The sequence below is a fragment of the Mesorhizobium sp. 2RAF21 genome, assembly GCF_052115345.1.
Taxonomy (GTDB): domain Bacteria; phylum Pseudomonadota; class Alphaproteobacteria; order Rhizobiales; family Rhizobiaceae; genus Mesorhizobium; species Mesorhizobium terrae.
In genome coordinates, this window is record NZ_JBFRGM010000001.1 from 500,619 (window position 1) to 601,497 (window position 100,879).

General features: G+C 63.6%; 97 protein-coding genes and 2 tRNA genes (1 of these 99 running past the window's edge). 45 read left to right on the forward strand and 54 right to left on the reverse strand.

Translation table 11 applies throughout. From position 1 onward, the window contains the following. On the forward strand, window positions 1-180 hold the 3' end of the coding sequence (locus AB4136_RS02520; RefSeq protein WP_024923387.1) for an MFS transporter. Its footprint begins 1,017 nt before the window's first position; 180 of the gene's 1,197 nt are visible here — the last part of the coding sequence; the start codon falls outside the window, past its left edge; the stop codon is at window positions 178-180. Here AB4136_RS02520 and AB4136_RS02525 read toward each other — a convergent pair. Continuing rightward, window positions 177-773 carry a hypothetical protein gene (locus tag AB4136_RS02525; RefSeq protein ID WP_024923388.1) on the reverse strand — a complete coding sequence of 199 codons (597 nt, stop codon included), beginning with the start codon at window positions 771-773 and terminating at the stop codon, window positions 177-179. The two genes, AB4136_RS02520 and AB4136_RS02525, sit on opposite strands and share 4 nt — an antisense overlap. A 12-nt stretch (window positions 774-785) precedes the next feature. Continuing rightward, a complete protein-coding gene (gene dapE / locus AB4136_RS02530) occupies window positions 786-1,973 on the reverse strand; it encodes a succinyl-diaminopimelate desuccinylase (RefSeq protein ID WP_024923389.1) in 1,188 nt (395 codons plus the stop codon). A 140-nt stretch (window positions 1,974-2,113) separates the two neighbouring features. Between dapE and AB4136_RS02535 the strand changes: the two genes are divergently transcribed. Further along, a complete protein-coding gene (locus tag AB4136_RS02535) occupies window positions 2,114-3,133 on the forward strand; it encodes a 2-dehydropantoate 2-reductase (RefSeq protein WP_024923390.1) in 1,020 nt (339 codons plus the stop codon). 30 nt (window positions 3,134-3,163) lie between these two features. Here AB4136_RS02535 and AB4136_RS02540 read toward each other — a convergent pair whose 3' ends face one another. From AB4136_RS02540 to dapD, 3 genes are all read right to left on the reverse strand, one after another. Then, entirely contained in the window at window positions 3,164-4,333 is a 1,170-nt protein-coding gene (locus tag AB4136_RS02540; protein WP_024923391.1) for a GGDEF domain-containing protein, read from the reverse strand. A 121-nt stretch (window positions 4,334-4,454) separates the two neighbouring features. Next, window positions 4,455-4,826, reverse strand: coding sequence for a DUF805 domain-containing protein (locus AB4136_RS02545; RefSeq protein WP_024923392.1), 372 nt, complete (start codon window positions 4,824-4,826; stop codon window positions 4,455-4,457). Window positions 4,827-4,931: 105 nt separating this feature from the next. Further along, complete coding sequence (gene dapD / locus AB4136_RS02550) at window positions 4,932-5,786, reverse strand: 2,3,4,5-tetrahydropyridine-2,6-dicarboxylate N-succinyltransferase (RefSeq protein WP_024923393.1); 855 nt, start codon at window positions 5,784-5,786, stop codon at window positions 4,932-4,934. Window positions 5,787-5,924: 138 nt separating this feature from the next. Here dapD and AB4136_RS02555 point away from each other — a divergent pair, with 138 nt between their 5' ends. Then, window positions 5,925-6,764, forward strand: a complete 840-nt coding sequence (locus AB4136_RS02555) for an LOG family protein (RefSeq protein WP_024923394.1) — start codon at window positions 5,925-5,927, stop codon at window positions 6,762-6,764. Here AB4136_RS02555 and AB4136_RS02560 read toward each other — a convergent pair. Further along, window positions 6,752-7,633 carry a DUF817 domain-containing protein gene (locus tag AB4136_RS02560; RefSeq protein WP_024923395.1) on the reverse strand — a complete coding sequence of 294 codons (882 nt, stop codon included), beginning with the start codon at window positions 7,631-7,633 and terminating at the stop codon, window positions 6,752-6,754. The two genes, AB4136_RS02555 and AB4136_RS02560, sit on opposite strands and share 13 nt — an antisense overlap. Next, window positions 7,630-8,337 carry a pyrimidine 5'-nucleotidase gene (locus AB4136_RS02565; protein WP_024923396.1) on the reverse strand — a complete coding sequence of 236 codons (708 nt, stop codon included), beginning with the start codon at window positions 8,335-8,337 and terminating at the stop codon, window positions 7,630-7,632. Before AB4136_RS02565 ends, AB4136_RS02560 begins: the two co-directional genes overlap by 4 nt. Window positions 8,338-8,500: 163 nt before the next feature. Between AB4136_RS02565 and AB4136_RS02570 the strand changes: the two genes are divergently transcribed. Further along, window positions 8,501-9,256, forward strand: a complete 756-nt coding sequence (locus AB4136_RS02570; protein WP_024923397.1) for a GGDEF domain-containing protein — start codon at window positions 8,501-8,503, stop codon at window positions 9,254-9,256. 41 nt (window positions 9,257-9,297) lie between these two features. Here AB4136_RS02570 and AB4136_RS02575 read toward each other — a convergent pair whose 3' ends face one another. Continuing rightward, a complete protein-coding gene (locus tag AB4136_RS02575) occupies window positions 9,298-9,459 on the reverse strand; it encodes a hypothetical protein (RefSeq protein WP_162835305.1) in 162 nt (53 codons plus the stop codon). Between the two features lie 128 nt (window positions 9,460-9,587). Here AB4136_RS02575 and AB4136_RS02580 point away from each other — a divergent pair, with 128 nt between their 5' ends. Beyond that, window positions 9,588-10,052 (forward strand): MarR family winged helix-turn-helix transcriptional regulator, encoded by a 465-nt coding sequence (locus AB4136_RS02580; RefSeq protein ID WP_210270989.1) that lies wholly within the window; start codon window positions 9,588-9,590, stop codon window positions 10,050-10,052. Window positions 10,053-10,105: 53 nt separating this feature from the next. Here AB4136_RS02580 and phhA read toward each other — a convergent pair whose 3' ends face one another. After that, window positions 10,106-10,939: a phenylalanine 4-monooxygenase gene (phhA, locus tag AB4136_RS02585; protein WP_024923399.1), complete on the reverse strand. Its 834-nt coding sequence runs from the start codon at window positions 10,937-10,939 to the stop codon at window positions 10,106-10,108. Window positions 10,940-11,074: 135 nt separating this feature from the next. On the opposite strand from phhA, the gene AB4136_RS02590 reads away from it, so the two are divergent. Then, on the forward strand, window positions 11,075-11,551 hold the full coding sequence (locus tag AB4136_RS02590; protein ID WP_024923400.1) for an Lrp/AsnC family transcriptional regulator: 477 nt from the start codon (window positions 11,075-11,077) through the stop codon (window positions 11,549-11,551). 14 nt (window positions 11,552-11,565) lie between these two features. Here the strand turns inward: AB4136_RS02590 and argB are convergent, their stop codons facing one another. Further along, window positions 11,566-12,459 carry an acetylglutamate kinase gene (argB, locus tag AB4136_RS02595; RefSeq protein WP_024923401.1) on the reverse strand — a complete coding sequence of 298 codons (894 nt, stop codon included), beginning with the start codon at window positions 12,457-12,459 and terminating at the stop codon, window positions 11,566-11,568. Window positions 12,460-12,611: 152 nt separating this feature from the next. Here argB and AB4136_RS02600 point away from each other — a divergent pair, with 152 nt between their 5' ends. After that, window positions 12,612-13,235 (forward strand): methyltransferase domain-containing protein, encoded by a 624-nt coding sequence (locus AB4136_RS02600; protein WP_024923402.1) that lies wholly within the window; start codon window positions 12,612-12,614, stop codon window positions 13,233-13,235. 3 nt (window positions 13,236-13,238) lie between these two features. Here AB4136_RS02600 and AB4136_RS02605 read toward each other — a convergent pair whose 3' ends face one another. Continuing rightward, window positions 13,239-14,735: an amidase gene (locus AB4136_RS02605; RefSeq protein ID WP_024923403.1), complete on the reverse strand. Its 1,497-nt coding sequence runs from the start codon at window positions 14,733-14,735 to the stop codon at window positions 13,239-13,241. Window positions 14,736-14,853: 118 nt separating this feature from the next. Between AB4136_RS02605 and AB4136_RS02610 the strand changes: the two genes are divergently transcribed. The 4 genes from AB4136_RS02610 to msrB all read left to right on the forward strand — a co-directional run bounded on the left by AB4136_RS02610 (window position 14,854) and on the right by msrB (window position 17,446). Then, window positions 14,854-15,393: a sigma-70 family RNA polymerase sigma factor gene (locus AB4136_RS02610; protein ID WP_024923404.1), complete on the forward strand. Its 540-nt coding sequence runs from the start codon at window positions 14,854-14,856 to the stop codon at window positions 15,391-15,393. Beyond that, window positions 15,390-16,109 (forward strand): anti-sigma factor, encoded by a 720-nt coding sequence (locus AB4136_RS02615; RefSeq protein WP_024923405.1) that lies wholly within the window; start codon window positions 15,390-15,392, stop codon window positions 16,107-16,109. Before AB4136_RS02610 ends, AB4136_RS02615 begins: the two co-directional genes overlap by 4 nt. 111 nt (window positions 16,110-16,220) lie before the next feature. Further along, the gene (locus tag AB4136_RS02620; protein ID WP_065998127.1) at window positions 16,221-16,778 is read left to right on the forward strand and encodes a fasciclin domain-containing protein; all 558 of its coding nucleotides are present in this window, start codon (window positions 16,221-16,223) and stop codon (window positions 16,776-16,778) included. A 167-nt stretch (window positions 16,779-16,945) separates the two neighbouring features. Then, window positions 16,946-17,446, forward strand: coding sequence for a peptide-methionine (R)-S-oxide reductase MsrB (gene msrB / locus AB4136_RS02625; protein ID WP_024923407.1), 501 nt, complete (start codon window positions 16,946-16,948; stop codon window positions 17,444-17,446). Window positions 17,447-17,467: 21 nt separating this feature from the next. On the opposite strand, the gene AB4136_RS02630 is transcribed toward msrB, so the two are convergent. Together AB4136_RS02630 and AB4136_RS02635 are read right to left on the reverse strand one after the other, a co-directional pair. Then, window positions 17,468-19,048, reverse strand: a complete 1,581-nt coding sequence (locus AB4136_RS02630; RefSeq protein WP_024923408.1) for a DHA2 family efflux MFS transporter permease subunit — start codon at window positions 19,046-19,048, stop codon at window positions 17,468-17,470. A 14-nt stretch (window positions 19,049-19,062) separates the two neighbouring features. After that, complete coding sequence (locus AB4136_RS02635) at window positions 19,063-20,241, reverse strand: HlyD family secretion protein (protein ID WP_024923409.1); 1,179 nt, start codon at window positions 20,239-20,241, stop codon at window positions 19,063-19,065. 119 nt (window positions 20,242-20,360) lie between these two features. Between AB4136_RS02635 and AB4136_RS02640 the strand changes: the two genes are divergently transcribed. Next, window positions 20,361-21,077 (forward strand): TetR/AcrR family transcriptional regulator, encoded by a 717-nt coding sequence (locus AB4136_RS02640; RefSeq protein ID WP_024923410.1) that lies wholly within the window; start codon window positions 20,361-20,363, stop codon window positions 21,075-21,077. A gap of 4 nt (window positions 21,078-21,081) precedes the next feature. Here the strand turns inward: AB4136_RS02640 and yihA are convergent, their stop codons facing one another. The 5 genes from yihA to rpmH form a co-directional block, all read right to left on the reverse strand. Beyond that, window positions 21,082-21,741, reverse strand: coding sequence for a ribosome biogenesis GTP-binding protein YihA/YsxC (gene yihA, locus AB4136_RS02645; RefSeq protein WP_081766834.1), 660 nt, complete (start codon window positions 21,739-21,741; stop codon window positions 21,082-21,084). Further along, window positions 21,738-22,376 (reverse strand): CatB-related O-acetyltransferase, encoded by a 639-nt coding sequence (locus tag AB4136_RS02650; RefSeq protein WP_024923412.1) that lies wholly within the window; start codon window positions 22,374-22,376, stop codon window positions 21,738-21,740. The genes yihA and AB4136_RS02650 overlap by 4 nt, the downstream gene beginning before the upstream one ends. Window positions 22,377-22,489: 113 nt before the next feature. After that, the gene (yidC, locus tag AB4136_RS02655; protein WP_024923413.1) at window positions 22,490-24,298 is read right to left on the reverse strand and encodes a membrane protein insertase YidC; all 1,809 of its coding nucleotides are present in this window, start codon (window positions 24,296-24,298) and stop codon (window positions 22,490-22,492) included. Between the two features lie 21 nt (window positions 24,299-24,319). After that, window positions 24,320-24,652: a ribonuclease P protein component gene (gene rnpA, locus AB4136_RS02660; RefSeq protein WP_036254965.1), complete on the reverse strand. Its 333-nt coding sequence runs from the start codon at window positions 24,650-24,652 to the stop codon at window positions 24,320-24,322. A 34-nt stretch (window positions 24,653-24,686) separates the two neighbouring features. After that, a complete protein-coding gene (gene rpmH, locus AB4136_RS02665; protein ID WP_008833937.1) occupies window positions 24,687-24,821 on the reverse strand; it encodes a 50S ribosomal protein L34 in 135 nt (44 codons plus the stop codon). 262 nt (window positions 24,822-25,083) lie between these two features. Between rpmH and AB4136_RS02670 the strand changes: the two genes are divergently transcribed. Then, window positions 25,084-26,583 (forward strand): sensor histidine kinase, encoded by a 1,500-nt coding sequence (locus AB4136_RS02670; protein ID WP_024923415.1) that lies wholly within the window; start codon window positions 25,084-25,086, stop codon window positions 26,581-26,583. Between the two features lie 145 nt (window positions 26,584-26,728). After that, window positions 26,729-26,805, forward strand: a tRNA-Arg gene (locus tag AB4136_RS02675). Window positions 26,806-27,160: 355 nt separating this feature from the next. Here AB4136_RS02675 and AB4136_RS02680 read toward each other — a convergent pair. From AB4136_RS02680 to AB4136_RS02715, 8 genes are all read right to left on the reverse strand, one after another. Next, window positions 27,161-28,420, reverse strand: a complete 1,260-nt coding sequence (locus AB4136_RS02680) for an NAD(P)/FAD-dependent oxidoreductase (protein WP_024923416.1) — start codon at window positions 28,418-28,420, stop codon at window positions 27,161-27,163. A gap of 104 nt (window positions 28,421-28,524) precedes the next feature. Continuing rightward, window positions 28,525-30,015 carry a M81 family metallopeptidase gene (locus AB4136_RS02685; protein ID WP_024923417.1) on the reverse strand — a complete coding sequence of 497 codons (1,491 nt, stop codon included), beginning with the start codon at window positions 30,013-30,015 and terminating at the stop codon, window positions 28,525-28,527. 148 nt (window positions 30,016-30,163) lie between these two features. Further along, a complete protein-coding gene (locus tag AB4136_RS02690) occupies window positions 30,164-31,525 on the reverse strand; it encodes a serine hydrolase domain-containing protein (RefSeq protein WP_024923418.1) in 1,362 nt (453 codons plus the stop codon). 11 nt (window positions 31,526-31,536) lie between these two features. Beyond that, entirely contained in the window at window positions 31,537-32,526 is a 990-nt protein-coding gene (locus AB4136_RS02695) for an ABC transporter ATP-binding protein (RefSeq protein ID WP_024923419.1), read from the reverse strand. Beyond that, on the reverse strand, window positions 32,523-33,476 hold the full coding sequence (locus AB4136_RS02700) for an ABC transporter ATP-binding protein (protein WP_024923420.1): 954 nt from the start codon (window positions 33,474-33,476) through the stop codon (window positions 32,523-32,525). Before AB4136_RS02700 ends, AB4136_RS02695 begins: the two co-directional genes overlap by 4 nt. A gap of 2 nt (window positions 33,477-33,478) precedes the next feature. Next, window positions 33,479-34,330, reverse strand: a complete 852-nt coding sequence (locus AB4136_RS02705) for an ABC transporter permease (RefSeq protein ID WP_036254962.1) — start codon at window positions 34,328-34,330, stop codon at window positions 33,479-33,481. Continuing rightward, the gene (locus AB4136_RS02710) at window positions 34,327-35,253 is read right to left on the reverse strand and encodes an ABC transporter permease (protein WP_024923422.1); all 927 of its coding nucleotides are present in this window, start codon (window positions 35,251-35,253) and stop codon (window positions 34,327-34,329) included. The genes AB4136_RS02705 and AB4136_RS02710 overlap by 4 nt, the downstream gene beginning before the upstream one ends. A gap of 22 nt (window positions 35,254-35,275) precedes the next feature. Next, the gene (locus AB4136_RS02715; RefSeq protein WP_137900322.1) at window positions 35,276-36,865 is read right to left on the reverse strand and encodes an ABC transporter substrate-binding protein; all 1,590 of its coding nucleotides are present in this window, start codon (window positions 36,863-36,865) and stop codon (window positions 35,276-35,278) included. 323 nt (window positions 36,866-37,188) lie between these two features. Between AB4136_RS02715 and AB4136_RS02720 the strand changes: the two genes are divergently transcribed. The 9 genes from AB4136_RS02720 to AB4136_RS02760 all read left to right on the forward strand — a co-directional run bounded on the left by AB4136_RS02720 (window position 37,189) and on the right by AB4136_RS02760 (window position 48,042). Further along, complete coding sequence (locus AB4136_RS02720) at window positions 37,189-38,010, forward strand: MurR/RpiR family transcriptional regulator (protein ID WP_244437901.1); 822 nt, start codon at window positions 37,189-37,191, stop codon at window positions 38,008-38,010. A 366-nt stretch (window positions 38,011-38,376) separates the two neighbouring features. After that, the gene (locus AB4136_RS02725) at window positions 38,377-39,246 is read left to right on the forward strand and encodes a MurR/RpiR family transcriptional regulator (protein ID WP_024927188.1); all 870 of its coding nucleotides are present in this window, start codon (window positions 38,377-38,379) and stop codon (window positions 39,244-39,246) included. A 57-nt stretch (window positions 39,247-39,303) separates the two neighbouring features. Beyond that, window positions 39,304-40,875: an ABC transporter substrate-binding protein gene (locus tag AB4136_RS02730; protein ID WP_024927259.1), complete on the forward strand. Its 1,572-nt coding sequence runs from the start codon at window positions 39,304-39,306 to the stop codon at window positions 40,873-40,875. Between the two features lie 65 nt (window positions 40,876-40,940). Beyond that, window positions 40,941-42,311: a serine hydrolase domain-containing protein gene (locus AB4136_RS02735; protein ID WP_024924413.1), complete on the forward strand. Its 1,371-nt coding sequence runs from the start codon at window positions 40,941-40,943 to the stop codon at window positions 42,309-42,311. A gap of 572 nt (window positions 42,312-42,883) precedes the next feature. Beyond that, window positions 42,884-44,410, forward strand: a complete 1,527-nt coding sequence (locus AB4136_RS02740) for an ABC transporter substrate-binding protein (protein ID WP_024924412.1) — start codon at window positions 42,884-42,886, stop codon at window positions 44,408-44,410. Between the two features lie 77 nt (window positions 44,411-44,487). Beyond that, window positions 44,488-45,429 (forward strand): ABC transporter permease, encoded by a 942-nt coding sequence (locus AB4136_RS02745; RefSeq protein ID WP_024924411.1) that lies wholly within the window; start codon window positions 44,488-44,490, stop codon window positions 45,427-45,429. Further along, a complete protein-coding gene (locus AB4136_RS02750) occupies window positions 45,429-46,307 on the forward strand; it encodes an ABC transporter permease (protein WP_024924410.1) in 879 nt (292 codons plus the stop codon). The genes AB4136_RS02745 and AB4136_RS02750 overlap by 1 nt, the downstream gene beginning before the upstream one ends. Window position 46,308: 1 nt before the next feature. After that, complete coding sequence (locus AB4136_RS02755) at window positions 46,309-47,517, forward strand: amidohydrolase/deacetylase family metallohydrolase (protein WP_024924409.1); 1,209 nt, start codon at window positions 46,309-46,311, stop codon at window positions 47,515-47,517. An 87-nt stretch (window positions 47,518-47,604) separates the two neighbouring features. Beyond that, window positions 47,605-48,042 (forward strand): RidA family protein, encoded by a 438-nt coding sequence (locus AB4136_RS02760; RefSeq protein ID WP_051504808.1) that lies wholly within the window; start codon window positions 47,605-47,607, stop codon window positions 48,040-48,042. Window positions 48,043-48,048: 6 nt separating this feature from the next. Here the strand turns inward: AB4136_RS02760 and AB4136_RS02765 are convergent, their stop codons facing one another. Next, window positions 48,049-48,873: an IclR family transcriptional regulator gene (locus AB4136_RS02765; protein ID WP_441930217.1), complete on the reverse strand. Its 825-nt coding sequence runs from the start codon at window positions 48,871-48,873 to the stop codon at window positions 48,049-48,051. A 98-nt stretch (window positions 48,874-48,971) separates the two neighbouring features. On the opposite strand from AB4136_RS02765, the gene AB4136_RS02770 reads away from it, so the two are divergent. Continuing rightward, a complete protein-coding gene (locus AB4136_RS02770; RefSeq protein ID WP_137900320.1) occupies window positions 48,972-50,168 on the forward strand; it encodes an aminotransferase class V-fold PLP-dependent enzyme in 1,197 nt (398 codons plus the stop codon). A gap of 32 nt (window positions 50,169-50,200) precedes the next feature. Continuing rightward, window positions 50,201-52,033 (forward strand): ABC transporter ATP-binding protein, encoded by a 1,833-nt coding sequence (locus AB4136_RS02775; RefSeq protein WP_137900319.1) that lies wholly within the window; start codon window positions 50,201-50,203, stop codon window positions 52,031-52,033. Between the two features lie 242 nt (window positions 52,034-52,275). On the opposite strand, the gene AB4136_RS02780 is transcribed toward AB4136_RS02775, so the two are convergent. Continuing rightward, on the reverse strand, window positions 52,276-52,935 hold the full coding sequence (locus AB4136_RS02780; RefSeq protein WP_137900318.1) for a response regulator transcription factor: 660 nt from the start codon (window positions 52,933-52,935) through the stop codon (window positions 52,276-52,278). A 120-nt stretch (window positions 52,936-53,055) separates the two neighbouring features. Here AB4136_RS02780 and AB4136_RS02785 point away from each other — a divergent pair, with 120 nt between their 5' ends. Next, window positions 53,056-54,828: an ATP-binding protein gene (locus AB4136_RS02785; protein WP_137900317.1), complete on the forward strand. Its 1,773-nt coding sequence runs from the start codon at window positions 53,056-53,058 to the stop codon at window positions 54,826-54,828. 179 nt (window positions 54,829-55,007) lie between these two features. Then, a complete protein-coding gene (locus tag AB4136_RS02790; RefSeq protein ID WP_024924402.1) occupies window positions 55,008-55,499 on the forward strand; it encodes a GNAT family N-acetyltransferase in 492 nt (163 codons plus the stop codon). Window positions 55,500-55,599: 100 nt separating this feature from the next. On the opposite strand, the gene AB4136_RS02795 is transcribed toward AB4136_RS02790, so the two are convergent. After that, window positions 55,600-56,889, reverse strand: coding sequence for an NCS2 family permease (locus AB4136_RS02795; RefSeq protein ID WP_024924401.1), 1,290 nt, complete (start codon window positions 56,887-56,889; stop codon window positions 55,600-55,602). Between the two features lie 471 nt (window positions 56,890-57,360). Beyond that, entirely contained in the window at window positions 57,361-57,786 is a 426-nt protein-coding gene (locus tag AB4136_RS02800) for a MerR family transcriptional regulator (RefSeq protein WP_024924400.1), read from the reverse strand. A gap of 67 nt (window positions 57,787-57,853) precedes the next feature. On the opposite strand from AB4136_RS02800, the gene AB4136_RS02805 reads away from it, so the two are divergent. Beyond that, window positions 57,854-60,193, forward strand: coding sequence for a heavy metal translocating P-type ATPase (locus AB4136_RS02805; protein WP_024924399.1), 2,340 nt, complete (start codon window positions 57,854-57,856; stop codon window positions 60,191-60,193). A 60-nt stretch (window positions 60,194-60,253) separates the two neighbouring features. On the opposite strand, the gene AB4136_RS02810 is transcribed toward AB4136_RS02805, so the two are convergent. Both AB4136_RS02810 and gstA read right to left on the reverse strand, forming a co-directional pair. After that, entirely contained in the window at window positions 60,254-60,928 is a 675-nt protein-coding gene (locus tag AB4136_RS02810) for a glutathione S-transferase family protein (protein ID WP_024924398.1), read from the reverse strand. Between the two features lie 11 nt (window positions 60,929-60,939). Then, on the reverse strand, window positions 60,940-61,566 hold the full coding sequence (gene gstA / locus AB4136_RS02815; RefSeq protein ID WP_024924397.1) for a glutathione transferase GstA: 627 nt from the start codon (window positions 61,564-61,566) through the stop codon (window positions 60,940-60,942). 145 nt (window positions 61,567-61,711) lie between these two features. On the opposite strand from gstA, the gene AB4136_RS02820 reads away from it, so the two are divergent. Further along, entirely contained in the window at window positions 61,712-62,626 is a 915-nt protein-coding gene (locus AB4136_RS02820) for a LysR family transcriptional regulator (RefSeq protein ID WP_024924396.1), read from the forward strand. Here AB4136_RS02820 and AB4136_RS02825 read toward each other — a convergent pair. Beyond that, window positions 62,623-63,978 carry a glutamine synthetase family protein gene (locus tag AB4136_RS02825; RefSeq protein WP_024924395.1) on the reverse strand — a complete coding sequence of 452 codons (1,356 nt, stop codon included), beginning with the start codon at window positions 63,976-63,978 and terminating at the stop codon, window positions 62,623-62,625. The two genes, AB4136_RS02820 and AB4136_RS02825, sit on opposite strands and share 4 nt — an antisense overlap. A 158-nt stretch (window positions 63,979-64,136) precedes the next feature. On the opposite strand from AB4136_RS02825, the gene rpe reads away from it, so the two are divergent. Beyond that, window positions 64,137-64,814 carry a ribulose-phosphate 3-epimerase gene (gene rpe, locus AB4136_RS02830; RefSeq protein ID WP_024924394.1) on the forward strand — a complete coding sequence of 226 codons (678 nt, stop codon included), beginning with the start codon at window positions 64,137-64,139 and terminating at the stop codon, window positions 64,812-64,814. Between the two features lie 29 nt (window positions 64,815-64,843). Here the strand turns inward: rpe and nagA are convergent, their stop codons facing one another. The 4 genes from nagA to AB4136_RS02850 are packed head-to-tail and all read right to left on the reverse strand — an operon-like array spanning window position 64,844 to window position 68,692. Then, a complete protein-coding gene (gene nagA / locus AB4136_RS02835; protein WP_024924393.1) occupies window positions 64,844-66,001 on the reverse strand; it encodes an N-acetylglucosamine-6-phosphate deacetylase in 1,158 nt (385 codons plus the stop codon). Beyond that, window positions 65,998-67,029 carry an SIS domain-containing protein gene (locus AB4136_RS02840; RefSeq protein WP_024924392.1) on the reverse strand — a complete coding sequence of 344 codons (1,032 nt, stop codon included), beginning with the start codon at window positions 67,027-67,029 and terminating at the stop codon, window positions 65,998-66,000. Before AB4136_RS02840 ends, nagA begins: the two co-directional genes overlap by 4 nt. Next, window positions 67,026-67,814, reverse strand: a complete 789-nt coding sequence (locus tag AB4136_RS02845) for a GntR family transcriptional regulator (protein WP_024924391.1) — start codon at window positions 67,812-67,814, stop codon at window positions 67,026-67,028. Before AB4136_RS02845 ends, AB4136_RS02840 begins: the two co-directional genes overlap by 4 nt. After that, window positions 67,811-68,692, reverse strand: a complete 882-nt coding sequence (locus AB4136_RS02850; protein WP_024924390.1) for an N-acetylglucosamine kinase — start codon at window positions 68,690-68,692, stop codon at window positions 67,811-67,813. Before AB4136_RS02850 ends, AB4136_RS02845 begins: the two co-directional genes overlap by 4 nt. 199 nt (window positions 68,693-68,891) lie before the next feature. On the opposite strand from AB4136_RS02850, the gene AB4136_RS02855 reads away from it, so the two are divergent. From AB4136_RS02855 to AB4136_RS02880, 6 genes are all read left to right on the forward strand, one after another. Next, window positions 68,892-69,830, forward strand: coding sequence for an N-acetylmuramic acid 6-phosphate etherase (locus AB4136_RS02855; RefSeq protein ID WP_024924389.1), 939 nt, complete (start codon window positions 68,892-68,894; stop codon window positions 69,828-69,830). Between the two features lie 24 nt (window positions 69,831-69,854). After that, window positions 69,855-71,114, forward strand: a complete 1,260-nt coding sequence (locus tag AB4136_RS02860; protein WP_024924388.1) for an ABC transporter substrate-binding protein — start codon at window positions 69,855-69,857, stop codon at window positions 71,112-71,114. Window positions 71,115-71,345: 231 nt separating this feature from the next. Then, window positions 71,346-72,269, forward strand: a complete 924-nt coding sequence (locus AB4136_RS02865) for a carbohydrate ABC transporter permease (protein ID WP_024924387.1) — start codon at window positions 71,346-71,348, stop codon at window positions 72,267-72,269. A gap of 10 nt (window positions 72,270-72,279) precedes the next feature. Beyond that, window positions 72,280-73,119 carry a carbohydrate ABC transporter permease gene (locus AB4136_RS02870; protein ID WP_024924386.1) on the forward strand — a complete coding sequence of 280 codons (840 nt, stop codon included), beginning with the start codon at window positions 72,280-72,282 and terminating at the stop codon, window positions 73,117-73,119. Window positions 73,120-73,167: 48 nt separating this feature from the next. Next, on the forward strand, window positions 73,168-74,229 hold the full coding sequence (locus AB4136_RS02875) for a Gfo/Idh/MocA family protein (RefSeq protein ID WP_024924385.1): 1,062 nt from the start codon (window positions 73,168-73,170) through the stop codon (window positions 74,227-74,229). 20 nt (window positions 74,230-74,249) lie between these two features. Continuing rightward, complete coding sequence (locus AB4136_RS02880) at window positions 74,250-75,248, forward strand: ABC transporter ATP-binding protein (protein WP_024924384.1); 999 nt, start codon at window positions 74,250-74,252, stop codon at window positions 75,246-75,248. Window positions 75,249-75,304: 56 nt separating this feature from the next. Here AB4136_RS02880 and AB4136_RS02885 read toward each other — a convergent pair whose 3' ends face one another. Then, window positions 75,305-76,132 (reverse strand): ferredoxin--NADP reductase, encoded by an 828-nt coding sequence (locus tag AB4136_RS02885; RefSeq protein ID WP_024924383.1) that lies wholly within the window; start codon window positions 76,130-76,132, stop codon window positions 75,305-75,307. A gap of 199 nt (window positions 76,133-76,331) precedes the next feature. On the opposite strand from AB4136_RS02885, the gene AB4136_RS02890 reads away from it, so the two are divergent. After that, window positions 76,332-78,404 (forward strand): hydantoinase/oxoprolinase family protein, encoded by a 2,073-nt coding sequence (locus tag AB4136_RS02890; RefSeq protein ID WP_024924382.1) that lies wholly within the window; start codon window positions 76,332-76,334, stop codon window positions 78,402-78,404. Then, window positions 78,401-80,095 carry a hydantoinase B/oxoprolinase family protein gene (locus AB4136_RS02895; protein ID WP_036255305.1) on the forward strand — a complete coding sequence of 565 codons (1,695 nt, stop codon included), beginning with the start codon at window positions 78,401-78,403 and terminating at the stop codon, window positions 80,093-80,095. Before AB4136_RS02890 ends, AB4136_RS02895 begins: the two co-directional genes overlap by 4 nt. A gap of 69 nt (window positions 80,096-80,164) precedes the next feature. On the opposite strand, the gene AB4136_RS02900 is transcribed toward AB4136_RS02895, so the two are convergent. Genes AB4136_RS02900 through AB4136_RS02925 form a run of 6 tightly spaced genes read right to left on the reverse strand, consistent with a single transcriptional unit; the run spans window position 80,165 to window position 87,265 of the window. Next, window positions 80,165-80,623, reverse strand: coding sequence for a MarR family winged helix-turn-helix transcriptional regulator (locus AB4136_RS02900; RefSeq protein ID WP_024924380.1), 459 nt, complete (start codon window positions 80,621-80,623; stop codon window positions 80,165-80,167). Continuing rightward, window positions 80,620-81,204, reverse strand: coding sequence for an amino acid synthesis family protein (locus AB4136_RS02905; RefSeq protein ID WP_024924379.1), 585 nt, complete (start codon window positions 81,202-81,204; stop codon window positions 80,620-80,622). The genes AB4136_RS02900 and AB4136_RS02905 overlap by 4 nt, the downstream gene beginning before the upstream one ends. Beyond that, window positions 81,197-82,105 carry a UPF0280 family protein gene (locus AB4136_RS02910; protein WP_024924378.1) on the reverse strand — a complete coding sequence of 303 codons (909 nt, stop codon included), beginning with the start codon at window positions 82,103-82,105 and terminating at the stop codon, window positions 81,197-81,199. Before AB4136_RS02910 ends, AB4136_RS02905 begins: the two co-directional genes overlap by 8 nt. Further along, on the reverse strand, window positions 82,102-83,637 hold the full coding sequence (locus tag AB4136_RS02915) for a 6-hydroxynicotinate reductase (protein WP_137900316.1): 1,536 nt from the start codon (window positions 83,635-83,637) through the stop codon (window positions 82,102-82,104). Before AB4136_RS02915 ends, AB4136_RS02910 begins: the two co-directional genes overlap by 4 nt. After that, a complete protein-coding gene (locus AB4136_RS02920) occupies window positions 83,634-86,408 on the reverse strand; it encodes a molybdopterin-dependent oxidoreductase (RefSeq protein WP_137900315.1) in 2,775 nt (924 codons plus the stop codon). Before AB4136_RS02920 ends, AB4136_RS02915 begins: the two co-directional genes overlap by 4 nt. Next, on the reverse strand, window positions 86,405-87,265 hold the full coding sequence (locus AB4136_RS02925) for an FAD binding domain-containing protein (RefSeq protein ID WP_024924375.1): 861 nt from the start codon (window positions 87,263-87,265) through the stop codon (window positions 86,405-86,407). The genes AB4136_RS02920 and AB4136_RS02925 overlap by 4 nt, the downstream gene beginning before the upstream one ends. Before the next feature lie 238 nt (window positions 87,266-87,503). Between AB4136_RS02925 and pncA the strand changes: the two genes are divergently transcribed. The 3 genes from pncA to AB4136_RS02940 all read left to right on the forward strand — a co-directional run bounded on the left by pncA (window position 87,504) and on the right by AB4136_RS02940 (window position 90,292). Beyond that, window positions 87,504-88,103 (forward strand): bifunctional nicotinamidase/pyrazinamidase, encoded by a 600-nt coding sequence (pncA, locus tag AB4136_RS02930; RefSeq protein ID WP_024924373.1) that lies wholly within the window; start codon window positions 87,504-87,506, stop codon window positions 88,101-88,103. Window positions 88,104-88,173: 70 nt separating this feature from the next. Then, a complete protein-coding gene (locus AB4136_RS02935) occupies window positions 88,174-89,574 on the forward strand; it encodes a sodium:proton antiporter (protein ID WP_036255310.1) in 1,401 nt (466 codons plus the stop codon). An 85-nt stretch (window positions 89,575-89,659) separates the two neighbouring features. After that, entirely contained in the window at window positions 89,660-90,292 is a 633-nt protein-coding gene (locus AB4136_RS02940) for an HAD family hydrolase (protein ID WP_024924371.1), read from the forward strand. A gap of 9 nt (window positions 90,293-90,301) precedes the next feature. Here AB4136_RS02940 and AB4136_RS02945 read toward each other — a convergent pair whose 3' ends face one another. From AB4136_RS02945 to AB4136_RS02970, 6 genes are all read right to left on the reverse strand, one after another. Further along, on the reverse strand, window positions 90,302-91,069 hold the full coding sequence (locus AB4136_RS02945) for a class II aldolase and adducin N-terminal domain-containing protein (protein ID WP_024924370.1): 768 nt from the start codon (window positions 91,067-91,069) through the stop codon (window positions 90,302-90,304). Window positions 91,070-91,151: 82 nt separating this feature from the next. Then, window positions 91,152-91,592 (reverse strand): DUF3995 domain-containing protein, encoded by a 441-nt coding sequence (locus tag AB4136_RS02950; protein ID WP_024924369.1) that lies wholly within the window; start codon window positions 91,590-91,592, stop codon window positions 91,152-91,154. A 56-nt stretch (window positions 91,593-91,648) separates the two neighbouring features. Continuing rightward, window positions 91,649-92,251, reverse strand: a complete 603-nt coding sequence (locus tag AB4136_RS02955) for a glutathione S-transferase family protein (RefSeq protein ID WP_024924368.1) — start codon at window positions 92,249-92,251, stop codon at window positions 91,649-91,651. 59 nt (window positions 92,252-92,310) lie between these two features. After that, a complete protein-coding gene (locus AB4136_RS02960) occupies window positions 92,311-92,904 on the reverse strand; it encodes a hypothetical protein (RefSeq protein ID WP_024924367.1) in 594 nt (197 codons plus the stop codon). Window positions 92,905-92,945: 41 nt separating this feature from the next. Then, window positions 92,946-93,302 (reverse strand): GFA family protein, encoded by a 357-nt coding sequence (locus AB4136_RS02965; RefSeq protein WP_024924366.1) that lies wholly within the window; start codon window positions 93,300-93,302, stop codon window positions 92,946-92,948. A 42-nt stretch (window positions 93,303-93,344) separates the two neighbouring features. Next, the gene (locus AB4136_RS02970) at window positions 93,345-93,602 is read right to left on the reverse strand and encodes a DUF1272 domain-containing protein (RefSeq protein ID WP_024924365.1); all 258 of its coding nucleotides are present in this window, start codon (window positions 93,600-93,602) and stop codon (window positions 93,345-93,347) included. Window positions 93,603-93,856: 254 nt separating this feature from the next. On the opposite strand from AB4136_RS02970, the gene AB4136_RS02975 reads away from it, so the two are divergent. The 3 genes from AB4136_RS02975 to AB4136_RS02985 all read left to right on the forward strand — a co-directional run bounded on the left by AB4136_RS02975 (window position 93,857) and on the right by AB4136_RS02985 (window position 96,128). Further along, window positions 93,857-94,111, forward strand: a complete 255-nt coding sequence (locus tag AB4136_RS02975; RefSeq protein WP_024924364.1) for an acyl carrier protein — start codon at window positions 93,857-93,859, stop codon at window positions 94,109-94,111. A gap of 11 nt (window positions 94,112-94,122) precedes the next feature. After that, on the forward strand, window positions 94,123-95,331 hold the full coding sequence (locus tag AB4136_RS02980) for a beta-ketoacyl-[acyl-carrier-protein] synthase family protein (protein ID WP_024924363.1): 1,209 nt from the start codon (window positions 94,123-94,125) through the stop codon (window positions 95,329-95,331). Between the two features lie 92 nt (window positions 95,332-95,423). Beyond that, on the forward strand, window positions 95,424-96,128 hold the full coding sequence (locus tag AB4136_RS02985) for a glutathione S-transferase N-terminal domain-containing protein (protein WP_024924362.1): 705 nt from the start codon (window positions 95,424-95,426) through the stop codon (window positions 96,126-96,128). A gap of 23 nt (window positions 96,129-96,151) precedes the next feature. Here AB4136_RS02985 and AB4136_RS02990 read toward each other — a convergent pair whose 3' ends face one another. The 4 genes from AB4136_RS02990 to AB4136_RS03005 all read right to left on the reverse strand — a co-directional run bounded on the left by AB4136_RS02990 (window position 96,152) and on the right by AB4136_RS03005 (window position 98,746). Beyond that, window positions 96,152-96,769, reverse strand: a complete 618-nt coding sequence (locus tag AB4136_RS02990; protein ID WP_024924361.1) for a nucleoside triphosphate hydrolase — start codon at window positions 96,767-96,769, stop codon at window positions 96,152-96,154. A gap of 76 nt (window positions 96,770-96,845) precedes the next feature. Next, window positions 96,846-97,946, reverse strand: coding sequence for a hypothetical protein (locus AB4136_RS02995; protein WP_024924360.1), 1,101 nt, complete (start codon window positions 97,944-97,946; stop codon window positions 96,846-96,848). Between the two features lie 165 nt (window positions 97,947-98,111). Beyond that, window positions 98,112-98,187: transfer RNA gene (locus AB4136_RS03000), tRNA-Ala, on the reverse strand. 175 nt (window positions 98,188-98,362) lie between these two features. Beyond that, window positions 98,363-98,746: a TIGR02300 family protein gene (locus tag AB4136_RS03005; protein WP_024924359.1), complete on the reverse strand. Its 384-nt coding sequence runs from the start codon at window positions 98,744-98,746 to the stop codon at window positions 98,363-98,365. Window positions 98,747-98,948: 202 nt separating this feature from the next. Here AB4136_RS03005 and aroA point away from each other — a divergent pair, with 202 nt between their 5' ends. After that, the gene (aroA, locus tag AB4136_RS03010) at window positions 98,949-100,301 is read left to right on the forward strand and encodes a 3-phosphoshikimate 1-carboxyvinyltransferase (protein ID WP_024924358.1); all 1,353 of its coding nucleotides are present in this window, start codon (window positions 98,949-98,951) and stop codon (window positions 100,299-100,301) included. The last annotated feature ends 578 nt before the right edge of the window (window positions 100,302-100,879 follow it).

Genomic DNA, 100,879 nt, shown 5'->3' on the forward strand with positions numbered 1-100,879 from the left:
ATCATGGGGCTGAACAGCGCCGTCACCTATCTCGCCGTTTTCGCTGGCACGACAGGCTTTGGTCCGCTCTATGCCTCGCAGGGTTTCGAGATGGCGGCGCTTGCCGCCCTGGTCCTGATGCTGGTTGCCGCCGCCGCCGGCAGCTGGCGTTTGCCTGCCTCGGCAACCCCGCGGAACTAGTCGCCCAGCGCGGGTATGTTCAAGAGTTGCGTCAATGCGAACAGGACGAGCAGCGATGTGACGAACATGCCCGCGAAGACAGCGGTGCCCATCGCCCCGCCCTTGCCGATCGCAGTGGTGGTCATGCGCCAGCTGAACACCTGCGAGAGAAAGAAGAGCGATAGCGAAATCAATTGGCTTGCCTGATCGGTAGCCGGAAGAAACATGTGAACGAGTGCTGCCGGCAGCGTCAGCCATGCGATGATGGCCGAAGCCCAGTTGCTGGCCACGACGTAGTGCACGAAGCGCCCGCTCAATCCGGCCCGAGGCGCGATCGCAGCCAGCGCCAGCAGTGGTAGCACCCAGATGCCGATATCGACCATGGCCAGCTTCAGCATCAAGATGAAGCGGCTTAGGGAAGGATCGGCGGTGGCGATGGCGTTGGCGGTGCCGACCCAACCCACGATCATGGCTGGCACGGCAACGACAATCGCGAAGAAGGAATTCCAGAAACCGTCGGCTGAAAGGTCGAGCAGGCGCAGCCCGTCGACCTTTCCCAGCATCAAGTGCCAGGCGCCGGTCAGCGACGATTGGATGTCATTCGCCGAAAGCATGATGCGGCTCGCCTATCCGAACCAGTCCTCGATGAACCGCTGGTAGATCGCCGTCAGCGTTTCGAGATCGGCCAGCGCCACCCGCTCATCCACCATATGCATGGTCTGGCCGACGAGGCCGAATTCGACGACCGGGCAATAGTCCTTGATGAAGCGTGCGTCGGAGGTGCCGCCGGACGTCGACAGCTGCGGCTTGCGGCCGACGACGGCGGCGACGGAACCGCTGAGTGTCTCGATCAGCTTGTCGTCGCGGGTCAGGAAGACGTGGCTCGGCCGGTCCTTCCAGCCCAATTCGAAGTCGATCGGTTCCTTGCGGCCCTTGCGGTACTTCTTGCGGCCGCTGGCGCTATCCAGCCGGTTGTGGATCTCCGCCTGCACGGTCTCGGCGTCCCAGGTGTCGTTGAAGCGGATATTGAAGGTGGCGGTCGCCCGGGCCGGGATGACATTGGTCGCGGCGTTGCCGACGTCGATCGAGGTGATTTCCAGATTGGTCGGCTGGAAGTCCTTGGTGCCCTTGTCGAAGACTGGATTGAGCAACGCGTCGACTATCGTCATCAGTCCCCGTACCGGGTTGTCGGCGAGGTGCGGATAGGCGACGTGGCCCTGGCGTCCGTTGACGGTGACGGTTCCGGACAACGAGCCGCGCCGGCCGATCTTGATCATGTCGCCGAGCGTGTCCGGATTGGTGGGTTCGCCGACGATCGAGGCATCCCACTTTTCGCCCTTGGCGGCGGCCCATTGCAAAAGCTTCACCGTGCCGTTGATCGACGGGCCTTCCTCGTCGCCGGTGATCAACAGCGAGACCGAGCCTTTCGGGCCGCCTTTCTGCACGACATGGCGGGCAAGTGCGGCGATGAAGCAGGCGATGCCGCCCTTCATGTCGACGGCGCCCCGGCCATACATCTCGCCATTGGCGATCGCCGCCGAGAAGGGCGGATGTGTCCAGGCTGCTTCGTCGCCCACGGGCACCACGTCGGTATGGCCCGCGAACATCAGGTGCGGCCCATTGCCGGAACGCCGCGCGTAGAGGTTTTCCACGTCGGGCGTGCCGTCTTCCTTGAACATCGGGCGCTCGACGGTGAAGCCGAGCGGTTTCAGCATGGCCTCGATCGCCGACAGCGCGCCGCCTTCAGCAGGCGTCACGGAAGGACAGCGGATGAGCGTGGCGAGGTTGGCGGCGGGGTCGGTCGGCAGGGTCATGAGCGCAGCGTTATTCGAAAGATGGGAACCTGTCACGGTCCTTGAGGGTGAGAGACTTGCGGTCCCTCGCGGAACCGCTTGAAATGGCCGGCAACGGCTGACGCGAGATAGTACTGCCTTCAGCTTGCTTGGAGATTGCGATGACAGTGCGCGATGCATCCATTGTTGTAGCGGGCGCCGGCAGCATCGGTTGCTATGTCGGAGGTTGCCTGGCCCTGGCGGGACGCAAGGTGACGTTGCTGGCGCGTCCGCGCGTCGAACAGGCTTTGCGGCGGGGCGGACTGCGCATCACCGATCTGGAGAAGCGAGACCGGCGCCTGAACCAGCCGGCATTTGCAGTCGAGACGGTCGCGGACATCGCGCTGAAAGGCGCCGATATCGTTCTGGTGACGACCAAGAGCGGGGCGACCGAGGAGATGGGGCGTCTCATCGCCGCGCATGCTCCCGGCCACGCGGTCGTCGTCAGTCTCCAGAATGGCGTCGACAATGCCGACCGGTTGGTTGCGACCGCCGGCGGCCGGCAAATCCTTGCCGGCATGGTGCCTTTCAATGTCGTGCAATGGGAAGACGAGGTTCCGTTCAGGGTGCATCGCGCCAGCGAGGGTGCGATGCTGATCGAGGCGGGGGCTCCTGGGCTTTCCAGCCTGCTCGATGTCGAGGGACTTGCCACCGCCACCCATGCCGACATGCGTTCGGTGCTCTGGGGCAAGCTCCTGTTCAATCTCAACAATGCGCTGGTGGCGCTTTCCGATCTGCCGCTTGCGACCGAGCTTTCGGACAGGCGCTGGCGCCTGTTGCTGGCAACGCAGATCGCCGAGGCTCTTAGCGTGATGAAGAAAACCGGGATCAGGCCGGGTCGTGTCGCCGGTCCGCCGCCGGCCTTGTTGCCGGCCATATTGAGGCTGCCGGATTTCCTGTTCACGCGGCTGGCCAAACGCATGCTGGCGATCGATCCGCAGGCGCGCTCGTCGATGTGGGAAGACCTGCAACGCGGCCGCACCACCGAAATCGACGAGTTGCAGGGCGCCATTCTTCGCCTCGCCGCCAGGGCCGACACGCGTGCGCCGCTGGTGGAGCGGATCACCGCCCTGGTGCGGGAAGCCGAGCGAAACGGGCGTGGGTCGCCGGGGTTGGCCGTCGAGGCGATTGGCCGGGTCTAACCCGCCCGTCACGTTGCTCGCCTGAGAGGCTCAACAGGCGTTTGACAGATGCGCGCGATGGCGGCCCTTGCCGGCGCGCTTGGCCTCGTAAAGCGCGAGGTCGGAACAGGTCAGCAGGCCCTCCGGCGTATCGCCATCGACCGGGGCGCGAGCGCTGCCGATGCTGAGGCCGACATAGACGGTTGTCACCACCTCGATGTCGAAAGGCTCGGCGATTGTCTCGATCGCGCGCCTTGCCAGATGGGCTGCCTCGATCTCCGATGTCGTGGGCAAAAGCACGATGAATTCGTCGCCGCCGATGCGGAACACCATGTCGGTTGCCCGGAACGTATTCGTCAGTCGCTCGCCGACACGGCGCAGCAAACGGTCGCCGGCGGCGTGGCCGTAGCTGTCGTTGATATGCTTGAAACCGTCGAGATCCATGCTGAGCACGACAAAGGACTGGCTGCTGCCGGCGGCGCGCGCAGCCAGCCGCTTGCACATGCGATGCAGTTCTTCCTGGAGCAGGATGCGGTTCGGTAGCCCCGTCAGCGCATCCCGCACCGCAAGGTCGCGATTGTCGAACTCGGCGCGGATCATGCGCACGCTGATGGCGTGATTGTGGACAAGGACGCCGATGATGCCGGCGACATAGAAGGGGAGCTGAAGCCCCACCACCATCATGCCGCGCGAGGGCGAGAAAAGCGCGCCGAACATGAAAGGCAGGACGACCGCCAGCATGACCAGGATTGCATAGCGTGGCGTCGCCGCATTGCGCGACGAGACGACGCCGATCACGCCGGCGACGTTCAGCGCGGCGAGTACGGAGAGGACGAGGTTCTCGCTCGCGACACAGCCGAAACAACCCAGCCCGAAGATGATGGACCACGTGCCGCCGGCCGCCATCAGTGCACCGAGCGGCGGATCTTCGCCACGCTGTCTTGCGGCCTCGCAGCGCCGGATCAGCGTGAAGCGATACGCCAGCAGTGCGAGATCGGCCGCGATCCACAACCAGGGCCACCAGGCGCCGGTGAGAATGATTGTCGTTCCCGCCAGGATGAGAACGCTCAGGCTGGCGAACAGGATCGCAAATTTGCGGTCGTAGGTCGTTTCGAGAAGGCGGGCCCGGATGGCGGCCGGCTGGTGTCTGAGCGGAGCGGAGAACCAGGCGAACAGACGAGCCGCCCGATTGTCGCGGTCATTCCGGGGAGCTTTCGCCAAGTCTGCCAGTCGGTTCACCCAACGCCATCATGACACCCGTTTTTTCTTGCACGGGTCGATTAAGAATCTCTTAGGATTCTAATTTAGCATGATGGAATGCGCGCCTGGGCGTCGACCACCCTTAGCCGCGGTCGTTGGTGCGCGCGCCGTAGCGGTTCGGGCCGGGCATGCCGGGAAACAGGCATAATACGACGAAGGCGATGATGGAAATCACCGGCACGAACAGCACCAGCGCGACCAGACCGGGCTTCTCGAGATCGTGCAGACGTTTGACGGCGAGCGCGATGTTCGACCAGAGCGAGCCGATGAAGGCGACGAAGAAGGTCAGCGCCCACATGTTGCTTTCCGGCGTGCCTTCAGGGACCAGCGTGAAACGATAGAGCGGGAAGGCCTGCACGATCGCCACCAGCAGACCGCCGAGAAAATAGGCCGCGCGGCTGACCCGTCCCGAGACGCTGAAGAAAAGCCAGACGAGTTGCGATTGGTCAGCCACTTGGGTGCAGTCCGTCCTGGTTATCGGTTCGGCGTTCGCCTTGCAGCGTCGCGGGCGCGACAAGGGTGCCGAGCCCGCGACAGGTAGGGTTGCTTGGCGTCGATATCAATCGCGAAGCAGCTCGTTGATCGAGGTCTTCGACCGGGTCTGGGCATCGACACGCTTGACGATGACGGCGCAATAGAGGCTCGGACCCGGCTCGCCGTTCGGCAGCGGCTTGCCCGGCAGCGAGCCCGCCACCACCACAGAGTTGGCCGGCACTTCGCCGTAGAACACTTCGCCGGTGGCGCGGTCGACGATCTTGGTCGACTTGCCGATGAACACGCCCATGCCAAGCACGGAGCCCTCGCGCACAACGCAGCCCTCGACCACTTCCGAACGCGCGCCGATGAAGCAGTTATCCTCGATGATCGTCGGTCCGGCCTGCATGGGTTCGAGCACGCCGCCGATGCCGACGCCGCCCGACAGGTGCACGTTCTTGCCGATCTGCGCGCAGGAGCCGACCGACGCCCAGGTGTCGACCATCGTGCCGCTGTCGACATAGGCGCCGACATTGACGAAGGACGGCATCAGGACGGCGCCTGGCGCCACATAGGCGGAGCGCCGCACCACCGCCGATGGCACGGCGCGGAAGCCGGCCTTCTCGAATTCGAGCGAGCCCCAGCCATCGAACTTGGACGGAACCTTGTCCCACCACGAGGCGCCGCCGGGCGCGCCAGAGATCAATTCCATCGGCCTCAGGCGGAAGGACAGAAGCACCGCCTTTTTCAGCCACTGGTTGACCTGCCACTGGCCGTCAGCCTGCCGTTCGGCGACGCGTGCCGTGCCTTTGTCGAGCAGTTCCAGCGCCGATTCGATGGCGTCGCGCACCGCGCCGCGGGTAGCAGTCGAAATGCCATCGCGCTCCTCGAATGCCTTGTCGATGGTCTTTTCAAGGCTCGCCAGATCGGGCTTCGACATCAAATGCTCCGTTACCATGCAGTGAAAGGCCGGCTCTTAACCTGTTTGAAAGCCGCGCGGACCCTATTTGATGGGATTGTGAGGGTCAATCGCAGCTGCGTCATGGGACGACGCTCGAAGGGATTTGGACGGGTGGATATGAACCCAATGGATAAGACTGGCTGGACGCCACTGCCGCATTCGGACGAGGATCTGGAGCGCGCCAGGAGCGTTCCCGACACGCCGCAGACACGCGCCTCCACTTACAGGCTGGCCTGGAACGACGAGGACTTCATGACGCGGCGCGAGCTGCGCCCGGTTCGCCTGCAGCTTGAGCTGCTGAAGCCGGAGATGATCCTGGCGGAACGCGGCATCCGTTCCACGGTGATCCTGTTCGGCGGCGCTCGCATCCCGGAACCGGGAGGAGAAGCGTGGGCCGCGAAGAACGAGACCCAGAAACGCAACCTGGAGAAGAACAGCAAATATTATGACGAGGCGCGCAAGTTCGCCCGTCTGTGCTCACAGCACTCCGCCGCTTCCTATTATCGCGAATTCGTCGTGGTCACCGGCGGTGGCCCGGGCGTGATGGAAGCCGGCAATCGCGGCGCCGACGATGTCGGTGCGCCGTCCATCGGCCTCAACATCGTTCTGCCGCACGAGCAGGCGCCGAACCCCTATGTGACGCCGGAACTGTGTTTCAACTTCCACTACTTCGCCATCCGCAAGATGCATTTCGTCATGCGGGCGAAGGCGGTGGCGGTATTCCCCGGCGGCTTCGGCACGATGGACGAGTTCTTCGAGACGCTGACGCTGATCCAGACCGGTCGCATGGAGCGGGTGCCGGTGATCCTGTTCGGCAAGGAATTCTGGCGGCGCGCCATCGATCTCGAATTCCTGGCCGAGCAAGGCACGATCACGCCCGGCGATCAGGACATCATCGATTTCGTGGATACTGCGGAAGAGGCCTGGGACATCATCCGACGCTTCTACAACCTCTGAGGAGCTGGGCCCGGTTCGATCTGGGCCATCGCTTGCGGCCGGTGCACCAGTGTCACCAGCACGAAGGAGATGATCATCAGCAGGTACCACGCGCCGAGCTTGTGGATCGAAACCGGTGTCCAGCCTTCGCTCTGGCTCGGGTAGATCCAGGCGCGCGACCAGGTGCCGATGTTCTCCGCGAACCAGATGAACAGCGACACCAACAGGAAGCCGAGCAGCAACGGCATCCTGTGGCGGAAACGGAAGACGCGATAGTGCACCGTCGTCCGGAGATAGATCAGCGCGGTCGCCGCAAACAGCCCGTAGCGAATGTCGACGGTGAAATGGTGCGCGAAGAAATTGACGTAGATGGCGGCGGCGAGCATCGCCGTCGCCCATAGCGGCGGATAGCGGGTGTAGCGCATGTCGAAGATGCGGCTGACACGCGCGAGATAGGAGCCGACGGCCGCATACATGAAGCCGGAAAACAGCGGCACGCCGCCAATGCGGAAGAAAGCGTCTTCGGGATAGATCCACGAACCGGCCGAGGTTTTGAACAGTTCCATCGCTGTGCCGACGATATGGAAGACGAGAATGACCTTCGCTTCGGAGATGGTTTCCAGCTTGAAGCCGAGCATGGCGAGCTGGATCGCAAGGGCCGCCAGGAACAGAAAGTCGTAGCGAGCGAGTATTGCCTGCTCCGGCCACCAGAATTTGGTGCCCAGGATCAGCACGAGCATGGCGCCGCCGAACAGGCAGGCCCAGCCCTGCTTCAGGCCAAACACCAGGAATTCAACCGCCGCGCCGTAAAAACCCCTGGCCGGCAGCCGGTCCAGTACGCCATGGGCAGCGGCATCGATGACCGCCTCGACGGAGGTGAAGCGTTTCAAGCGGCTTTGTCGATGATCGTTGAAAGGAAGCCGCCGAGATCGTCGGTGACGTAGTCGACGTCGTCGACATTGTCGGGATCGCGTTCCCAGATCTCGGAGAAGGTCGGCTCGAAGTTGCGCGGAACCACGAGCACCGTCATCATGCCGAGCGCCTTCGGCACGGCGAGGTTGCGGGCGAGATCCTCGAACATCACTGAATTCGGCCCGCTGACGGCATGCAGCGCCGCGAACTTCTCATAGGTCTGGCGCGCCGGTTTCGGCGTCAGTCCGGCGGCGACGATGTCGAAGATGTCGTCGAAATGGTCGAGGATGCCGAGCTGGCGGGCGGCGCGCTCGGCATGGCCGCGATCGCCGTTGGTGAAGATGAACTTGCGGCCGGGAAGCTGGCGGATGGCGGTACCGAGAACCGGGTCCGGCACCAGCCAGGAATAGTCGATGTCGTGCACCTTTTCGAGGAAATCGTCGGGGTCGATGTTGTGGCGTTCCATAAGCCCGTTCAGCGTGGTGCCATATTCGAGATAGAGTTCCTTCTGCAGCTTGCGCGCGTCCTCGCGTGAAAGCGTGAGCAACTCGGCAACATAGGTGGTCATCTTCGCATCGATCTGCGCGAACAGATTCGAATGATGTGGATAGAGCGTGTTGTCGAGGTCGAACACCCAATCGGTGACATGGGCGAAGCGGGCGGGATCGGGGGATTGGGTCATGGCGCTGTTATGGCACGAAACGGAGGCGACGGGAGACTTTATCCACCGCTCATGCGCGTCGAGTGCGGCCAAAGTGGCGCGGCGATTCAAATTTTAGCTGTCGCTTAAAGGAGACCTTCAAGTCTGGCGCGCCATAAGGCCGCCAGCCGGGGGAGAACAGTTGATGGCCAGCATTCTTATGCGTTCCGCATCTGTGGCCGGGGTCGCGGTTCTAACCTCTCTCCTGGTCGTTCTCGCCATCGGCCTCGTGCTCGGCGAGGCCGTCGATCTCAACGCCTGGATCATCGGCACGGTCTGTCCGCTGCTGATCGCTTGGCCGGCAAGCGCCTATGTGTTCGCCCAGGGGGATCGGCTGAAGAACGCGCATCGCGATCTCGCGCGCGCCCATGCCCAGCTGGCCGTTGCCCACCGGCGTCTGTCCGACAAGGCCAGCCGCGACGATATGACCGGCATGTTCAACCGCGAGAGTTTTTTCGCGGCGCTGGAAAGCGGCAAGCGCCAGGCCGGCGGCGCGCTGCTGATCATCGATGCCGATCATTTCAAGGCGATCAACGACAGCTACGGTCATCTGACCGGGGATGAAGCCCTTCTGCTCATCGCAAGCGCGATCAAGCGCGCCGTGCGAGGCGGCGATGTGCTTGGCCGCATTGGCGGAGAGGAATTCGCGGCTTTCCTGTTCGGCGCCGACGAGCGCGAAGCCACCCGCATCGCGGAACGGATCCGCACCGAGGTGGAGCTGATCCTGTTCCGCCCGGTCGAGCGCATCGTCCGATTGACCGTGTCGATCGGCGGCGCACTCTACCAGGAAGCGATGACGCTTTCGGAGTTGATGCGTAGCGCGGATTTGCGCCTCTACGAGGCGAAGCGCCGTGGCCGGAACCTGGTGATCGTCGAGGCCAGCGTTTCGCGCGCCGCCTGAACTACCGGCTTTCCGAAGGGGCGATCTGGCGACGCAGATCCTCAGAGGCCGAAGATTGCCAGCCTCAACAGCACTGCGGCGGCGGCGAGTGCGACGATCATCGCGCCCATTCCGATCGGCGATCCCCAGCCATACCATTCCATCGACCGTTCGGCGAAACGCATCTCGTCTTCGCGCGACAGCTGGTTGTGTGCATGAGCCATGGTGGTCTTCCTTTCCTTGTTGTCGGGGTTGTTGGGTTCACGCTTGCCCGCATTCCGATTTCCGCCTTATGATGCCTCATCGAAATGTTAGACAGATTGATATTTAGATTATCGAAGGAAACTCGTCAATGTCAAAAAGTGCTGAGCTGATCGCCGCCATCGGCGGCGCCGTCATGCGCTGGCAGGACGAGACGCAAAGCTACGACGAGGCGGTGCGCGAGAGACTGGGTATCAATGGTCCGGAAGGCCGGTGCCTCAGTCTGCTCCATCGCGGGCCGCAGTCGGCCGGCGCCATCGCGGTCGTCACCGGTTTGACGCCTGCGGCGGTAACGGCGCTGATCGACAGGCTAGAAGCGCGTGGCTATGTCACGCGTACCCGTAGCCTCGAAGACAGGCGCAAGGTGATGGTCGAGGCGACCGAGACAACACTCCGCCTCTCGCAGCGCTACTACGGCGAAATCGCGTACGAAGGCCAAAAACTGCTCGGCACCTTCAGCGATGCCGAGCTCGGTACGATCCTGGAATTCATGACGGCGGCGGCGGACCTGCAGCGCAATCAGCTGCAAAATCTGAAGGCGAGCGCGACCAGCTGAAGGTTCGTCAGCACGCGTTGCCGGGCTCTCTCTGGAGAACCCGGCTGGTGGCATCAGACCGTGGCTGGGTCCAGCGCGGTCTGGCCCTTGAAGCGGTTCACGATCGTGGCGAAGTCGGCGGTGGCGAAGGCATCGCGCAGACCGTCGAAGGACGGCAGCACGAAATAGGCGCGCTGGAATTTGTCGATCTCGTAGCTGGTCCGCATCACGGTTTCGAGATTGAACGGAACATGGTGCGCATCGGCGCTCTCGACCGCGAATTGCAGCTCGGTGAAGGACGACATCAGTCCCGCGCCGAATGCCTTCAGCGGTTTGCCTGGCTCTTGCATCAGTCCGTATTCGGCGGTGTACCAGTAGAGCCTGGTGATCATCTCGTCGCCGCCGAGCGCGATGATGTCCTCGGCCTTGCGCCCGTACATCTGCATGAAGTCGGCGAAAACCGGCTGCGTCAGGATCGGCACGTGGCCGAAGAAGTCGTGGAACATGTCCGGCTCGACGATGTAGTCGAGCTCCTTGTCGGTTCGCAGCCAGTTGGTCACCGGGAACCGACGGTTTGCAAGGTGGTCGAAGAACGGAGCGGCCGGGATGAGCCCGGGCACCGCGACGATCTCCCAGCCGGTCAGCTTGCGAAGTTTCTTGCTGATCTCGTCGAAGTCGGGGATGCGGTCAAGCAGGCCGAGCGTTGCGACGCCATCGAGATAGGAATGGTGCGCCAGCTTCTCGGTCAGTCTGGTCTGGCGGTCGCACAATTTGCGCCACACTGATTGTTCGGCTGCCGAGTAATTGTATTCCTGATGGACGGTGAAGTCCGAGCGGCAGATGGAATAGTCGCCACGCAAACCTTGCGCCGCGCATTCGCGGGCATAATCGGCAACGCTGACAGTCATGGGTCTCTCCTCCAGATAAGCATGGCTTCGTCCAGTGGATTCTAACTCCGACATACGAGCGGTTTCGATTTAATGGTGGGCTGAAAACGGATCTTTGAGTAGAATTCCCTCACAATGGCAATTGAAGGAGAGGAAATGCCTCAATTCGACGAGTTCGAAATCAAGATGCTCGACATATTGCAGCACGATGGGCGCAAGTCGGTGACCGAGTTGGCGCAGGAGATCGGCTTGTCGGCCACGCCCTGCGCCCGCCGTTTCGAGGGCTTGCAGCAGGCCGGCGTCATCACCGGCTTTTCAGCGGTGCTCAGCCGCCGTTCGCTGGGGCTGATGGTCGAGGTCTTCATGCAGGTCCGGCTGATCAGCCACAGCGACGGCTCGCCGGAAAAGTTCATCGCGGCGGTGGAACGCATGGATGAAGTGTCGTCCTGTTGGACGATGACGGGAGACTATGACTTCCTGCTGCATGTGATGGTGCCGTCGGTGGACGACCTCAACAACCTCGTCATGCACAAGCTGATGCGGTTTCCGGGTGTGCGCGACGTGCACACCCAGCTCGTCCTGCAGAACATCAAGGGACCGGGCCACCTGCCGCTCGGCCATCTGCGGGGATAGGTGTTGGTTTGCGCTTACGGCACGATCAACGTGCCGGCGCCATGCTCGGTGAACAGCTCGAGCAGAACCGAATGCGGTGTCTTGCCGTTGAGGATCACGACGCCCTCCACACCGCGCTCGATGGCCTCGATGCAGGTTTCCACCTTGGGGATCATGCCGCCCGACACCGTGCCGTCGGCGATCAAGGCCTTGGCTTCCGCTACCGTCAGCTCGTCGATCAGCTTCTTGTTCTTGTCGAGCACGCCGGGCACATCAGTGAGGAACAGCAGGCGCGAGGCCTTCAAGGCGCCGGCGATGGCGCCGGCGAAAGTGTCGGCGTTGATGTTGTAGGTATGGCCATCGCGGCCGGGCGCGACCGGCGCCAGAACCGGGATCATCTCCGAGCGTGCCAGGAGATCGAGCAGCCTGCGGTCTACCTCCACCGGCTCGCCGACGAAGCCGAGATCGAGCACCCGCTCGATATTGGAATCGGGGTCCTTGACGGTCTTGTGTGCCTTTTGGGCAAACACCATGTTGCCGTCCTTGCCGCACAGGCCGATCGCCCACTCGCCTTCGGCATTGATGAGGGCGACGATCTCTTTGTTGATCGAGCCGGCCAGCACCATCTCGACGATTTCGACCGTCTTTTCGTCGGTGACGCGCAGGCCGCCTTCGAAGCGCGATTCGATCCCCATCTTGGACAGCATCGCCGCAATCTGCGGACCGCCGCCATGCACCACGATCGGGTTGACGCCAGACTGCTTCAAAAGCGCGATGTCGCGGGCGAAGGCCTTGCCCAGTTCGATGTCGCCCATGGCGTGGCCGCCATACTTCACCACCACCGTCTTGTGCTCGTAACGCTGCATATAGGGCAGCGCCCGCGAGAGCAGCGCGGCCTGCATCTCGGCATTGGCGGGGATGTCCGTCATGGCAAATTTCCCGGCTGACTGGAAAAGACGGCGAGGTCTTAGCGGGAAACACCAGGAGGAGCAATCGATACGCGCCGACCCAACCTTGTTTTGACGCTTCGGTGACGTCATCTGTTCGTGAACAGCGGTGAAACAGTCAACAAGGTGTCATGATGGCGGAGTTCGACCCGGTAGCGCATTGGCAGGGCGTCTATTCCAGCAAGGCGACAACCGCGGTCAGCTGGTATCAGGAAACGCCGGCGCCTTCGCTGGACCTGTTGCACCTGGTCGGCGCCACACCTGACGCCGGCATCGTCGACATCGGCGGTGGGGCGTCGATCCTTACGGACAGCCTCCTCGCACTGGGCTACCGCGATCTTTCAGTGCTCGATATCTCGCTGGCCTCGCTCGCGGCAGCGCAGGCCCGCATTGGCGCGGCGGCTAGCGATGTCGACTGGATCGTTGCCGATGTTACGCAGTGGCGCCCGACGCGCTCCTACGACGTCTGGCACGATCGCGCGGCTTTTCATTTCCTCGTCGAGGAAAAGCAGCAGGCCGCCTATGCGGACCGGCTGCGTTTGGCGCTGCGTAAGGGTGGCCACGCGATCATTGGCACCTTCGCGCCGGATGGCCCGGAAAAGTGCAGCGGTCTGACCGTGCAGCGCTACGACGCGGCATCGCTCGGCGCGAAATTAGGGACCGGTTTTCAGCTCATCGACAGCCGTCGCTACGACCATGTCACGCCATGGGGCGCCGTGCAGCACTTTCACTTCGGAACATTCAGGCGCGACGGCTGACCCTCATTGCGGCACGCGCAACGGTGCGCGACGCTTGGTCCAGCCTGAAATCTTTTCCATCTGCGCCGCCAACGACAGCAATGTCCCCTCGTCGCCGGGGCGGCCGGCAGCCTGGATGCCGAGCGGCAGGCCACCTTCGGTGACATAAACCGGCAGTGCGATGGACGGCTGCCCGGTCACGTTCTGGATCGCCGGCCAGTGGGTGAACCACAGGCTCTTGTCCAGAAGCTGCGAAAAGAAGCCGGGATTTTTGAGCAGCCAGGTCAGGCGCAACTTGTCCAAGAGGTCCTCGATCAACGCGTCGACGCCTTTCGGGTTCATCGCCCCGCAAGCGAGTGGTGGGTGGGCGATGATCGGCATGAATACGGCATCGAAACCGGCGGTGGCCGAAATCAGCTGCCGCGAGGTGGCATGCAGACGTTCCAGGATCGCATAGGTCTCGCCGCCGGACATCAGTTCGCCGTACCGTCCGAGCACACGGGTGGCGCGCTCGACATCGGCGGCCACCGGTCGGCCGTGGCGTTTCGCTTCCATCCGCAATGTGCCGGCGACCGCCGAAGAGACGCATTTGGCGAAGCCGGCGACGAAATTCCTGTCGAGCATCGGCAGGTCGATGTCTTCGACGTCGTGGCCGCCTTCGCGGGCGATGGCGACGGCCGTGTCCAGCGCCCGCAGCGTTTCCGCCGAAATCGGCAGGCCGAGCGGCGATTGTCGGTAGACGGCAAGCTTGAGCTTGCCGGGATCGCGCGCCGCGGCGGCTGCGAATGGCCCGCGCGGCGAACGGGCCGCATAGGGCGCCAGCGTGTCCGGACCATGGGTGAGGTCGAGTAGCAGCGCGCTGTCACGCACCGAGCGGGTCACGGCATGGTCGACGACAAAACCGTACCAGCTTTCGGAGACCAGGGGCGACAGTGGTACCCGACCGCGCGAGGTCTTCAACCCGACCAGCCCGGTGCAGGCGGAAGGCACGCGGATCGAGCCGCCGCCGTCCGAGGCATGCGCCACCGGCACGACACCGCCCGACACCAGAGCCGAGGCGCCGCCGGACGAGCCGCCGGTCGTGTGGCCACTGTTCCACGGGCTGCGGGTGACGCCGAAGGCGGCCGATTCCGTCATGAGTCTTAAGCCGTATTCCGGCGTGGTGCTGGTGACGACCGGGTTGAGACCGGCCGCGAGATAGCGCTCGGTGAGCACCGAATTGAAATCGGGCACGAAGGCGGGGACCCTGCTGCCGCCATGCGTCGGCACACCTTTTTGGGCGATGCCGAGATCCTTGATGGCGAAAGGCACTCCTGCCAGCGGCAGCGTCCGGTCGACGGCCTTGGCTCTCAGGCGCGCCGCGTCGTAGAGCGGTTCGGCAATGGCGTTGAGCTCGGTGCGGGTTGCCTCGGCGCGGGCAATCGCGGCATCCGCCAATTCAAGCGGCGAGACGTCGCCTTTGTGGACCAGTTCCGCGACGCCTGTCGCGTCGTTCTCCCAAAGGATCCGTTCAACCGACATACCGCCCTCCCAGACTGATCTGAAAAGCTATCGGGCTACCAATGCCTTGGCAATCGAGGCTGGAATGGCGCGGTGGTGACGCTAGGCAAGGTGCGATCGCCGTCATAGTCTGGCAGCGATGACGCCAGAGGACATCGCCAAACTGATCGTCCGGACCTCGCTGAGGGATCGAACCGCGTTCGACCTGCTCTACCGGCAGACGAGCGCGAAACTTTTCGGCGTGTGTCTGCGTATTTTGACTGACCGGAGCGAGGCTGAGGAGGCGTTGCAGGAGGTGTTCGTCAAGATATGGACGAAGGCCGACCGTTTCGCCATTTCGGAACTCAGCCCGATCTCCTGGCTGGTTGCGGTGGCACGCAACCATGCGATCGATCGTATCAGGGCGCGTCGTCGGCCGGCGGCCGATATCGACGCAGCACTCGACGTGGCCGATCCGACGCCGGGGCCGGAGGCAATGGTAATCGCCGGCGGCGAGGCCGGCCGTATCCATCGTTGCCTCGACGAACTGGAACAGGACCGGGCGGCTGCTGTCCGCGGCGCCTACCTCAAGGGGGAGAGTTATGCCGAACTTGCGGAACGCCACGGCGTTCCGCTCAACACGATGCGCACCTGGCTGAGGCGCAGCTTGATCAGATTGCGGGAATGTCTGGAGAGATGACGGCAAGCGACCATACCGGACCCGAGCGCGACGATGACGCCATCGCCGCCGAATATGTGCTCGGCGTGCTTTCGTTGAACGAACGTGAGGCGGCGGCGCGCCGCGCCGACAGCGACCCGGCCTTTGCGCGGTTGATCGATGCCTGGGAGGCGCGCTTGTCGCCGCTGGCCGCGGACTACGCGGAGGCCGAGGTGCCGGCTTCGGTGAAGGTGGCGATCGACCGCCGGCTGTTCGAGACCGGAACAGCGCAAAAGTCCCAGAACAGGGCAGGCCTATGGTCGAACCTTGCCTTCTGGCGCGGTCTGGCTGCCGCAGCCGTGGTGGCGTTGGCGGTGGTCGTTGTCGCGCCATATGTCGGCGCACCCGTCACGACGCCGCAGGCCGGACTTGTCGCGTCGCTCGCCGCGGATGGCAGCAATATCAGGTATGTCGCTGTCTACGACAGCGCCCGCGACGAGGTGCGCCTGTCTCGCCTTGCCGGCGAAAAAGCCGAAGGCAAGGATTTCGAACTTTGGCTGATCGAGGGCAAGAACGCCCCCATATCGGTCGGTGTCATTCCCGCCGGCGCCACGGCGCGGCTGGTTCCTCCAGCGGCCGTGCGTGGGAAACTGGCGCTGGGCGCGGTGCTGGCCATCAGTCTCGAACCGGCCGGCGGCTCGCCGACCGGCCAGCCGACAGGCCCGGTCGTCGCGGCTGGCGATCTGAGAAACATCTGACCGCAGTTTGGAAGGTGCCGCGAAAAAAATCGTCGGCTGAAACTTCGCAAGCGCATGTCCCGTATCTCCTCACGTCCCAGAAACGGGAACGAAAATTGAGGAGACAGAGCAATGCGCAAGATCACCAAGCTTCTATTCGCCAGCACCGTTGCCATATCCGCCATGACCGGTATCGCTTACGCCAAGAACCCCATGGTCGGCGGCGCGCCGATGTATGCGGAGAAGAACATCATCGAGAATGCCGTGAATTCGAAGGACCACACGACCCTGGTTGCGGCCGTGAAAGCCGCCGGTCTGGTCGATACGCTGCAAGGCAAGGGACCGTTCACGGTCTTCGCGCCGACCAACGAAGCCTTCGCCGCATTGCCCAAGGGCACGGTCGAGACGCTGCTGAAACCCGAGAACAAGGACAAGCTCACCAAGATCCTGACCTGCCATGTGGTGGCAGCCAAGGCGATGTCGGCCGAAGTCGCCAAGATGGTCAAGGCGGACGGTGGCGCGCACAAGGTCAAGACCGTGGGCGGATGTGAGCTGACGTTGAAGGACAAGGGCGGCAAGGTCACGGTCACCGACGAGGGCGGCAATGTCGCGCATGTCACGATTGCTGACGTGAAGCAGTCGAATGGCGTCATTCACGTGATCGACAAGGTTCTCCTTCCCAAGATGTAACTACGCGCCGGTTTCCGGCGAATACACCTGAGAAAGGATGCAGCGGCCGTGCGTTGGTCCTCCCAGACTGACGCGCGGCCGCCTTGCATCGGCACTACGACATATCAAGCGCACGTGATTTCATCTCGAGTGCCGAACGGGGCACTATCCAGGAAAGGATGACGTTCATGGAACGGCGTGATTTTCTTCTCGGCACGGCCTGCGCGGCGGCACTCGGCGCCGGTGCCTGGGCGCTGGCGCGTCTTGGTGTCAGCCAGCCGGCAAGGGCCGAGACGTTCGAGGTCCAGAAGACCGATGCCGAGTGGAAAGCTGTACTGAACCCGGAGCAATACTCCGTGTTGCGCCAGGAGGGCACCGAATATCCAGGCACCAGCCCGTTGCTGGACGAACACCGCAAGGGGGTGTTCGCTTGTGCGGGCTGCGCGCTACCGCTTTACGCGTCCGACACCAAATTCGATTCCGGCACTGGCTGGCCGAGTTTCTGGGAAGCGATGCCCAATGCCATCGGCACGCGCGAGGACAAAACACTCGGCATGGTGCGGGTGGAATGCCATTGCCGCCGCTGCGGCGGCCATCTCGGCCATATCTTCGACGACGGTCCGCCGCCCACAGGCAAGCGCCATTGCATCAATGGGGTTGCCTTGACCTTCAAGCCGGCGACAGCCTGACGCGGCCACTTTTCGGGATGGTCAGTGGCCGCTGCCGCCGCCACCCGCTGCTGCTGGCGGGCGCTTGATGAACATGACGAAGACCGCAAGCGAAACGAACAGCACGGTCAGCATGTAGAACACGTCCATGAAGGACAGCAGCGCCGCTTGCTGATGCACCATGCCAGAAAGTTTGGAGAGCGCGGCGCTGTGCGCGTCGAGCCCATTCCGCGTCTGGAAGTTCAGCGTCATGTTGCGCAGCTTTTCCTGCGCGGCCTCGCTGCCCCACTGCACATGTTCCGACAGCCGCGCATAGTGGAAGGCGTTGCGGTCGATCAGCGTGGTGTTGATGATGGCGAGCCCGACGGCGCCGCCGAGATTGCGGGTCAGGTTGAACAGGCCGGAAGCGTTCTTGAGCCGCGACGGCGGCAAAGTGCCAAGCGCGATGTTGTTGATCGCCACCATGCACAGCATCATCGATGCGCCGCGCAGGATCTGGGGCACGAACAACTCCCAGAAATCCCAGTCGGCGGTGAGGTGGGTCATCTGCCAGGTGCCGGCGGCGAACCCGACGAAGCCGACCGCAATCATGACGCGTGGATCGATCTTGTTCGACAGGATGCCGGAGATCGGTGCCGTGAAGAACATGGCCAGGCCGGAGACGAACAGCGCTTCGCCGATCATCATGGAATCGTAGCCGCGGATACGGCCGAGATAGATCGGATAGAGATAGGTGAGCCCGTAGAGGCCGATGCCCATGACGAAGGAGAAGATAGAGCCGAAGGCGAAATTGATGTTGGTGAAGGCGCGCAGATCGACGATCGGCTCCTCCACCGTGAACACTCGCCAGAAAAACACGATCGCGCCGACCGTCATGATGATGGCGAAGATGAACACCGACTGTTCCTGCAGCCAGTCGTGGTTCGGTCCTTCCTCCAGCACATATTCGAGCGAGCCGAGGAAGGCGGCCATGCCGGCCAGTCCCCACCAGTCGAATTTCTTCAACAGGCTATGGTCGGGCTTGTCGAAGTCGATCAGCGTCCAGGCGGCCGTCGCAACCAGGATGCCGGGAACGACATTGATCAGGAACAGCCAATGCCAGGACATGGCGTGGCTGATATAGCCGCCAACGGTCGGGCCGATGGTCGGCGCCAGCGTGGCGACCAGGCCGATCATCGGCGAGACGATGGCGCGGCGCGACGGCGGGAAGATGGTGAAGGCGGCCGCGAAAACCGACGGGATCATCCCGCCGCCAATGAAGCCCTGGATCGCCCGATAGACGATCATCTGGTCGATATTGGTGGCGGTGGCTGCGAGCGCGCTGGCGGCGGTGAAACCAGCGGCTGAAACCGTGAACAGCACGCGCGTCGACAGCATGCGGCTCAGGAAACCCGACAGCGGGATCATGATGACCTCGGCGATCAGGTAAGAGGTCTGTACCCAGGGGATCTCGTCGGAACTCGCGGACAGGCCGGCCTGGATTTCCGCCAGCGATGCCGAGACGATCTGGATGTCCAGGATCGCCATGAACATGCCGAACACCATCGCCAGGAAGGCGATCATGCGCCGTGGATCGATGTGATCGACGGGCTTTGCCCCGGCGACTGCGTCGATGCTCGACATTTCGGCGCTCCCGCCTAGTTGGCCGCCGCGTTAGGCGCGGTGCGGCTGTCGACGTCGACGATGACGCTCAGGCCCGCACGCAGCTTGCCTGTAGCCAGCGCCTCGGAGGAGACGTCGATACGCACCGGGACGCGCTGTACCACCTTGGTGAAGTTGCCGGTGGCGTTTTCCGGGGGCAGCAGCGAGTAGACCGCGCCGGAGGCGGGCGCCAGCGAGGAAACGGTACCTTCGAGGGTCTCGTTGTGTATCGCGTCGACCGCAATACGCACCTTCTCCCCCGGAACCAGCCGCGCCAGCTGGGTTTCCTTGAAGTTGGCGACGACATAGAGCTTGTTCATCGGAACGATGACGGCAAGCTTCTGGCCGGGGCTGACGAGATCGCCCTGTTCCACCGAACGGTTGCCGACGACGCCGTCATAAGGCGCGCGCATCACGGTGAAGCCGAGGTCGCGTTCGGCCTTGTCCTTGGTCAGGTGTAGCGATGCCTGCGTACTGGCGGATTCCGCGCGCTGGGCTTCCAGTACGCCGATATTGGCCTGTGCTGCGGTGATCTGCGCCACCGCAGCGGCAAGCGCCGCGTTTGCCTGGTCGACCGCGGTCTGCGCGTCATCGAGCTGTGCCTGGGTGGCGACATGCGTCTTCAGAAGCTGCGCCGTGCGATCCTGGGTGCGCTGCGCATTTGTTGCCGTGGCCTGCGCCGAGGCTTTTTGCGCTTCGGCCTGCTGCAGGGCGGCGCGCGACGCGATGATCTGGGTGTCGATGCGCGCCAGCGTCTTGTCCAGCGTGGCGATCTGTGCCGCGGCCTGGTCGACCGCGATGCGATAGTCGCCGCCGTCGACGACGAACAGCGGATCGCCCGCCTTCACATGCTGGTTTTCAACGACCTTGACCGCGTCGATGTAGCCGGAGACCTTCGGCGAGATGAACGCCATGTCGGCCTGCACATAGGCGTCGTCGGTCGAGATCATGAAACGGCCTTCGGTCCAGTAGTCATAGCCGTACCAGGCGCCGCCGGCGAGCAGCGCCATTCCGATGATAGGCAAAAGCAGCGACCGTGCCGAACGCTTCTTCCTCGCGGGTGCTTCGACGGGTGTTTCCACCGGTGCGCTCGGCGCTTCCTTTGTCGGCGGAACCGCCTTGGCATTGGGAAACGGATGCACTTCCGCAGTGTTCGATTCGGTTGGCGACGTCATCGTACTGAACCTTGTATTGAACTGAACCGTTCGGTTCGATGTTGACATAGCCCAGCTTTGGAGGCATATCAAGAGGCAATCGAACCGACCGGTTCGAAATATTGACGAGACAGGGAATGATGACCGAGGCACTGATCGACGCCGAGGAAACAACGAGCGAGGCGCAGGAAAACCTGTTCCGCGGCCGGCCGGCCGCCGGGCAGGACCCGGCCAAGCGCGAACAGATCATGGAGGGTGCCCGGCACGTCTTCATGGACAAGGGTTTCGACGCCGCCTCGATGAATGACATCACCCGCGAGGCAGGCGTGTCCAAGGGCACGATCTACGTCTATTTCGCCAACAAGGAAGAGTTGTTCGAAGCGCTGGTCGAGGAAGAGCGCTGCAAGATCTTCCAGAACCTCTACGAAACACTCGATCATCACGACGACCTCAGGACGACGCTCGAACGCTTCGGCATGGCGATCTCGTTCAAGATCACTTCCGATAAGGTGGTGATGGCGCAGCGCACGGTCATCGGCGCCGCCGAACGCATCCCTGAGCTTGGCGCCCGCTTTTACGAGAACGGTCCCCTGCACGGCCACGCCAAGGTCAAGGCCTTTCTTGAAGGTGCCGTCGCCAGAGGCCTGCTCGACATCCCCGATCCCGATCTGGCGTCCTACCAGCTTTCTGAGCTTTGCCTTGCCGGTCTGCTGAGGCAGCGCCTTTTCGGCTATCGCCGCCAGTCACCCGCGCAAGCCGAGATCGAGCAGGTGGTGAAGTCGGGCGTCAACGTGTTCCTGAAGGCCTATGGCACTGAACTGTTCGCGATGCAGGAGCAAGCCAAGGCAGGCGGCTGATCCGTCAGCCGCCATTGGCGACGCGGATGATCGCTTCGCGCAGGTCGTCCAGTCCGGCCGCTTTTTCCGACGAAGTGGCCAGCACGCCCGGAAACGCCGCCGGCCGTTTCTTGATCTTCAGCAAGGTCTCCTCGATCAGGCGCGGCACGCCGGCCACCTTGATCTTGTCCGTCTTGGTCAGCACGATCTGGTAGGAGACCGCCGCCTTGTCGAGCAGGGTCAGAACCTCTTCGTCGTTCTTCTTGACGCCGTGCCGTGCATCGATCAGCACGTAGACGCGCTTCAGCGTCACCCGGCCCTTGAGATAATCGAACACCAGCTTCGTCCACTGGTCGACCTGTTCCTTCGGCGCCTGCGCATAGCCGTAGCCGGGCATGTCGACCAGCGCCAGCGGCGGCAGGTCCGTGCCCTCTCCCGAAAACCCGTCGGGCACGAAATAGTTGAGCTCCTGCGTGCGGCCCGGCGTGTTGGATGTCCGCGCCAGGCCTTTCTGTCCGACCAGCGCATTGATCAGCGACGATTTGCCGACATTGGAGCGGCCGGCGAAGGCGATCTCCGGCGGCCCTTCGGGCGGCAGGAACTTCATGGCCGGCACACCGCGGATGAATATCCACGGCCGGGTAAAGGCGTCGTCGCCGACCACGGTGATCGCTGCTTCCGTCACGCTGCGGCCTCGAGCCGGTTGATGTCGGCACCGCGGATGGCATCGAGATTGCGGCCGATCTTGTCGGCTGGCCAGTTCCACCAGGAGATCTTGAGCAGCCGCGCGATGGTGTCGTCGTCGAAGCGCATCTTCACCACCTTGGCGCTGTTGCCGGCAACGATCGCATAGGCGGGTACGTCCCGCGTCACCACCGACTTGGCCGCAATGATGGCGCCGTCGCCGATCTTCACGCCGGGCATGATGGCGGTGTTCATGCCGATCCACACATCGTTGCCGATCACAGTGTCGCCGCGCAGTTCCGCCTTCCAGGTGGAGACGTCGAAACCCTTCTCCCAGCCATTGCCGAAGATGTTGAACGGATAAGTCGAGAAGCCGGACATGACGTGATTGGCGCCGTTCATGATGAACCGCGCGCCCTCGGTGATGGCGCAGAAGCGGCCGATGATCAGCTTGTCGCCAATGAACGGGTAGTGATGCAGCACGCAGGTCTCGACGAATTTTTCCGGCCCGCCGGGATCGTCATAATAGGTGTAGTCGCCAATCTCGATATTCGGCGCGTTGACGATCGGCTTCAGGAAGCCGACCCGGTTGTGATGCAGCGTCGGATGCTTGGTATTTGGGTTGGGCCCGGTCATCGTTGACTCCGTCGGGATTGCGGCGGGGAATGCAAGGATAGCCCAATCTTTCGCCGAATGGCAAAAGGCCCCGGACGAACCGGGGCCTTTTCCAAAGGATGGTTGAGACGCCGTTATTCGGCGGGTGTCGGTTTCTTGCGGAACAGATTCACCAGATTGTCCCAAAGTTCGATCTTGGCGCCCTGCCGCTTCATGATCACGCCCTGCTGCAGGATCGACAGCGAATTGTTCCAGGCCCAGTAGATCACGAGACCGGCCGGGAAGCCCGCCATCATGAAGGTGAAGATCACCGGCATCCAGTTGAAGATGGCTGCCTGGGTCGGATCCGGCGGCGCCGGGTTCATCCGCATCTGCAGGAACATGGTCACGCCCATCAGCAGCGGCCACACGCCGATATGCAGCATGGCGGGCGTCGCGAAAGGCATCAGGCCGAACAGGTTGAGAAGCGAAGTCGGATCCGGCGCAGCCAGATCCTGGATCCAGCCGAAGAACGGCGCATGCCGCATCTCGATGGTGATGTAGAGCACCTTGTAGAGCGCGAAGAACACCGGGATCTGGATCAGCACCGGCCAGCAGCCGGCGATCGGGTTGATCTTCTCGGTCTTGTACAGCTCCATCATCGCCTGTTGCTGCTTCATCTTGTCGTCCGCGAATTTCTCGCGGATTTCCAGCATCTTGGGCTGCACGACCTTCATCTTCGCCATCGACTTGTAGGACTTGTTGGCGAGCGGGAAGAAGAAGGCCTTTACGATGATGGTGGTGGCCAGGATCGCCAGGCCGAAATTGCCGAAGAACTTGTAGAGCGTGTCGATCAGCCAGAACATCGGCTTGGTGATGAAGTGGAACCAGCCCCAGTCGATCAGCAAATCGAAGCGACGGATGTCGCGGTCCTTCTCGTAGGCGTTGATCGTGCCCACTTCCTTGGCACCGGCGAAAATCAGCGATTCCACGGTGGTCGACTGGCCGGGAGCAACGGTTATCGGATCGGACAGATAGTCGGTTTGATAGCGATGCCGGCCGCCATCTTCCAGGAAGGCGAAGCGCGGCTGGAACGGCTGCTTCTCGCTGGGCACCAGCGTTACCGCCCAATATTTGTCGGTGATGCCGAGCCAGCCATCGGTCGACTTGCTGGGCGTATACTGCTTGTCCTTCTCGATGGACGCGTATTTGTGCTCCTGCAGGCCCTCCGTGCCGGTCACGCCGATCAGCCCCTCATGCAACACGTAGACCGAGGCGGTGGTCGGCTTGTCGTAGCGGGTGACGCGGCCGTAATTCGACAGGGTGATCGGAGCCGAGCCGGTGTTCTGCACGCTGTCGGACAGCGTGAACATGTAATTGCCGTCGACCGAGACGGTGCGCTTGAAGGTCAGCCCCTTGTCGTTGGTATAGGTGAGCGTGACGGGGGTGGTCGGCGTCAGGGTCGCATTGCCATCGACCTTCCACTGCGTGTCGTAGCTCGGAACGGTACCGGTCTGAGCGTTGCCGACGAAACCCACCTCGGCGAAATAGCCAGTGGGCAGCGCCGACGGGTTGAGCAGTTCGATCTCGGGGGAATTCTTGTCGACGGTCAGGCGATAGTGCTTGAGCTTGAGGTCGTCCAGCCGTCCGCCGGTCAGGTTGATCGAGCCCTCGAGGCTCGGCGTGTCGATCTTCACGCGTTGGCTGGCGGCGAGCGCCTGGTCGCGCCCGGCGGGCGTCGTCGCATCGGCGCCAGACGCGTTAGGCACGGCACCTGGCTGTTGCGCCTGGGTGCTCGGCGTGGCGGTGCCGGCGGCGGGCTTGTTCTCGCTTTGGCGCTGCGCTTCGATGCGGGCGGTCTCGCGCTGCTGTTCGACGCGGGGGTTCATGTAGAACACCTGCCACAGCGTCAGTATCAACACCGAAGCCGCGATGGTGATGAAGAAGTTGCGGTTGTTTTCCATCGAGAGCCTTGGCCTATCGCGCTAGCGTTTTCCGTGGATGCGGTGGGAAAGCTCGACCTTCAATTGGTCGAACGGCGCGGCGAGAACATCCTCGCGCCCCACGATGACATAGTCATGGCCGCGTTCCATGTCAGCGGCGGCATAAGTGCGCACCGCTTCTCTCAGCCGTCGGCGAACCCGGTTGCGCACGACGGCATTGCCGACTTTCTTGGTGACCGTGTAGCCGACGCGCGGTGCCTCGCCGTCGCCGCGATTAAGCACTTCGACGAGGAAAAACCGCCCACGCCGCTTTTCGCCGCGCCGGACGGTGAGGAAATCCGAGCGTTTCAGTAGCCTTTTGGGCGCCTGTCCCATTGGGCTGTTTGCGGACAACGGTCGTGGTGTCCGCTCAGGCGGACAACCGCTTGCGGCCACGATTGCGGCGGGCTGCGACGACGCCGCGGCCGCCCTTGGTGGCCATGCGGGCACGGAAGCCGTGACGACGCTTGCGGACGAGCTTGGAGGGTTGGTAGGTGCGCTTCATTTGTTTTAATACCGCGGTGTGCGGCCCTTCTTGTGTCTGTCACTCTGTAACAGGAGCTTGGCCGGGCCTTGTTTGGCGCGGCCGAAACCGCGCCGGGTCGTAGGGCCCGAGCGTGAGCGGGGCTTATATGTACAAGGTTTTGCAGAGTCAATCCGGGGCGCCAGACTAAAGATTGCCAGTCATTTGGCTCCGCAGGTCATCAAACTGGAAATTATGCCGCAATTGCCTAGTTTGCATGCGAGGGCATATCGGCATTGGGCGTATGAGCGTCGAACCTTCCACCAATGAAAGCGGCGCGCGCTCCGGCCCGGCGCATGGCGGCGGCTCGCGCGCCGTACCGCTGTCGCGCGGACTTTCGGCCAAGCTCATCCTGCTCACGATCATCTTCGTGCTTCTGGCCGAAGTGCTGATTTTCCTGCCGTCGATCGCCGACTACCGAATGCGCTGGCTGCGCGAGCGCCTCAACACCGCGGCGGCGGTTTCAGTGGTGCTCATCGAAGGCGATCCGGCCTCGCTTTCGCGCACCGCCCAGGACGACCTGTTGATGGCAATCGGCGCGAAGGCGATCGCGGTGCGCGACGGCGACGTCTCGCGCCTGCTTGCCGTGGCCTCTATGCCGCCGCGTGTGGACGAGCACATCGATGTCGCCAATACCGGCATGGTCGCGCAGCTCACCGGCGCACTCAACACTTTGTTCTTCGGCGGCGATCGCACATTGCGCGTCTTCGGCCCGGTCGGCGAGAACAACCGCGAGTTCGAGCTGATCATGCGCGACTACCGCCTGCGCGCGGCCATGCTCTCCTTCTCGCGCAACATCGCCCTGATCGCGCTGCTGATCTCGGTGTTTTCCGCCATGCTGGTCTATGCCGCTGTCTACCGCATCATGATCCGCCCGGTGCGCGCCATGACGCGCTCGATGCTGTCCTTCTCGGAGGCTCCTGACGACCCGTCGCGCATCATCCATCCGGCCGCCCGCGCCGACGAGATCGGCGTCGCCGAGCGTGAACTGTCGCAGATGCAGGAACGGCTGCAAAAGATGCTGGCCGAGCAGAAACATCTGGCCGATCTCGGCCTCGCCGTGTCGAAGATCAACCACGACATGCGCAATGTTCTGGCTTCCGCGCAGCTCCTTTCCGACCGCCTGCGCCAGGTTAAGGACGCCAGCGTACAGGCCTTCGCGCCCAAGCTGCTCAGGGCGTTGGACCGCGCCGTCTCCTATACGGAGGGTGTGCTGGCCTATGGTCGCGCCCAAGAGGCGCCGCCGGCCCGCCGCGTATTGCGGCTGCATCAACTGGTGGAAGAAGTGCATGGCCTGCTCGACATCGGCGCCGGCATCGAGTTCGAAAACATGGTCGACACCGGTTTCGAGGTGGACGCCGATTCCGACCAGCTGTTCCGCGTGCTGACCAATCTGGCGCGCAACGCCGTCCAGGCCATGGCGACCGATGCCGACGGCGTCCTGGTGCGGCGGTTGGCCGTCTCGGCCGAGCGCATGGGCGGCGTCTGCCAGATCCTGGTCACCGATACCGGTCCGGGGCTACCGCCCAAGGCGCGCGAAAACCTGTTCGTCGCCTTCCGTGGCTCGGCGCGCAGCGGCGGTACCGGCCTCGGTCTGGCAATCGCGCAGGAACTCGTCCGCGCCCATGGCGGCAGGCTGGAGCTTCTTGAGAGCATCGGCGGCCGTACCGTCTTTTCGGTAACCATCCCCGACCAGCCGGTCAGTCTCGACCGTGCCCGTCGTGGCCTCAGGCGCCCGGCCTGACGCGCTTTCCAGCCAGGTGTCGTGACGACGGCAAAACTTTTCCATCGATTGGCTTGCATTTCGGAATTTGAGTCGTTAGGGAACTCCTCGCGTCGTGGCCGGCGGCAAAACCGGCAACGTAGCGACGTCAGGCAAGGCCTGTTGCGCGCCCGTAGCTCAGCTGGATAGAGCACCAGACTACGAATCTGGGGGTCAGGAGTTCGAATCTCTTCGGGCGCGCCATTCTTCAATAAACAGAGAAAACTGCAGGTAAGGTTTTAACCGGGCCTTTGGATGCCGCTTTGGCGAGCGTTGCCTTTGATCTCCTGACCCTGATTTCGTCATCCTTCAGGGGCACTTCACGCATCACCGTGTGAACGTATTCTGGATCAGTAAGCCCAGGTCTTGGACAAGGCGTGCGATTAGCTGCCAGAAATGGGGGCTACAGCCACGCGCAAATTTGCACGCTCGCGGCTTCCACTCGGTGAAACCACGCCGCGATCGCTGTCGATGGATGGCCCAAGCGGCCATCTTGCCGGTCGCCGGCTCTCCAGACGGGTCTCTTCATCAATCCGGCGAGGAAGCACCCCTGGCGCCGCTAGCCGAAGCGCTCCAGGGCGTAGGGGGACGGATTGGTGAATGTCGGCGTGCCGGTCATCATCTCGGCAAGCAGGCGTCCGGTGACCGGGCCGAGCGTCAGGCCGTGATGATTGTGGCCGAAGGCGAACCACAGCCCTTTGTGCCGAAAGCCGCGTCCGATCACTGGTCGCATGTCGGGCAGGCATGGTCGCGAGCCCATCCAGGGGGTCGGTTCAATGCGCTGGCCGAGCGGGAAGATCTCGCGTGCCAGCGGCTCGGTATTGTCGAGCTGGACCGGGTTCGGCCGCCGGTCGCGCGGCGCGAATTCGACGCCTGTGGTCAGCCTTATGCCCCGGGTCATCGGCGCCAGCAGGAAACCGGCATCGACGTCGACGACGGGATGATTGAGGGATGCGTCGGCGTCTGTTTTGAAATGAACGTGGTAGCCGCGCTTCATAGCAAGCGGGACGGTATAGCCGAGCGAACGGCAGACCGCGCCGGACCAGGGCCCGAGTGCCACCACCACCTCGCGCGCCTGGATAGGTCCATCCTCTGTGGCGATGCTCCATTTATTGTCGTCCCGCCGCAGCCGGCTGGCATCTCCGTGCAGGAACGCGCCGCCTTGGGCGACGAAGTGCTCGGCATAAGCCTTCACCAGCGCGCCGGGGTCAGCGACGGTGGCGGGATCGAGCCAGTGAACAGCGCCCATTAGGGTGTCGGAGAGATGTGGCTCGCGCCGGCTCAGTTCTGCCCGGTCGAGAAATGCGTAGTTGAGGCCGAATGGTTGCAGGGCTTCGGCGGCGGTTCGCGCTTGTTCGAAGGTGCGTTCGCTTCGGTAGCCTTCGATCCAGCCGGTCTTGCGCAATCGCGGCAATGCGCCTGCCGCTGTCATCAGTGCTTCGTGCTCGATCACCGATTGCTCGATCAGCGGGCGCATGTCGGCTGCGGCGCGCGCCAGGCGCTTCGGTGCCGACTCTCGCCAGAAACGCCACAGCCAGGGGGCGATGCGCGGCAGGTGAAGCCAGTCGAAATGTACGTCTGCCGAACGGTTGAATGCGTAGCGCAACAGCTTCGTCAGTTCGCGCGGCGCGCCGTAGGGAACGACGCTCGAGCGTTCGATCAGGCCGGCATTGCCGTAGCTCGTTTCCTCGCCGGCGCCGCGACGGTCAACAAGGATGACGGAGCGGCCGCGCTGCTGTAGGTGCAGCGCAACCGACACGCCGATGATGCCGGCGCCGAGCACGAGTACGTCGGCCCGACAGGTCTGCTGCTCCGTCATCGGCCGCTCGCTTGCTGGGGCGTCGTCAAGCGAAGGCACCATGGGTTCGAGACCGACTTTGCCGTGGTGTGTCATTGCCAAAAATCGCTGGTCATCGCCATGGTTCAAAGCGCCATGTCGCGGTCGAGTGGGAAGATCGGGCGCGAGACGTTGCGATAGGGCATCCTCGCATAGTCCATGGTGCAGAGCGCGCCGCTGTCGCAGACGATCACCTTGCCGGCGATGGGCTCGAAGGCAGCGCGGAAATGCTGCATCGACTTGAGCCCGACGACGCGATGCCGGGCGGGATCGATGCCGAAGGCTCGGAACTGCTGGAGGTCGCGCATCTGTGACGGTTCGGTGACGACAAGCACTGCAATGCCGTCGATCTGCACCACGGCCGTCGGGCCGAAGCTGAATTCGAGGCCACCCAGCTGTTCGCCGTCGCCGATGAGCTTGCCGTCGCTGATGACAAGCAGCTTGCCGGTGACTTCGAGCGGATCGCCGCCGAAACGCGGATCGGTCTTGCCGCCAAGTGTCAGCTGGACCGTGTCTCCGACGGTGGCGCGATGGAGTTGGTTGGCCGTCTCCGGATCGACGATCGGGCCGAAGCAGGCGTTGTCGATGCCGGCGTCCAGCAACGCACCGAGCAGGGCCGTCGCATCGCCATAACCACCGGCGCCGGGATTGTCGGCGTAGTCGGCGATGATCAGCGGATGGTCACCGCTGTAGCCGCGCGCGATCTCGGCAGCCTCCGTTACCGTGTGGAAGGTGTTGAGGACGTTGAAACGGTTGTCCCAGATTTCGTCGGCAATGCCTTCGGCGAAGACCTGATGGCGTGCCGGATCGCCGTCATAGGTGACAAGCACTGTCGGGCCGACTTCGGCGATGTCGGCATTGGGGAAGGCGCCGTTGATGCTGACGGCGAGCGCGCCGGATGTCTTCTCGTGGGCGCGTGCCCTGGCGATCCACTCAACCATCGGACCGATGTCGGTACGGCCGGCATTGGCCTCCTCCAGCATCGGTCGACGCGCGAGAAGCGTTTTTGGGCGAATCTCGCCGGCCATCGTGCGTTGCAACACCTCGCCGGCGTGGCGGGCGATGTCGCGCATGTCGATATGCGGATAGGTCTTGAACGAGATCAGGATGTCGGCGTGCTCGCACATTCTGGCGGTGACATTGGCATGCGGGTCGAGCGTGACGGCAATAGGTAGATTCGGGCCGACGACAGCGCGCAACCGCGCCAGCAATTCGCCTTCGCCGTCTGGCGAAAAGTCGGTGACCATCGCGCCGTGCAGGCCGAGCAGGATGCCGTCGAGCTCGCCCTTGCGCTCGACCGCCGCCTGGACGATGGCGCCGCCGATGCGGTCGAAGGCGTCGCGCGTCACCGGCCCCGCCGGCTCGGCGGCGGTGGAGAGGACGTGCTGGATCGTCCAGCCATATTTCCGTCCGATGTCGAGGAAGCCTCCGATCTCCGTGTTCGCCTCGCCCCGGGCGCGGATGGCGTCGTCGCCGAACAGCACGCCCTCGACCATGAAGGCTTCGTAATTGGTCTTTCGCACGCTGAACGTGTTGGTCTCATGTGCGAATTCTGCGGTTAGAACACGAAAGCTCATTGTCATGTCTCCGGACAGTTTCGGGCGTTTCGGATTGGTCGGGCGCGTGCGCTTCGGTGACACCGCGACGATGGCGCGCGCATTTGACGGTTGGGGTGAAGTGGGGCCTACCTTGCCGCACTGGCCAGGCAGCGGCCCCGGGTTCTGGCTACTCCATGTGGAACCGCATTTCGCCGATACGGCCGTCGCCGCCGCGTATGATCGACCAGTGCAGGAAGTAACCGCCCAGTCCCATGCGATAGCGCCTCAGATGGGATGCGGCGTCCCCTTCATGGTGGGTGAGTTCGAGCGGATTGCCGGCAACCACAATTCCCGTCGATGCGATCTGCTCGAACCAGCTATTGTTCCACAGGCGCCATGTCTCATCGGCAAAAGCCTGGCGCGGTGCGCGGCGTTCGACGATCGCCTGCAGCAGCTCGCGGTCTCGTTGCGTCTGCCCGGCATCGTCGTCCGGGATCGGTTCGTATGGAGAAAGCGCGGGATCGATGATGCCCGCGATCTTCTGGGCGATGCGTGCAACCTGGGCTTCATCGGTGTTGGCGAAAACACAGACCGACAATTTGCGCGAGGGGAAGCGCGCGATCTCGGCGCGGAAGCCATCCCATGTGCCGCCGTGCCGGATCTTGCGATGGCCGCGCAGTTCGGAGTTCTGCCAGCCCAGCCCGTAGCTGTTGAACGAAAACTGGCCATTGCGCATCGGCACGGGGTTGGACATCAGGTCAATGAGATCGTGGTTCAGCACCTTGGGATCGTCCAGCTCCAGCAGCCAACGGGCGATGTCCCGTGGCGAATAATAGAGCCCGCCGTCGCCGGTGCGCTGCAGGGTGGGTGCGGCCCAGTAGCGGTTTTCGAGGCGCCCGTCGCGAATGCAGTGGCCAGCGGCGCGGTTGGGCACGATGTCGTACCAAGATGCGTCGCGCGCCGTCGCCATGCCTATCGGTCCGAAAAGGCGTTCGCGTAACAGTTCGTAGTAGGGCTTGCCGGAGACGCGGGCGACGATGATGGCGGCAAGCATGTAGCCGGTGTTGCTGTAGCGATAGCCTTCGCCCGGGGCGTGGAGCAGCGGCGAACGCCGCGCCAGGTTGATCAGCTGCTGGTCGCTGTGGTCCTGCCAAAGATTGTAATGAACGATGCCGTCCCGATCCTCGGTTGGTTCGAAGGCGATCTCGAAATTGCCCAGCCCGGCCATCATCGAAAGCAGATGGCGGATAGTGATGCCCACCCAGCTTTGCGGCCCCTCGGGGATATAGGTCAGGATCTGGTCGTCCAGTCCGATGCGGCCATCCTGCAGCAGGAACAGAACCGATGTTGCGGTGAACATCTTGCCGGTCGAGCCGGAATGGAAAACCGTATCGGGGGAGACCGGGGTGTTGTTCTCGACATTGGCCAGGCCGTAGCCGGCAAGGTGGATGATCTCACCATTGCCGACGATGGCGACGCCGAGACCAGGCACCTGGCTGTTTTCGATCTCCGCCTGCAGGTAGCGGTCAAGCTCTTCAGTGTGGCTCATGGTTGTCTTCCTCACGCGACCGATCTGCGTTCGGCGGTCTCCGCGGTCGCACTGACGAGCGGATGATGGCAGGCCACCTGCTGCCCGTTCGCTTGCACCGAGAGCGGCGGCAGCGTCCGGCGGCAGAGGTCGGAGACGCGCGGGCAGCGATTGGCGAAGGCGCACCCGGCCGGCAGGTCGTAGCCGCTGGGGACTTCACCCGAGAGCCGCGTGATCGCGCGGCGCTGGCGGGGGTCGGGCTCGAACGTGCTGTCGAGAAGCGCGCGGGTGTAGGGATGCGCGGGCTCGGCATCGCTTGGCATCATTTCCACGACACGGCCAAGATACATGACCAGCACCTGGTCGCAGAAATAGCGCACCAGGCCGAGGTCGTGAGAGATGAACAGATATGTCAGCCCGAGGTCCTGGCGCAGCCGCTCCAGCAGCGAAACGATCTGGGCCTGCACGGAAACGTCGAGCGACGCCGTCGGCTCGTCGAGCACCACCAGCGACGGATTGAGCGCCAGCGCCCGGGCGATGCCGACGCGCTGCTTCTGACCGCCGGAAAGCTGGTGCGGATAGCTTTGCGCCAGTGAGGTGTTGAGGCCGACCATGTCGAGCAGCGAAGCGACGGTTTCGTCGGGCGCCTTCGCTTTCACCCCTTGTACCCGGAATGGCTCGAGCAACGCGTCCCTGACCGAATAGCGCGGGTCGATTGCCGAATAGGGATCCTGGAAAACCAGCTGCATGCGCTGGCGCAGGCTGCGCAGATCTGCGCGCGACAATGAGGCCATGTCGACCCCGTCGAAGGTGACCTGGCCGTCGCTTGGACTGATCAGGCGCAGCACAAGCCGGGCGAGGGTGGACTTGCCGCATCCGGACTCGCCGACGACGCCGAGGATCTGGCCGCGCTTCAGGTTGAAGGAAACGTCGCTGACCGCATGGAACACCTTGCGCTTGCGCAACAGCCCGCCATCGACGAAACGACGGCTCAGCCCGGAGACAGTGAGAAGGTCGCTCATGCTGCCTCCGCCAGATGGCAGGCAACGCCGTTGCCGCCTGCACCGACGCGAAGCTCGGGGATTTCCACACGACAGCGATCCGCGGCGCGCGTGCAACGCGGGTTGAACCGGCAGCCGCGCGGCTGCGTCATCGCTGTTGGCACGATGCCAGGGATGGCGGTCATCGTTCCCGGCGCCATGTCCCGCCGCGGAATGCAGCGGATCAGCGCCTGGGTGTAGGGGTGCCGGGGATGCTGGAACAGCGCGTCGACCTGCGCCAGCTCGACCACCCGGCCGCAATACATCACCGCGACGCGATCGCAGGCCTGAGCAACGACGCCCATGTCGTGGGTGATCAGGATCAGCCCCAGCCCTCGCTGCCGCACGAGGTCGACGAGGATCTGTACGATCTGTGCCTGGACGGTGACGTCGAGCGCAGTGGTTGGCTCGTCCGCGATCAACAGCTCGGGGTCGCCTGCAAGCGCCATGGCGATGACGATGCGCTGCTTCATGCCGCCGGAAAGCTGGTGCGGGAACAGGTTGTAGACCGAGGCGGGATCGGGGATGCGCAGGTCTGCCATCAGCTCGAGGCTCCTGGCGCGGGCTGCACTTCGGCCGAGACCGAGGTGCAGCCGAGCTGCCTGATCGATCTGCGGGCCGATCCGCATCATGGAATCGAGCGAGGTCATCGGGTTTTGCGTGATCAGCGCGATGCGTCCGCCGCGCAGCCGACGCAGCTGCCGTTCCGGCATGCCGACGAGCTCGGCGCCATCGAAGCGGATGCTGCCGGCCGCGACCTGGCCGCCAATGCGCGGCAGCAGACCCATGATCGCGGTTGCGGTCAGTGACTTGCCCGAACCGGATTCCCCCACGATCCCGAGGATCTCGCCGCGATCGACGCCCAGCGTGACTTCGTCGACTGGCGAAAAGGCACCGAACCTGATCCGTAGCATTTCCAAATTCAGCAGCATCTTCAGGCGTCCCTGAGCTTGGTGCGGACATCGAGCGCTGCGATCACCGCGTCGCCGAAGAGGTTCAGGAAGACCACTGTCAGCGCCACCGCCAGACCGGGCAGCAGGATCACCCAGGGTGCGATGAACAGTTGCGCCGTGCCGGAGCTCATCATGGCGCCCCAGCTCGGCGTCGGCGGCTGCGCGCCCAGGCCAAAGAAGCCAAGGGTCGCCTCGAGGATGATGGCGTCGCCGGTTGCCAGCATCGCCGCCACCAGCACCGGCGCCAGCGCATTCGGCAACAGATGCGAGAACAGGATGTGCGTGTGGCCGGCGCCGAGGCTGACGGTTGCCTCCACATAGGTCTCGCTCTTGAGCGACATGATCTGGGTGCGCGTCAGCCTGGTGAACTGCGCGAGGTAGGCGATGGCGATGGCGATCACCACGCCCTCCAGTCCCGGTCCGATGATCGCCACCAGCATCAGCGCGATCAGGATTTCGGGGAACGACCAGGTCAAGTCGACGACGGTCATCACGGCGCGGTCGAACGCGCCGCCGAAATAGCCGCAGGTCGCGCCGAGGACCAAGCCGAGCAACACCGAGATGCCGATCGCCGTGATGCTGACCGAAAGCGAGGTGCGCGCGCCGGTGATCATCCGCGACAGCACGTCGCGACCGAATTCGTCTGTGCCGAACAGATGCGTCAGCGACGGAGCCTGGTTCATGATCCCGAGGTCCTGCTGGTCGTATGGATATGGTGACAGCCATGGCGCAAACAGCGCGCCGACCACCAGCAGCAGGAGAAATGTGCCGGAGATCCCTCCCTTGAAGGTGGAGATCGCCTTGAGCAATGCCAGTGCGCGACGGCCCATCATGACCGTGCCTCGCGCTGGCGAGGATCCATGGCGGCCTGAACGATGTCACCGATCAGGGCGCCGATGATGACGGCCATGGCAAGCATGAGGAGGCAACCTTGCACGAGGGGATAATCGCGCTGGTTGAGCGCACGGATCAGCAGTGAGCCGAGGCCGGGACGGGCGAAGACATATTCGATGGTCACCGCGCCACCGAGCACCCAGCCGATGCGCAGGCCGAGGATGGTGACGACCGGAACCATGGCGTGGCGCAAGACGTGGCGCAGCTGGATCATGAATGGCGGCAAGCCCTTGGCGTGCAGCAGCATGACGAAATCCTGCCGCGACGTCTCGATCATGGCGATCCGCGTCACCCGGGCCACCAGCGCGATACCGCCTAAGCCCGCTGCGATGACGGGCAGGATGAGCGAGCTCCAGCCGCGGGCGCCGGAGACGGGAACCCAGCCGAGCCATACCGCAAAGACCAGGATCAGCAGCAGGCCGAGCCAGAAGCTCGGCACGGTCGAGCCGAGCAGGATGAAGCCGGTGATGGCGTCGTCGATGCGCGTGCCCTGGTAGCTGGCAGCGATGACGCCGGCGGCGATGCCGGTCAGCGTCGAGAACAGCAGTGCCGCTCCGCCCAGCTGGAGGCTGTAGGGTAGGTTCTGCGCGATCAATCCGCTGACCGGGCGACCCTGTACGATGGATGTGCCAAGGTCACCGGTCAGGAGCCGGCCCATCCAGGTGAAATATTGTTCCACCAGGCTGCGATCGAGGCCGTATTTGGCGGCGATCTGAAGGCGCTGCTCGGGAGACGAGCCGGCGCGCATCAGATTGTCGATGGGGTCGCCCGGCACCAGGTGAATGATGAAGAACACCACCAGCGAGACGACAAAGAACACCGGCAGCAGCAGCAGCAGCCGCCTCAACGTGAAGCCGATCATTTCGTACTGCAGCTCCGAACTGTTAGCCGACGACCTTGATGTCGACGACGGTCGCCTGCACGAGCTGCGTGCCGCGCAACTTTTCCGGCACATCGAGCAGCGTCTTGTTGAAGGCGTAGTTTTGCACCGGCTCATGGATCGGTGCGAACAGGAAGTTGCCGACCAGGTTCTCGTGATACTTCCTGAAGTTGACCACGCGCTCTTCCGGCGTCTTCGACTGCTGCATGGCGATGTCGTGAAGCTCTTGTGATTTTTCGTCCTGCCAACCCGAGGAGTTCGGATAGGGGATGTTCTTGGCGCTGTAGAACCAGTCGAGAATGTCGGCGTTGTTCCAGTCGTAATGACGCACCGCCAGCTGGTGCAGGCCCTTTTTGAGTTGGTCGACGACGGTGGTGCTGTCGAAGATGACAATCTCGACGTCCATGCCCACCGCCTTGAGCTGGGCCTGGACGATCTCGGCCGTGCGCTTGAATGCCGTTTCCGACTGGGCGGTCAACTTGATCTTCAGCGGCTTGCCATCCTTGGCCCGGATGCCGTCGCCTCCCCGCAGCCACCCTGCCTTGTCCAGCAGTTCGTTGGCCTTGCCGAGGTCATGGCGGATCTCCAACTTGGGATCGATTTTCGATTCCGGCAGCGAGCTGATCAGGAACTGATGCGCTTCCAGGCCGACGCCGTTGAAGACGCTCTTGTGGATGGCGCCCTGGTCGACCGCCAGGGCGGTTGCCTGGCGTACGGAAATGTCGCCGAACGGTTCGGTGCGGGTGTTGAAGGCGAGATACGTCACGCCCATGCCGGGCAGGGTGCGGAAGCCAACGTTCTGGTCCGCCTCGAGTTGCGGCAGGAACTGGCTGGGCACGCCGAGAAGCATGCCGACGCCGCCGGTCTTCAGCTCCAGGAAGGCCGTGGACGCGTCGGGGATTTCGCGCATCGTAAGCCGCTTGATGTGCGGGGCCGCCTTGTTCTCGGAGAGGTCGCATCCCCAGGCATAGTCTTCGTTGGCGACCAGTATGGCCTCCTGGCCAACGGCAAAGCTCTCGAGCTTGTAGGGGCCGGTGCCGACCGCCACCGCCACGCCGTAGCTATCGCCGGCTTCGTCGTAGGCCTTCGGCGAGGGAATGCCCATGAAGGCGGACGCCAGATTGAAGATCAGGTTGGGGTCCGCCCGCTTCATGACGAACCGGAAGGAATGTTCGTCCACCGCCTCGACGCGATCGATCGCGTCGACCAGGTACTCGTTGGGGGTGCCTTTGAACTTGGGGATCCACCACGCTATGGTCGCCGCATTGAAGGGTTCGCCATCATGGAAGCGCACGCCTTGCCGCAGTTTGAAGGTCCAGCTCATGCCATCCGCGCTGGTTTCCCAGGATTCCGCAAGGTGGGGATGATAGGACTGGTCGACATCCTGCTCGATCAGCCGGTCGTAGATCAGCATCACGACCGTACTCAGCAAGGTGGCTCGGATGGGATCCTGCGACGCGGCGCCGATCTCGGAACTGGCGAGCGCAAATACGGCCTCGGTGTCTGCCGCAGCCGCCGCATCCCTGGCAGCCAGGCCGAGGCTTGCGGCCAAGGTGAGCACAGATGCCGATACAAGAAACCTACGTCGATTCATGGTTATCCTCCCCTTGGTAAAATACCAAAAGCCAGCCGTGCTGCCGAGGCAGCTTATTTTTTGGTACAGAAATAACTCACGACAATGGATGGTCAGATGACCTATCCATGCTGCGCTCTATTTGTCTTGGTTGCTGGTGGATCTGGCTCCTGCCGTAAATCAGGCAGTGTTTTTCTTCCCTCGCTCCTCAACGGGGTAGGGCAACGCTATTGTGAAAAAAAACAAACGTCAATCGTGTCTGTGATATAAATCTTGCAGAATGTCGAACCCCAGGCAGGGAAGCCAGAATGACTGAATCGGTCCGCCGCCGGCTCGTTGAACGCTTGAACACCGCCACCAATGCGGAGAAAGCGCTCGCCAACTACATGCTGGCAAATTTGAGCGGGGTGCCTTTCGAGACATCTGCGACCCTGGCCAGCAAGGTCGGCGTCAGCGAGCCGACTGTCGGGCGATTTTGCCGCGCGTTGGGCTATGCGCGTTTCAAGGACCTGAAGGAGGACCTCAGGGACAACATCGGAACCCAGCCCTGGCTGGCGGGTGACCGGCTGAAGGAATTTCGCGATCGCAGCCAGAACGGCGACGCTTTGGCGCGCAGCCTGGAACTGGAGATCGCAGCTCTCCTGAGGATCTACGAGATCGCGAACACGAAGGAGTGGCACCGCGCGGTCAAGCGCCTGGCAAGCACGCCCCAGATGTTTGTCGCGGGGTTCCAGACCGAGCGAGGCATCGCGCAGTATTTTGCCAACCAGATGCAGTACCTTCGGCCCGGTGTTCAGATGGCTGACGTTGCCGGCGGCAACTTCAGCGAAATCCTGCTGAGCCCGCCCAAATCCACCTGCCTGGTGATGTTCGAGGCTCGCCGCTACTCGCGGCTGACGTTGTTCCTGGCGCGGGAAGCGCAGAAGGCGAAGATCCCGATTACCCTGGTCACGGATGCTTTCTGCGATTGGGGACGTGACGTGGTCGACGAAATGTTCGTCGTGCCCACCGAGTTCGGCATGTTCTGGGAATCGACTGCCCAGATGGCCAGCCTTGGCAACCTGCTCATCAACGGGGTGTTCAATGAACTCGGCGTCACCGTCGAAGGGCGCATGAACAAGGTCTCCGAGCTTCACGGAAAGATCACAGGCTATGTCGGCGACTAGCCTCGCCGCGGATTGCGCCTGCAGTCGCTTGGATGTCTTCGCCCGATGTCGCGCAGGCGTGGTTGCCCGTTCTCATCGATGATGGTTGTTGAAGACGCTTCGACGTAGCCCGGCTTGATCGCGCGCCCTGTCGTGCGAGGCGCCGTGACATGCTCCCGTTCGACCGTCCAGGCGAGGTTCGGCACTAGGTCGACGTTGTTCCCGCTCGAGCCCTACTCCAGAGCACTCACCATCAGGTCGGAATTCGAGACGTGCTGCCTCAGTGCGTGGCTGGCTTGTCAGCCGGCTTTCGTAATGACGTAAAACTGTCATTCTTGCTATAACTTCAGAAAACTGTCATATCCAGATCCTGAGGAGGAGAAGACGATGCCGGGAACAGTGCGCCAGCGACTGACCGAAAGCCTGCAAAAGGGCTCGCGCGGCGGCCGTTCGATCGCGACCTACATGCTGGCCAATCTCAGCGAGCTGCCCTTCGAGACGGCGATGACCGTGGCCGAGAAAGTGGGCGTCAGCGAACTGACGGTCGGCCGCTTCTGCCGCTCGCTCGGCTACCAGCACTTCAAGGATCTCAAAGCCGACCTGAAGACGGACATTGCCGACAGCCCGTGGCTGATCGGCGACCGGCTGCGCGAATTCCAGGCGACCAGCAAGAAGGGCAGCAGTGACCTTGCCAGAAGCCTGGAGCTGGAGATGGCGGCGCTGGTCAAGGTCTATGAGCTGGCGAGGTCAGCGCAGTTCAAGGCGGCCGTCGACCGGCTTGCCGCCCGTGAGCGCATCTTCATCGTCGGTTTCCAGAGCGAGCGCGGCATCGCCGTCACCATGGCGCAGCTTCTGCAATATGTGCGCGAGGGTGTGCAGCTCATCGATCATTCCGCCGGCAATTTTTCCGAGGTGTTGCTGGCCGATCCGGCAAAGACGGCGCTCGTGATGTTCGATGCCCGGCGCTATTCGCGCCAGGCCGCCCTCCTGGCCCGTCGGGCGACGGACGCCGGGGTGCCGGTTACGCTCATCACCGACCAGTTCTGCGACTGGGCGCATGGCAGCACGTCCGAGGTCTTCGCGCTGCCTTCGGAAATCAATCTTTTCTGGGACACCAACGGACCGATGCTTTCGCTTGTCCACCTCATGCTGAACGGCGTCATCGGCGAGCTCGGCGCCGATGTCGAGGCACGGCTCGATCGCATGTCGGAGCTTTACGGCGACTTCGTCGGCCACGCCGGCCGACCGGAGCGCTGACGCGCGCATTTTCCAGGACAGCATCACCAACGCACATCAAATCAGGGAGGATTTGACATGAACCGCCGTGAATTCCTTGCTTCGGCATCGCTGTTTTCGCTTGTTGCAGTGGTGGGGTCGCTGACGCCTGCAGTGGCAACCGAAGCAGAGGCCGTCGTCGTGCTTGCCCGCCAGGAACAAGGAGCCGCCAGCTACGACCCGGTCCGCGCGGTGACCCTGAACATGGCCGCCGGCCTGATCTACGATCGCTTGGTCGAGCAGGCTGCCGACCAATCCTATCATCCCCATCTCGCCGAATCCTGGGAGGTCAGCCCGGATGGACTGAACTGGACCTTCAAGTTGCGCAAGGGTGTCAGCTTCACGGATGGCGAGCCGTTCAACGCCGCGACTATCGTCTGGTGGATCCCCAAATTCAGGGGCACCGAAAACGAGTACATGGTCGACGCCATCGACAAGGTCGAGGCCCTGGACGAGCACATGGTGCGTTTCGCGCTGAAACGGCCCGAGCCGAACCTGATCTTCAACCTGGCCATGATGAACATGGGCATCCCCAGCCCCAAGGCGTTCGACGCGGCAGGCACCGACTATGGTGTCATCCAGGCAGTGGGAACCGGTCCCTACAAGCTTGAGAGCTTCGTGGTCGGGCAGGAGACGGTGCTGGTCGCCAACGAGGACTATGCCTGGAGCAGCCCTCTGACCGAGAACAAGGTCGCACCGTACATCAAGCGCCTGACGGTTCGCGAGATCCCCGACGCGTCCACCGCCTTCCTCGAACTCAGGACGGGCGGGGTTGACATGTTGCTCGACGTGCCGACCGACTTCCTGCCGCAGTTTCGGTCCGAAGCCGATCTCGACATGCGCGACCTGCCCGGCTACGGCATCACCTTCGTCGCCATCAACACCCGGGCGGCTCCCTTCACCGACATCCGCGTGCGCCAGGCCATCGCGCTCGCCATCGACCAGGGCGCGATCCTCAAGAGCGTCTATGGCGGCGTCGGCAAGGAGGCACACCAGCTTTTGGTCAGCAGCCTTCCGGAATCGAAGGTCGATCCCGCCACGGAAATCCGCAACGACTCGACCCGGTCCGCAAAATTGCTTGACGAGGCCGGCTGGACGCTAGGCGCCGACAGCATCCGCAGCAAGGACGGCAAGCCGTTACAGGTCAAGCTGTGGGCCCGGGCCGACACCGAATATCGGCGCACCGCGGAGATCATCCAGGCACAGCTGAAGGCGGTCGGTATCGGCATCGAGATCACGGTCTTCGACGCCGGCACCTATCGCGACCAGTTCCGTAAGCCGGAGCGCGAACTCGTGCTGCAGCCCTATTCATGGACCAACGCCGACATTCTCGACTGGTTCTTCAGCGCCAAGCGGTTGGATTCATGGAACCTGTCGATGTGGGATGAGCCGAAGTCCGAGGAGCTGCACGACCTCGCCATGTATGGCTCGAAGACCTGGGACGAGCGGGTGGAGAACTTCCGCAAGTACCACGCCCACCTGCTCGCCAACTTCGTCGCTGCGCCCGTTCACGAACCGGCGCAGACAATGGCCTTCAACAAGACGCGCCTCATCGCGCCCGAGACGTTCCGGGCGCCCTATTCGATCGTTGACATCAGGCCCGCGCAGTAGCGGGAGGTGGCGGGGGCGAAAAGCCCCTGCGCTGCCTGCATGCCCTGCCACTGGAGAGATACTTTATGGACGTGATGAAGGAACCCGGCTCGGCCGCCGAGCTGGAACGATATCTCCATGCCGAAATCGAGGCGCATGAAATCCCCGGGCTAGGGGTAACAATCGTCCGGGACGGAGAGATCCTGCACCTCGGCGGCTACGGTCTCGCCAATATCGAACACAGGGTCGCGGCCACGGCCGACACCATTTTCCACTCGGGTTCGACCGGCAAGATGTTCACTGCCGCTGCCATCCTGATCCTGTTGCAGGACGGACTGCTCGATATCGACCACCCAGTGGACCGCTACCTGACCGAGGTGCCCAGGAGCTGGGCGGATATGACCATCCGTCACCTGCTGTCGATGACCAGCGGCTTCGGCAATTTCGCCGATGTCTTTGCACCGGCGCCAATCGAGAACAACGTCGTTCCGGTCAACCTCTGGCAGGACCACAGCGACGAGCAGTTGCTGGCGCTCGCCAGCATGTCGCCGCTCGCCTTCGCCCCTGGCGAGAGCTACCTCTATTCCAACATCAGCTACATCGTCGCGTCGCTGGTGGTCCGGCGCATCACGGGCAAGCCCTATTACGCCTCGCTCCGGGAAAGACTGTTTGCGCCCGCAGGCATGGCAAGCGCGCGCGAGGCCAGCAGTCACGACATCGTCCTGAACCGCGCCAGCGGCTACAGCCGCCATTCGGGCGCGCTGCGCAATAGCCACTGGACAGCACCGACCATGCTGCGCACCGGCGACGGCGGGCTTTATTTCTCGCCGCGCGACATCGCCCGCTGGTTCATCGAACTGGACAGGCCGCGAGTGTTCCGGTCCGAGACGATTGCCGCGATGTTCGAGCCGACGCTGACGTCGGATGGCCGCCCCGCCATCAACGGCTACGGCTTGGGCTGGCAGAATTCCGAGATACGCGGCCACCGCAAGATCAGGCATGGCGGCACCTGGGACGGGTTCCGCGCCGAACTCGCCCGCTTCCCCGATCAGCGGCTTTCGGTGGCGGTGCTGGCCAACATAGACTCCGCCCAGGTCGCGCGCATCGCCCACAAGGTCGCCGGGTTCTTCGATGGCGCGGTCGCCCCTCACGAGCCCGTCGCTGACAGCAAACCGGCGCTCACGAGCCGCGACGCGATGCTCATCAAGGCGATTGCAAGACGCAGCGCCACATCGGAGGCGTTCAGCGAGGAATGCTGGCGGTTGTGGTCCGACAAGTGGTTCGACCAGTTGATTGCCGAAAGCGAATCCGATCTCGGCGTGGCGAACATGGAGCTCATCGAAGACGCCGGCGACCGCCGCCACTATCGCCTCGCCACCGGCCGCTACCACATGCACTGGACCGTCGACCGGCAAGCCGACGGCCGCATCGCGGCGATGCGTTTTCACATGGAATAGTATCGTGCAGGACCCGCCCTGGCATCTCGGCTGGCGTCGCCACTGACATGCTGCGTCCAATCGCCAGCCGTCTACGAGACACCTTCAACGCACGTCTACCGGACGCGCTCGGCGGCCAGCTGACCGATTGTTAGCCGATCAGGCAGACCGCCTGGCCGCTGAAATCATTCGCTGTCAACAAGTACAGCAGCGCGTCACCCGTCCGCGCGCGCTTCATTGGCGATGCAAAATCTCGCGGCGGGGGCAGTGCTGAAGTTCAAAGACTATAGGGGCGCAAACTGCAATCATTGCGAGAATTTCTGACATGTTCAAGGACGAACAGATGTCTATCGACGTGTCGGTTTTTCTTGCAGTTTGATCGGAATCGCGGACGCCAGCAGGAATAGGTGCGTGCGAATGAGCGGTACTTGCGGCGCTACAAAATTGCGCGGGGCGGGATAGGAGAAGCTTCGGCAATTCTTGGTTGAAATTTCACCGTCTTCGCTGCGACCATTGACAGCACAAACTCGTCATGTACTCTCTAATAACAGCTTAAATTCCATTATTGTGGAATACGTGAGGGAGGACGTTCGATGAAGCTGAAACTTGTATCCTTGGCTGCCATGCTTTTGCTGGCCTCGCCAAGCTATCTCATGGCGCAGGAAAAGGGGGGCGTGATCAACGTCGCCACCATTGGTGAGCCGCCGACGCTCGATCCGATGACGTCCACCGCCGACCTGGTAGGCATCGTTACCCAGCACATATTCGAGACGCTCTATACATTCGACAAGAAGTGGGGCGTGACGCCGCTTCTGGCAGAGGCGCTGCCAGCGATCAGCGCTGACGGCAAGACCATGACCATCAAGCTGCGCCAGGGCATCAAGTTCCATGACGGTTCGGACATGGATTCGGCTGACGTCGTCGCCTCGCTGAACCGCTGGATCAAGCTCGCCTCGCGCGGCAAGCAGGCCGGCAACTTCATCGCCTCGATCACCGCGACCGATCCGTCGACCGTCACCATCGCGCTCAAGCAGCCCTACGCGCCGCTGACCTCGCTTCTCGCCTTCAACAACTCAGCCGCCATCATCATTCCGTCCGAGAAGCAGGCCGATACGATGACCGAATTCGTCGGCACCGGCCCCTACATGCTGAAGGAACGCAAGGCCGATCAGTACATCCAGTTGGTGCGCTTCGACGGCTACAAGGCGCGCTCCGAAGCCAGCGACGGTTACGGCGGCGCCCGCCATGCCTATCTCGACGAGATCCGTTTTGTGCCGGTGCCGGACGCCAACACCCGCGTCGAGTCCGCCGTCTCCGGCCAATATGATTATGTCGACTCCCTGCCGGTGGAATCATTCGACAAGTTGAAGGGGGCAACTGCGACGCACCCCATCCTGCTGAAGCCGTTCGGCTATCCGGTGTTCATCTTCAACACGGCCGAGGGTTCGGCGAAAAACATCGAGGTGCGCAAGGCGATCCGCCAGGCGCTCAGCATGGAAGACATGCTGGCGGCGGCCTTCGGCAGCACCGACTTCTATGCGCTCGAGGGCAGCATCTATCCGTCGAACTTTGCCTGGAGCACCGACGCCGGCGTTAAGGGCAACTACAACGTCGCTGACCCGGAGGGTGCCAAGGCAGCGGCCGCCGCCGCCGGCTACAAGGGCGAGCCGGTCCGCATCCTGACCAGCCGCCAATACGAGTTCCACTACAAGATGGCGCAGGTCGCCGCTGAGTATCTCAAGCAGGCCGGCTTCAATGTCGACCTGCAAGTAGTGGATTGGGCGACACTGACCCAGCGCCGCGCCGAGAAGGGCCTGTGGGACATCTACATCACCCACAGCCCGTTCCTGCCGGAGCCGGCGCTGATCGGTTCGCTGTCGACCACCGCTCCCGGCTGGTGGGACACGCCGGAACGCAAGGCTGCGGTCGATGCCTTCACCGCCGAGGTCGACCCGGCCAAGCGCGTGGCGCTCTGGGCCGACGTGCAGAAGGTCATTTACGGCGACGTGCCGTTCATCAAGATCGGCAATTTCAATGCCGTGGGTTCGATTTCCAACAAGCTTGAAGGCGTCGACCCGGCCCCGTGGCCGTACTTCTGGAACGCTTCGATCAAGAAGTAACAAGCTGACAATTGCGGGCGCCGGCACGGCTGGCGTCCGCTCATTGCCGCGAACGCCGCGCGGATACGGGAACTGCCATGATACGCTACATTCTCCAGCGCATCGCCGGAATGATCGTCGTGATGTTCATCGTCGTCACGGTCGTTTTCGTGATCGTGCGCGTCACGCCTGGCGACCCCGCCGCCGTCATGCTGGGCCCCGATGCCACGCCCCAGGATATAACCGACCTCAGGACGCGGCTTGGCCTCGATCAGTCGATCTTCGTTCAATACTTCTTCTACATCGGCCAGCTCTTGAAGGGCGATCTAGGTCACTCGATCTTCCTCAACATGCCGGTTTCGGCTGCCTTGATGGAGCGCGCCGAGCCGACCTTCTTCCTCACTGTCTTCTCGCTGCTTATCGCCTGCGTCATCGCGCTGCCCATCGGCATCTACGCCGCCTATCGGCGCGGATCCTTCATCGACCAGGCCTCGACGCTGCTTGCCATGCTGGCGGCCAGCATTCCGAGCTTCTGGTTGGGCCTGATCCTGATGCAGGTCTTTGCGGTCCGGCAACAATGGTTCCCGGTTTCAGGTTATGGCGGGCCCGATGCGGCGTTCCTCGACAGGATGTACCATCTCACCTTGCCTGCGGTTGCCCTTGGGCTGGTGTCCTCGGCGCTAATCCTGCGCTTCACCCGCGCCTCCATGCTGGACGTTCTCGGCGACGACTACATCCGCACGGCGCGCGCCAAGGGCGTGGTCGAGCGGCGCGTGGTGCTGAAGCATGCACTCAAGAACGCGCTGATCCCGATCCTGACCGTCATCGGCCTGACGGCCGCCGTGCTGATCTCCGGTGCGGTCGTCACCGAAACGGTCTTCGGCCTGCCCGGCGTCGGCAACCTCGTGGTCTCCGCAGTGCTGCGGCGCGACTACCCGGTCATCCAGGGCGCGCTGCTGGTCATTGCCGGGCTCTATGTCCTGATCAATTTCGCCATCGACATGCTTTATCTGCTGGTCGATCCAAGGGTGCGCTACTGATGACAGATCTGGTCAACGCGGCATCCCTGCCGGCGCCCGAGCCGCGGTTCCTGTTCTTGCGTCGGCTGCTGAAGCGCAAGACAGTCGCCTTCGGCGTCATCGTGCTTGTGGTCTTTGTCCTGCTGGCGCTGCTTGCGCCATGGATCGCGCCTTATTCGCCGTCAAAACTTTCCATCGTCAACCGGCTGAAGCCGCCGAGCGAACTGTTCTGGTTCGGCACCGACGAGTTTGGCCGCGACGTCTTCTCGCGCACCATCTATGCGGGACGGTTGTCGCTGCTGGTCGGTGCTGCGGTTGTTGCACTCTCCGCAGTCATCGGCGTGACGCTCGGGCTTTTGGCCGGCTTCTTCCGTTCACTGGATACGCCAATCGCGCGCCTGATCGATGCGATGATGGCATTTCCAGATATCCTGCTCGCCATCGCCTTGGTCGCAGCACTCGGCCCGTCGCTGGTCACCGTCATCGTGGCGCTGTCGATCGTCTACGCGCCGCGGCTGGCGCGCATCGTTCGCGCTTCCACGCTGGTCATCCGCGAGCTGCCCTATGTCGAGGCGGCGAAGTCGATGGGCATCTCGACCTTCCACATCATGACCAGGCACGTGTTGCGCAATCTGGTGTCGCCGATCCTGGTGCAGGGAACCTTCCTGTTTGCCAGCGCGATGCTGGCCGAAGCCGGGCTGTCGTTCCTGGGGCTGGGCGTCAGCCCGGAGATTCCAACCTGGGGGACGATGATTGCCGCCGGGCGCCAGTATATCGGCCAGGCCGACTGGATGACCTACTTCCCCGGCTTCGCCATCATTCTCTCGGTGCTGTCGCTGCAACTGGTAGGCGACGGCCTGCGGGACATGCTCGACCCGAGACTGCGAAAGGATATGTAGGATGGCAATCGCTGGAACGGGCAAGCCGCTGCTGATTTCCAATGTAAGGCCGATCGCACTTGGCGGCGGCGCTTCGACTGGGACCACCGACATTCTCGTCGGAGCGGATGGCACGATCGCCGCCGTCGGCTCCGCGCTTCAGGCGCCTGAGGGCACCGAGCGCATCGACGCCAAGGGTGCGTGGATATCGCCAGGCTGGGTCGATCTGCATGTGCATGTCTGGTACGGCGGCACCGACATCTCGATACGTCCGTCCGAATGCGGCGCCGAACGCGGTGTTACGACGCTTGTCGATGCCGGCTCGGCGGGTGAATCCAACTTCCACGGCTTTCGCGAATACATCATCGAACCCGCGCGCGAACGCGTCAAGGCGTTCCTCAATCTCGGCTCCATCGGCCTCGTCGCCTGCAACCGCGTGCCGGAACTGCGCGACATCAAGGACATCGACCTCGACCGCATCCTGCAATGTTATGCCGACAACAGTGAGCACATCGTCGGCATCAAGGTACGCGCCAGCCACGTCATAACCGGCTCGTGGGGCGTGACCCCGGTCAAGCTCGGCAAGAAGATCGCCAAGATCCTGAAAGTCCCGATGATGGTGCATGTTGGCGAGCCGCCGGCGCTTTACGACGAGGTGCTCGAGATCCTCGGCCCCGGCGACATCGTCACCCATTGCTTCAACGGCAAGGCCGGTTCGAGCATCATGGAAGACGAGGACCTCTTCAACCTCGCCGAACGCTGCGCCAGCGAAGGCGTGCGGCTCGACATCGGCCATGGCGGTGCGTCGTTCTCGTTCAAGGTCGCCGAGGCGGCGATCCAGCGCGGCCTGATGCCGTTTTCGATCTCGACGGATCTGCACGGCCATTCGATGAACTTCCCGGTCTGGGACCTCGCGACCACCATGTCCAAGCTGCTGTCGGTCGGCATGCCGTTCGACAAGGTCGTTGAGGCTGTCACCCATGCGCCGGCCTCGGCGATCAAGCTGGACATGCCGAAGTCGATCGCGGTCGGAGAGCGCGCCAATTTCACGATCTTCGATCTCGTCGACGGAGACCTGGAAGCTACCGACTCGAACGGCGACATCTCGCGGCTCAAGCGCCTGTTCGAACCGCGCTACGCAATCATTGGAGCGGAGGCTGTTACCGCCAGCCGATACGTGCCCCGCGCCCGCAAGCTGGTGCGCCATAGCCATGGCTATTCGTGGCGCTGAACCATGACCGCAGAGACTGGAACCGAATTGACCGCCTCCCAAGCAAAGACCGTACTCGCTGAAGCGAGCCCCGACGACCGCCTTGCCATGCTGGGTGTCGAGCTGCCGCCGCCACCGCCGCCGGTTGCCAACTTCGTTACCCATGTGCGCGAGGGCGACATGCTCTACCTCTCAGGGCAGGGGCCGCGCGAGGCGGATGGCAAGCTGTGGACCGGCAAGGTCGGCGACAACGTCGACGTCGGCCTGGCCTATCAGCACGCACGCTTGGTGGGCATCAACCTGCTGGCTGTCATGAAGGAGGCGCTCGGTGACCTCTCCCGGGTCAAGCGCGTCGTCAAGGTGTTGGGCATGGTCAATGCGGTGCCCGACTTCGAAAACCACCCACAGGTCATCAATGGGTGTTCGGACTTGTTCATCGAGGTCTTTGGCGAAGCCGGCCACCACGCACGCTCGGCCGTCGGCTTCGGTTCTCTGCCCGGCAACATCACGGTGGAGATCGAAGCTATCGTAGCACTTCGGAACTGAGCGATGTCAGCGGTCGCGCCAGCCCATCGACGTCTCGATCCGCGCCGCCGAAGCGCGCACGCGATCAGTGTAGTGGCTCTCGTCGGACAGCACCTTCTGTTCCGGCAGGACGATGGAAATAGTGGCGACACATTTGCCGTCGCGGTCGCAGACCGGCGAGGCGATGCAGGCGACCGCATAGTCGGATTCGGCAATCTGCGTCGACAGCCGCTGCTCGAACGCCTTGCCGGCTGCCACCGACAGGGCCGTGGCGTCGACCTCGGCGCGACCGGTCGGCGACATGCGGGCGCAGCGCTTGAACAGCTCGATGCGCTCGGCCTCCGGCAGATGCCCGACCAGCAGGCGCCCGGACGCCGTCCAGTTCAGCGGCACCCGCGTGCCGACGCGCGAGGCAACCTGGAAGGGACTGGGACCGTCGGCCATGGCGAGCACCAGCATGTAGTCGCCATCACGCCCGCAGAGCTGGACGGTCTCGCCAGCATCGCGGCACAGATCATGCATTTCCCGGGTGGCGACGCCCATGAAATCGAGCGAGCGCGCATAGGCCAGGCCATAGTGGTAGAGCCGCGCGCCGAGCCAGACGGCGCCGTCGGGGCTGCGGGTCAGCATGTTCTTTTCGACGAGATCGTCGATGATCACGTAGACCGTCGACAACGGTGCCTTGATCGCCTTGGCAATGGCATAGGCGCCCGCCGGCTCGCCGGTCTCGTAGAGATAGTCGATCACCTGCAAGGCGCGGTCGATGCCCGAAACCCGCGAGCGTCTGGTACTGCTTCCCGCCGCCGATGCATCGGTTTCGGTCGCTTCTGCAGAGTGAGATATCGCGTCCAACGGCGTGCTCCCGGGAATTCTGGGAAGTATATTACATTATTATGGCATAACTTGTCGACCTGAAAGCCGGCGCTTTGCCACTGCATGGGAGAAGAAAAGTGACAGAAGATGTTCGCCGCAAACTCGGCCTGCGACCGGTGATCAATGTGTCGGGAACCATGACCAGCCTTGGCGCGTCGATCGTCGTCCCGGAAGCCATTGCCGCGATGAGCGAGATCTTGCCGCAGTTCGTCGAGATCAACGACCTACAGCGCAAGGCGAGCGCCGTGATCGCCCGGCTGACCGGTGCCGAAGCGGGCTATGTGACGGCGTCGTGCTCGGCCGGCATTTCGCTTGCGGTCGCGGGCGCGATGACCGGCGACAATCTGCTGGCAATCGAGCGTCTGCCGGACCAGACGCCGGTGAGGAACGAAGTGATCATCCAGATGGGTCACATCGTCAGCTATGGCGCCCCTGTCGACCAGGCGATCCGTCTGGCCGGGGCAGAGCCCGTCGTCATCGGGCAGGCGACGTCGACGCACCGCTTCCACATGGAAAACGCCATCACCGATAAGACGGCGGCCGCCGTCTATATCGTGTCGCACCACGTGGTCGATTACGGCCTCCTCAACCTGATCGAGTTCGTCGAGATCGCGCATGCCGAGGGCGTGCCGGTCATCGTCGACGCGGCGTCCGAATATGATTTGCGTATCTTCCTGGCGCAGGGCGCCGACCTGGTTCTCTACTCCGGCCACAAATTCCTGGGCGGACCCACCTCCGGCATCGTCGCCGGCAGGAAGGAGCTGGTGCGCCACGCCTTTCTGCAGAACCTCGGCGTCGGCCGCGGCATGAAGGTCGGCAAGGAAAGCGTCTATGGCGTCATGGCCGCGCTGGAAGCCTGGGAAAAGCGCGACCACGCAGGCATCCGCGAGCGTGAGACCGGCTATCTCAGGCTGTGGAAGGAAACCCTCGACCGCCGCCCCGGCGTTCATGCCGTGATCGAGCCGGACCCGACGAAGAACCCGCTCGACCGGCTGCGCGTCAATATTCTCGCCGAGGACGCGCACATCACTGCCTGGGACCTCGCGACTGCGCTCGCCGGCGGTGACCAGCCAGTCATCGTGCGCGACCATGAGGTCGAGCATCACTATTTCTATCTCGACCCCTGCAACCTGCATGCCGGACAGGAGGCGATCGTCGCCAGGCGGCTGGCCGAGGAACTCGACAAGGCGCGCGCCTCCAACGAGATCATCGCCACGCCGTTCGAGAGCCGCAGCCGGCATCGGTTCGACGGCCTGCTGCGCTGGCCGGATTGAGCGGGCTGTCGACCATTCAAGGAGGAGCAAAGATGAGCGCAGAGACATCCAGGCCCGGCCAGGCAATCGACCCGGTTCTGTCGGTCCAGAACCTCACGACATCGTTTCTGGTCGAAGGCAAATGGAAACAGGTGGTGCGCGGCATCTCCTTCGACGTCGCGTCGGCCGAAACGGTCGCCATCGTCGGTGAATCCGGCTCTGGCAAGAGCGTGACCTCGCTGTCGATCATGCGCCTGCTGCCGCAGGACACCAGCCGCGTCGAGGGTAAGGTCATCCTCAGCGGCCGCGACCTGATCGCTTTGCCCGAAGACAAGATGCGCCAGGTCAGAGGCAACGACGTCTCGATGATCTTCCAGGAGCCGATGACGAGTCTGAACCCGCTCTTCACCATCGGCGACCAGATCTCCGAGGCGCTTCTGTGCCACAACGACATGTCCTTTGCCGATGCCCGGGCCGAGACCATCCGGCTTTTGGAAAAAGTGCGCATTCCCTCCGCCGCCTCGCGCTTCGATGAATATCCGCACCGGTTCTCCGGCGGCATGCGCCAGCGCGTCATGATCGCCATGGCACTTGCCTCGCGCCCGAAGCTGCTGATCGCCGACGAGCCGACGACGGCGCTCGACGTCACCATCCAGGGACAGATCCTCGACCTGATCAAGATGCTGCAAGAGGAGCAGGGCACCTCGGTGCTCTTCATTACCCACGACATGGGCGTGGTGGCCGAGATCGCCGATCGTACGGTCGTCATGTTCCGCGGCGACCAGGTGGAGACAGGCGCTACCGCCGACATCTTCCACCGCGGCAAACATCACTACACGCGGGCGCTGCTGTCGGCCGTGCCGGTGCTTGGCTCGATGAAGGCGCATGACCGTCCGCTGCGCTTTCCCATCGTCAATACCTCGACCGGCGAGGCCGTCCAGCCCGCCGAGACGCCCGATACCGTCATGCGCGACAGGCCCGTGCTGGAGGTGAAGAACCTCGTCAAGCGCTTCGACATCCCGACCGGCTGGCTCGGCCGCATTGGCGGGCGTGTCCATGCCGTCGAGAATGTTTCCTTCGATCTCTTTGCCGGCGAAACGCTGTCGCTGGTCGGCGAATCCGGCTGCGGCAAGTCCACGACCGGCAGGGCCATCATGCGCCTGATCGAGCCGACGTCGGGCGCGGTCACCATCGACGGCAAGGACATCCTTGCCATGAACAGGCACGAGATGCGCCAGATGCGCAAATCCGTGCAGATGATCTTCCAGGACCCGTTCGCTTCGCTCAATCCGCGCATGACGGTCGGCCAGGCGATTGCCGAACCCTATCTAGAGCACAAGATGGGCACTGCGAAGCAGGCCCGTGAGGTCGTCGCCGACCTGCTCGCCAAGGTTGGCCTCACGCCTGACATGGCAAGCCGGTACCCCCACGAATTCTCGGGCGGCCAACGGCAGCGCATTTGCATTGCCCGCGCGCTCGCGCTCGAACCCAAGGTCATCGTCGCCGACGAAAGCGTCTCGGCGCTCGACGTTTCGGTCAAGGCACAGGTCATCAACCTGATGCTCGACCTGCAGCAGAGCCTGAACCTCGCCTTCCTGTTCATCAGCCACGATATGGCCGTCGTCGAGCGCGTCAGTCATCGCGTGGCGGTGATGTATCTCGGCGAAATCGTCGAGATCGGTCCCCGCGCGGCGGTCTTCAATAATCCTCAGCACGACTACACCAAGCGCCTAATGGCTGCGGTCCCGGTTCCCGATCCCGACCGTCGCCATGAAAAGCGCCCGACCGCCACAGAAGAGCTGAAGAGTCCGATCCGCGCGCCGGACTATAATGTCCCGCAGCGCCAGTTCCGCGAGGTTTCGAGCGGGCATCTGGTGGCGGTTTAGTCGACCGCGCGCGGGCGAAGATATTGATCAGCGGCAGGTTGAGCAGCAGTAGGAGGTTGCCGACGAACGGCGAGCCGATGGGCCGCCGACAATCTCAGCCCGTTCCGATCACGAGAAGCATGCCGCCTTTGTGAACGCGCGTGGCTGCCCGGAATAATCGCCATCGGTTTTCCTTTGGATTGAACCTGAAAAACACGCGATCCTCCCGCCTCGTTCAGGTCCGCACATGCGGGCCTTCGCTTTCAACCTGCGGGCAACCCCAATCTGACCGCATAGGCGGTTAGTTCAGCGGTGGTATGAAGATCGAGCTTCCGCATCAGGTTTTCGCGATGCTTGCGCGCGGTTGCCGGGCTGATGCCGAGCCGCTCGGCGGTCTCGCGCGCCGTCAGGCCTTGCGCCACCAGAAGCAGCGTCTGTCGTTCGCGTGGCGTCAGCGGCACCGGCGAAACGACTTCCGGCGCGACCGGTGGTTTGTTCCGATCGGCCGGATCGGCAATGGCGAAGCGGACGGTTCGTGCCACATAGGTCTTGCCAAGCCGCAGTGTTTCGATCGCGGTGCCCAGTTCTTCGGGGTCTCCGTCCTTGGTAAGATAGGCGTTGGCGCCGGCCTCCAGCGCCGCGCGCACCGTACGCGGTTCGGTATTGGCGGTCAGAACGACAATCTTCAAGCGTGGCGCAACGTCCCTGATCTCGGCGATGAACGGAACGCCGGAGACGCCTGGCATGCCGAGATCGAGTACCAGAAGATCGGCCTTGGTCTCTTGCGCGAGTTTGAGCAGCGACTGGCCATCGGCGGCTTCGGCGATCACCGAAACGTCGTCCATGGCGGTAATGAGCAGTTTGAGCCCTTCGCGCACGATGGCATGGTCGTCGGCAAGAATGGCGGTCAGCTGGTGGATCATGCAACCTCAACACAATACCCCTCTAGCTATTCTACTGATCGCTAATTTATGGAAAACATCAGCAAAGGGATCGGGACCGTCCGGAAGAAGCAGGCACCCGGCAGAATATCGGAGGTCGCGGTGCAAGACGACAAAATCCAGGAAGCGCTGGTCGAGCATCTCTACCGTAACGCCTATGGTATCGTCATCTCCAATGTCACGATCTCGCTCGGCGTCATCTATGTGCTCCAAGGCTCCATTCCAGCAAGCTGGCTCGCACCGTGGGCTATTGCGGTCTATGCGCTGACTGCAGCCCGTGTCCTTGCGGCGCGGCGTTTCTGGAAACGGCCTAGAACACCAGGTTCCTTACGCGGATGGGCCTGGTTGGCGGCCGTCTTTTCGTGGGTGTCGGGGTTGCTCTGGGGCATGCTGACCTGGATCGGCTTCGTGCCCGACCAGCCGCATCTGTTTGCCTTCATAGTCGCGATCCTCGCGGGCCTTGTCAGTGGGACCATTCCGTCCCTGTCTGCCTTTCCACCGGCACTCGTCGGCTCGATCCTGGCGACGACGATACCGGTTGCCGCGCGTTTCACGACGATGCCGGGGGTGGTCGGCGATGCCTATCTGTTCCTGCTCGTCTGCCTCATCGTCATCAACATCTACTATGGCCTCATCGCCTATCGCACGTTGCATGAATCGATCAGGCTGCGCCTGGAAAATGTCGGGCTGATCGGCCACTTGCAGGAAGAGCGCGATCGTGCCAAGGCCGCCGATCACGCCAAGACGCGGTTCCTGGCGGCCGCATCTCACGATTTGCGGCAACCGATCCACGCCCTAGGCCTGTTGGTCTCGACCCTTTCCGTGCTCGGCCAGCGTGGCGACGTGCCGGGGGGCCAAGCGCGCAGCCTGGCGGGATCGGCAAAATCCATCGTCGGCAATCTCAGCGGCTTGCTCAACGCACTTTTGGACATTTCTCGGCTGGATGCCGGTGTCGTCACCGTGGCGCGTGAAACCGTCGATCTCGGCGAGCTCTTCCGCAATCTTCGCGACGAGTTTGCTGACGAAGCAAAGGCAAGGGGGCTGCACTGGCACGTTGCGCAGACCACCGTTCTTGTCGATACCGACCCGATGATGCTGAAGCGCATTCTCGACAATCTGTTGTCGAATGCGTTCCGCTACACCAGACGCGGCGGCGTCTTGCTCGGCTGTCGCCGGCGCGGAGAGTTGGTTGAAATCCAGGTTTGGGATACCGGTTCGGGCATTCCCGAAGATCAACGGGAGGCTGTGTTCGAGGAATTCGTGCAACTGCAGAACCCGGCAAGGGATCGCACCCAGGGGCTGGGCCTGGGCCTTGCCATCGTTCGCCGCACGGCGGAATTGCTTGGCCACCCGCTGAAACTTGCCTCCGTCACCGCGCGCGGGTCGATGTTTTCAGTCGCCATGCCCGCCGTTCGTATGCGCCTGCCGCCCTCACCGGTCGAAAGCATGCCGCGCGAACATTCGGCGGCGAGCATCATGATTGTCGATGACGAGCGCGATGTTCTGGATGCGATGGTTCGCTTGCTCGAGCTCGAGGGCTACCGTGTCTATGCCGGACAATCCGCGATGGATGCGCAGATGGCCCATGCCGCCGCCGCCAGGATCGGCGCTGCTCCGGTCGACCTCATCGTCGCGGATTATCGCTTGAAGGACGATACCACTGGCGTCGAGGCGATCCATGCGTTGAACGCCTATCTCGGCCGTTCCGTACCGGGAATCATCGTCACCGGCGACACGTCGCCGTCGCGCATCAAGGAAGCCACCGCCAGCGGTTTCCGCATCTTGCACAAGCCGGTCAGCGGCGAAGAACTGCGCGACGCGATCGCGGCGGTTCGTTCCAATAACCTACTGGCTGGCACCGATGGGCTGCGCTGATCTGGCCAAGAGCAGGAAGCCTGAAGCACATCGGCGTGGGGCCAACTAAACGGTCGCTCGCGAAGCTCTTCTTGCGCCTTGGTCCCGCCGCGGTTCGTGCGTAGGCGCATGCCGGTTCGCGACGCGAACGCGGCGGCCCGACAGGGCTGCCAAGCATACCCTGCAGGAATGGAAAGACCATGAGTGAAGATACCCTCGCGGCTGATGCCGAAGTTACGCTTCGGCGCGTCACCGTCCACACGGTCGGCGACGTCTGCGATCTCAGCGAAACGCTGAGCGAGGCGCAGCGCAACAAGGTTGCCGACAATGGCATTTCGATCGCCGAAGCGCATTTTTCGGAAAACGCCTGGTTTCGCGCCATCTATGCCGACGACACGCTGGTCGGTTTCATCATGCTGCACATCGGCGCCGACCACGACGACGGCATCGACTGTCCGGGCGTGTTCCTGTGGCGGCTGATGGTTGGCGGACCGTTTCAGGGCAAGGGTTTCGGCCAGAAGGCCATCGCGCTGGTCGTGCGAGACCTGAAGGCGCGCGGTATCGGCGAGCTCTACACCAGCTATGGTGTCGGTGAGGCTAGCCCGGAAGGTTTCTACAAGCGGCTGGGCTTCAAGGAGACCGGCGACATGTATGACGACGAGGTCGAAGCCGTCTTGGTTTTTGGTGGCTGAACGCATGCCCGAGGGGCCGAACGGACCTCCAGTCTCAGGGTAGAAAAACAACAGCCGCGGATCCGGACAAGCCAGATCCGCGGCTGCTCGTCGCCTGAGATTAGCCGACGAAGGCGAAGCGGATGACGAACAGGATCGCCACCAGCCAGGTCGCCAGATGCACTTCGCGGATGCGGCCGGTCAGTGTCTTCAGAACGGCGTAGCTGATGAAGCCGAAAGCGAGACCGTTGGCGATGGAATAGGTGAACGGCATCATCAGCGCCGTCAGCGCGGCCGGTGCTGCCTCGGTGATCTCGGCCCAGTCGACCTCGATCAGCTCGCGCATCATCAGACACGCGACATAGAGCAGTGCCGGCGCGGTCGCATAGACCGGCACGGAACCGGCGAGCGGCGAGATGAACAGGGCTGCGAGGAACAGCAGGCCGATCACCAGGGCGGTGAGGCCGCTGCGGCCGCCAGCCTGCACGCCGGACGCGCTTTCGACATAAGCGGTGGTCGAGGACGTGCCGAGCAGCGAGCCGGCGACGATCGCGGTGCTATCGGCCAAAAGCGCGCGGCCGAGCCGGTTCGGCTTGCTCTCTTCGATCAGCCGGGCCCGCTTGGCGACGCCGATCAGCGTGCCTGTAGCATCGAACACCTCGACCAGGACGAACACCAGAATGACATGGACCAGGCCGCTGTGCAGTGCGCCGACGATGTCGAGTTGCAGAAAGGTCGGTGCGATCGAGGGCGGCATCGAGAAGATGCCCTGGAAATGGCTCACGCCGAGCAACATCGACAGGACGGTGATGACCAGGATGCCGATCAGGATGGCGCCCGGTACCTTGAGCCCATCGAGCGAGGCGATGATGAAGAAGCCGAGGATGGCCAGCAGCGGCCCGGTCGTGTTGAGATGGCCGAGCTGGACGAAGGTGGCGTCGCTGGCGATGACGATGCCGGAGCTCTTCAGCGCGATGATAGCCAGAAACAAGCCGATGCCGGCGGCGATCGCACTGCGCATGGAATGCGGGATGCCGGCGATCAGCCAGCTGCGGATACCGGTCACGGTCAGGAGCAGGAAGATCAAGCCAGAGATGAACACCGCGCCAAGTGCCTGCTGCCAGGTGAAACCCATGGCGCCGACGACACCGAAGGCGAAGAAGGCGTTGAGGCCCATGCCAGGCGCCATGCCGATCGGCCATTTTGCCACCGTCGCCATGATCAGCGAACCGAGCGCCGCAGCCAGACAGGTGGCGACGAACACCGAACTCCTGTCCATGCCCGTCGAAGACAGGATCTCCGGATTGACGAAGATGATGTAAGACATCGTCAGGAAGGTGGTGATGCCGGCGATCACCTCGATGCGCACCGACGTTCCCAGTTCCTTCAGTTCAAAATACTTCTCGAGCATAGCTTTTCCTCCGCTGCCCGTTTCCTCCTCATCGGCTGCTCCCGGCCCCCTGCCGCGCACAACCAATGCCGCCCCGTGATGTCACGAACCGCGGTCTTGACCCTGGCTGAACCCTGTCGTCAACAAACACCAGTCTACCGGTGCTTGATGCCGATTTCCCGCAATGGAGAAATCGACAAACAGACATGAGGCACGCTCGCTGCCCAAGTTATCTGGAAGTACTTCCGGTTGTTTCCCCGGCGCAAGAGCTCACTCGGCCACCTTTGTCGCAAACACTTTCGCTATTTTCCTGAATATGGCGGGCGGGCGACATGGCTTGTTTGAGGTTGCCTACCGAGCTTCCAGCCGTCGGGCAAAATCTTTCGATGACGAACGCGCGAGTATTGCCTGTTGAAACAGCGGCGCATCGGTCTGTCAAACTCCGATCGCGGCTCAGCCGGCGGCCGTCGCTTGGCGGAACAACAGTCGGTCCTAGTGTTCTGGGTGCATGCATTTGCCGTGGTCGGCAAGCACCTCGATCACCCGGCATTCGGCGAGCCGTCCGTGCCGGCAGCCCTCCACCATCACTTCCAACTCGGACTTCAACGCCGTCAGGCTGGCGATGCGCTGCTCCACTTCAATCAGCCGGGCCTTGGCGATGGCGTCGGCGCTGGCGCAAGGCTGGTTCGGATCGTCTTGCAAGATAAGCAGCGTGCGGATCGCCGCGACGTCGAAGCCGAGCTCGCGGGCATGGCGTATGAAGGCCAGTCGGCGCAGGCCCTTGGCGTCATAGAAGCGCCGGTTGCCCTCGGTGCGCGGTGGCTCCGGCAGCAGTCCGATCTGCTCATAGTAGCGGATAGTAGGCACCTTCACGCCGCTCTGCGCCGCCACTTCGCCGATGGTCAGATCCGACTTCATTTTTCCTCTTGCTCCTCTAGTCGCTAGAGGATGTAGCGTCTGCCTGAACATAGTCAAGGGAATGATCATGGCACAGGCATCACAGCAGATGCGCTATCGCGTGGACGGCATGGATTGCGCCTCCTGCGCGGCAAAAATCGATACCGCCGTGCGGCGGCTGAAAGGCGTCGAGGACGTTTCCGTTTCGGTGACCGCTGGCACGATGACGGTGAAACACGATGGCAGCGGGGCGCTGGCCCCGGCTATCGAAAAGCGCGTCACCGGCCTCGGTTACAAGCTGGCGCTAGTGCCGGCATCCAGTCCGGCGCCGGTGGCTGCCGACAAGGATGATGCATGCGGCTGCGGTCACGATCATCACACGCATGGTGAAGGTGATCACGATCACGCGGGACACGACCATGATCATGCGGGTCATAATCACGCAGGCCACGATCATTCCGGCCATACCCACGGTGCTCGCAAGACGACTGCACCTGTTGCGGCGGCCAGCGTCGATGTCGAAGGCTTGCACGGCCATGATCATGGCCCGAGCACTGGTCCGTGGTGGAAGTCCGGCAAGGGCAAGCTGACAATTGCAGCGGGTGCCGCGCTGGTCGTCGCCTACGGCATCGGCAAGCTGGTGCCCGGTTACGAAACCTGGATCTTCACCGTCGCCATGCTGGTCGGCCTGCTGCCCATCGCGCGCCGCGCCTTCATGGCGGCTCGTGTCGGCACGCCCTTTTCCATCGAGATGCTGATGACCATCGCCGCGATCGGCGCTGTTATCATCGGCGCCACGGAAGAGGCGGCGGCCGTCGTCTTCCTGTTCCTGATCGGCGAATTGCTGGAAGGCGTTGCCGCCGGCAAGGCGCGCGCCTCGATCCAGTCGCTCACCAAGCTGGTGCCGAAGACGGCGCTGCTCGAGCGCGACGGCAAGGTGGCCGAAGTGCCGGCCGAAACCCTGGCGGTCGGCTCCATCATCATGGTGCGTCCCGGTGACCGCATCCCCGCCGATGGCATCGTCCTTTCGGGCGAAAGCGCGGTCGACGAGGCGCCGGTCACCGGCGAAAGCGTACCGGTGCGCAAGGGGCCGGATTCCACCGTCTGTGCCGGCACGGTCAACAGCGACGCGGTGCTGCGCGTGCGGGTGACGGCTGCTGCCGCCGACAACACCATTGCCCGCGTCGTGCGGTTGGTCGAGGAAGCGCAGGAGAAGAAAGCACCGACCGAGCGGTTCATCGACCGCTTCTCGAAATACTACACGCCTGGCGTTGTGGTCTTCGCCGCGCTCGTCGCCATCATCCCGCCGCTGGCGATGGGCGGCGCCTGGGATGAGTGGATCTACAAGGGTCTCGCCATCCTGCTGATCGGCTGCCCCTGCGCATTGGTCATCTCAACGCCAGCCGCCATCGCCGCCTCGTTGTCGTCCGGAGCACGGCGCGGCCTGCTCATGAAGGGCGGCGCGGTGCTGGAAAATCTCGGCAAGATGACTGCAGTCGCCTTCGACAAGACCGGCACGCTGACCGAAGGCAAGCCCAAGGTGACCGATATCGACGGTTTCGGCCTGCCTGCCGGCGAGGTGCTGCGGTTGGCCGCGGCGCTGGAGACCGGTTCCAGCCATCCGCTCGCCAAGGCCATATTGGGGCGGGCCGAGGCCGACGGCATCGTGGTCCCTGAGGCCACGGGCTCCAAGGCTATCGGCGGCAAGGGCGTATCGGGTACGGTTGATGGAACCGAGATCTTCCTCGGCTCTCCGCAGGCAGTCGGCGAACGCGTGCCGCTGAATGCCGAACAGTCGGCCCGCATCACCGCCCTGAACGACGAAGGCAAGACCGTCTCGCTGTTGCTCGCCGGCGGCAAGCTGGCCGGCGCATTGGCGATGCGTGACGAACCGCGCCCGGACGCCAGGGTCGGCCTGCAAGCGCTCGCCGATCGCGGCATCAAGACGGTGATGCTGACCGGCGACAATGCCCGCACCGCCGCTGCCATCGGCAAGCAACTCGGCATCGAGGTGCGCGCCGAACTGTTGCCTGAGGACAAGCAGCGCATCGTCGGCGAACTGAAAAGCCAGGGCTTCGCGGTTGCCAAGGTTGGCGACGGCATCAACGATGCCCCGGCGTTGGCCGCCGCCGATGTCGGCATCGCAATGGGCGGTGGTACCGATGTTGCGCTGGAGACGGCGGACGCCGCCGTGCTGCACGGACGTGTCGGCGACATCGCGGCGATGATCGCGCTTTCCAAACGCACCATGTCCAACATCGGCCAGAACATCACCATCGCGCTGGGGCTCAAGGCCGTGTTCCTGGTCACCACGGTGATCGGCATCACCGGCCTGTGGCCGGCGATCCTTGCCGATACCGGTGCAACCGTTCTGGTGACGATGAACGCTCTGCGCCTGCTCGGTGCTGCCAAGCCGGGTGCGGCCTGATTGATGGAAACGAAGGCGCCGCAACTTGCGTGGCGCCTTCGACGTATGCGTCTGGCGTTCTCAGGCAGCCTTGAGAAGATAGGCATCGTGCCGTTGGAGAAATGCGCGCAACCGGTCAGGGTAGTCAGTTCCGACCGCCATGCGTACGCTCGGCCTTTCCGCGAGCGCCGTCCGCCAGGCGCGGACCCGTGGCGCGTTCTTAAAGACCCGGGTCTCGGCGATCGTGTCGAACAGGTCGAAATAGCGGAAGACCGGCGCGAAAACCGCATCGACCAGGCTGAAGTTCGCGCCGGCAAAATAAGGTCCTTCGCCGAGCACGCTTTCGATGCGCTCGAACTTCTGCGCGATCGCCACGCGTTTCTGCTCATAGACCGCCGGGGCCGCCGTCGTCTCCAGCCCCCAGATGTCGGACAGGATGTTCGAGCCGAATTCCATCCAGGCGCGGTGCTCGGCACGCGTCAGCGGATCGACCGGGTGCAGCCGGAGCCTGCCCTGCGTCTCCTCGATATATTCGCAGATCACCGAGCTTTCGAAGAGCACGGTTTGCGAGCCATCGGGTTGCCGCACGATCAGCAGTGGTACCTTGCCGAGCGGCGATATAGCCGCGAACCATTCCGGCTTGTCGGCGAGATCGATCATGATCTTCTCGAACCCGATGCCTTTCTCGGAAAGCGCGATCGCCGCCCGCTGCACATAGGGGCACAGATGGTGGCTGACGAGAGTTAGGGTCTGCATGACGATGCTCCTCAGGCCGCAACCTTCATGCCTTCGGCCCGCATCGCCTCGCGCACTGCAGGCCGTGCGCCGACGCGGTCCATGAAGGCGCGCAGATGCGGGAAGGCGGAAAGGTCGACCTTGGCGAAGGCCGACCAGCCGACGATAGTGAAGAGATAGGCGTCGGCGGCACTGAAATATTCGCCCATCAGGAACGGCCCGGATTTCGCCAGATGGGTTTCGACGAAGACCAGCCGTTCGGCGATTTTCTTGCGGGCGACATCCTGCGCCTGCATGCCGTATTCGGGATGAAACAGCCACGGGCTGTACATCTTGTGCAGTTCGGTGGCGATGAAGTTCAGCCAGGACTGCTGCCGGTAGCGCTCCGCCGTGCCGGCGGCCGGCACGAGACCGGATTCCGGCTTCAGGTCGGCGAGATACTGCACTATGGCAGCGCCCTCGGTCAGCACCGAGCCGTTGTCCAGTTCGAGCGCGGGCACATAGCCGTTCGGGTTGACGGCGGTGTAGTCTGCTCCGGTCTCGGTCGGATGGGGAGTTCTGGCGAGATTGACCTTTTCAAAGTCGAGGGCAATGCCGGCTTCCAGTGCAACGATGTGCGGCGAGAGCGAGCAGGTGCCGGTGGCGTAGTAGAGTTTCATGGCAAATCCTTTCGGGATTGGCGCCGTCAACAGCGACGGCACCTTCCGCCATGAAGAATAAGGTTGGCGTTCACGCATTGCTCATTGGCATTTTGCTTATTGCACTTGCATGACTGCAAGCAGGATAGGTGCTATCTCTCTCGGCATGGATGACTGGAACGAATTGCGGCTGGTCCTGGCGGTTCAACGCGAAGGAAGCCTGACGGGTGCCGCGAAAGCCCTGAACGTCGATCATTCGACGGCTTTTCGCCGGCTCAATGCGTTGGAAAAGCGCGTTGGCGTGCATCTGTTCGAGCGTTTGCCGGGCGGCCTCTATCAGGCCACCGTCACCGGCGAACGTATGGCCGCCACCGCCGAGCGCATCGAGGACGAGACGCTGGCGCTCGACCGCGACATTGCCGGTTCCGACCATCGTCTTTCAGGGCGTTTGCGTGTCACTTCTTCGGAGACACTGGCGTACAGCCGATTGCCCAGCCATCTGGCTGCGTTCCGCCGCACGAACCCCGGCATCGTGGTCGAACTCCTCATCGACAATCGCGTGCTCAGCCTGTCACGACGCGAGGCTGACATCGCGCTGCGACCCGTTCGTCCCAAGGAAGGCGACCTGTGGGGGCGCAAGCTCTGTGCTGCAGCCTGGACCTTCTTCGCGACGCCTGCCTATCTGGAGGCACTTGATGGCTCGGTTGGGGATATCGGTGACAGGAAAGATCTGATCGGTTGGGAAGAAGGTGCGGCCGGCATCCAGGCAGCGGACTGGTTAAGCCGCACCGCGCCGGACAGCGCCTTCGTCTACCGAACCAACAGCCTGGTCAACCAATCGGTTGCAGCAAAGGCGGGTATCGGCCTCGCGCTCTTGCCTTGTTACCTTGGCGACAGCGATCCTGGCCTTGTGCGGGTGCGGCCGGAACCCTTGGCCGATCTTGAAGGGGAGTTCTGGATCGTCACCCATGCCGATTTGAAACGGACGGCACGGGTGCGAGCCTTCTTCGAACAGGTCGGCGAGGGGCTGGCCCGCGAGCGCGACCTGTTCGAAGGGCGCATGCCGAGCGCGGGTGTCTAGACAATCTCCAGATAGGCGCTGAACTCGTAGTCGGTCACCTGTTCGGCGAAACCGGCTATCTCCTGGCGCTTGCAGGCGACCAGCATTTGCCTGAGCACCGGCGCGAAGATTTCGGCCGCGATCGCACCGCTCTCGAAGGCGTCCACCGCCTGACCCCATTCGGCCGGGATCTTGCGTTGTTTCTTCGCGGAGTAGGCCCTGCCTGTCTGCGGTGCCGTCGGCTTCCAGCCGTTACGGATGCCGACCAGCGCCGCGCCCAGGATCGCGGTGAGCACGAGATAGGGATTGGAGTCGGCGCCGGCGACGCGGTGCTCGATGCGCCGTGCCTTCGGGTTGCCGCCGGGAATACGGATTGCCGCCGTGCGGTTCTCATAACCCCAGGAGATCGAGGTGGGCGCATGCGTGTCGGGCCGCAGGCGGCGATAGGAGTTGTAGTGCGGTGCAAACAGCAGCGTTGTTTCGGCCATGCCGCGCAGCAGGCCGGCGACCGCGCTCTTCAGCATCGGCGAGCCTTCGGCGGTGCCGTCGTCGAAGACATTCTCGCCCTTCTCGTTGAGCAGGCTGAAATGCACATGCATGCCGTTGCCAGACCGTGTGCCGTATGGCTTGGCCATGAAGGTCGCCGCCAGCCCGTGCTTGCGCGCCACACCCTTGACGATGCGCTTGAAGAAGACGCTGTCGTCCGCCGCCTTCAGCGGGTCGTCGGTATGCAGGAGATTGATTTCGAACTGGCCGATGCCGTTTTCGGCGATCGCCGCGTCGGCCGGCACATTCTGGCGCGCGCACTCCTTGTAGACGTCGGAGAAGAACTCGCCGAAATCGTCCAGCTCGTCGATCGACAGGATCGCGTCGGAATCGAGCCGCTTGCCCGTATAGGGCGAGATCGGCGGCATCGCGCTGTCAGGCTCGGGGTCGATCAGGTAAAATTCCATTTCGGTCGCCACGACGGGGCGCAGCCCCAATTCGCGATATTGCGCGACAACCGCCGCCAGCGCCTGGCGCGGATCGGCGAGAAAGGGGCGTCCGTCCTCCAGCGACAGCCACAGTGGGATCAGCGCACTGGGCCGCGACGTCCAGCTGACTGGCAGCGGGCCGCGTCCCGTTGCCTCGCAGATGCCGTCGCCGTCGCCGGTGGCGAAAACCTGCGTGCTGCCGATGATGTCCTCGCCCCACACGTCGACCCCGACGATGGAGAGCGGCATGCGTATGCCACCACCGAGAACCTTGGAAGCCTGCTCGACCGGGATGCGCTTGCCGCGCATGATGCCGTTCAGGTCGCAAACCACTGCCTGAACGCTTTCGATCGGACCGTTTTGTTCAATCCATGTCTTCAACTGTTCTGATTCGCTCAATTTGAGCACCCATGCCTTTCTTTGTTGGGAACCGCATCGCCCGGGAAGCTGGCATTGCGTCCGACGCCGGTCAAGCCGGACAGGTTGGGACAGCGATTCCTGTCGACAAGCGCCCAGCATGCGGTTAGGCGGAGACAAACAGAGCAACGGGAGCGGTCATGACCCGAAAAACCCTCATTGCGCCTTCGGTGCTGGCGTCGGATTTCTCCAAGCTTGGCGACGAGGTCGAGGCGATTGTCGCGGCAGGCGCCGACTGGATCCATCTCGATGTGATGGACGGGCATTTTGTGCCCAACATCACGTTCGGCGCGCCGGTCATCAAGGCGATCCGCAGCCGCACCAAGGCCTATTTCGACTGCCATCTGATGATCGCGCCGGCCGATCCCTATCTGGCGGCCTTTGCCGAAGCCGGCTGCGACGGCATCACCGTGCATGCCGAAGCCGGGCCGCATCTCGACCGCTCCCTGCAGACGATCCGAAATCTCGGCAAGAAGGCCGGCGTTTCGCTAAACCCCGGCACGCCGGAAAGTGTCATCGAATATGTGCTGGACCGGCTCGACCTCGTGTTGCTGATGACGGTCAACCCGGGTTTCGGCGGTCAGGCCTTTATCCCAGCCGTCGTCGAGAAGGTCAGGCGGGTCAAGGCGCTGATCGGCGATCGGCCGATCCATATCGAGATCGACGGCGGTGTCAGCCCGGAAACGGCGCCCCTGGTGACGGCTGCTGGCGCCAATGTGTTGGTCGCGGGCGCCGCCGTGTTCAAAGGCGGTACGGTCGATGCCTACCGCGCCAACATCGAGGCGATCAGGACGGCTGCCGACAAAGCGGCGGGCTAAGCTACCTCATCCCGGCGGCGACGGCGTAACTAACCGAACACCCTGTTGCCGCCGATCCAGACACCCTTCATGCCGAGATCGTCGGTAAGTGCGACGATGTCGGCCGCCGTGCCCTTGGCGAGTCGGCCGAGTCGGTGCGACTGTCCGACAGCCTCGGCCGCGTAGAGCGAGGCCATGCGCAGCGCTTCCGCCAGCTCGATGCCGACGACCTTGTGCATGAAGCGCACTGCCGAGATCATGTCGAGGTCGGCGCCGGCCAGTGTGCCGTCGGCCAGGCGCAGACTGCCATCCTTGCGGTAGATGGTGCGGCCGTTCAGCGTGAACGAGGTCATGTCGGTGCCGATCGTTGCCATAGCGTCGGTGACCAGGAAGATGCGCGCCGGACCCTGCTTGGCCTTCAGCGCGATCTCGATTGTCGCGGGGTGCACATGGATGCCGTCGGCGATCAGACCGGCGAAGACCTTGCCGCTGTCGACGGCGGCACCGGCCAGCCCCGGCTCGCGATTGCCGATCTGGCTCATGGCGTTGAACAGATGCGTGGCCATGGAAGCGCCGGCGTCGGCATAGGCGGTCGCTGTCGCATAGTCGGTGTCGGAATGGCCAAGGCTGACGACGATGCCGGCCTTGGCCAATGCCTCCACCTGCGCGGCCGTGACCGATTCCGGAGCGATCGTCGTTTGCAATACCGGCAGCTTCGCCCGGGCTGCGATCAGCGCCGCCTGGTCGGCGTCGTTCATCGGGCGGATCAGCTTCGGGTCGTGTGCACCCTTGCGCGCCAGCGACAGATGCGGCCCTTCCAGATGCAGGCCGAGGAAGCCAGGCAATTTACGTCTGGCTGCTTCCGCGCCGGCAGTGACCGCCGCAGCGGTGATCTCGGGCGTGTCGGTGATCAGCGTTGGTAAAAGCGCGGTGGTGCCGAAAGGCACGTGGGCCTGGCAGATCGTCTCTATGGAAGCGAAGTCCGGATGGTCGTTCAGCATGACGCCGCCGCCGCCGTTCACCTGAAGGTCGACGAAGCCCGGCGCCAGCAAGCCGCCGCCGAGATCGATAGTTTCGGCATTCGCCGGAACGGCATCGCGGCCGACGATCGCCTCCACCAGGCCGCCGGAGACGACCAGCGCGGCATCGTCATGCCAGTCGGCACCGTCGAAGATGCGGGCGCCGGTGAGTGCGAGAGTCTTGCTCATACCGTCTCCGTCACCTTGCGCAGGTTCGGCGGGGTGTCGGGATCGAGGCCGCGGTGGCGGGCGAAGGCCTCGACGAAGGCGTAGAAGGATACGATCAGCGTCAGCGGGTCGGTCAGCGGGTGCCCGGTCGCGGCATGCGGCAGCATGATGGCGTTCTTGGCCAGCTTCGACGTGATGAAGGCCGAGGCGCCCTTGTTGGCCAGCGTGTCCACCGCGGCGGCAAGCGAGGGTTCCGACGCGTCGCGAGCGGCCAGCGCCAGCACCGGGAATGTCGGGCCGACCAGCGCCATCGGCCCATGCATCACCTCGGCGCCGCTGTAGGCTTCGGCGTGCACGGCGCAGGTCTCCTTGAACTTCAGTGCCGCCTCCGAGGCGATCGCGAAAGACGGACCGCGACCGAGGATGAAGAACGAATTGTGCCCATCCAGCGCCGCAGTCAGCGGCGACCAATCGCAGGCGACCGCCTCACGGAACCGTTCCGGCAATTGCTTCAGCGCCGCGATCAGCGCTTCGTCGCTGGTGGCGTGCGCCATCAGCGCGAGGCCGGCCACTGCGGAATTGACGAAGGTCTTGGTGGCCGCGACGCTGAGTTCCGGCCCGGCCAGAATGTCGATCGCATAGTCGGCGGCCCGCGCCAGCGGCGAATCGGCGGTGTTGGTCAGCGCGATCGTCAGTGCACCGCGTGCCTTGGCGCTTTCGGCCATGGCGACAATGTCGGGACTTTTGCCCGACTGCGAGATCGCCAGGCAGGCGGAGCCGTTCAGCCTGAGCTTCGCACCATAGATCGAGGCGACCGACGGGCCGACCGAGGCGACTGCGAGGCCGGCGGTCAGCTCGACCGCGTATTTCATGAAGGTGGCGGCGTGGTCGGACGAGCCGCGCGCCACGGTGACGATGAAATTCGGGTCGCGCTCGCGGATGCCGCGCCCGGCCTCGCTCAGTACCTTGCCGGACTTGTCGAGCAAGCGAGCGGTAGCGTCCGGAATCTCCTCGACCTCGCGGCGCATATGGGTTTTTGTTGTTGTCATGGCCGTACTCCAGTGTCGTCGTTGGTTACGCCAAGCCTGAGCTCGGCGACAAAGTCATAGGCATCGCCGCGATAGACCGACCGGGTGAATTCGATCACCTTGCCACTGGCGAGATAGGATATGCGCTCGATGCGCAACGAGGCGGAGCCGGTAGGCGCTTCGAGCAGTCGCGCGTCGGCCTCGTTGAGATTGACGGCGGAAATTCGTTGCACGGCGCGCACCGGCCGGCTGCCCCGTTCCTCCAGCGCCGCATAGAGCGAGGAGCCGACCGCGGTCGGATCGGGCAAGGCGCTGGCCGAAAGCGAGGCGCGCTCGATCGCCAGCGGCGTATCGTTGGCAATGCGCAGGCGTGCCACCCGCGCTACCATCTCGCTGGCGGCCAGTCCCAGCACCATCATCTCTTCGGGCGAGGGCGCATAGAGCCCGCGATCGAGCCAGGTCGAGCGCACCGCCTTGCCGCGACGCGCCATGTCCTCGGTGAAGGAGGTGAGCCGCGACAGCGACTGCTCGACGCGCTCCATGCGGGGCGCCACGAAGGTGCCGGAACCATGACGTTGGACGAGAATGCCGCCCTTGACCAGATCCTGCACTGCCTTGCGCACGGTAACGCGAGAGATATCGGCCATGGAGGCGATGTCGCGCTCCGAAGGCAGTGCGTCGCCCGGGCCGATCGCGCCACGATTGACGGCATCCTCGATGCTGCGGCGAAGCTGCAGGTAAAGTGGCGCACCGCTTTGCGAAGCCTGTTTCAGCGAAGCAAAGATGGCGTCGCCGGCGTCGCTCATCGCGCAGCCTCGACCGGGGCGGCGAACATGCGCACCGCCATGCGCACCGCGCCGCCCAGCGCATCGTCGAGCGGCGTCTTCAACAAGGCGCGATGGCGCTCGGAAAGGCGCGGCGCATAGAGCGGAGCAAGGCCACCGAGCAGGCAGAGAGGATCGCCAGCTTCCAGACCGAGTACGCCGAGCGAGGCCTCCACGTCGGCGACCGCTTTGTCGACGATCCAGGTGGCGACGGCGTCTCCCTTGGCCGCATAGTCGAACACCTTCGGAGCGAAGCCGCCAAAGTCGCCGGGCTTGGCGTTGGTGGTGAACTCGACCACGTCTTGCGGGTTGTTGCGGAACACGCCCATCATTTCGGCGGTCAGCGGCGATGGCTCGCGGACGCCGTCATAGGCGAGCAGGGTCTGTTCGAGCAGGTCGCGCCCGATGCGTGCGCCGCTACCCTGGTCCCCCACTTGAAAACCCCAGCCACCGATCGGTCGCGACTTGCCGTTCTTGCGCACCATATAGGCGGTGCCGGTGCCGAGGATCGCCATGGCGCCGTCGCCGGAACCGACCGCGCCTTCCAGCGCGATCTCGGCATCCGTCTCCACGCTGGAACGGCTGAAGGGCAGGATCGCCTCGAGTTGCTGCTTGTAGGTGCCGACATTGGCGCCGGCCAATCCGAGCACGGCTGGTGTCTGCGGGATCAAATCGGGGTCTTCGCCGGCCGCGAGAAACGCTTGCCTGGCGGCTTCGACGATGTTGGTGCGGGCGCCGGTTAGATCACTACGGATGTTCGCGGCACCGGCCTTGGCGCGACCCAGGATCGCGCCGTCCGCCGTTGCCAGCGCCGCCCTGCAGCTGGTGCCGCCGCCATCGATGCCGAGCACGAAAGTCACGCTGAAATCTCCTCTCGGTTGATAATACCAATAAAATACCAATAGCCAAGAACAAATTTGTGGTTCGATTCAAAAAGCGGTAACTGTATGAAAAATAGGATGATTTAGTTTGGTCAGAAAGGAAATTGCTGCGAAATTGCTAATGCATGTGGACAAGTGGTATTTTTTTGGTATTGTCGAGAAAGGTGGAGGAATTGGAATGGCGCAGAAGCGCACCGAAGCGAAGCATCGCGACGCGGAAGGCCTGGATGTCCGGGCTCCGGAAGCTGTTTTGGCTTCGCTTGCGGAAGCCCAGATCGAGGCTGCGTCCGCTGTCCGTGAGGCCATCCCCGCCATTGCCTCCGCAGCTGCGTTGATCGCCGATCGTTTGAATGCGGGTGGCAAGCTCGTCTATGCCGCGGCCGGCAGTTCCGGCCTGATGGCTCTGGCCGACGCCCTCGAATTGCCGGGCACGTTCGGCATCGACCGCAGTCGCATCGCCATCCTGATTGCCGGTGGGCAGGAAGCATTCCAGACTCTCGCCGGTGGCCCCGAGGACGACGAGGGCGAGGCGGCCGAAGCCGTTGAAGGTGCTAATATCGGCAAGAACGATTGCTTGATAGCATTGTCGGCCAGCGGCTCGACCCCCTATGCCGTACGGGCATTGCTGGAAGCCAAGCGTCGCGGCGCGGCAACCATCGCCGTGGCCAACAATGGCGAGACGCCGCTGCTGCAGGCCGCCGATGTCGCGATCCTCTTGAAGACGCCGCCGGAAGTCATCGCCGGCTCCACCCGCATGGGTGCAGGCACCGCCCAGAAAATCGCGCTCAACATGCTGTCGACCCTGGCCGCCATCCATCTCGGCCATGTCCATGACGGCTATATGGTCAATCTTCTCGCCGACAACGCCAAACTGCGCGATCGCGCTGCCCGGATTGTCGCCGCCGTCACCGGGCGCGACCGCGGCGATGCCGAACGGTCGCTCGAAATGAGCGGCGGCGCCGTCAAGACCGCCATTCTGCTCGCTGCCGGCGCCACCAGCGTCGATGCTGCCGAGAAGATACTGGAGAAGACTGGCCAGAGGTTGAGGCCGGCCCTTTCCGCCATCAGAGGAGAGCAGGGAGGCGAAAGTCTCCCATCTCGTCAAAACCGAACCTGAAAAAGGTCAACAGGGAGACTGAGCATGAAGACGAAACTTCTTACGGCATTACTTTTGGGCTCCAGCGTACTCGGCTTGGCCGGGACCGCTTCCGCCGCTGATGTCACGCTCAATATCGAAAGCTGGCGCGGTGACGACCTCGCCATCTGGAAGGACAAGCTGATCCCGGCCTTTGAGGCGAAGAACCCCGGCATCAAGGTGGTGTTCGCGCCGTCGGCGCCGACCGAGTATGACGCCGCTCTCGGCGCCAAGCTCGCCGCTGGTTCGGCCGGCGATCTCATCACCTGCCGTCCGTTCGACAAGTCGCTCGAACTCTACAAGAAGGGCGATCTCGCCGACCTGACCAAGCTGTCCGGCATGGAGAATTTCTCCAGCGTGGCCAAGTCCGCATGGTCGACCGACGATGGTTCGGCCACCTTCTGCGTGCCGATGGCCTCGGTCATCCACGGCTTCATCTACAACAAGGACGCCTTCGACAAGCTCGGCCTCAAGGTGCCGCAGACCCGCGACGAATTCTTCGCCGCGCTCGACAAGATCAAGGCCGACGGCACCTACATCCCGATGGCGATGGGCACCAAGGACCTCTGGGAAGCCGCCACCATGGGCTACCAGAACATCGGTCCGAACTACTGGAAGGGTGAAGAGGGCCGTCTCGCTCTGATCGCCGGCAAGCAGAAGCTGACCGACAAGGACTGGGTCGAACCCTATGCCGAACTCGTCAAGTGGAAGCCTTATCTCGGCGACGGCTTCGAGGCGCAGACCTATCCGGACAGCCAGAACCTCTTCACGCTCGGCCGCGCCGCCATCTATCCGGCCGGCTCGTGGGAGATCGGCCTGTTCAACACCCAGGCGCAGTTCAAGATGGGCGCCTTCCCGCCGCCGGTCGGCAAGGCAGGCGACACCTGCTACATCTCCGACCACACCGACATCGGCATCGGCCTCAACGCCAAGAGCAAGAACGCCGACGCGGCAAAAACCTTCCTGACCTGGGTCGCCTCGCCGGAATTCGCCGGCATCTATGCCAACGCGCTGCCAGGCTTCTTCAGCCTGAACTCCGCGCCGGTGAAGATGGCGGATCCGCTGGCGCAGGAATTCGTCTCCTGGCGCGAGAAGTGCAAGCCGACGATCCGCTCGACCTATCAGGTTCTGTCGCGCGGCACGCCGAACCTCGAAAACGAGACCTGGGTTGAATCGGCCAACGTCATCAACGGCACCGACACCCCGGAAGTCGCAGCCGGTAAGCTGCAGAAGGGTCTCGACAGCTGGTACAAGCCGGCGAAGTAAGACTGTGAAACGACCGGGCCGCGTTTATCGCGGCCCGGCCTGTCCCGAACTGTAGATTCTGATTGTCGGCGCGGTTCCTCGCCCTTACGCTCTTCCTTTGAAGACTGGAGAAGGGGCGCCGGCTTCATGTCTGTCGTTTCCCCGGATGTTCGGGGAAAATCTCGGCGGGCAGGCGAGGGGCGGCATTCTCACAATTTGACGGCGACACCCGAGGCGGTAAGGACCGAACTCATGGCTGCAGCATCGAAAAAACCGTTCCGTTTGCACATCGGCGTCTTCCTGGCGCCGGCGGTGCTCGTCTACACGGCCGTTATGATCCTGCCGCTGTTCGGCACGCTGCAGCTCTCGCTGTTCCGTAGCATCGAGCAGGTGCAAACCTTTGTCGGCTTCGACAACTTCCGCACCTTGTTCGGCGACCCCAACTGGTCGTTCAATTTCTGGAACGCGCTGAAGAACAATGTCTGGTTCTTCATCATCCACATGCTGGTGCAGAACCCGATCGGTGTCATGCTGGCGGCGCTGCTCTCCAGCCCGAAGCTGCGTTTCACCGCCTTCTACCGTACCGCGATCTTCATCCCCACGATCCTGTCCTTCGTCATCGTCGGCTTCGCCTGGAAGCTGATCCTGTCGCCGATCTGGGGCGTGGCACCCGACCTGCTCGGCATGGTCGGCCTGAAAAGCCTGTTCACGCCGTGGCTCGGCAAGGAAGAATACGCGCTCACCGCACTCAGCCTGATCTCGGTCTGGCAGTTCGTCGGTATCCCGATGATGCTGATCTACGCAGCGCTTCTGTCCATCCCGGAAGAGGTGATCGAGGCGGCCGAATGCGACGGCGTCACCGGCTGGTCGCAGTTCTGGAAGATCAAGCTGCCGCTGATCCTGCCTGCCATCGGCATCATCTCGATCCTCACTTTCGTCGGCAATTTCAACGCCTTCGACCTGATCTACACCGCGCAGGGCGCCTTGGCCGGGCCGAACTACTCGACCGATATCTTGGGCACCTTCCTCTATCGCGCCTTCTTCGGTTTCCAGTTGCAGGTCGGCGATCCGAACATGGGCGCCACCATCGCCACCATGATGTTCCTGATCATCCTGATCGGCGTCTGCTTCTATCTCTTCCTCGTGCAGCGGCGCCTGCGCCGCTACCAGTTCTGAGGGCGTCACGATGAGTAAGGCCACCTCTTCCCTGCCGCGCACGATCGGCGCGCACGCGATCCTTTTGACCTACACCGTCATCGCGCTGTTCCCGGTCTTCGTCGTCGTCATCAACTCGTTCAAGTCGCGCCAGGCGATCTTTCAGCAGCCGCTGACGCCGCCGACGCCGAAGACCTTCGACCTGATCGGCTACACCACCGTGTTCGGCCAGGGCGATTTCTTCCTCTATTTCCAGAACAGCCTGATCGTCACCGTCGTCTCGCTGTTCTTCGTGCTGCTGTTCGGCGCCATGGCCGCCTTCGCCCTGTCGGAATACCGCTTCCGCGGCAACACGCTGATGGGCTTGTACCTGGCGCTCGGCATCATGATCCCGATCCGCCTCGGTACTGTCGCCATCCTGCAGCTGATGGTGGCTTCGGGGCTGGTCAACACGTTGACGGCACTGATCCTGGTCTACACCGCACAGGGCCTGCCGCTCGCTATCTTCATTCTTTCGGAATTCATGAAGGGCGTGTCGGACGATCTAAAAAATGCCGGCCGCATCGACGGGCTCTCCGAATACACGATCTTCTTCAGGCTGGTGTTGCCGCTGGTCCGCCCGGCCATGGCCACGGTCGCCGTGTTCACCATGATCCCGATCTGGAACGATCTGTGGTTCCCGCTGATCCTGGCGCCGTCGGAGGCCACCAAGACGGTGACGCTCGGCGCGCAGATCTTCCTTGGCCAGTTCGTTACCAACTGGAACGCTATCCTGGCGGCGCTGTCGCTGGCGATCCTGCCGGTGCTGGTCCTCTATCTGATCTTCTCGCGGCAGCTCATCCGCGGCATCACCTCAGGCGCGGTGAAGTAAGCGCCGTCCTCAAAGCAACAACAAAGAAACCCGACACAGGACATCAAAGTGACTTCGACCAAACCCCTCCGCGTTGTCGTTGCCGGCCTGGGCAATATGGGCCGCAGCCACGCGCTGGCCTACTACAACAATCCGGGCTTCGAGATTGCGGCCCTCGTCAACCGTTCGGACGTGCCGCTGCCCGGCGGGCTGGCGGGTCACGAGATCCGTCGTTCGTTCGAGGACGCACTGCGCGACGAGAAACCGGACCTTGCCTGCATCGCCACCTATTCGGACAGCCATGCCGACTATGCGGTGCACGCCTTCGAGGCTGGCTGCCATGTCTTCGTCGAGAAGCCGCTGGCCACCACGGTCGCCGATGCGCGCCGGGTGGTCGACGCCGCCAAGGCCAACGGCAAGAAGCTGGTGATCGGCTATATCCTGCGCCATCACCCGTCCTGGGTGCGGCTGATCGCCGAGGCCCGCAAGCTGGGCGGCCCTTATGTGTTCCGCATGAACCTCAACCAGCAGTCGTCCGGCCATACCTGGCAGACGCACAAGCAGTTGATGCAGACCACCTCGCCGATCGTCGATTGCGGCGTCCATTATCTCGACGTCATGCTGCAGATCACCGATTCCGCGCCCGTCGAAGTGCGTGGCATGGGCGTGCGCCTCTCCGATGAGGTGGCGCCCTCCATGTACAATTACGGTCACTTGCAGGTGCTGTTCGAGGACGGTTCGGTCGGCTGGTATGAGGCCGGTTGGGGCCCGATGATCTCGGAGACCGCCTTCTTCGTGAAGGACGTGATGTCGCCGAAGGGCTGCGTGTCGATCGTCATGGCCGAGGGTGTGAAGTCGGACGATATCGACACCCATACCAAGACCTCGACCATCCGCCTGCACCAGGCCGCGACCGGTGCCGACGGTAAGTTCCTGAAACCCGACGAACTGCTTTCCATGGAAGGCGAACCGGGCCACCAGGAATTGTGCGATTTCGAACAGGCTTTCGTGCTGAAAGCCATTCGCGAGAATGTCGACCTCACCCGCCACATGGACGATGCCGTGCGTTCGCTTGCCGTCTGCCTTGCCGCCGACGAAAGCGTGCGCACCGGCAATCCCGTCAAACTCTAGCAATCGAGCGAGGAACAGCCGTGGGCTCTCTGAAGATCGAGAATGTGAAGAAATCCTTCGGGCCGGTGGACGTGCTGAAGGGCATCGACCTCGACGTGAAGGATGGCGAATTCGTCGTCTTCGTCGGCCCGTCGGGCTGTGGCAAGTCGACCCTGCTGCGTGTCATCGCCGGCCTGGAGGACGCTTCCTCCGGCCGCGTCCTGATCGATAGCCAGGAGGTCACTTCGACGCCGCCGGCCAAGCGCGGTATCGCCATGGTGTTCCAGACCTATGCGCTCTATCCGCATCTCAGCGTGCGCGACAACATGGCGCTCGGCCTCAAGCAGGCTGGCGAGCCGGCTGCCGAGATCGACAAGCGTATCGGCGCCGCATCCGCCATGCTTTCGCTGGAACCCTACCTCAAGCGCCGCCCGGCCGAACTTTCCGGTGGCCAGCGCCAGCGCGTCGCCATCGGCCGCGCCGTGGTGCGCGAGCCGAAGCTGTTCCTGTTCGACGAGCCGCTGTCGAACCTGGATGCCGCGCTGCGCGTCAACACGCGTCTCGAGATCGCGCAGCTGCACCGCCGGCTCAAGGCGACGATGATCTACGTCACTCACGACCAGGTCGAGGCAATGACGCTGGCCGACAAGATCGTGGTGCTGAATGCCGGCCGCATCGAGCAGATCGGCGCGCCGATGGAGCTTTACCAGTCGCCGGCCAATGAATTCGTCGCCGGTTTCATCGGCTCGCCGAAGATGAACTTCGTTGACGGCGCGCGGCTGGGCGAAACCGTCAAGACCATCGGCGTGCGCCCGGAACATCTGACCGTCGATCCGAAGTCCGGTTCGTGGAAAGGCACGGTCGTGCACACCGAACATCTCGGTGCCGACACCAATGTCTATCTCGATTGCGAAAAAGCCGGCCTGATCACGGTGCGCATCTTCGGCGTCTACAACGCCGAGCCGGGGTCGACGCTTTATGCCACGCCGGATCCGGCCAAGACCTACCGTTTCGATGCGGACGGCAAGGCTGTGAAATGAAAATGGCGCCCTCGGGCGCCATTTCTTCGAGCGGTTGACGTCGCAACCACCATCGATCAGCCGACGAAGGCGCGTTCCACCACGAAGGTGGCTGGAGCACTCAGCGAGCCTTCGACGAAGCCAAGGCTTTCAGCCATTTCCTTGACGTCCTTCAGCATGTGCATCGAACCGCAGATCATGATGCGGTCGGTTTCCGGGTTCAGCGGCTCGATACCGAGGTCGGTATAGAACTTGCCGGAGCCGACCAGCGCCGTGATGCGGCCCATACGCTCGGAGGTTTCGCGCGTCGTCGAATTGTAGAGCGTCACGCGCCCGTTGGTGAATTCGCCGATCAGCGGGTCCTCCGCCAGCGCTGCCACCAGTTCCTGGCCATAGGCCAACTCGGCCACGTCGCGGCAGGTGTGGGTGAGATAGACGTGCTCGAACTTCTCGTAGGTATCGGGGTCGCGCAGCAGGCTGGCGAAGGGCGCGATGCCGGTGCCGGTCGAGATCATGAACAGGCGCTTGGCCGGGGTAAGTGCGTCCAGCACCAGCGTGCCGGTCGCCTTGTGGCGCATCAAAATGGTGTCGCCGGGCTGGATCTTCTGCAGGTGCTGGGTGAGCGGGCCGTCCGGCACCTTGATGGAGAAGAATTCGAGCTCTTCGTCCCATGCCGGGCTCGCCACGGAATAAGCGCGGTATACCGGCTTCTCCGCATTCGGCAGGCCGATCATGACGAACTCGCCGGAGCGGAAACGCAACGATTGCGGCCGGGTGATACGGAAGGAAAACAGCCGGTCGGTGTAGTGCTTCACCGAAACGACCTTTTCAGCAAAAACGTTCGCCGGAATAGGGAACTGCAACGGCGTGGCTGCATCCGTGCTCTGGGCGGAAGCGGTGCTCATAGAACCAACCTTTTCCTGCTGCCTGGGGCTCTCCTGCGCGCCGCTTTTGCGGGTCCCGATATGCCTCGGCATTGTCTAGGGGCAGGCTCTTGTAACGGAAATCTATTAGTATACAAATGATCTTAGCGTCAAGATCGTGCCGCGGAACGCCTTTCCAAACTGGCCTTCATCGGCAGTTCGGACTTTTCGGATTTCGGCGATGAATGAGAAAGTTCCGGCGCAATCGGACAATGTCGTCGCCGGCATCGACGTTGGCGGCACATTTACCGACCTGATCCTGATCGATGGCCGCGATGGCGGCAAGGTCCGCATCGCCAAGACGCCGACCACGCTCGACAATCAGGCCTTCGGCGTCGTCTCGGCGCTCGGCGCCACCGGCGTCAGCCCCGCCGACATTGACCTGATCGTCCACGGCACCACCACCACTACCAACGCCGTGCTGGAGCGCAGGCTGGCCCGGACCGGCATGATCACAACGGCTGGTTTCCGCGACATCATCGAACTCGGCCGGCGCACCCGGCCGCAGGCCTATGGTATGACCGGTACCTTCGAGCCGGTTATCCCGCGTCTCTTGCGTCTCGAAATCGACGAGCGCGTGGAAGCGTCGGGCCGGGTGCGTGTCCCGCTTGACGAGGAGGGTGTGCGGCATGCGGTACGTTGGTTGCTGGCGGCAGGCTGTGAATCGCTCGTCATCCATTTCCTGCATTCCTATGCCAACCCGCTGCACGAGCGCCGCGCCGCCGAGATCGCCGCCGAGCTCTGGCCGAACGGCCATATCACCGTCGGTCACACGCTTTTGTCCGAAGCGCGCGAATTCGAGCGCGGCGTGACGGCCTCCGTCAACGCCGCCGTGCAGCCGATCCTTGAGCGTTATGTCGCCCGGCTGCGCGATGAACTCGCCGGCCAGGGCTATAAGCGCGACTTCCTCATCATGAACGGCAATGGCGGCATGATCTCGGCGCGTTTCGTCGCCCACGAAGCCGCCAAGACGGTGATGTCTGGTCCGGCCTCCGGTGTGATCGCCGCCGCCTATACCGGTCGCCGTGCCGACCACCGTAACCTTGTCACCTATGACATGGGCGGCACCTCCACCGATGTGGCGCTGATCCGCGATGCCGAACCGGCTGTCTCCAACGAGATCGAGCTGGAATACGCCATGCCGATCCACGTGCCGATGGTGGCTGTGCACACGGTCGGCGCCGGCGGCGGCTCGATCGCGCGTGTCGACGCGGCCGGCCTGATCCGCGTCGGGCCGGAAAGCGCCGGTGCCAGTCCCGGCCCGATCTGCTACGGGCGCGGAGGCAAGCTGCCAACCATCACCGATGCCAATCTGGTGCTCGGTCGCCTGGCGCCGAAAAAACTGCTCGCCGTCGACAATCCTGTCAGCGTCGAAAGCGTGACCCGGATATTCGAGGACAAGATCGGCCTGTTCACCGGCCTCTCCGGCGTCGAGGCGGCCGGCGCGGTGCTGAGGCTGGCCAATATCAAGATGGCAGGCGCCATCCGTATGGTGTCGGTTGGCCGCGGCCACGACCCGCGCGACTTCACGCTGTTCGCCTTCGGCGGGGCCGGTCCGTTGCACGCCAGCGCGCTGGCGCGCGAGCTTGGCCTGCCGCGCGTGCTGGTGCCAGCACGGCCGGGCATCACCAATGCGCTAGGCTGCGTCGTCGCCGATATGAGGCACGACTTCGTCAACACGCTGAACCAGCCCGTCGCCAGCATCGACGAAAAGCGCGTGGAACAGATCCTCGAGGCGCATCGCGCCGAGGGTGAAAGCCTGATCGCCAAGGAAGCGGTGAAGCCACAGGCGGTCCGCGTCAGCCATTCCGCTGACATGCAGTTCGTCGGCCAGACCCACCTGATCAATGTGCCGCTGCCATCGGCGCGGGTCGACCGCGCCACCCTGCAGGGGCTTTTCGAAAAGGCCTATTTTGTCCGCTTCAAGGTCGAGCTGCCGGAAATCCGCGCCAATCTCGTCAATCTGAACACCTCGGTTACCGGTGTGCGGCCGCAGATCGATCTGTCGACGCTGATCGACCCCGCTGGCCGCGCCAGCAAGCTGGCCGAGGCCCGCGCCGAGGTTCGCCTGGTCTGGTATGACGGCGTCTGGCGCGACACGCCGGTTTATGCCCGCGAAAAACTGCCACTCGAGGCGGAGATCGAGGGCCCGGCGATCATCGAGCAGATGGATGCCACCACCGTGCTCGAGCCGGGCGACAGGGCAACCAGCGATGCCGACGGCAATCTGATCGTCGAGGTGGGCAGCCGATGACGCATATCAGCCTCGATGCCATTACACTTTCCGTCATACAGGCGGGTCTGCAGCAGGTCTGCGACGAGATGGACCTGACCTTTTCGCGCGCCGCTTTCTCGCCGGTCATCGCTGAAGCCAACGATCGTTCCGACGGCATCTATTCGGCCGTTGACGGCGCGTTGATCGCGCAAGGCTCGCAAGGCCTGCCGGTCTTCGTCGGCGTCATGCAGTACTCAACCCGGATCGTCATCGAGATGATCGCCGCTGGCCGCTGCCTGCCACCGGAACCGGGCGACATCTACATCGTCAACGATCCTTATCTCGGCGGCACGCATCTCATGGATGTGCGCTTCGCCATGCCCATCTATCGCGGCGGCGCGATCTTCTGCTGGCTCTCCAACACGGGCCATTGGCCGGATATTGGTGGCGCCGTGCCAGGCGGTTTTTCCGCCTCCGCCACCGCCGTCGAACAGGAAGGGCTGCGCCTGCCGCCAGTCAAGCTGTTCAAGAAAGGCGTGCTCGATCCCGAGATTTACGCCATCATCTGTTCCAACATCCGTGTCGCCGACCAGCGCATCGGCGATATCAAAGCGCAGGCCGCCGCCCTGCTTGTCGGGCAGGACAGGCTCAACGAAATCCTAGATCGTTACGGAGACGAAACCGTCTCTGCAGCGGTCGCGGAATTACGCCAGCGCGCCGCCGAGCAGATGCGTGCCAACATAGCGGCCATCGCCGATGGCATCTACCGCTCTAAGGCCTATGTCGATTCCGACGGCGTCGTCGACGAACCGCTGACCATCGCGCTTGCCGTGGAGAAGAAGGGCGACACGCTGACTTTCGATTTCGGAGGTTCATCGAAACCCTGCGCCGGGCCGATGAACAGCGTGCTCGCCACGACGCTGTCGTCGGTCTATCTCGCCATGCGCCATATCTTTCCGGATGTGCCGATCAGCGCCGGCGCTTTCGAGCCGTTGATCGTCAAGCGCCCGGAAGGCACTTTCCTCGATGCCAGCTATCCGCGCCCGGTTTCCGGTTGCGCGGCGGAAGTCTCGCAGCGCATCGCGGAAGCGGTTTTCGCGGCCATGGTGCAGGCACTCCCGGACAAGGTGACGGCGGCGCCTGCTGGGTCGAGCGGCAATTTCGCGCTCGGCGGCCACGATCCGGCTCGCGGCCGCGACTATGTCATGTACCAGATTTCCGGCGGCGGTTATGGCGGCAACGCCCGTCACGACGGGCTTGCCAACGGCTGCTCGACCATTGGCATTTCCAAGTCGCCGCCGGTCGAGATCATGGAACAGGCTTTCCCGGTGCTCTACCGTCACTACGCGTTGCGTGAAGGCTCCGGCGGCGCGGGGCGCCATCGTGGCGGCTTCGGGCTGGCCTATGAGGTCGAGTTGCTGCGTGGCGAGGCGCGTGCCTCTTTCGTCATGGATCACGGCCGCTTTGGTCCGCAAGGCGTGCTGGGCGGTCGCGACGGCGCCGTCAACACGGTGACGGTGATCCGCGATGGCAAGGAGCATGTGCCGCAGCATCTTTCCAAGGAACAGGACATCCCGCTGAAGGCGGGCGACCGCGTTCGCGTCGAGACACCCGGCGGCGGCGGTTATGGCGATCCGCGCAAGCGCGATCCCGAAGCGGTCCGCCACGATGTGGCGCAGGGCTACTACACGGCAAGCCAGGCGAAGAAGATGTTCGGCATCGAGCCGTAGCGCGAACAACCGTCAGCTTCGGGCTGACGTCCGTCGGATGCACCCGGGCGCAGCACACGAAGCGGTGGATTACGCGATCTTGGCCAGCAGGCGCAGGAACTGCGCCGCCTCCCTGGCCGACAGCGGCGCCAGGGTCTCGCCGGTGATGGCCTTCGCCAACGGTATGAGTTGTTCGATGGCCTTACGCCCGGCAGCCGTCAGCGACACCAAAAGCAGCCGCTTGTCAGTCTCGTGTTTCTTGAGATCGACATAGCCGCGCGATTTCAGCCGGTCGATGACCCCCTTCACGGTGGCGGCATCCATGGCAATCATCTGGCCGAGCTGATTCTGCGAGGTTTCGCCAACCTCGTGGAGCCTGGCCAGCGCCGCGAATTGCGGCGGCGTCAGGTCTGCGATACGCGAAGCGAAGATCGACAGGTGCCGCTGGTGCGCCTTGCGCAGCACGAAGCCGACCTGGTCTTGCAGATGATAGATTTCATCCGCCTCGTCGTGGTCGACGAGCGTCAGCGGCGCCTTGCTGGCCGTCATCTTTGGCCGTCCCACAACTTGATGTCCTTGGCCTCCAGGCCGCCCATGCGGTTGTGGATGCGCGGCCCGCAGGTCATGACAAGGCAGAACAGGATTTCGTCGGGGCGAGGCCCGTCGGCGATGCCGATCTCCATGGCGTCGAAATGCGAGCGCACATAGGCGGCGTTGATATGGCCGATCGGCACGTCGAGCCGCGCGCCGAAGCCTCCCACCTTCTTGGCCGAGGGCACGATCGCCTTGGCTTCGCCCAGCCGTTCGCGCATCGCATAGCCGCCCGGCGCGTGCCACAGCGCACCATGTTCCAATTCGCCGGCGCTGCCGACGATGGCGCCCTTGCCGTAGCCGTCAATGATATGCGCGTCGCCGCCGAGTGCGGCGATCAGTCGATCCGTCAACAGCAGCCCCAGAGGTTTCAGGTCGTCCATGGCGCCTTGCAGCTTCTCCTCATAGCGACCGGCAAAGGGGTTCTTGACCAAGGCCATGGCCGCAGCGCGGCGGCGCGGCATATTCGCCGCCGGCCCGCCGTCATGGATGATCTCCTCGCTCAGCACGGCGATTTTTCGAATGGGAAATTCAGGCATGGGCTGGGTCCTTGGCGGTCGATCTGTCGGTTGAAAGGAATGGCGAGTGGTCGCAGTGGGAGGTCGGTTCGATCTCTCCACTGACCGCGACCGCGCCGTTGAGAAACAAGGCCGCTGCTTCGATCAGCCCGCGCTGCCGAAAGTCTTCGGCGACGGCCAGGCCACTGTCCAGTGCCTTGGCGGTTTCTTGGCGCGAGAGCGTCCCGACGCCGGTCGTGACCAGCCGGTCGCCGAGATCGCTGTCGGGGGCCAGAGCAAGCGCTGGACGCCGGGAGATTGCTGGATGGCCGGGCAGGTCGACGGCATTGGCAATCAGCGTTGCCGCCGCGTCGGCCTCGGCGCCATTGCGTGCCAGAACCGTCACCGCGTCGGCAATGCCGAGCGAAAAGGAGCGGCCGCGCCAGCCGCTGGTCGCAATGCCACGCACGGCGTCTTCGGCGCGCACCAGGATGCGGTCGGAAAAGCCGTGTCCGGTTCCGGCAATGGCCAGTGTCATCGATTGGCCCGGCGCGAGGTGCAACGCGCTGTCGCCGCCATTGTTGACATAGGCGCGTTGGAGATTGCGGCCGCGCAGCATCGCTGCCAGTACCTCGTCGGCGACCGATCCGGCAACCGCGGCCATCGGCGTGATGAAGGTTCTTGCCAGCGGCGACACCGCCGCCTCCATACGCCGCGCGGTGGGGTCGGCGAAATCGCGAGGTTTTAACGCGGACGGTTGCCGTAGTGCCGGCAGTTCGGTCACCAGTTCGGGCAGGATCGTCTGGAAGCGTGCCGCCGCCTGTTCATATGCGACCCGCATTTCGGTCCCGTCACCAAAGGCTTCGATGATCAGGTCTATCGGCCCATGATGGAGATGAAGCCGGCGCCCATCGGCCAGCCAGTGCGCTTCGGGGGCGTTCATCGCGCGCTTCCGCCCTGTCGCAACTGCACCAGCGGTGGCCAGGGATTTTCGCCTGGCGCAGCGGCGCTGCGGCGCGCGTTAAGATATTCGCCGCCATGCGCGAAGACGTCGGCAAGGCTGCGGATTTCCGCCTCGTAGCCGCCGAGCCTCAGATAGTCGTCGCGGCGCAGCGTGAATTCGATCGGCGCCACCAGCGCCGGTGTCGGCACGTAGCCGAAGGCACCGTCCGGCACGCGGCTGACGTCGACCATCAGGGTGATACCGCCGCCCGGCCAGACATAGACCGGGGCGCCTCCGACGGTGACATAGGTTTCCAGGCGTTGCACGGAGCGGGTCAGATTGACCGGGTTTTCGGTCACGCCGGCTCTCAGGCTGCCGCCGGCGCCGCCGACGAACAGCACCGTACACAGCGCCGGTTCGCAATTCTCCTCGATGAGCGAGACCGATTTGCCGAGCCGCTCGGGGAACGGCTTTTCCACCGGGCGCAAATCCGCGTCCAGCTCGTAATAGGCAAACTGTTCGCCTGTGGTGGAGACCATCAGCAGCGACAGGCCCGGCCGCGCGCCTTTCGCTGCATTCCACGGGCCGAGAATCGACAGCGGGTCGTCAATGGTCGTGCCGCCCCAGCCGAGCCCGGATTCCGATACCTTGAAATAGCGGCCGGGCGTCGAGCGGCGACCGATGATGCGGATGCCGGTGTCGGCCCAGCCCAGCACCTTGCCCGCTTGGTGTTCGGAAACGACGCCGGTGATGTGATCGTCGACGACGACGACCTCGTCGACCAGCCCGCGCCATTGCGCCGCGAACATGCCGATGGTGGCCGACCCGCAACCGACCCGCATGCGCTGTTCCGGCTTGCCGTCGATCACCGGCGTCTTGCCGGCCTGCACGACAATGCTGGCACCGCCGTCGATGGTAAGCTCGACCGGTTGCTTGTTGCACAATGCCAGAAGCGCGTCGCATGTGGCGCGGCCCTCAGCCTTGGACCCGCCGGTCAGATGATGCACGCCGCCGAGCGACAGCATCTGCGAGCCATATTCGCCGGTGGTGACATGGCCGATCGCTTCGCCCGCCGCCCGCACGGTTGCCGTCTCGTCGCCGATATGGCGGTCGGTGTCGACCTTCACCTTGACGCCGCAGTAGGAGAAGATGCCTTCGGTCACTACCGTGACGAGATCGACGCCCTCGACTTCCTGGCTGACGATGAACGGCGCCGGCTTGTAGTCGGGATAGGTGGTGCCGGCGCCGATCGCCGTCACGAAACGCCGGCCGCTGTTGACGAGTTCGCCGGTCCAGGCTTCGCCGTCGGCGACGAAAGGAACCACCGGCTGCCCGGTCTCGGCGGCATGGTCGAGGATCGTCAGCGGATCGAGCCGCACGATGCGGCCGTCGCGATTTCCATAGCGGTCGCAGGCGCCGCTGCGACCGTTGGCGATGTAGCACATGACCGGGCAGGCATCGCAGCGGATCTTCTCCGCGACCGACTTCTCGCCGGGGTCGTGGGTTTCGAAGCGTTCGGCCAGTTCGCTCATCGCGATGCCGCCTGGATTGCCGCGAGTACCCGCGACGGCGTCGCCGGCACCTTCGTCATCGTCACACCGGTGGCATGGCGGATGGCATTGAGGATCGCCGGGGCGGTCGGGATCAGCGAATGTTCGCCCAGCCCCTTGGCGCCGAACGGCCCCTCGGGATCGGGAACCTCGACCAGGATCGTCTCGATCGGCGGCACGTCGCCGATGGTCGGGATCAAATAGTCGTGCAGGTTCTCGGTGCGGCCGGGAATGTATTCTTCCATCAGCGCCATGCCGATGCCTTGCGCGATACCGCCTTCGATCTGACCCTCGGCCAGGATCGGGTTGATCGCCTTGCCGACATCGTGGGCCGCGGTGATCTTCAGCAACTTCACCGTGCCCAGCGCGAGATCCACTTCGAGCTCGGCCATCTGCGCGCCATAGCCATAGACGGCATAGGGGCTGCCTTGCCCCTTGGCGTCGAGCGGCGATGTGGGCGGGTCGTAGGTTCCCTCTGCCTGGAACACGAAACCGCCCGCATCCGCCGGAAGGCCAGCAAGATCGATGCGACGCCGCGCATCGCCTTCGCGGATCACGAGCGCGCCACCATCGAGGGAAAGCGACGCGGCATCGGAGACATTGGCATAACGCAGCATGCTTTCGCGCAGCGCGCGGCTGGCCTTTTCGGCCGCCTTTCCGGTGACGAAGGTCTGGCGCGAGGCGGATGTCTTGCCGGCGTCCGGCGAGATCGCGGTGTCCGCGCCCTTCAGGACGAACGCTTCCAGCGGCAACCCCAGCGCATCCGCGCAGATCTGGGCAATGACGGTGTTGGAGCCCTGGCCGATGTCGACGGCGCCCTGATGCAGGACAACGGTTCCGGCCGGCGATATGCCAACCCTGATGGTGGACGGGTTGGGCAGCGAGGTGTTGCCGCAGCCATACCAACAGGAGGCGATGCCGACGCCACGCCGCACCGAGGCTCGTACTGCCTCTTCGCCGGCATTGAAGGCCACGGCCTCGCTCAGGGCGCGCGCCCAATGCGGTTCGAGCGCTTCAAGGCAGGCGCCGATACCTACGCCCGCCTCCAGCTTCTGGCCGGTAACCGTTTCGGAGCCGTTCCGAAGACAGTTGCGGAGGCGAAAGGCCAGCCGATCGATGCCGAGCTGGTCGGCCAGCTGATCGTAGAGCGCTTCCTGCATGATCGTTGCCTGCGGCACGCCGAAGCCGCGGAACGCGCCGGAAATCGGGCCATTGGTGTGAATGGCACGACCTTCGGCCCGGTAGTGCGGCGTCGCATAGGGGCCGCTCGCATGCACCGGCACGCGATTGGCGACCGTCGGCCCCCAGCTTGCATAGGCGCCGGTGTTGAAATCGGCGTCGAATACCATGGCGCTGACGATGCCGTCCGCGCTTGCGCCGGCCGTCGCCCGCATGACGGCCGGGTGGCGTTTGGTCGTCGCCATCATCGATTCGGTGCGCGTGAAGGCAAGTGCCGCCGGCCGGCCGGTCTTCAGCGTTACCAGGCCGATCAGCGGCTGCACGGAGATGTCGAGCTTGGAACCGAAGCCGCCGCCGGTCGCCGTCGGCACGATGCGCACCTTTTCGGCCGGCATGCCGAGGACGCGGGCAGTATCGTCGCGGTCCATATAGGGCGCCTGCGTGCAGGCCACGACGACCAGTGTGTCACCGTCCAGATAGGCAAAACCGGCCTCCGGTTCGATATAGGCGTGTTCGACGAAAGAGGTTTCGATGCGGCTCGATGCGGTGATGAAGGCCTGCGCGAGGGCTTCCTCCGGCGTGCCGCGCTCGACAAGCCCCTTGGTCAGCAGATTGGCGACGCGATCCTGATGGATCAAACTCGCCCCGTCGGCGAGGGCCTCTTCCATCGAAAGCGTGTGTGGTTCCTGCGCCCATTCGATGGGAAAATCGCCGAGGTCGAGATCGCCGGCGACCGCGCGTTCGGCCGCGATCAGCGCCACCGCTTCGCCACGGAACCGCGCCATGCCTTCCGCCAGCGCCGGTTGATCGGCAAAAGCCGGGATGACGCCGAACCGGTTCCTTCCCGGAATGTCGGCGGCGGTGAAAATGCCGGCCACGCCGGGATGTGCCTTTACCCAGGCATCAAGATCGCCAAAGGCGAAGCGGGCATGGTGGTGCGGCGAGCGCAGCACAAGCACTGCCAGCGCGTTTTCGGGAAAGGAATCGCCGCCGAACTTTTCGGCGCCTGTTACTTTCGGCACGCCATCCAGCCGAATGGGCGAGGCGCCAACGGCCTTTCCAGCCTCCGGCAGGCGGAAATCGAGATCGGTGTCGCGGTGGGCAAGTTCCATCGCCGCCACGTCCATGACGGCGGCGATGATCTTGCGGTAGCCGGTGCAGCGGCACAGGATTCCGCCCAGCGCATCCCGCACCTCCGCCTCGCTGGGGTGCGGATTTTTCTCCAGCAACGCCGTCGCGGTCACCAGCAGGCCGGGCGTGCAGATGCCGCATTGTGCCGCGCCGTGCCTGAGAAACGACGCTTGCAGCGCCGACAGGCGCCCATTCGCCAGCCCCTCGACCGTGGTCACCGCCGCCCCGGCGACGGCGGCGGCCGGCGTCAGGCAGGCGCAGACAGGTTGGCCGTCGACCAGCACGGTGCAGGCGCCGCAATCGCCGGCATCGCAGCCGACCTTGGTGCCGGTGAGCCGCAACTCGTCGCGCAGAACGCAAGACAGTCGGGAGACCGGCGGCACGCTGACGGTGACGGGCGCGGCGTTGACCAGGAAGGTGATGTCGGCGCGCTCCATACTCATGCCGCCACCTCCGTCTGGTGCGGCAGGCCAGCGGCGCTGTCGATCGCGCGGGCGACGATCCGGTGCGCCGCTTCCAGCCGGTAGCCGGCGGAGCCGCGGACATCGTCGATTGGCGACAGCTGCGGCATCGGGGCGATGTTGGCAATATCGGCGAGCTGCCGATCCGCGGGGCGGCCAACGAGCATCCGTTCCAGGTCCGGCAACCGTGTCGCCACGGCCGAACACGCCCCGACCGCGATCGCCGCCTGCTGGACGATGCCGTCGTCGATGATCAGCCTTGCCGCCGCCATGGCAATCGAGATCACCAGGTAGCGCCGTGCACCGAGCTTGACGAAGGCCGATGTCCCGGTCGCACTTGCCTTGGACACACGGATTGCAGTGACCAGTTCGTTGGGTTTACGCGCGGTGCGGCGGTTGCCAAGAACAAAGGCGGAGAGCGGCAGGTGACGACTAGATGCTTGCGATCGCAATTCCACCTCGGCGTCGAGCGTAAGCAAGGCCGGTACGCCGTCGGCTGCGGGCGAGGCGTTGCACAGATTGCCTGCTATCGTTGCGACGTTCTGGATCTGTGGCGAACCAACCTCGCGCGCCGCCTGCTTCAGTGCGTCAAAGGCTGCGGGAAGCGGCTGCTGGATGATATCGCTCCAGGTCGTGCGGGCGCCGATCAGCCAATGCGTGTCGGTCTCGGTCACGCCGCGCAGGGCGGCAATGCCGTTGATATCGAGAATGTTTTCGCGGATCGGGCGGTTGCCTTGCGCAGGGTAGAAATCAGTGCTGCCGGCAAGCACGCGCCACGAGGTTTCGCCGAGCAGCGTGAGCGCCTGGTCGAGTGTGGCGGGTTTCGCGTAACGGATCACGCCTGCCTTCCCGGTGCCTCTCGAAAGAGGCCTTTTCCCCTGAAGATCGGCCGGTGCATCGCCGGCAAATTCATTCGTATGCAAATGATATCAGCATGGTGGTCTTTGTCAAAGCACAGGTGGTGCATCGACTTCGATGACGGTCGCGGGCGTTGGAGGTTGACGCCGGCGGTCATCTGGTCGAGTTTCTGCACCCCGGTCGCCAAGGCGGCCTCCCAATTGGCTGAAAGGTGGCTCCATGGCTGATGAAGCGCTGATCGTCGTCGACCTGCAGAACGACTTTTGTCCCGGTGGCGCTCTTGCAGTGACGGGCGGCGACGAGATCGTCCCGTTGGTCAACGACCTGATCCGCAATGCCGAGCACGTGGTGATGACGCAGGACTGGCACCCGGCCGGCCATTCCAGCTTCGCTTCCAGCCATCCGGGCAAGCAGCCTTTCGAAATGATCGAAATGCCCTACGGGCCGCAAACCCTGTGGCCGGACCATTGCATCCAGGGCAGCATCGGCTCGGATTTCCATTCGGGCCTGGCCTGGAGCAAGGCCGAACTGATCATCCGCAAGGGATTTCGCCCGGGCATCGACAGCTATTCCGCCTTCTTCGAGAACGACCATGTCACGCCGACCGGCCTTGCCGGCTATTTGCGCGAGCGCAACATCGGCGCGATCACGCTGGTCGGTCTCGCCACGGATTTCTGCGTGGCCTTCTCCGCACTCGACGCCGCTAAACAGGGATTTGCCACGACGGTACGCCTCGACGCCTGCCGTGGCATCGACCTGAATGGTTCGGTCGACACCATGCTCGGGCGCATGCGAGCCGCTGGCGTCACCTTGGTCTGATGGTGTCCAGGCAACGGCACGCAGTCGGCTGAAGCAAGTGAAGGGCTGGGGGAGGGTGCATATTTCGAAGATTGTGGCGCTGGTCGCGTGCTGTGTTTTGGCAGCGGCGCCGGCCTCGGCTACCGAGGGTTTGCCGGGAACGACGATGTCGTTGTGGTGGGCCTTGCCGTTTGCCGGACTGCTTTTGTCGATCGCCACCGGACCATTGCTGTTCCACCATCTGTGGGAACATCACTACGGCAAGATCGCCGGGCTTTGGGCCGTGCTTGTGGTCGTGCCACTGGCGCTGGTCTTTGGACCGGGGCTGGCGGTGAATGCCGTTCTGCACACGCTCATCACCGAATATCTGTCGTTCATCGTGCTTTTGTTTGCGTTGTTCACCATTTCCGGCGGCATTCTGGTCGCCGGCAACATCCATGGCACGCCGCTCGTCAACGCCGGCCTCCTGCTGCTGGGCGCGCTGCTTGCTTCCGTGGTAGGCACCACCGGTGCGTCGATGATCATGATCCGCCCGGTCATCCGCGCCAACGACAACCGGCCGTTCAACGCCCATGTCGTCATCTTCTTCATTTTCCTGGTCTCCAACATCGGCGGCGCGCTGACGCCGCTCGGCGACCCGCCGCTGTTCGTCGGTTTCCTGCGCGGCGTCGACTTCTTCTGGACGACGACGCATATCTGGCAGCAGACCTTGCTTGCCGGCGTCATCGTTCTGGCGGCTTTTCTGGCGCTTGATCTGGTCTTGCATCGGCGCGAGGCCGGGCAGCCAAAAATCAAGGACCCGACGCCGGATTCCAGGGTGCGCATCCGTGGCCTGGCCAATCTGCCGCTGCTGGCCGGTGTCATCGGCGCGATCCTTTTGTCGGCCTATTGGAAGCCGGGCGTCGAGCTTTCCGTGCTGGGTGTCGCGGTCGAACTGCAGAACCTGGTGCGTGACGCACTGATAATGGCGCTGGCCTTGCTGTCGCTGGCGGTGTCGCGCAAGGAATACCGCCAGGCCAACGGCTTCGCCTGGGGGCCGATCGCCGAAGTGGCGAAACTGTTCGCCGCCATTTTCGTTTGTATCGTCCCGGTGATCGCCATCCTCAAGGCGGGCACCAACGGCGGGCTGGCGCCGCTCGTTGCCCTGGTGACCGGGGCGGATGGCGCGCCCGACAATCTCGCCTATTTCTGGCTGACCGGCGCCTTGTCCTCGTTCCTCGACAATGCGCCGACCTATCTCGTCTTCTTCGAACTGGCCGGCGGTGACGCGCAACACATGATGACGGGGCTGGCGAAGACCTTGGCCGCGATCTCGGCTGGCGCCGTCTTCATGGGCGCCAACACCTATATCGGCAACGCGCCGAATTTCATGGTCTATGCCATCGCGCGCCACCAGGGCGTCAAGATGCCCGGTTTTTTCGGCTATATGCTATGGTCCGGCGCGATACTCATTCCGGCCTTCGTCGTCATCGGCTTCGTTTTCTTCCGCTGAGGTTCGCGGAAATAGCCGCACTGGGCGCGTTAGCCGTTGTCACGCTGCGCAAATCCTCTATGAAGCAGCGTCGAAAGGATCGCCGATGACGCCGAAAGCCGTTTTCTGGGACATGGACGGAACGCTTGTCGACAGCGAGCCATTGCATGATGCGGCGCTGGTTTCCGCCATGCGCGGTGTCGGCCTGACCGCGCCCGCCGATCTGCACGAGCGGGTGCTCGGCAAGACCGCCGCCTTCGTCTACGACATGATGCGCGATGAATTCGGCCTCGCCTTGCCCTTCGACGAGTGGATCGCCCGCAAATACGATTATTATCTCGCCAATGTCTGCGGCCTGCAGCCGCGACCGGGCGCGATTGAGATCTACCGCGAGCTACAGGCGCGCGGGGTGCCACAGGCGGTGGTTTCGAATTCCGACCGCATGATCGTCGACGCCAATCTCGGCGCCGTCGGCCTGTCCCATGCCGGCATGAAGACGGTGAGTCGCAACGACGTGCGCGAAGGCAAGCCTCACCCGGAGCCGTTCCTGCGCGCTGCCTGGCTGTTCGGTGTCGATCCCAAGGACGCCGTGGCCATCGACGACAGCACGACCGGGGCGATGTCCGGCCTAGCCGCCGGCATGAAGACGATCTTCTGGCCGGAGAAGCCGATGCCCGGTCCGGCAGGCGCCGTTGCTATACTCACACCGGAAGAATTGCGCGCCGAACTCGGCCTCTGACGCAACGCGTCAGTTGCGGTAGACAGGTTCCTGCTCGTCGAGGATTGCCTTCAACTCCGCCAGATGCCGTTCGGCCTGGCCGGGATAGTCGTCCATTTCGGCGGCCGTCTTTTCGGCGATCGCGTCGGAAAGCACGCGCAGCGGCCGCCCGGTCCACAGGGCCTTGATGTAGGTTTCGGCCGCCCGTTCGAAATAGAACATGCGGTTGAAGGCATCCGCCACCGTATCGCCGATCACCAGCACGCCGTGATTGCCCATGATCATCACCTTGTGCTTGGGATCGGCCAGCAGCTGCGAACAGCGCTCGCCCTCTTCCTCGAAAGCCAGGCCGCCATAATGCCCGTCGACGACATAGCGGTTGAAGAAACCAGCCGTGTTCTGGTCGATCGGCGGCAATGTCGAGTCGGCCAGCGAGGCGAGTACGGTGGCATGGATCGAATGCACGTGCATCACGCAGCGCGCATGCGGCACCCGGCGGTGGATGGCGCCGTGCAGGCCCCAGGCGGTCGGATCGGGAGCGTTGGGGCCTTCCAGCGTTTCGGGATCGTTGGCGTCGATCAAAAGCAGATCGCTTGCCTTGACGCGCGAGAAATGCACCTGGTTGGGGTTCATCAGGAAGCGCGTGCCGTCATCGTTGACGGCCAGCGAGAAATGGTTCGCCACGGCTTCGTGCATGTTGAGCCGCGCCGTCCAGCGGAACGCGCAGGCAAGATCGACGCGCTCTTCATAGAAGGGCAAATTGGTTGGTGTTTCCTTCTGCAGGCGCGCGAGGCTCATCGTTGTTTTCTCCCTGAGACGCCGAGAATGCCGTGTCCAGGCCGCAGCGGCAACGGGAAAGCGCTGATCCAGCCCGATCTTCTCAAGCCGGGAACTGCGACACGCCGAGGATCGCGAACCCCGCGCCGATCAGCAGGCAGAGCGGCGAATAATACAACCGGTCGAGCCGGGCGAAGGGCTGTTCGGGGGTGAGGCGACGCCACCAGGGCGTGAAGGCGACCAGGCCGCGGCCGATGAAGACCATGGCAATCAGAACAGCGGCGCCAGCGAGGCCGCCTTGCGGGAACGGTGTCGCGAAGATGCCCATCAGCGCAAGCGGCCACAGTGTGACCAGCACCAGGCAGGCGGCGACGGCGAAACAGGCGAAAGGTGTTGGCATCTCCTGAACGCCTTTCGCGCCCACCACCGTCCGGGCGCAAGAGGCTGCGTCAGTGCCCGGCCAGATGCCGCCGATGCCCCAGTAGACATGGAGCGAGGTGATCGCGATCAGAACCGCGGAAAGGGCGAAGGCAAGGACAATCATCTGGTGCGCGAAGGATCTCTGGGCGTTGATGTTGGGCGGATGGTTTGGGCTGCGTCTTAGGCGGGCGCGCACTTGGCCTGCGCGCGTGTCCGCGCCGGGCGCGACAGCACGCGGTCCATATAGGCGTTGACGCGGTCGGACGCGATCTGGAACTTGCCCGCGCGGGCCCAGGCGCCCATCTCGCCAAGCAGCACGTCGATCGCGGAAAACCGATCGCCCAGCGCATAGGTCTTATCGCCCAGTCGGCGGTCGAGCGCGTCGACCTCGGAGGCGAAATCATGAGTGGCGGCGGGGCCGACATCGACCCGCAACTCGCTTGGCAGAATGAAGCGGTGGCGCAGCTTGTTCCACAGTGGCGCCTCGAATTCCGATTGTGCGAATTGCATCCAGGAATCCATCTCGGCGCGTCCGGTGAGGCCCGGATTGGCGCCCATGCCCTTGTCGGCATGTTTTTCGGCCAGATAAACGCAGATGGCCGCGGAATCGGTCAGCACGAAGTCGTCGTCGACCAGGATCGGCACCTTGCCGGAAGGGTTCAGCGCATAGGCTTCCGGAGAGCGCAATTTCACCGGGACGAATTCATAAGGTTCGCCGAGCTCCTCCAGCATCCACACGACGCGGGAAACCCGCGATCCACGCGATCCGACGGCCTTGTACATTCCAAAACTCCCTTGGACGGTAAGAACCTAGATCATTCCGACAGCCGGCCCAAGGCTGCTCAAACGATCGTGTCGAAGAGCCGCAGGATCCAGGACGCCTGATAAATCAGCGTGAAGACGATCAAGGCGAGATGAAAGCGCCGGTTGGTGGTGAGGATCGCTATGCCACACAGGATCACGAACAACGGCGTACGGATCAGATACTCGTGGCCGAAGCGTGCGAAGTGCGCCTCGCCCTTTAAGAGCGTGTCGACGACATCGAGCAGATAGGTCGCCCCCAGCAGGCCGAAGAACCACGCGCGTCGTGTGAAGAAATAGTCCTCGTAGCCCGCGTAATCCTGCATGGAATCGGGAAACAGCAGCGCGCACATCAGGTAGAGCGTTATCGCGTAGCCGATGATGAAAAGGTATTTGCCGAAGGTCCAGTCCGGGATCTGGTACAGGCTGAACTGCCACCACCAGAAATGCACCAGCATCAGTAGCAACGACGCCACCCAGGCCAGATGCACCGGATAGAGCCTGTAGAGCTTTGGATGCTGGATAATCCGGGCGACACCGGAAAGCAGGCGGGTGACGCCGAGGCCGATCACCATGCCCATGACGATACGCAGATGCGGGAATATGTCGTGCGCTTGCGGAAGAGGCTGATCCATCGAGACCTACAGTTGTCACATGCTCAGGGTTCGGTGGCGATCTAGAAGCTGCGGCCGTCTACCTTCTGCGGCGTCAGGGCGTCCGGATCGACTTCTTCCAGGCAGCGCGCATTGATGGCGATCATCGCCGTGCCGTCGGGCTTTGTTCCGCGGGCAAAGGATTCGATGCCGCAGACCCGGCAGAACAGGTGGTGGATGACGTGTTTGTTGAACAGATAATCGGTCAGCACGTCTTCGCCGGAAACGAGGGTGAAGTTCTCCGCCGGGGTGAAGATCAGGATGCTGCCCAACCTGCCGCATCGCGAACAGTTGCAGGATATGGTGTGGTCAAGGTCTACGCTGGCCTCGTACCGAACCGCGCCACAGTGGCAGCTACCCTGATAGAGCTTCGTTGCCATTAGGTAAGTCCCCCGTATTCCATGGTCGGCGCGGATAGGCGTTTATGCGGCGTCACTCTGCGGCAGACAGCCTGCGGCTTTCACGATCCGCTTGGTCGAAGCCGGATACTTTTCAAGCAGTGCCGCCGGGCGGATAGGCCGTGGCGAAAAATTGCCGCCGCAGTTGGGACATACGCCCTTCAGCACCGTCTCGGCGCAATCCGCGCAGAATGTGCATTCGAATGTGCAGATCATGGCGTTGGTGGCGCCGGGCGGCAGGTCCTTGTCGCAGCATTCGCATCCCGGGCGCAATTCGAGCATCTTTTCCTCCAGCGACGGTCGGCGGCTGCGGCGCCGCTCTTCCTGAAATGCCTGCCGTCCAAGTTAAGCACGCGCGCGGCTTTGTCGAGATCGCTTATTGCCTCATTTCGTTTCGGTTTCTATAGAGGAGGCGGCCTTGATGCCGCCATATCAGGCGGCTCTAGGAAATTGATGCTTCCGTCAGGAGCAGTGAAAGCAAGGGCGCCACGGCGCCACCCAGGCAAAGAAATGCGGTTTTGGGGGAAGGACTTCGAATGGCTGACGAATTGGCGACCGAGATCATCGCGAAGATCAAGGCTCACGCGGAGCCTGGCGGCGAGGAGATCACGACCAATACCGAGCTGACGGCGCTCGGCATCCATTCGCTCGAGCTCACCGAGATCATCTTCGATCTCGAGGAGGCCTATAACATCGAGATCGAGATGAACACGGTCGACGCCTGGAGCAATCTCAAGAATGTCGGCGACATGGTCGAGGCGGTTCGCGCGCTGATCGCGAAGAAAGCCTGACCGGGATTTTCATGCGCAAGCGCGTCGTCATTACCGGCATCGGTGGCATTTGCGGTCTTGGCACCGACGCCGCCTCGATCTGGAACGAGATGAAGGCAGGGCGCTCGGCCATCGGACAGGTGGTCGGCGCGGACCTGCACCAGCTCAAGGTACAGGTCGGTAGCGAAATCAGAACGCTGCCCGAGCATGGCCTCGAGCGCCGGCGCCTAGTCACCATGGACCGTTTCAGCCTGCTGGCCATCATTGCCGCCAAGGAGGCGATGCGCCAGTCCGGCCTCGTCGTCGGCCAGGACAACACCTACCGCTTCGGCGCCACGGTTGGCGTCGGCGTGTGCGGCTGGGAGGCGATCGAGGAAAATTATCGCGCGCTTCTGCTTAATGGCAAAAACCGCGCCGACATCTTTTCCGTGCCGAAGGTCATGCCCGGCGCTGCCGCCGGCCAGGTCAGCATGGAATTCGGCCTGCGCGGGCCTGTCTTCGGTGTGACCTCGGCCTGCTCTTCCGCTAACCACGCCATTGCCTCGGCCGTGGACCAGATCAGGCTCGGTCGTGCCGACGTGATGCTGACCGGCGGCACCGACGCGCCGCTCGTCTGGGGCATCATGAAGGCCTGGGAAGCGCTGCGTGTGCTGTCGCCGGACACCTGCCGGCCCTTTTCGGCTGACCGCCAGGGCCTGGTCATGGGCGAGGGCGCAGGCATGGCCGTGCTGGAAAGCTACGAACATGCCGTGGCGCGGGGCGCCACGATCCTTGGTGAAATCGCCGGCGTCGGCATCTCCGCCGATGCTTCCGACATCGTCGCGCCGACCGTCGAGGGACCCGAGGCGGCGATGCGTTTCTGTCTGGCCGACGCCGGGTTCAACCCCGAAGACGTCGATTATCTCAACGCGCACGGCACCGGCACCAAGGCCAACGACCAGATCGAAACCGCCGCCATCAAGCGGGCCTTCGGCGACCACGCCTATAAATTGTCGGTCTCGTCGACCAAGTCGATGCACGGCCATGCCCTTGGCGCTTCCGGCGCGCTGGAGATGATCGCCTGCATCATGGCCATTCGCGACGGCGTCGTGCCGCCGACGGCCAATTATCGCGAGCCGGACCCGGATTGCGACCTCGACGTCACGCCGAATGTCGCGCGCGAACGCCCAGTGCGCACTGCGCTGAGCAACGCCTTCGCGTTTGGCGGCACCAACGCGGTGCTGGCCTTCAAGGCGGTCTGATCGCGTGGCGTCTTGAATGCGGCGCCGGCGCGTCTAGATAGCTTGCACCCACCACGGCGGTGCATTCGCGCCGCCTCTTTCCGAGGCAACAGATGACCGATCTTTCTGCTTTCCCGATCAATGCGCGCTGGCCGGCCCAGCACCCCGATCGTCTCCAGCTCTATTCGACCGCCACGCCGAACGGCGTCAAGGTGTCGATCATGCTGGAGGAGCTCGGCCTGCCCTACGAGGCCCACTACATCAACATAGGACAGGACGAGAGCTGGACCCCGGAATTCCTTTCGCTGAACCCGAACGGCAAGATTCCGTCGATCATCGATCCGAACGGTCCGGGCGGCAAACCGCTGCCTTTGTTCGAATCCGGCGCCATCCTGCTCTATCTTGCCGAAAAGACAGGCAAGTTCCTGCCCGCGGATACGGCGCTGCGCTACGAGACCATCCAGTGGGTGTTCTTCCAGATGGCGGCGGTCGGCCCGATGTTCGGCCAGCTCGGTTTCTTCCACAAATTCGCCGGCCGCGAGATTTCCGACAAACGCCCGCTGGAGCGCTACCGCAATGAAACGCGCCGCCTGCTGGGCGTGCTCGACAAGCGCCTCGGAGGTCGAAGCTGGATCATGGGCGACGACTACACCATCGCCGATATTTCCATGCTCGGCTGGGTGCGTAATCTCATCGGCTTCTATGAAGCGGGCGAGCTGGTCGGCTTCGCCGATTTCAAGAATGTCGCTGCGTGGCTGGAGCGCGGTCTGGCGAGGCCCGCCGTGCAGCGCGGTCTCAACATTCCCGCCAAGCCCTGAGCGTTACCCGCTAGCTTGCCTGCTCAGCCCTGGCGGATGATCAAATCCGCCGGGCGGCGGCGCGCCAGCACGCGCTCGATATTGGGCATGTCGTTGGACGTGATCCAGGCGATCGCGTCTTCGTCGCTGCGGCCGTGCTCGTGCCAGCGCTGGCGCAGACGCTTTTCGAGTTCTCCGCGCGTCACGTCCACGAAGATGGTGAGGTCGAACAGCGGCGCCAGCCGGTTCCAAGGCTCTTCGTCCAGCAGAAGGTAATTGCCTTCGGCTAGGATGAAGCGCGTGTCGGTGGCGATGATGGATGCCGCCGCCCGTGACAATTCGATGCTGCGGTCGAAGACCGGAATGGCGATGTCCGGCTCGCCGGCGCGGATGCGTTTCAGCAAAACCTCGAAACCGGCGAAATCGAAGGTTTCCGGCGCGCCCTTGCGGGGCCGCAGGCCCCGTTTCTCCAGCACGCTGTCGTCAAAGTGGAACCCGTCCATTGGCACCACCTCCGCCGTACCGGCGGGCAGCACATCGTGCAGGGCCGCCGACAAGGTCGATTTTCCGGCGCCGGGCGGCCCCGCGATGGCAACGATGAAGCGCTGGGCCTTGCCGGCGCGCTTGAAGATGGTGGCGGCGATGGTCGCGATCTCGGACATCAAGTGCTCCCTGCGGGGCCGTCGGTAAGGCGATTGTGCCCGTCGCCGTCGAAACTTTCAAACGCCTTTCGGCGGCTCAGCCGGCGCGGCCGATCCGCAGGAAGTCGCCGTCATACGGAACCTCCAGCACGGAGCCGTCGGCGGTGGCAACGCGCAACCTGTCGGGTGCCGCCGAAACGTCGCGCGGCGCCTGCGCGGTCGCCGCCGGCAGGGCGCCGATGACGTGCCGGAACGAGACGCGCCGGTCGGCTCCGAGTTCGAAGGCGGTCGCCACGCCCTCCCGTTTCAGCCAGTTGTCGCCGAGCGAGGTCGAGTGGCCGACGGCTGTGCGCCCGTCCTCGATGCCGAGCACGCCGCGGTGACGGCCGTTCCACGGCGCGTAGTCGCGCCCGCCATTCGAAACCCACAACATGGTCACCGGCAGTTCGGCGGGGTTCTTCAGAACGAGCACGATATCCTGTTCGGCCGTGCGCGAAACCGCGGTCCAGCCGGGGCCGCCATGATCGGCCTCCACCAGGGTGAGGAAATCCTCGTGACGCCGGTCCATCCGGTATTCGCTCAGATCCACCGTCCCGCCATCCTTGGCGGGGAAGCGGGCAAGGTCCGTGCTGCGCGCCGGATAGGCGAGCAGGTAACGGCCACGCGCAGGGTCCGGCTCCAGCGGATCGCCTTCAGTGACGGCCGCGCGCTTCGGCGAAAAGGCAAGGTGCCCGCCGTCGCGCATGACGGTCATCGGGTGATGGGCGACGGGGACTGCGCCCGCGCCGCCGACGAAGGCATGTTCCTGGTAGAGAAACGGGTGGCCGTCGCGCAGGGTGAATGTCTTTTCCACCGTCGCGCCCATCACCGGGCGCCGCAGGCGGAACACCGCGCGCCAGCCATCGGCGGTTGCGGCACTTTCCACCAGGTCCCAGGGGCTGTTGGCGGTCCAGCCATGCAGCGGCGCTTCCTCCACGTCGCTGCGCGAGAACGGCGCGCACAGAAAATCGCCGGACAGCCGGGTCACGCCGTCGGGCAGGCCCTGCGGCATGTCCTGCTGCGGCTCGTCGATCCACGGGGCGCGATGCAGGGGCTTCAGCTGGCGACCGCCGGCCTCGATGGTCAGGTCGGCGATATGGCCGACCGCCAGGTCGACCGAGACCGAAATGCCCTTTGCCTTGATTGTGATCGTTTCCATTTCGCACTCCGATTCGCCCGACGCCAGCAAAGCGCCGTGGCGAGGGTTTGCGCAAGATGGGCGCCGGGTGCCCGCGCTATTTGCCAGACAAAATGATGGGAGCGAGATTGGACGGCGCGGCCGCAGCGGAGCCCGGCGTAAAATACCAGCCTATCGGGGAAGATTTGGTGGAGCCAAGCGGGATCGAACCGCTGACCTCCTGCATGCCATGCAGGCGCTCTCCCAGCTGAGCTATGGCCCCACTCCGGCCTGCGCCGGTCGCCGTTGCCGGCGAGAAATTCTGGCAGGGTTGGGACCCCGCCAAGTCAGTGCAGGCGGCTTCTAGCGCCGCCTTGCCCTGATAGCAAGCCTCTCGAAACAGCTTTTTTCGGAAAGCCGGCTCGAAAGTTGGCGGACGCGTCGCGCCCGCCCGGACATCAGATGTCCTCTTCGTCGTCGCCGACGCCGATCATGTCGGAAACGTCGTCATCTTCTTCTTCCTCGTCCTCGAGGAAGGTGTCGTCGTCATCGTCGTCGAGTTCGACGTCGTCATCGTCGCCGAGATCCGGCAGGTCGTCGCCCTTCGCCTCGCCATCGGCGTCCTCGAGCGACACCAGTTCGGCGCCCTCTTCCTCGGTGTCGACTTCCTTGTCCTCGACCTCTTCCTCTTCCACAGCCGCGGCGGCCTTGCCGTCGTCGAAATAGGAACGGGGATAGCTCTTGCCCGTATAGGGAGAGACGATCGGATCCTTGTTCAGATCGTAGAATTTGCGACCCGTCTCGGGGTCGATGCGTTTGATGCCAAGTTCTGCTTTTGCCACGGCAAGCCTCGTACAAAAAGATTGGTCCCCTTAATCGCAGTTTGCGGCGCTGTCAAAGCCAAAAGCCACGGGCGCGGAGAGCGGTTTTGCCGCCTTTTTCGGGATGACGGCCAGATGCGGGCATGTTAGGAACGTCCCTGCAAAAACGACCACCCCACGGCTTTGAGCAAAGCTCGGCCGCACAAATCCAGGACAATCGAAAATGGCGCACGACGCCAAGCCACAACCTGCGACCGCGCGGCGGTCGTCGTCGCTTTCGGGCACCGCCCGCGTGCCGGGCGATAAATCGATCTCGCACCGCTCCTTCATGTTCGGCGGTCTCGCTTCCGGCGAGACCCGCATCACCGGCCTGCTCGAGGGCGAGGACGTGATGCGCACCGGCGCCGCCATGAAGGCGATGGGCGCCCATATCGAGAAACATGGCGAGGAATGGGTAATCCGCGGCACCGGCAACGGCGCGCTGCTGCAGCCCGAGGCGCCGCTCGATTTCGGCAATGCCGGCACCGGCTCGCGCCTGACCATGGGCCTCGTCGGCACCTATTACATGGAAACCACCTTCGTCGGCGACGCCTCGCTGTCCAGCCGGCCGATGGGCCGGGTGCTCGACCCGCTGCGGCAGATGGGCGTGCAGGTGCTGCAGGCGGCGCCCGGCGACCGCATGCCGATCACGCTGCGTGGTCCGAGGCACGCGGCGCCCATCACCTATCGTGTGCCGATGGCCTCGGCGCAGGTGAAGTCCGCCGTGCTGCTCGCCGGCCTCAACACGCCGGGCATCACCACGGTGATCGAGCCGGTGATGACGCGCGACCACACCGAGAAGATGCTGAAGGGTTTTGGCGCCAACCTCTCCGTCGAGACCGACGAGCGCGGCGTGCGCCACATCTTCATCGAGGGCCAGGGCAGGTTGTCCGGCCAGGTCATCGCCGTGCCGGGCGACCCGTCCTCGGCCGGTTTCCCGCTGGTCGCCGGCCTGATCGTGCCCGGTTCCGACATCCTCATCGAGAACGTGCTGATGAACCCGACCCGTACCGGCCTGCTGCTGACGCTGCAGGAAATGGGCGGCCGCATCGATATCCTCAACCCGCGCAACGCCGGCGGCGAGGATGTCGCCGACCTGCGCGTCCGCGCGTCCGACCTGAAGGGCGTCGTCGTGCCGGCCGAGCGCGCGCCGTCGATGATCGACGAATATCCGGTACTGGCGGTCGCGGCCTGCTTCGCCGAGGGCGAGACGCTGATGCAGGGCCTGGAGGAATTGCGGGTCAAGGAAAGCGACCGCCTGGCGGCCGTCGCCAACGGGCTGAAGCTCAACGGCGTCGACTGCACCGAAGGCGAGGCCACGCTTGCCGTGCGCGGCGTTCCCGGCGGCAGGGGGCTGGGTGGCCAGGCCAGGGGCGAGGCGGTGAAAACCCATCTCGACCACCGCATCGCCATGAGCTTCCTGATCATGGGTCTGGCGGCCGAAAAGCCGGTGACGGTCGACGACGCCAACATGATCGCCACCAGCTTCCCCGAATTCATGGGGCTGATGAAGGGGCTGGGCGCCGAGATCGAATAGCGGGGCGGGCATCGTTCGTCCCGCATCAGTCCGCCGGACGACCGGCGGCTCGTCCCATCCCACGCCTTCGTCATTCCGGGCAAGCGAGGCGAAGCCGAGCGCCGACCCGGAACCCATTGAGCAGCACGGCCGGGTCCTGGGTTCGCGTCGACAGCTATGAAACATGCAGCGCCGGTCCGGCTGCGTGCACGGTTCCAGACGAGGACCGGGCCGGGCTCGACGATGTTGCGGCCAATGGGTTCCGGCTCTCGCTGCGCTCGGCCGGAATGACGGTGGCGTGGCGGGCTTGAATACACTTCTTCATCGCCACGCTGCGGAAATCCGCCCTGGCCATTGTCAAAAAACACTCCCTTGCAGGAGGTGGGAAGCGGGGCGCCGGGTCGGTGCCTCTTAGCAAATAGCACGTGGCGCCTTCCGGGCGCCCCGCCAGTGTTCTTGCCCCGGACCGACCTCGCCGTCCTTCGCGACGGCAGACTTCGGACCTCGAAGCCGCCATTTTCGGCGGCCGGGTTTTTCCAGGGCCCGGACTTAGGGCTCGTCACCAGACAGCGCCACCGTTAGCGCTGCCAGTCCGGCAC

What these genes read in the sequence shown, in the direction of transcription:
- AB4136_RS02525 (WP_024923388.1), bottom strand. Translation starts at nt 773, where the DNA reads ATGCTTTCGGCGAATGACATCCAATCGTCGCTGACCGGCGCCTGGCAC.
- dapE (WP_024923389.1), bottom strand. Translation starts at nt 1,973, where the DNA reads ATGACCCTGCCGACCGACCCCGCCGCCAACCTCGCCACGCTCATCCGC.
- AB4136_RS02535 (WP_024923390.1), top strand. Translation starts at nt 2,114, where the DNA reads ATGACAGTGCGCGATGCATCCATTGTTGTAGCGGGCGCCGGCAGCATC.
- dapD (WP_024923393.1), bottom strand. Translation starts at nt 5,786, where the DNA reads ATGTCGAAGCCCGATCTGGCGAGCCTTGAAAAGACCATCGACAAGGCA.
- AB4136_RS02555 (WP_024923394.1), top strand. Translation starts at nt 5,925, where the DNA reads ATGAACCCAATGGATAAGACTGGCTGGACGCCACTGCCGCATTCGGAC.
- AB4136_RS02565 (WP_024923396.1), bottom strand. Translation starts at nt 8,337, where the DNA reads ATGACCCAATCCCCCGATCCCGCCCGCTTCGCCCATGTCACCGATTGG.
- AB4136_RS02570 (WP_024923397.1), top strand. Translation starts at nt 8,501, where the DNA reads ATGGCCAGCATTCTTATGCGTTCCGCATCTGTGGCCGGGGTCGCGGTT.
- AB4136_RS02575 (WP_162835305.1), bottom strand. Translation starts at nt 9,459, where the DNA reads ATGGCTCATGCACACAACCAGCTGTCGCGCGAAGACGAGATGCGTTTC.
- AB4136_RS02580 (WP_210270989.1), top strand. Translation starts at nt 9,588, where the DNA reads ATGTCAAAAAGTGCTGAGCTGATCGCCGCCATCGGCGGCGCCGTCATG.
- phhA (WP_024923399.1), bottom strand. Translation starts at nt 10,939, where the DNA reads ATGACTGTCAGCGTTGCCGATTATGCCCGCGAATGCGCGGCGCAAGGT.
- AB4136_RS02590 (WP_024923400.1), top strand. Translation starts at nt 11,075, where the DNA reads ATGCCTCAATTCGACGAGTTCGAAATCAAGATGCTCGACATATTGCAG.
- argB (WP_024923401.1), bottom strand. Translation starts at nt 12,459, where the DNA reads ATGACGGACATCCCCGCCAATGCCGAGATGCAGGCCGCGCTGCTCTCG.
- AB4136_RS02600 (WP_024923402.1), top strand. Translation starts at nt 12,612, where the DNA reads ATGGCGGAGTTCGACCCGGTAGCGCATTGGCAGGGCGTCTATTCCAGC.
- AB4136_RS02605 (WP_024923403.1), bottom strand. Translation starts at nt 14,735, where the DNA reads ATGTCGGTTGAACGGATCCTTTGGGAGAACGACGCGACAGGCGTCGCG.
- AB4136_RS02610 (WP_024923404.1), top strand. Translation starts at nt 14,854, where the DNA reads ATGACGCCAGAGGACATCGCCAAACTGATCGTCCGGACCTCGCTGAGG.
- AB4136_RS02615 (WP_024923405.1), top strand. Translation starts at nt 15,390, where the DNA reads ATGACGGCAAGCGACCATACCGGACCCGAGCGCGACGATGACGCCATC.
- AB4136_RS02620 (WP_065998127.1), top strand. Translation starts at nt 16,221, where the DNA reads ATGCGCAAGATCACCAAGCTTCTATTCGCCAGCACCGTTGCCATATCC.
- msrB (WP_024923407.1), top strand. Translation starts at nt 16,946, where the DNA reads ATGGAACGGCGTGATTTTCTTCTCGGCACGGCCTGCGCGGCGGCACTC.
- AB4136_RS02630 (WP_024923408.1), bottom strand. Translation starts at nt 19,048, where the DNA reads ATGTCGAGCATCGACGCAGTCGCCGGGGCAAAGCCCGTCGATCACATC.
- AB4136_RS02635 (WP_024923409.1), bottom strand. Translation starts at nt 20,241, where the DNA reads ATGACGTCGCCAACCGAATCGAACACTGCGGAAGTGCATCCGTTTCCC.
- AB4136_RS02640 (WP_024923410.1), top strand. Translation starts at nt 20,361, where the DNA reads ATGACCGAGGCACTGATCGACGCCGAGGAAACAACGAGCGAGGCGCAG.
- AB4136_RS02650 (WP_024923412.1), bottom strand. Translation starts at nt 22,376, where the DNA reads ATGACCGGGCCCAACCCAAATACCAAGCATCCGACGCTGCATCACAAC.
- yidC (WP_024923413.1), bottom strand. Translation starts at nt 24,298, where the DNA reads ATGGAAAACAACCGCAACTTCTTCATCACCATCGCGGCTTCGGTGTTG.
- rnpA (WP_036254965.1), bottom strand. Translation starts at nt 24,652, where the DNA reads ATGGGACAGGCGCCCAAAAGGCTACTGAAACGCTCGGATTTCCTCACC.
- rpmH (WP_008833937.1), bottom strand. Translation starts at nt 24,821, where the DNA reads ATGAAGCGCACCTACCAACCCTCCAAGCTCGTCCGCAAGCGTCGTCAC.
- AB4136_RS02670 (WP_024923415.1), top strand. Translation starts at nt 25,084, where the DNA reads ATGAGCGTCGAACCTTCCACCAATGAAAGCGGCGCGCGCTCCGGCCCG.
- AB4136_RS02680 (WP_024923416.1), bottom strand. Translation starts at nt 28,420, where the DNA reads ATGACGGAGCAGCAGACCTGTCGGGCCGACGTACTCGTGCTCGGCGCC.
- AB4136_RS02685 (WP_024923417.1), bottom strand. Translation starts at nt 30,015, where the DNA reads ATGAGCTTTCGTGTTCTAACCGCAGAATTCGCACATGAGACCAACACG.
- AB4136_RS02690 (WP_024923418.1), bottom strand. Translation starts at nt 31,525, where the DNA reads ATGAGCCACACTGAAGAGCTTGACCGCTACCTGCAGGCGGAGATCGAA.
- AB4136_RS02695 (WP_024923419.1), bottom strand. Translation starts at nt 32,526, where the DNA reads ATGAGCGACCTTCTCACTGTCTCCGGGCTGAGCCGTCGTTTCGTCGAT.
- AB4136_RS02700 (WP_024923420.1), bottom strand. Translation starts at nt 33,476, where the DNA reads ATGCTGCTGAATTTGGAAATGCTACGGATCAGGTTCGGTGCCTTTTCG.
- AB4136_RS02705 (WP_036254962.1), bottom strand. Translation starts at nt 34,330, where the DNA reads ATGATGGGCCGTCGCGCACTGGCATTGCTCAAGGCGATCTCCACCTTC.
- AB4136_RS02710 (WP_024923422.1), bottom strand. Translation starts at nt 35,253, where the DNA reads ATGATCGGCTTCACGTTGAGGCGGCTGCTGCTGCTGCTGCCGGTGTTC.
- AB4136_RS02715 (WP_137900322.1), bottom strand. Translation starts at nt 36,865, where the DNA reads ATGAATCGACGTAGGTTTCTTGTATCGGCATCTGTGCTCACCTTGGCC.
- AB4136_RS02725 (WP_024927188.1), top strand. Translation starts at nt 38,377, where the DNA reads ATGCCGGGAACAGTGCGCCAGCGACTGACCGAAAGCCTGCAAAAGGGC.
- AB4136_RS02730 (WP_024927259.1), top strand. Translation starts at nt 39,304, where the DNA reads ATGAACCGCCGTGAATTCCTTGCTTCGGCATCGCTGTTTTCGCTTGTT.
- AB4136_RS02735 (WP_024924413.1), top strand. Translation starts at nt 40,941, where the DNA reads ATGGACGTGATGAAGGAACCCGGCTCGGCCGCCGAGCTGGAACGATAT.
- AB4136_RS02740 (WP_024924412.1), top strand. Translation starts at nt 42,884, where the DNA reads ATGAAGCTGAAACTTGTATCCTTGGCTGCCATGCTTTTGCTGGCCTCG.
- AB4136_RS02745 (WP_024924411.1), top strand. Translation starts at nt 44,488, where the DNA reads ATGATACGCTACATTCTCCAGCGCATCGCCGGAATGATCGTCGTGATG.
- AB4136_RS02750 (WP_024924410.1), top strand. Translation starts at nt 45,429, where the DNA reads ATGACAGATCTGGTCAACGCGGCATCCCTGCCGGCGCCCGAGCCGCGG.
- AB4136_RS02755 (WP_024924409.1), top strand. Translation starts at nt 46,309, where the DNA reads ATGGCAATCGCTGGAACGGGCAAGCCGCTGCTGATTTCCAATGTAAGG.
- AB4136_RS02760 (WP_051504808.1), top strand. Translation starts at nt 47,605, where the DNA reads ATGCTGGGTGTCGAGCTGCCGCCGCCACCGCCGCCGGTTGCCAACTTC.
- AB4136_RS02775 (WP_137900319.1), top strand. Translation starts at nt 50,201, where the DNA reads ATGAGCGCAGAGACATCCAGGCCCGGCCAGGCAATCGACCCGGTTCTG.
- AB4136_RS02780 (WP_137900318.1), bottom strand. Translation starts at nt 52,935, where the DNA reads ATGATCCACCAGCTGACCGCCATTCTTGCCGACGACCATGCCATCGTG.
- AB4136_RS02790 (WP_024924402.1), top strand. Translation starts at nt 55,008, where the DNA reads ATGAGTGAAGATACCCTCGCGGCTGATGCCGAAGTTACGCTTCGGCGC.
- AB4136_RS02795 (WP_024924401.1), bottom strand. Translation starts at nt 56,889, where the DNA reads ATGCTCGAGAAGTATTTTGAACTGAAGGAACTGGGAACGTCGGTGCGC.
- AB4136_RS02800 (WP_024924400.1), bottom strand. Translation starts at nt 57,786, where the DNA reads ATGAAGTCGGATCTGACCATCGGCGAAGTGGCGGCGCAGAGCGGCGTG.
- AB4136_RS02805 (WP_024924399.1), top strand. Translation starts at nt 57,854, where the DNA reads ATGGCACAGGCATCACAGCAGATGCGCTATCGCGTGGACGGCATGGAT.
- AB4136_RS02810 (WP_024924398.1), bottom strand. Translation starts at nt 60,928, where the DNA reads ATGCAGACCCTAACTCTCGTCAGCCACCATCTGTGCCCCTATGTGCAG.
- gstA (WP_024924397.1), bottom strand. Translation starts at nt 61,566, where the DNA reads ATGAAACTCTACTACGCCACCGGCACCTGCTCGCTCTCGCCGCACATC.
- AB4136_RS02820 (WP_024924396.1), top strand. Translation starts at nt 61,712, where the DNA reads ATGGATGACTGGAACGAATTGCGGCTGGTCCTGGCGGTTCAACGCGAA.
- rpe (WP_024924394.1), top strand. Translation starts at nt 64,137, where the DNA reads ATGACCCGAAAAACCCTCATTGCGCCTTCGGTGCTGGCGTCGGATTTC.
- nagA (WP_024924393.1), bottom strand. Translation starts at nt 66,001, where the DNA reads ATGAGCAAGACTCTCGCACTCACCGGCGCCCGCATCTTCGACGGTGCC.
- AB4136_RS02840 (WP_024924392.1), bottom strand. Translation starts at nt 67,029, where the DNA reads ATGACAACAACAAAAACCCATATGCGCCGCGAGGTCGAGGAGATTCCG.
- AB4136_RS02845 (WP_024924391.1), bottom strand. Translation starts at nt 67,814, where the DNA reads ATGAGCGACGCCGGCGACGCCATCTTTGCTTCGCTGAAACAGGCTTCG.
- AB4136_RS02855 (WP_024924389.1), top strand. Translation starts at nt 68,892, where the DNA reads ATGGCGCAGAAGCGCACCGAAGCGAAGCATCGCGACGCGGAAGGCCTG.
- AB4136_RS02860 (WP_024924388.1), top strand. Translation starts at nt 69,855, where the DNA reads ATGAAGACGAAACTTCTTACGGCATTACTTTTGGGCTCCAGCGTACTC.
- AB4136_RS02865 (WP_024924387.1), top strand. Translation starts at nt 71,346, where the DNA reads ATGGCTGCAGCATCGAAAAAACCGTTCCGTTTGCACATCGGCGTCTTC.
- AB4136_RS02870 (WP_024924386.1), top strand. Translation starts at nt 72,280, where the DNA reads ATGAGTAAGGCCACCTCTTCCCTGCCGCGCACGATCGGCGCGCACGCG.
- AB4136_RS02885 (WP_024924383.1), bottom strand. Translation starts at nt 76,132, where the DNA reads ATGAGCACCGCTTCCGCCCAGAGCACGGATGCAGCCACGCCGTTGCAG.
- AB4136_RS02890 (WP_024924382.1), top strand. Translation starts at nt 76,332, where the DNA reads ATGAATGAGAAAGTTCCGGCGCAATCGGACAATGTCGTCGCCGGCATC.
- AB4136_RS02895 (WP_036255305.1), top strand. Translation starts at nt 78,401, where the DNA reads ATGACGCATATCAGCCTCGATGCCATTACACTTTCCGTCATACAGGCG.
- AB4136_RS02900 (WP_024924380.1), bottom strand. Translation starts at nt 80,623, where the DNA reads ATGACGGCCAGCAAGGCGCCGCTGACGCTCGTCGACCACGACGAGGCG.
- AB4136_RS02905 (WP_024924379.1), bottom strand. Translation starts at nt 81,204, where the DNA reads ATGCCTGAATTTCCCATTCGAAAAATCGCCGTGCTGAGCGAGGAGATC.
- AB4136_RS02910 (WP_024924378.1), bottom strand. Translation starts at nt 82,105, where the DNA reads ATGAACGCCCCCGAAGCGCACTGGCTGGCCGATGGGCGCCGGCTTCAT.
- AB4136_RS02915 (WP_137900316.1), bottom strand. Translation starts at nt 83,637, where the DNA reads ATGAGCGAACTGGCCGAACGCTTCGAAACCCACGACCCCGGCGAGAAG.
- AB4136_RS02920 (WP_137900315.1), bottom strand. Translation starts at nt 86,408, where the DNA reads ATGAGTATGGAGCGCGCCGACATCACCTTCCTGGTCAACGCCGCGCCC.
- pncA (WP_024924373.1), top strand. Translation starts at nt 87,504, where the DNA reads ATGGCTGATGAAGCGCTGATCGTCGTCGACCTGCAGAACGACTTTTGT.
- AB4136_RS02940 (WP_024924371.1), top strand. Translation starts at nt 89,660, where the DNA reads ATGACGCCGAAAGCCGTTTTCTGGGACATGGACGGAACGCTTGTCGAC.
- AB4136_RS02945 (WP_024924370.1), bottom strand. Translation starts at nt 91,069, where the DNA reads ATGAGCCTCGCGCGCCTGCAGAAGGAAACACCAACCAATTTGCCCTTC.
- AB4136_RS02950 (WP_024924369.1), bottom strand. Translation starts at nt 91,592, where the DNA reads ATGATTGTCCTTGCCTTCGCCCTTTCCGCGGTTCTGATCGCGATCACC.
- AB4136_RS02955 (WP_024924368.1), bottom strand. Translation starts at nt 92,251, where the DNA reads ATGTACAAGGCCGTCGGATCGCGTGGATCGCGGGTTTCCCGCGTCGTG.
- AB4136_RS02960 (WP_024924367.1), bottom strand. Translation starts at nt 92,904, where the DNA reads ATGGATCAGCCTCTTCCGCAAGCGCACGACATATTCCCGCATCTGCGT.
- AB4136_RS02965 (WP_024924366.1), bottom strand. Translation starts at nt 93,302, where the DNA reads ATGGCAACGAAGCTCTATCAGGGTAGCTGCCACTGTGGCGCGGTTCGG.
- AB4136_RS02970 (WP_024924365.1), bottom strand. Translation starts at nt 93,602, where the DNA reads ATGCTCGAATTGCGCCCGGGATGCGAATGCTGCGACAAGGACCTGCCG.
- AB4136_RS02975 (WP_024924364.1), top strand. Translation starts at nt 93,857, where the DNA reads ATGGCTGACGAATTGGCGACCGAGATCATCGCGAAGATCAAGGCTCAC.
- AB4136_RS02980 (WP_024924363.1), top strand. Translation starts at nt 94,123, where the DNA reads ATGCGCAAGCGCGTCGTCATTACCGGCATCGGTGGCATTTGCGGTCTT.
- AB4136_RS02985 (WP_024924362.1), top strand. Translation starts at nt 95,424, where the DNA reads ATGACCGATCTTTCTGCTTTCCCGATCAATGCGCGCTGGCCGGCCCAG.
- AB4136_RS02990 (WP_024924361.1), bottom strand. Translation starts at nt 96,769, where the DNA reads ATGTCCGAGATCGCGACCATCGCCGCCACCATCTTCAAGCGCGCCGGC.
- AB4136_RS02995 (WP_024924360.1), bottom strand. Translation starts at nt 97,946, where the DNA reads ATGGAAACGATCACAATCAAGGCAAAGGGCATTTCGGTCTCGGTCGAC.
- aroA (WP_024924358.1), top strand. Translation starts at nt 98,949, where the DNA reads ATGGCGCACGACGCCAAGCCACAACCTGCGACCGCGCGGCGGTCGTCG.